Origin of the sequence: Candidatus Nitrosotenuis aquarius, from assembly GCF_002787055.1 — an archaeon.
Lineage (GTDB): Archaea > Thermoproteota > Nitrososphaeria > Nitrososphaerales > Nitrosopumilaceae > Nitrosotenuis > Nitrosotenuis aquarius.
Window position 1 is genome coordinate 224,505 of sequence record NZ_CP024808.1, and the last position, 113,833, is coordinate 338,337.

Consider the following 113,833-nt stretch of genomic DNA (forward strand, 5'->3'; position numbering starts at 1 on the left):
AGGATCCTGACTATTTACTATATCTAGTGGAAATGCTGGCCGAATCAAAATATCCACATGAAATCCCGAACACATTCGAGTTTGCGCAAATCCAGGTAGGAAAATTAGCAGAGATGATTGCCAAGGTCAAAAAGTCGCTAAAAACAATGAAGAACCTCGGGTACATGGAAATAACAGATGCAGGTGCATCGGGCGCAGTCAACTTTGTTCTGGGATTGTCCGGCAAAGACGTCGGCGTTGCATACAAGGAGAGAATAGACCATGGAATCTATGCTGTTTCCATTCGAGGATCCAAATCATGCAAGATACACCTGGGAAGGATGGTAAACGGCCTGTCTGCAGAGTTTGGCGGCTCTGGAGGGGGGCACGACAAGGCGTGCGGGGCAGTAATACCAAAAGACAAGATTATGCCATTTATCAAAGAGTTCAACGCAAGGCTAAGCCAGAAAGCCTAGGAAAACTCGACAGTCATGTCGATTTCTACAGTAGAGTTTAGCGGAAGGCTGCTCACGCCGACTGCGATTCTAGAGTGTTTTCCTTTTTCTCCAAAAATATCATAGAACAAATCCGATGCGGCGTTGATTATTTTTGGATGCTCTGCAAAGTCTGGCATGCAGTTCACAAATCCTGATACTCGCACGATTTTTGTGATTCTATCTAGGCTTCCAAGATTTGCCTTTAGCTGTGCCAATAGATTGATTGCACATAGTCTGGCAGCGGACTGGGCCTCTTCTATTGATTTGTCTGAAGGGACCTTTCCTGTGAATAACACCTTGCCGTCATGCATTGGAATCTGCCCTGACACAAAGGCCAAGTTGCCGGATGTCACCACTGGAATGTAAGATCCTGCTGGCTTGGGCGGTGTGGGTAATGTTATGTTGAGCTGCACTAGTTTTTCTTCTATCATAATGTGGTTCAAAGTATTTGGGAATTTATTGTTTTAAGATCTCTAAACAATGTGGTGTGTCCAGCTTCCCGGAAGATGCGCATTTTGGTGATATCCCAAGTCAGAGTTTGTTTTTGCCAAAAATCCGCACATCTTGCATGATTTGAGGCCCATCTCTTCCATTGGAATTTCCTTGGAAAATATCACAACGTCTTCAAAGAACTTGATCTGATAGCTTTGCCTGTTTGTCTTTATTGCAAATGCTGCCAGATCATCTAGCACATTGTCTTTTGTCGTGATTATGGCATCCTCGACTATTATTGCATGACCTGTTTTTTTGAGATATTCTGACAGCTCTGTTGCTATAATGTGATCAAACACGCAGTCGATTCTCAACGGGTGTAATTTGGCGATTTTTGCTTAAATTACTTGTGTCTAATTTATCTTGAGGTGAATCATCTCGCCCTTGTGCGAGTCTGAATGGTAGATCATTTTTGGATGGTTGCCCTTTTGCTCCAAATAACTCTCAATGAGCATTGCCCATGGAAGGGAGTGGCCAGAGTTTATCTTTGATTCTAGGATGATGTTGTTTGTTTTTTCGTCATATTGAACTCGACCAGAGCATGTCATCTCTAGTGTGGAGTTTACGATATCCAGTACTTGGTCGAGGGTCTTGTCCTTAAATGAGATTCCAGACTTGTCTAGGAATTTGGTAAAGTCGACAAACTTTTTCGAGTTTAGTATAGAATGCAGCGCAAAGCCGAGGCCGTTTTGGTTTATTACATTGATTATCTTGCATACTTCGAGTGCCTGACTCTTTGTCATTTCTGATAAATTGTCGATTTTTAGTGCGTCCTTCCATAGTTGTGCAAACAATCTTGACTGGCTTGCACTGAGAATGTCGGTTCCAGAAAAGACTGCACCTCGGCCGTTTGTGTTGTCGATTAGCAAGATTTCAGAATCATCAAAGGCAAAGCAGTTTTGCACGATTTCAGATGAGCGAATCTTTACCCCATCTGGAATGTTCCTAAACGATTCAGAGCCAATCACAGATACTGGCACAACTAGTCTGACGTCGAGGTCTCGTCGAAGCACCGATAGCAGTTCTTCCTTACACTCGGCTAAAATTGACAAGCCCCAGGAATCTGCAGTGATGTGTATGGATGTCTTTGCGCCGTCAATCATTGTTCTCATTCTGTCTGGGACATAGTTTGCGCCCAAGTGAAAGTAGCGCTTTTCTTCTGCCCCTTGCGCCTTTTTACCGTCCTCGCTTATTTTCTTTAATTTTGATACCAAGGTGTTCATTGCGTCAACCTTGCTGATTTGCTCGTGCACAATTTCATCAAATGCGTCTTCTGGTGCAATTGCCGTGCACATTACAGGCTTTGATTTTGATATTATGGCAAGTTTTTTCTGCTGTAGTTTTAGCAAAACTGGATAGACCTTGGTTCTTGGAAGCTCCGCGTAATATGCAACATCCGATGCGGAAATCGTCCCCTTGGTGATTAGTGTGACATAGGCTCGCGCCTCATACTGCGATAACCCAAATTCTTCTAGGCTTACTGTTATTTCCCGTTCTTTTCCCATGCGCAGTCTTGATGGTTTTCTAGTCAAGACCGTTTGTCAATTTCAGTAAACAATTAGAAAAAAACTGTAACCCCCGGGACTTGTTACCGCGGTTACGACAAAAATCGGGACACCGCGCTCATAAGCAAACCTCAGATCTGAAACTAGGTATGGTCGCAAGCTCTGTATTTGTAAATGATATGGTCCATGTTTTGCCAAACCCGTATGCCATTACGATAAAGCCAAGACTGGAATACTGCATTCATGTATCTGGCATGATACTGGACAAGCTGGAGCAGGCAAACTCTGAGATCCATGCCAAAAACATGCAGTTTTACGCACAAAATGACTCGCTAGAAAACACGCAATTGGAAATGGAATCAAGTGTTTTGATTGCAATAGACGCAATAAAGTCAGTCAAATCCACACTGATTTCAATATCGCAAATCTCCGGCATTGTACAAATCTGTCCGCTAATTTCATTAATCCGAATGGTAAACTCTAACATCTATGGAATAGTTCCTGGCACGCGCCATGATCTAGTTGAGCTCTCGACTTCTTTGGGCAGCATTGTTATGGATTCGGGGTGTCTGTTGGAATCTAGGTTTGATTTTAAGCAGACCAACCTCGAATCCAAACAAATCCTAGCTGAGCTTAATTTGATGGCCGAATCTAAAATCCGCAAGTTCTATCCTAATCTTAATTCCTAATCATACACACCATGAACTTTGAGAGTACTAGTTTTGAGCGTGATTTGGGCAAGGTAAAGCAGCTCTCAGGCCTAGTCAGAAAAAAGATCCTAGAATCCAACCCAAACTATGAATCCAAAATAAACAAGCTATCAAAGGACGAGCTAGAGGACCTGGATTCAATACTGGCGCTAGCCGAGCAGATAATACTCAAGCACCACGGCAAAAAGGAGGCCTATGCATTATTGCGCGAATTCGTAGACATGATGAAAAACTGGTCCGTCTCTATTGAAGAGGTAAACGACCAAATCCAGGAATTGCTAATATCGGCAAAATCATCCGTGTCTGAAATAGAGAGCGCAAAGAGCGACGTGTCCAATAACCTGTCTTTTGATGGGCAAAATCAAGGTACAATAAATTTAACAAAATTTGTCAACGGAGTTCACACCCAAGAATACCAAGGCAAATCTAAAGTCACATTCGAGCAGGTAGTATAGAAATGAGTCTGGCACCACAAGAACTAGAAAACAACGCATCAAAATACGCATCCGATGCAATAAAGCTGGACTCACAGGGCGCCCGCGGAATGGCAATTGCCAACTATCAAAAGGCAATCGACTCGCTAGTAAAATTAATCCAATTATATCCAGACAACAAGCTAAACAAGGTTTACACTGAGAGGTGCCGTGCATATGAAAACAGAATCAAGGCTTTGCAGATGAGCCATGGCGTCGATATAGAGCCCGCCGTGGACCCAAACGCAACCCCTGCTGAGCAAAAGGCACAGCTGGAAAAGAAAAAGGACGAAGACACATTTGATGACCTAATAATGAAGGAAAAGCCAGATGTTACCTGGAAGGAGGTAATCGGTCTTGACGATGCTAAAAACGCATTGCGTGAATCCATCGTTTATCCTACACAAAGAGCAGATTTGTTCCCACTTGGATGGCCAAGAGGCATACTTTTGTATGGTCCGCCAGGATGTGGAAAGACAGTACTAGCTGCTGCCACCGCAAACGAAATTGACGGCTATTTCATTGTAGTTGATGCCGCATCGATGATGTCAAAGTGGCTAGGAGAAGCAGAGAAAAACGTCTCAAAGGTATTCAAATTAGCACGAGGATATGCGGAAAAGGAAAACAAGCCAGTCATACTGTTTATCGACGAAATCGATTCACTGCTTGGAAACCGCAACTCTGAAGTCGGAGGCGAGGTTAGAACCAAGAACCAATTCCTAACAGAAATGGATGGAATCAACGGAAAAGGCAAGGACATCAAAATGTACGTAATCGGCGCTACAAACAAGCCGTGGAGTCTGGACTGGCCGTTCCTGCGAAGATTCCAAAAAAGAGTCTATGTGCCATTGCCGACACTTGAGGCAAGAGAGGCACTCTTTGAGCTATACACTGCACAACTAAAGAAAGACGACAAGGTAAAGCCAATAGAGCTTGCAAAATTATTTGATGGTTACTCTGCATCCGATGTCAAGGATGTCTGCCAGAGCGCACAGCTAAGAATAGTAAACGAGTTATTCACACAGCCTGGCTATCATGAGCCAGTAGAGGGTGAGACTCCACCGCAGCCGCGAGATCTAACAGTGGCTGATTTCAAGGAAATCATGGCAAGACGCAAGCCAAGCGTATCAATGGACATGATTCGCGCCTACTACAAGTGGAGCGAGCAGTTCAGAGCACTCTGATCCACGGTCTTGTTGCAAATCCTGGCTTGATTTGATAAAAAACTATTTTCAAAACCAAAGCGACAAACCTGCCTCAAAAACGATATCTGGCGCCAGATTCATAAAATCCGGCACTATATTTCAATGAAAAATATGGAAAGATACGGCTTATGCCCTGATTCTGACTAGAAATCTTCTTTATAGTGGACCAGAACTGAGCGCTCCATTACTGGATGCACTGCTACTATGTTGTCGCCTTTTTCTGCCAAAAAGTCGTTTACTATATCCTGGAGGAAAACACCCGGCTCCAATTTGTCAGCTTCAAAATATTTTATTTTATGGATCATACAAGTCTAGCTTAACATGTGGATATAACAATACTGTGACTGGTTTTTCTGATCGCTATTTTACTCATAAAACTTAAATCATCTCTAAAATCCAAACACGGAGGGTCACAATTTCAATAAAAAAATCCCAGTTTGCAAATAAAAAAGCAAAACTGATCTTATCTGATGGTACCGTTCTTTCTGGCAAGGGCTTTGGCGCATCAAAGACCGTTTTTGGCGAACTAGTATTCAACACCGGAATGGTAGGATACGTCGAAACACTGACTGACCCGTCTTATTCGGGGCAAATCCTGACTCTGACTTATCCACTTGTGGGCAATTATGGCGTGCCGGACCCGTCACAAGCCGACGAGTCTGGGATATCAAAATTCTTTGAATCTGGGCGTATCCAGGCTCGAGGCTTGGTTGTACACGAACTATCCGAGATTGCAAGCCACTGGAATCTCTCCATGACACTAGATGAGTGGATGCACAAGGAGGGGGTGCCGGGAATTTCCGATATTGACACTAGGGAGCTGACAAAAAGACTTCGAATCAGCGGAGTCACAATGGCTGCACTGGTGGTGTCTGATTCTGAAATCAACGTGGAGCAAATCAAAAGAGAGCTGGCATCTGCAAAGCCATACTCTGAGGAAAAATTCATGGATGCAGTTTCCACAAAACAAGTCCAGTCATTTGGACAAGAATCTGACTGTGTCGTGGTGGTGGATACCGGTGTCAAAAATGCTATACTGCGAAATGTCCGGGATCTGGGATACAAGGTAATCAAGGTTCCATGGAATACTAGCTATTCAGATATCATGAAATATTCTCCAAAGGGAGTAGTGCTCAGCAACGGACCTGGCGACCCGGAGGCATGTCCTGAAACAATAGAGACTGCCAAGAACCTGATCCAAAATAACATTCCGACACTTGGCATTTGTCTTGGTGCACAAATTATAGGACTTGCTGGTGGCGCATCAACATACAAGCTAAAATACGGACACCGAGGACAAAACAAGTCCTGCCTTAATCTGCAAAATAAACAGGTCTATGTAACGTCACAAAACCATGGATATTGCATAGACCCCGACTCGCTTGGAAAGACGGAATTTGATCTGTGGTTTACAAACACTGACGATAACACAGTCGAAGGCATTCGACACAAGCTCAAAAAAATAATTGCAGTGCAATTTCATCCAGAGGCATCGCCTGGCCCATATGACTGCAAATTTGTTTTCGAAGAGCTTGATTCTTTGATAAAGGGAGGGAAGCAAAATCAAAAATGAGTCACTGAAAAAAATCCTAGTTCTTGGCAGTGGGGCAATCAAAATCGGAGAAGCAGGCGAAAGTCGCTAAAACGACCGCTAATTCGACTACTCCGGTAGCCAATGCCTCAAGGCCATACACGAAGACGGTCTGAAATCCGTACTGATCAATCCCAACATCGCAACGATTCAGACCGACACTAGGTTTGCAGACAAGGTGTACCTTCTTCCGGTTACGCCAGAGTATGTCTCCTCTATAATAGAATCAGAGCGACCAGATGGAATCATGCTTGGATATGGAGGGCAGACTGCCCTGAACTGCGGCGTAAAGCTAGCGGAAGCAGACGTTTTGCAAAAATATGATGTCAAAGTACTGGGAACGCAAATTCCTGGAATCCAAAAAACCGAAGACAGGCAACTATTCAAGGACTCAATGACAGAGTGCGGCGTTCCTGTACTAAAATCAAAAACAGTCAACACGTTTGAGGATGCAAAAAAGGCAGCAGAAGAACTGGGATACCCAGTAATAATTCGAGTTGCATATACTTTGGGCGGCCGTGGCGGGGGAGTCGCTCATAACGAAATCGAGCTGCACGAAATCGTAGAGCGGGGACTCAACGCAAGCCTTGTCCACCAAGTACTAATTGAGGAATACATTGGCCACTGGAAGCAAATCGAATACGAGGTAATGCAGGACTATGAGGGAAACAATGTCATCGTATGCAACATGGAAAATGTCCTATCAATGCGAGTCCACACTGGCGACAACATCGTAGTTGCCCCATCTCAGACAATAGATAATCGGGAATACCACATGTTGCGCTCTGCGGCATTGCGTGGGACAAAACATGTTGGTATTATTGGTGAATGTAACATCCAGTTCGCACTCGATATGAAGTCTGATCGATATGTTGCAATTGAAATCAACCCAAGACTTTCTAGATCATCTGCATTGGCTAGCAAGGCAACCGGATATCCACTTGCGTACATGTCTGCCAAAATCGGCCTCGGTCACACATTGCCTGAGCTAGTAAACAGAATAACAAAAACCACGACTGCCTGCTTTGAGCCATCTTTGGATTATGCCGTAATCAAGCATCCTAGGTGGGACTTTACCAAATTTGAGCGTGCAAACCGCAAGCTGGGGCCCACAATGAAGTCGGTAGGCGAAGTAATGGCAGTTGGGCGCACCTTTGAAGAGTCTCTCCAAAAGGCAATTCGTATGTTGGATATTGGTAATGACGGCCTGGTTCTAAACAGACTCAATGTAGACGATAAGGAAATAGAAGACATTGAAAATCACCTACTAAACCCAGACGACCGCATTTTGTATTATGTGGCAGCTGCACTGCGAAAAGGTGTCTCTGTTGAGAAAATCCACAAACTCTCGTTTATTGATCCGTGGTTTATTGAGAAAATCAAAAACATCGTCGATGTGGAATCCGATCTCAAGAAAAAATCACTGGACATGAATCTGATGAGAAAAGCAAAACACCTGGGATTCTCTGATAGACAGATTGCGCGGGCGGTAAACAAGGACGACTTGGAGGTGCGAAAAATCCGCAAAGACATGGGTGTGTTGCCTGTTGTAAAGCAAATCGATACGCTTGCCGCAGAGTGGCCTGCCAAGACTAACTATCTTTACATGACATATGGTGGATACGACAACGACATTACAGTAACGCCTGATCAAAAAGGCATAATCGTGCTTGGTGCAGGACCGTACCGAATCGGCTCATCAGTGGAATTTGACTGGGGAACAGTCAACATGGTGTGGGGCTTGCAGCAAAACGGCGAGTCCAATGTTGTCGTAGTCAATTGTAATCCTGAAACAGTATCTACTGATTATGACATTTGCTCTCGATTGTACTTTGAAGAGCTGACGCTGGAGAGAATTTTGGATATTGTGGACATGGAAAATCCGAAAGGCGTTGTGACATCCGTGGGCGGACAAACCGCAAATAACCTGACTCCAAAACTTGCCAAGGCAGGAATCAAGCTGTTTGGCACATCTGCCGAAGATGTGGACAGGGCCGAAGACCGCTCCAAGTTCAGCGCAGTGCTGGATAAATTACACATAAAGCAGCCTCAGTGGCAGGCGTTTTCCAACTTTTCAGAGGCAAAATCCTTTGCCACAAAGGTTGGCTATCCTGTCTTGGTTAGGCCTTCATACGTGCTTTCTGGCGCGGCAATGAAGGTTGTCTGGTCACAGGAAGAGCTATCAAGATATGTCGGCGAGGCAACAACGCTTTCGCCAGACCATCCGGTTGTAATAACAAAATTCATGCTAAACTCGCTTGAGGTGGACGTTGACGGTGTCTCTGATGGAAAGAACGTCTTCATCGGAGCACTAGTGGAACACATTGACGCAGCTGGCGTACACTCTGGTGACGCAATGATGGTGATTCCTCCATGGAGACTGTCAAACAAGCAAGTCGAGACCATAACTGACTATGCGACACGAATCGCAAAATCATTTAACATTAGGGGGCCATTCAACCTCCAGTTTCTGATAAACAACGACCAAGTCTATGTCATAGAGCTAAACATCAGGGCGTCTCGCTCCATGCCGTTTGTATCAAAACTAATCAAGACAAATCTTATCAGCTTGGCAGCACAGGCAGTCCTAGGAAAGGAGCTTCCAAAAATCCAGCCAGACAAGTGGAAGAAAACACCAATCCATGGAATCAAGATGCCCCAGTTTTCGTTTATGCAGCTGGATGGAGCAGACATTGTGCTTGGTGTTGAAATGCAATCCACCGGCGAGGCAGCATGCTTTGGAGATAGCTTCTATGACGCACTATCAAAGGGCTTGATTTCAGTTGGGTACAATCTGCCAAAGACTGGAACCGCGCTAATCACAATAGGCGGCTCAGAAAACAAGGAAAAACTGCTCCAAACAATGGCAACACTCAAGCACCTTGGATTCAAGTTGCTGGCAACAGAGCACACTGCGGAATTCCTAGAGGAAAAGCAAATAGGCGATGTGCAAATAGTGCACAAAATATCAGAGCCGGAGCGCAAGCCAAACATCTCGGATTTGCTATATGAGAGAAAAATCAATTTTATCATCAACATTCCGTCTACTTCAACACTGGAAAAATACGTGGGAATGCTAAATGACGAATACCAAATTAGACGAAAGGCAATAGAGCTTGGTATTCCTGTTCTTACGACAACGGAGCTGGCAGAATCCTTTGTCAAGACGCTAGAATGGATGACGCACAATGAAACCACTAAAAAAGCACTAGAACCGTACGATCCAATGTAGTGATGGTTAAGAAAGCTTATTCCACATACGCAGTCCCGATTCTGGTTGGAGCACTGATTCTTCTTGGAAGCTTGATTGTGTCTTATCAGTTGTCACAATACCAAAATGAAATCAAAAAATCAAACAAGGAAAAATTCACCAACATTATTGAAAATACTATTTCCCGCAGGGAGGGAAGGATAAACACAATTGCGTCCAGCGTAATTGCATTTTACGCAAATTCTGAAAAAGTAGAGCCAATAGAATTTGATAGGTTCGTCGGCGAGATTCTTGGGAAAAACCAAGAAATCATAAATGTCTTTACATTATCTAATAACACAATTACCCAGTCCTTTCCAATCAAAGAATATGTTGGTAGGGATTTTGATGAGGCATTTCCTACATATCCTACTGTAGTTGCGGCAAAAAAGGCAATGACTGTCGAGTTTCCAGTCAACGACCAAATCACATTAATTCTGGCAGTGCCGTTTGACTATTTTGTCCAAGAAGGAGTGATCGCAAGTGATTCATACAAGCTTGTCCTTCTGAGCCCAATAGATGACAATGTAGAATTGTATAAACTTGCAAAATCTGGAGGAATAACATCCAACAATGTCGAGTTTACCGAGCAAGAATTGCGCAATTCTGTGACTGTGGAACATCAGACAACACTGTTTGGCCACAAAATCCAGGAAAATTATGATCTAAAGTATTTCATATGGGACATTTCTTTTAATGACGACCTGACCAACCAAATCATAATTTCGGGAATGGGAATGGCACTGTCAATTTTGATCCCAATCTTGCTGATTAGATCAAACCTGCTAAAGATCCAACTGCAGGAAAAGTCTACAAAACTTGAATCCCTCAACGAAGAGCTGATTCAAGTTGAAAAGTCAAAGGATGAATTTGTTACAATGATTGTACACGACCTAAAAAACCCACTCGTACCAATACATGCGTACACGGACATGCTTCTTGAGCAGACCCTTGGGAGCCTAAACGAAAAGCAAATCCAGCGGCTACAGTCAATCAAAAACAGTGCATCATCGCTGCAAAAGCTGATTCAGGATCTTTTGGACGCAAACAAACTGGAGCTGGGCATGCTTAAACTCAATTTACAAGATAATGATTTGGCTCAAATCATACAAGACCAGATACATCACCTCGATTCGGAGTTTCAGAAAAAGGGAATTGCAGTGTCATTTAAGCCAAAACCTGTCTCTTGTCAATGCGACGGCTCAAGAATAGGCCAGGTTCTGAACAATATTCTGATAAACTCTATTGACTTTGTGGATGAAAATTCCGGCAAAATTGTTATCAGTCTTGACTCTGATCAAAAAACTGCAAAAATAACAATTCAAGATAACGGAATCGGCATTGCAAAGGACAAGATTGGAAATCTCTTTGTCAAATTTTACCAGATAAATCCAAATCAGCAGCGCAAGTATGGTGGAACAGGGCTTGGGCTTGCTGTATGTAAGGGAATAATGGAAAGTCACGGGGGCAAAATCTGGGCAGAGTCTGACGGCGAAGGAAAAGGAACCAAGTTCCACATGGAGATTCCACTGAGACAGCCGGAAAAGGCTTAACATAATGTGTCAAGAACGGTAATGTTTACTAGGAATAGCAACGTATTGTATGGCGTATTGGAAAGCAAAGGCAATTGCATATCTTTATGTGATATTCTCAAAAACAATACTACCAAGGTAATCAAAAAACTAGAATCCCAAATTCCGCCAAACATTCAGACAAGCTCTAACCTATACATGCAATATTTGCATCTGCTGGATGATTACTTTGGCACCTGTTATCTGTGGCAAAAGCAGTATTTTGACAAGCTAGGCTTTGACAAAAACATGCTCGAGGCAATAGACAACTACTGGAATGTCGTAACTGACTTGTACTGCTCGCAAATCGAAGTGGTCACTGGCACACAAAAATCCAGCGCTGATGTGCAAGAAAAAATGATGCACCTGTGTGATCAATATCTTCACCAGGCACTAGACTATTACGGCAAGATCTTTGCGGATGCGCTGGCAAAAATGAATCAGAAATAATAAAAAAAAGATTCAACTAAGCTTTAGTATCTTTTTTGAAATCTTGGTTTTTGGTGTTTTGGTAGACATTCTTTGCAATAAACTGGTCTGTCTGGTTTTGGTTCAAAAGGTACCTCTGATGCCTTGCCGCAGTCTGAGCATGTACATGGGTACATTTTTTTGTCATATGACATGCCTTGGCTTTTACCAATCCAAATAAGAATGAATAGTTTGATCTCTTCTAGATTACTTGAGACAGTGATGATTCGTCGCCGATTATTGTGCCATCCAGGGTTACTATTTTTGCAGACAGATCCCCTTTGATCTTTTCTATGATTGGGGAGATTGATTTTTTGTATGATTTTTTCTTGGTTGCGTAAAAATACCGATTAAACGACGGCACGATGATTATTTCCAGTTCTCCAGACTCTGATGGGAAGATGTTTTCTTTTTGCGTCCTAATTGAGACCCAGACGCGCTGGCCGTTCAGAATCGAATTCTCATCAAAGAAAACTGGGTGGACATGACCCATCACGATTTTTGACACGTGCGAAAAATTCTCAGTAGGCATTGTATGGCCATGTGTGAGCAGTGTGTCTTCTAGGATCATCCCAAGGGAGCTGATCAAAGTTATGCTTGATGGCGTAAGATGGGAAATGTTTGCGTCGTGGTTTCCCGGTATGAGTATTGTCTCGGTTTTTTCTGCCAGTGCCGATAACAACTTTGGCACCTCATCCCATTCTGACTTTGAGATTCTGGAAATTCCTGATTTTACATCACCTAGCAAGATGAGTGAGTCTGGCTTTACAGAGTCGATTAAAGATGTTATCTTTTGGATGGATTCGTTTAGTGTGGTGTTTTTTCCAACAAAGATCTTGTTTTGCGCAAGACTATCTTCAAAGCCGACATGCAGGTCAGTTAGGACTAGGTGTTTTTTGTCTCCTTCTAGGACTAGTGCAGCTTCGCCTGGTATTGGCTTTGTTTTCATCAAAAAATAATACAATGTGTTTTGAATTAATTCTTGTTGGCGCAAGAAAAAACTTCAGTCATTGTATCGGAGAGGCGAGTAAAGTGCCATATCTTTGAGCCAAGCAAGCGCCAGATCTGGACGGTGGTTGGCATGGGAAAGGAGCACTGGCTTGCACCAGAGCACGATTATTGCTCTTGCGAAGGGTTTTACTTTGGCAAGCTAAAGGGCAAAAAATCCTGTTATCATCTGGATTCTCTGAAATTGGCGCAAAAACAGCATGAAATAGAATACGTAGAATTTTCCGATGATGAATTTGCTGATTTTCTCAAGGGATTGATTTCGGAATTATAGCTAGTTGTTTCTAATTGAATCTCGTGTGTGGCCTTTGTTTACTAACATCTGAATTACTGCATCTACCGAATAGTCTATTCCGTGCTCGTTTTCAAAATGGTCTCGAAGCTTTTTGATCATGCTGAGGCTTTTTTCACCTGATATGGTAAACCCGCACTCAAATCCGTAATCAGAGCATGTAAGCTTGAATGTCATACAAGCTTTGCCTTTCATTGTTCGTTTATAACTTTTATTCCCGTACTGACGATCAAACACTAGAAAAATTATAGTGGAATTGTGGTAATGTCTTCTTTAGAGACTCCCTTCCATAACCCGATCATTCCCTGCGGTTCTACTGGCTCGACTTTGGTGATTTTCTGAATCTTGATGTGGTCTGGATTTGGAGGCATCCAAAGCATTGCCATGTATTCGCCAACTTGGCCTACCTTTGTTGGAACTGCCGGAGTTATCTTGTCCTTGGAGAATCCTTTTGATACCAGGGCGTCGACTGATTTTTGCATCAGATCCATTCTTCCATGAACAAAAAGATAGACTGTCTGTGTGTTGTCTAGCGACATTGTACTGGCTTTGCGTGGTTGCTAAATCAACGTTTGGGCTGACTGAAAAACGGTTAAATTGGCACGTGTGGGCGCAAAATCGTGAAGATTGTAACTATAGGCAGCAGAATCTTTGTTACAAGCTTTCAGCTTGCAGGAGTACAGGGTGTAGTAGTTGATACTCCACAAAATGCGTTTTCCGAGGTAAAAAAACTAGCAGACGATCCTGATGTTGGTCTAGTCTTGATATCAGAAGACATGTCGACTCCAATTAGCACAGAGCTGACCAAGCTTCGCGCAACAAAATCAAAACCCCTCATATTTGCACTTCCGGCGTCCGGCTCTGAGAAAAAGGAAGTCGACTATAGAAAAATGCTCAAGACAATCTTGGGCGTCTAGAATCTGTCGTATTTTGCCTGATTTTCCTGCTTTAGTTTGGATATTTTTGGCCCGCCAAGATATGTGGTGATATACGCAATTCCGCCTGATATGATACCTGTGGCAAAAACCAGTGCAAACACCGCCACCGGAATCTTGACAATGTCTGTCAGATATTGCGCTTGGTTTTGCTCGCCTTCTGCAAAGCTCACAAAACCGGTTCCTACGAATCCTGCCACGATAAGAAGTATTGTAGTTGCCGCTCCGCCCACATTCATTCCGACTAGCTGAATCCAAACTAGCTTGTTTTTTGAGCCGCGTACTGATTTGCCTAGGTTTGACTCTAGGTGATTGTAAAAAATCGCAGTGATTGCTATTGCCACTACAAGTGTGATATGCATGAAATATCCAAAAAAGAACCACTTTGCCGGACCATCCAGCGACAAGGAGAGAAACTCAATTAATGATACCTCAGAAAATATTGCCTGCATTAGGATCAACGATACTGTCAGGCCTGTTATGACTGCGCCTTGGATTATTGCAGACAGGACGAACCTGTTGCCCCATGGGCTGGGTTTTTTCTTATCCGATACCTCCAAGAACCGCTTGCGCTCTGACTCTTTTTTCTCTATTTCTGCATAATCGTAGAATTTCTTTAGTAATCTGGACTCTTCTTCCTCTGAAAAAAAGTCATCTACTGGATTGTCCCATCTTGACATTGTATGGTATCATTTGAATTTTATAATATCTGATATCATGTTCGAATCGAACGGATTGTTTGAAAAATTGTAACAATTTTTTCAAAACCATGAAGCAAATTGTGGAAATTGCTCATCATATCATGGTGAACAGCGATCCAACTATAGCTCCGTATGCTAGATGACCAATCAGGCTTGTGATCATGGGTAGATTTCCGTCAGGATGCCTCCACGGTATTATTCCTGTGATTGGTTTGTGTATTGGGATTAATGTGGCGACCCACAAAAAGACTCCATAGGCAACGCCTGCCAGAATGACACTTGATGTTGCAAATGGAAATATGATCAACACCAAGGCAAAACCCATCCCGCCGAGGCCGCCATTTACAAAATGCAACAAGAATATGCCCTTTATGTGAAGATCAGACTCTGCCAGTCTGAAAAACTTGGTAGATAAGACCTGATTTTCATGCCATTCCAAGACTCCGCGTAACCCAAACCTCTTCCAAGCAGGAATCTCTATTATTGTCATGACTAGCGTGGCGACAAGGCCTGCCAACAATGAAAGAAAGAACACATCAATGTTGGGGTTATTCATGAAAATCTGCTTCAATTACTGATCTGTGTTTGTAAATTATTAAGCAAGGCAAATGGCTGGCACTAGTGCTAACTTTTTGATTGGCGGTGAATTTTTTAAAAGCTGATTTTTTGGCAAGAAATTCAGAATGCGTGTCTGGGATATCCAACCAAAAAAACTGTGCCGGGAACATTTGCTTGGTGAACACAGAGAACTACATGCGATTTGGACAATTCTGACGCAAGGCAAGACTGGATATTCACATCATCCTGAGACATTGCGCTGGCGGGGAAAATTACATGCGCTATATCACAGACATGATTTGCTAGTTAGCGAGATGATCAGGCGGGGATACAACCACAACAGCAACCTGGATAAAAGACTGGCAAGTGGCACTAGAACACAAAATGATTTTGTTGATTCCTATCAGGACCAAATCAAAATTCTAAGACAGAAAAATTGCGCATGCGAGGTCTGATCCTCTAAAAGACTACATATACCCTAAACGAATAGCTTCATCAAATGAAGACTGCATCAGTCAAAGGACCGTCTCTTGTTGATGTCACAGAAACAACAAAGCCGACTGTGGGTCCTGGCGACATTTTAGTAAAAATGCAGTCCTGCGGAATTTGTGGCTCTGATGTGGAAAAGGTATTTGGAAAATATGGCCAGCCATCAATGAGACTTGGACACGAGCCAGCAGGAATAATAGTCGAAGTCGGCGCAAATGTCAGGGATTTCAAAAAAGGAGACCGAGTCTTTACCCATCACCACGTACCGTGTTATTCATGCCATTTGTGCAATCATGGAAATGAGACCATGTGCCCAAAGTATTATGAGACTAATCTGTCCCCATGCGGATTATCAGAGGAATATGTCGTGCCGGAATGGAATGTGTCCCATGGCGGGGTGCTGAAAATACCGGATTCAATGTCGTTTGATGAGGCTGCATTGATAGAGCCCCTGGCGTGCTGTATTAGGTCCTGGAACAAGTTCAAATCTCAAAAAGGCGACACTGCGGCAATCTTTGGAGCAGGCCCAACCGGCATGATGCATGTAATGCTTGCACAGTCGCAAGAATTCTCCAAAATATTTGCACTGGATCTTAATGACTTTAGGCTGGATTATGCAAAATCAATTGGAGCAATTCCTCTAAAGTCCGGCACGCCCCAATCGATTCAAAAAATCCTAGAGGAAACAGCAAACCAAGGTGTCGATGTATCTATTGTGGCAACGGGCGCACTGTCTGCGGTAACTGATGCCATAGCGCTCACAAGAAAGGGCGGCACAATAGTCATGTTTGGTGTCCCATCAAAGGGCGCCACGCTAAGTGTGGACATGAGCGTTGTTTACTCTAAGGAGCTAACACTGGTTACAAGCTATGCAGCATCAGACCGGGACACAAAGCAGGCACTCGATCTAGTATCAACAGGCAAAGTTCCTGCAAAAAAGCTAATCACACATCGATACTCATTGGCAGAATCGCAAAAAGCATTTGAGCATGCACATACAGGCCACAATGCCATGAAGATAGTAATAAACGGCTGAGGAAAAGATTAAGAAGGGTCTGGATAGGTCGGTTTTTACAGATATGGATTACGGATTAAAAAGCAGAATGGCGAGCATTCTGAAGCCAAACAACGGCAGAGGAGTAATGCTTGCAGTAGATCACGGCTATTTTCTTGGACCAACAGAAAAACTCGAAGTACCAAAAAGAACAATTTCTCCAATTGTGAGATACTGTGACTCTTTGATGGTAACAAGAGGTGTAGTTAGAAGCTCAGTTGATCCAAATTTCCCAGTGCCAATAGTGCTTCGAGTCTCAGGCGGCGCAAGCATCATTGGCGAAGACCTCTCAAACGAGGAAATTACAACCAGCATCAAAGACGCAATCAGAATTAACGCAACGGCAGTAACAATGTCTATTTTTGTAGGCGCAAAATATGAGCACAAGTCTCTAGTCGGCTTAGGACACCTAGTAAATGAGGCAGAAGAATATGGCTTGCCGGTACTGGCTGTTACCGCAGTAGGAAAAGAGCTGGCAAAGCGAGACGCAAGATACCTGTCATTGTCATGCAGAATTGCAGCTGAATTTGGCGCACACATGGTAAAGACCTATTATTGCGATGACTTTCAAAAGGTAGTCAACTCTTGCCCAGTGCCAATCATAGTGGCTGGCGGACCAAAAATCCCAGAGCGCGACGCACTAGCCCTGACATACAACTCCATCAAGGCAGGTGCTGCAGGCGTAGACATGGGACGAAACATCTGGCAATCACAATACCCCGTGGCAATGATTAGGGCAGTACGAGCTATCGTTCACTCTAATTACAACTTGGACCAAGCATACAAGCTGTTCCAACAACTGGCAAAAGGACAACCAGTACAACAAAACAACAGGGGCAACTTTAATCCAAACCAAAACAGAAACCAAAACCGACCACAAGGAAACAGGCCAAATCCACAAGGAAATAGGCAAAACCAAAAAAACCAACAAAGACGCCCACAACAAAACAGACCAAACAACCAAAACCAAAAGCCAGGACAACCAAATCAACCTAAACCAAACCAAAAACCAAACCACGGAAAACCTCAGAACCAAAACAAACCACAGAACAAACCTCAACAAAAACAAGGACAAAAACCACCAAACAAACCAAACCAAGGAAAACCACAAAACCAAAACAAGCAACAAAACAAGCCACAACAAAAACCAAACCAACCAAAACCAACACAACAACCAAAGCCAGCTGCACAACCGGTAACTCCTGCACCAGCAGCTCCAAAACCGCAATAAAACTACGCATTATTTACAGAGATATACTATGAATTCAGTGTGTTCATTTTGAACACATTCCTACGTTTAATGTGATTCAAATAAATCATTTTTATGAATAGGGCACCGCTTTCCAATTCACAATATTGGAAGCCAGAGTTTCATTAGAACGGAACTGAGAGACAATGACTAAATTCATGAATAAAAAGACTAACGATTCAACAAATGTGGAAAGGAAAATCTACTTTACTAAAAACAAAGAAAACACAGACACCAAGAATCCAAGCGATTTTGAACAAATAGAATTTGCAGAAAATTTTGTGGACCTTGACAACTCTGATGATTCGCTAGAAGTTGATGTGCTTGATATGACAGAAGATGATCGAATGCGCTTACTACGATCAGTCATAGACCGTGAAAAAAAGGAATTGGACACCATGATGCGCCTAGTCGAAAAACAAACACAAAGCATCCAAAATTCACGAAAAATGCTGACTGACAAACAGCTATTATTGCAACTGGAGCTCTCAAAAAAGGCAAGCAAATTCTCTACAAATGAGAAACTCTCCCTGATAGGTGATCTGTCTGTTAAGATGGCTCACGACATAAAAAACCCAATCACGGTATTGAAGTCCCAGATTGAGCTTTTAAAATTACAATTCTCAAAAAACGAAAATTCCATAATGCTTGGCTCATTGAATCGAATGGACAAGGCAATCTCAATAATAATGACTCAATTTGATGACATGCTTCATTTTCTGCGGGAAGAACCTCAATATGATTTTGAAGAATGTGACGTCAGACAAATAATACGTGATGCGTTATTTGGAATAAAAATACCATCTAACATCAATCTGAGATGGCCATCAAACGACATTGCCCTTTTGTGTGACAAGAGCAAGCTCCAGCGCGTTTTTGCAAATCTGATCCAGAATTCAATTCATGCTATGGAAAACGGTGGCGAAATATCTGTTGAAATATCCGAAAACAAAGAAGATGTCACAATTAAGGTTCAAGACTCTGGTCCTGGCATTGCAGAAGACAAACTGGACAAGATCTTCCAGCCGCTATTTACCACCAAAAAATATGGCACGGGATTGGGGCTGGTAATTTGCAAACAAATCGTAGAAGCACACCACGGAAGTATCTCCTTACACAACAACCCTACCACATTTACAATAAAAATTCCTAAACAATCAAGAAAGAATTAGGCAGACTGTAATTCTAGTGATTTTGCAAAACACTTGGATGAGCAATACGAGCTTGCCCTGTTTTCGAATTCAGTGCCGCATTCTTTACACATTTGTTTCATGTGGTATTTTGTCTTGTTTTTCTTATAAACAAGAATGGATAGATTTGCGCGTTGGCACTAGCATTTTTTCACTATGATTATTGTAATCATGTCTTAGATCTTTGATAGGTGAATATGGGCTATTTTCCAGCTCTCTTTTTTGACTAGAACAAAGGTGGCTCGTCCCTGTATCTCCATGAATTCGCCGGTGTATGCCTTGGTGTCAACTAGCATTCCCTTCTGTGTTAGCTCAAATGCCACCACTGCAACATCACCAAAGATGCTTATCTTTGGGTTTCTAATGGAATAATCATAGTCTGATATTGAGACGAATCGAAGCTCTTCCAGCTCTACTGATGTCTTGTAGTCTTTGAGGTCATATGGCGGCAAGTCCGAAAATGATGAAAACGCAGGATCATTTAGCTGTATTTCCCGCAACGGTGTGAGGTCCTTGGTCTTGCCTGCCTCAAAGAATGTCTCTATTGTTTTGATAATGTCTTCTCTGTCTGACAAGTGATTTTTTTGAGCCTGAGTCAGAGTTTAAGCCTTGGGGTCTGGCTTCAAAGTATCAAGCAATCTTTATAAGAATAATTTCGCTCTCTAATCTTGAATATGTCATATAGCTTGACAGCACCATTTGTAGGACTGCTAGTCGAGCTGGTGCTGTAAATTTATACTACAGCGCGCTTTTGTGGTGAATAAATCATGGAAAAAATTTCAGGCGCAAGATCGTTAATCAAAGCATTAGAAAAACAAGGAGTAAAAGAAATCTTCGGGCTACCGGGAGGTGCAAACCTTCCAATGTATGATGAGCTCTACAAGAGCAACATTCGACATATTCTAGTTCGACACGAGCAATCAGCTGCACACATGGCAGACGGATTTGGCAGAGTTTCAAGGCGTGCAGGTGTGTGCTTTGCAACATCCGGCCCTGGCGCTACAAATATCGTGACAGGCCTTGCAACTGCAAACGCAGACTCGGCGCCAATGGTGGCAATAACAGGACAGGTGCCAACTGCCATGATAGGACGCGACGCTTTCCAGGAAAGCGACATTATTGGAATAGCAAACCCAGTTGTAAAATATTCATTCCAGCCAACCAAGGCAACCGACATTCCAGAGGTGGTCAAAAAGGGATTCTACATTGCAGAGACAGGAAGACCGGGCGCAGTACTGATCGATATACCTAAAGATGTTCAGACAAACGAAGCAGAGATTCCATTCCCTGAAGAAGTCAAAATCCGTGGTTACCATCCATGGACTGATCCAGACATTGTCGCAATAGAAAAAGCAATCAAGTTGTTATTGTCATCTACAAAGCCAGTAATTCTAGCTGGTGGCGGTGTCATAATATCATCAGCGTTTGCGGAATTGCAATCACTAGCTGAAATGCTAATGATTCCGGTGGTGTCAACATTCAAGGGCAAGGGAGCATTTCCAGAAAACCACGCACTATCACTAGGCCCAATAGGTATGCATGGACACGCAGAAGCAAACAAGATAATGTCTGAAGCCGACTGTGTGTTAGCAATAGGAACTAGATTCTCTGACAGATCAGTAGGAAGATTTGACGAATTTGAGAAAAACCTCAAAATCATACACCTAGATGTCGACCCTGCAGAAATTGGCAAAAACCAGACAACCAGTGTTGCAATAGTGGGTGATGTCAAGGCGTCATTGAGAATATTTGTCAAATTATTGATGCAAAAGGCATTTAAAAAGACAGAAGAAAACGAATGGCTCAAACACGTAACCGAAGTAAAGCAATACTGGCGAGACAATCTAAAATTACATCCGGGAGAATTGACTGCAGCAAAAATCTTGCGCAAACTACGCGAGGTAATGCCGGCACAATCTATAGTTACAACCGAGGTAGGCCAGCACCAAATGTGGGCATCATTATTCTATGATGTAATATCTCCTGGCACTTTCTTTAGCTCAACTGGTCTTGGTACCATGGGCTGGGGGTTCCCGGCAGCAATTGGTGCAAAGGCAGCTAGGCCAGACTTGCCAGTAGTGGACATTGCAGGCGATGGCAGCTTTAACATGACGGAAAACTCGCTAGCTACGTCGGTCCTAGACAATTTGCCGGTAATCGTATTTTTAGTAAACAACTACACCCTTGGAATGGTTGCCCAGTGGCAGAGAACATTCTATGACAGAAGAATGATTGGCGTTGACCAAAAACAATGCCCTGACTATTGCAAGCTAGCAGAATCATACGGCGCGCAGGGAATCAGAGTGGGCGACCTAAACGAGCTAGGCCAAGCAATCAAGGCAGGACTAAAATCCGACGTTGCAACGGTAATTGACATTCCAATCGACCCAGAAGAAGACGTGTTGCCGTTTGTGGCGCCTGGAACATCACTTAAGGACATGATCCTACCATCCTAGGTGTGTACAATGGTGTGGGCAATCTTATCAATTCTAGTAGAAAACAAGCCTGGAATACTATTCAAGGTGACTCACTTGTTTCGCTCCAGAAACTTTAACATTGATTCAATCTCTGTTGGCGTGACTCAGAACCCGGAATTCTCCAAGATGACAATTACCACAATAGGCGATGAAAAACAAATAGAGCAAATCGTAAAGCAACTAGACAAAATGATTGATACCATAGAGGTAAAGAGACTAGACGACAAAAAAACAGTATTTCGGGAGTTGTCGTTGTTTAGAGTCAAAGTGTCAAAGCCGTCGGATTCCATGGAAATCAACAACATAGCAAACTCGTTTGGCGCCAAGGTTCATGACGCAAGACGCGACTCTATCATGGTGGAACTCACTGCCACGCCTGAGCAGATCAACAATCTTCAAGAGCTACTAGCACCCTATGAAATACTAGACATTGCAAGGACTGGCGTTGCTGCACTACAAAGGGGCGGGGACTGATGCGAGTTAGAATATTTGATACCACATTACGGGACGGCGAGCAAACCCCTGGTGTTGCACTATCCCCAGAAAAAAAGCTCTCCATAGCCCAAAAACTAGACCAGCTAGGCGTCGATGCAATAGAGGCAGGCTTTCCAGTGATATCGGAAGGCGAGCAACAAGGAATTAAGATGATTACAAAGGCTGGACTCAAAGCAGAAATCTGCGGCCTAGCTAGGACCAACAAAAAAGACATTGACGCCGCAATTGACTGCGGATTAAAGTACATTCACACATTTATCGCAACATCTGACATTCACTTGCAGTACAAGCTAAAAATGACTCGAGAGCAGGCGCTAGCCAAGGCAATTGAGGCAGTAGAATATGGAAAATCCCATGGACTACAAGTAGAGTTTTCTGCAGAAGATGCTACAAGGACAGATCGTGCGTTTCTAAAGCATGTCTTTGGCGAAGTAGCTAAAGCGGGAGCAGACAGAATAGACATTCCAGATACCGTGGGTTATTCCACACCGCAATACATTGCAGAAATCACACGCGATGCAATCGATGCAACACACCTTCCGATTTCAGTTCACTGCCACAATGACTTTGGCCTAGCCGTTGCAAACGCAATCTCTGGCGTTCAGGCAGGCGCATCATGCGCACACGTTACAATAAACGGAATTGGAGAACGGGCAGGAAACGCATCACTAGAGGAATTTGTAATGGCATTGCAATGTCTACAGTTCGGTGATCAAAAATGGGAAACCGGAATCAACACCAAGTTACTATACGAGACTTCAAAATTCGTATCAAACCTAGTTGGAATCAAGGTCCAGCCAAACAAGGCAATAGTGGGCGAGAACGCATTTGGCCACGAGTCTGGAATCCACACACACGGTATACTAAACAATCCTTTGACATATGAGCCAATCAGCCCAGAACTAGTTGGAAGAACACGTTGGCTACAGGTAGGAAAGCATGCTGGAATCCACGGAGTCTCTGCAATGCTAGAAGAATATGGAGTCAAACCAAACGAGGACCAGCTAAAGCAAATTCTGGATAAGGTAAAGGCAATTGGAGACCAAGGAAAGCAGGTAACAGAGGTGGAGCTAGTATCAATTGCAAATGAAATACTATCAGAACACCCAATCAAAAGAATCGTTCAGCTAGCAGGATTTTCAGTATCTACAGGTATAGGCACAATGCCGTATGCATTTGTCAAGCTAAACATTGATGGTTCTGACTATAGCGGAACCGACTTTGGAGTAGGCCCAGTAGATGCAGCAATCAATGCCATTCAGAAAACCACCGGAGAGATTGCAAAGGTGCGAGTAAAAGAGTACAAACTAGACTCTATTTCTGGAGGAGCAGACGCACTCTGTGAGGTTACCATAAAAGTCGAGGACGCATACGGAAATGTCGCATCTGCCAAGTCAATTGGTGAAGACATTGTCACAACAAGCGTCCAGGCAGTAATAGAAGGCATTAACAGAATAATGTTCAAAAACACGCTAAAGCAGAAAAAATTCGGCAGCTAGAGGAGCTGAATCCACATTTGTACAAGATCTCACTAATCACCGGAGACGGTATTGGACCTGAACTATCCGAGTCTGTCATTTCTGTATTGAATACAATCCATGACAAATCTGGTGTAAAATTCGACATTCAAAAATTGCTTGCGGGGGACATTGCACTAAAGCAGTATGGAAAAGCATTGCCTGATCAAACACTGGATGCAATCAAAAAATCCGATGTCTGTATGAAGGCACCCGTTGGCGAATCAGCTGCTGATGTCATAGTGGTGTTGCGCAGAATGCTAGACTTGTATGCAAATATTCGTCCTGCAAAATCTTACCCTGGAATGAATGCCCTAAAGGATGGAATTGATATGGTAATTGTGCGTGAAAATACCGAGGATTTGTACACTGGCCAAGAGTTTGAGACACCAGGTGCTGCCGTGGCATTTAGGATAATCTCAGAAAAGGCATCTACAAAAATTGCAAAATATGCGTTTGAGACAGCAAGACAACGAAGTGGCAAAAAAAGAGTCACATGTGTGCACAAATCAAACGTAATGAGAAAAACAGATGGCTTGTTCTCTCGGGTTTGCGCAGATGTTGCAAAATCCTATTCAGATATACAATTTGATCAAATGTATGTTGATGCATGCGCGATGAATTTGATCAGGCGTCCTGAAACATTTGATGTCATAGTGACTACGAATCTATTTGGCGATATTCTATCTGACGAGTCATCTGAGGTGGTAGGTGGATTGGGAATGGCGCCAGCTGCAAACATTGGTGATAATTTTGCATTATTTGAGCCAGTCCATGGTGCAGCATTTGACATTGCTGGAAAAGGGATTGCAAATCCTTCTTCGTTCATTCTATCTGCAAAAATGATGCTAGAGTGGCTAGGAAAAAAGCATAATGATCCTAAATGCTTTGAAATTGCCAGAAAACTGGAATCTGCAGTATATGGTGTAGTAAACAGGGGAATCAAAACTGTAGATATTGGCGGAACTAAATCTACGTCCGAGTTTACCAAAGAAATAGTTTCTTTGTTATGATACGGTTCGAGTCCCACGGATCCAACCAATCTGTATTATTCAGACAAGTCGATTTTGAGAAATTCGATTTTTGTACCATTTTTTTCCATTTTAGGATATAAACAAACTCGACAATACCACACCATGGACGCATTTTACACCAAAATCACAAGACCCGACCCAGACGACCCAACAAAGTCATACGCTGATCATACTCTGCTCAAAACAACCGAGTACTGCTGCGAACAATTCCAAAACCACAACAAAAAATTCCCAAGCTGGAACTATAGCACAGGCAAATTCACCATCATTGATTCCATAACGTATGATTCCAGCACTCTAGTGTCAATCAACTACTGCCCGTTTTGCGGACAAAAGATACGATACAAAAAAGCCTAGCTTATCTCGTTTTCACACTGTATGGAGCATGCGCCCTTGTTCAAAACATCCTCAAATTCCCGTCCACAATGGACACACTTTCTGAAGCTCATCCATACCACTACGCATCCATTGCATATAACATTGCACTAACATTGTTAACTGGATTGATATGCTCTACACTATGGATGGATTTTTGGTAAAATGCCGAATCTGCAACACCGAATTTGCCATGCCAGACATGGGACCGTGCACGGATTTGGAATTTCAATCCTACATAAAAGATTCAGGCTTTGTATGCAAGTGCGCAAAAAACGACTGGGAACTAGTACAATAGAATCAGGCGAGCTTGTTTTATGCAATGACTGTATATCATAATCCATGGTTTTTGTCTATATTGGAATTGGAATTGCAATACTAGTTGCCCTATTCCTGCTCAAAAAGATACTTTTCCCATCAAACTCATTTGAGATGTTTTGCCAAAAATGCGGCACAAAGATGGACGGCCTCAAATGCTCAAGGTGTGAAGACCACTCAAAGAGGCAAAGCTGGAGATAATTTAGAAAAAAACAAAGAGCTCAGGGAGTGACATAGTCTGCTCTTGCGTGAACTCTTTGCATGTATTGGCTGTCTGTTACTGCGGGCCTCATGTATGAGAACTCGATGCTCTCACCTGGGCTTGCTTTGCAGTCAGCAACCGTTATTGGGTATCCGTTACTTCCATCAACCACACATCCATTTTCAGTTACTGCAATCACTGTTGCAGTCTCTGTAACACTTACTGGAACCCAGTGTGCTATTGGGACTATGGTAGTCAGGACTAGTACAGAAAACACCACAACGCCAAGTGCTGTGAACAACACTCGAGGCGTCACTAGTTTTTGAACTTGTGTTTGCATGTTTTTCTCCTCGGATAATATTGTGTGATTTACACTTAAAAGCCCAGTGGCGGAATAATCGCCTAGTGCTAATTTTTCCAAAAACGCAAAGCTAGAAATTACCCAATGTATAATCACACCAAAATTATTTTACATCAGATGACGGTGGATGGCGCGACCAAAAAAACATCATCAGGCACAACGGTATCATGCATACTATGCCAGCAATTACAAACACCACATAATATCCAGAGTGCAGGCCCGGAATGAGAGGCCCAGGAAACACTGCATAAAACCAGATGAATGCAACAAAGCCAACTATGATCTTGTTCTTTTTGATAATCTGCTTCCATGACAGCTTGGCCTTTTTGATGTAGCATTTTTTGCAGCGTGTCCTATCATCTGTCATGCATGACGTGCAAACTGTCTTGGAGCAAAAATAACACCTTCTGTCGCCAAATGCAGAACTGCAAAACTCACACGTGCCCAATGGCATTGTATTGTGCTGGAAACTTAATTTGATTTATGGCGATAATCGCTCTGGGTCGCGAGGATACAGCACCACTTCGCGGACATTATCCATTCCAACTAGTACGGTCATCAGTCTGTCCAAGCCCATTCCCCATCCGGAGTGAGGTGGCATGCCCCAGTCAAATGCGCGCAAATGGTCCTCAAATGTGGCAGGGTCCAATCCCTGCTCTGCAATTCGAGCCTTGAGGGTGGCAGGATCGTGCAGTCTTCTGCCTCCAGAGGACAACTCTAAATGCCCAAACTGCAGGTCAAATGAGCGTGAAATCTTGGGGTCATCATCCTTTGGGTGAATGTAAAATGGTTTTAGTGCCATAGGCCAGTCAAGCAAAAAGAACAAGCCCGGATGCGACTCGCCAACCAACTTCAAGTGCGAGTCCAATAGATCATCGCCCCATTTCAAGTCGACTCCTTTGTTTTTGAGCTCATCAATTAACTGCGAATATGTTATTCTATCAAAAGGCGTCTTGGGCACTTCTAGTTTTCTCTCCAATATGGCAAGCTCTTTTTGGCAGTTTGCAATTATATCTTTGAATACTTGCACCACCAAGTCCTCTAGGATTTGTATTACATCGGTATAGTCCATAAATGCAGCTTCCAAATCAATTGATGTAAATTCAGATAGGTGCCTACCAGTGTGGGATTTTTCCGCTCTATAAAATGACGCAATCTCAAATACGCGTTCTAATCCAATTGTCATCTGTTCTTTGTATAGTTGCGGTGATTGAGCAAGGTATGCTTTTTTGCCAAAATACTCTAATGAAAACAAGTTGGCGCCGCCCTCACTTGCACTACCAATTATTTTTGGCGTGGTAATTTCGATGAATTTTTTCTCCAAGAATGTTTTTCGCAATGACGCCAAAACCGCAGAGCGGATCTTAAATATTGCAGCGACTCGCTGGTTTCGCAAGTCAAGTGCTCGAGCATTTAGCCTGTTGTCGATGTTTGATTCCAGCCTTCCAATTGGGTCTATTGGCAGTGGATGGACTGCTCTAGTCAAAATGTCAATTGCCTCGGCCTTAATTTCATATGCAAAGTCACGCGCCTTTGTTGCCTGCACTATTCCTTGTATCATTACTACTGTCTGGCGAGTCAGGTCCTCAGGCAGTGCAATGTCTTTTACTATTACTTGTGCCAATCCAGTGACATCTCGCACGGTCAGAAACGACATTTTGCCCAGTTTTCGTAAATCCTCAACCCAGCCGCCAATTACTATTTGCTTTCCTTCTAGGGATATCGATATGGATTCAATGTCGTGCGTTTTTTTGAACTTCATTTCTTTTCCTCAAATTCTATTACGATATCAAGCTGGCGCAGCTCTTTTACAATCTTTGCCACCTGCTCAGTGTCGATTGGGAATCGGCTTGTCCACTTGCCAGACACAATTACCTTTGTTTTCTGCAGGCCTCCTGGCGCCCAAACCGCATTAATTGACAATAGTTTGGCAGGAAAGAACAAATCCTCTATGAATTTCCTGTCAGATGCCTCCGATTCCACAAGCCAGACCTTGCCTGAAAACTCGCCAGATATTGCCCGGTATAATGTGCGGCTCTTTCTTGTGGCGTCAATGTCATGCTTTGATAAATACAACACATGATTGAGCCCGATTTGCCGACACGAGTTCATGGAAAATTTCTCTATTTCCGGAATTGTCTTGGCAAGTTTTGCCAATTTCATTGACGCATCAACGTCTGCCTGCGTGAGCTGGCCCGATTCCAGCTTGGATTCGCACTGCGGACAGAGAACCGAGTTTTTTGCATCAAAGACGCAGATGGGCACTTGCAACATTTCAAGTCAAAAATAAAACAAAGTTAAATGTTCCCCTTGGCTCAACGATCCATGAGTTTTCTTTCCATACAAAATCTAAATGCAGTTTATCCAACCGAACAAGGGCCTGTCCGGGCGGTGCAGGATGTCTCTTTTTCTATCAATCCGGGTGAATCAGTGGGCATAGTAGGCGAGAGCGCATGCGGCAAAAGCACGCTTGGCCTATCCATAATTAGGACCATTCCTGGCGGCAAAATAGAGTCAGGCAATGTCATCCTAGAAGGCAAATCTATTTTGGATCTGTCTGATGCCGAGTTTGACTCGCAATACCGATGGAAGAAAATATCCATGATATTCCAGGGGGCAATGAACTCACTGGATCCAGTATACACAATATCGCAGCAATTCTCAGACATTCAAAGACAGCACCAATCCAATGACCGAGAAATAATCCGGTCATTATTGTCCCAAGTCGGCCTCGACGAATCCATATTATCAAAATATCCGCACGAGCTCTCAGGCGGAATGAAGCAGAGAATAGTAATAGCAATGGCATTACTACTAAAACCAAGGCTAGTCATTGCAGATGAGCCGACAACTGCGCTGGATGTTCTGGTGCAGTCCCAAATTCTAAATCTGTTCAAGTCGCTAAAAAAGCAAGGAGTATCGTTTGTGGTAATATCGCATGACCTGGCGGTAATATCCGAGGTCTGCGAAAAAATAGGAATCATGTATGCTGGTCAGATGGTAGAGTTTGGCACAGCAAAGCAGATTCTGCAAAATCCAAGACACCCATATACGCAGGCGCTAATCAAGTCAATTCCAAGGTTGCACGATTCGCAAAAGCCGCAATACATCACGGGATCCCCGCCGGGACTAGTAAACCCAAAGCCCGGCTGCCGGTTTGCGTCAAGATGTAATCGTGTGATGGACAAGTGTGCCCTGGATCCAAAATACACCAAGACAGAATCAGGATACGTGCAGTGCTGGCTCTATGAATAATTTTTCACAATAGGCAAGCACGAGTCAATAATTCGGAGCATCTCTGATCGTATGACTTTTTTGTCAATTGAAACCCAAACTCGATGCTTTCCAACCGCAAACGATATTGTCTGGACCTTTTTGCGCTCTTCCCACACGAACTGGACCTCGCCCAGACTCTTGTCGAACTTTGCCTCCATGTCTGTTTTTATCGCTATATGAGCAAACTGATTCTTTGTAGCAGTAGAATCCAAAAGTGGAGTCATGTGCTCCCTTCTCTTGTATGCCAAAAGTTCCCCGTTTGTGTTGATTATTCCCACAAACCGGATGTAGGGGCTAATTAGCGAAATTTTGTTGCAGATTTCTTCCAGCTTTTTTGCAGTCATTTTCTGTTGGTGTTGGTTTATTCTATTTTAAGCTCGTGGTGGTATAATGGCTTAATAATCATCTGGCGTTTCCAAGTTCGTGGATTTATCCGCCATTTTCCCATTTGCCGACGAGATTGGCTATTTGGGCCTGGCGCTGGTAAGCTTTTTTGGCTCTCTGATTCCGTTTGTCCCGTTGCCGTCTTTCATATTGTTGGCTACAATGTCTGCTGGCGACAAGTTCAACATACATTATTTGGTGTTTATTGCGGCAATTACATCCACTGTCGCAAAGCAGATCATATTTCTGATATCATACGAAGGACGAAGAATAATCACGGAAAAGACAAGAAAGAGAATGAGGCCATTTGAGAGGCTAGTCAAGCGATACGGGGCAGCCGCTGCATTTGTAGCTGCAGCCACTCCAATTCCAGATGATCTCATCTACATTCCGCTGGGCCTTGCAAAATACAATCCTCTGAGATTTTTCATCTCCACCTTGATTGGCAAAATAGTTTTGTGCTATGCAATAGTGCTGATATCGCATTATTTTGGAATGAACTATGTCGATCCTGTTCTGGAGAATATAGAGGATCCGACCATCATCTATGTCGGATTTGCAGTGTTTGTGGCAGTAACAACAAGTTCTGTGCTCCTGGTCTTGCGCCTAAACTGGGAAAAAATCCTGGGCCGATTCGCACCATGGACTATACAAAAAGACGATGATCAATCCTAAAGTTCCATTTTTTGTCAAGGCCAAATCGTATTCCAATTCTTGGTGACGCAATTATTCTGTCAGGCGTGATTCCATTTGTGATGTATAGCGATGATGATCTTACTAGATCCTCACCGTACTGCTTTTTTGTAATGTCTAGCGCTATTGTGAGTTTGCCTGGGCCACTTGTCAGGTTTGTTATCCTGTCGGTCTTTCTGTTTTTTATCATGATGTCAATTCCAGTCTTTGGCCGCAGGGCGCGAATCAAGACTGCACCTGCCAGATGCTTTTGGCTTCTTGCCACAACATTGACACAGTGATACATCCCATATGTGAAATACACATAGGCACATCCGACATTTCCAAACATTGCCTGGTTTCTGGGAGTGATTCCTCTATATGCATGGCTTGCAGGATCGTCCGATTGGCGATAGGCCTCAGTCTCTGTTATTATGCCCGATATTGTAGTTTTTCCTATTTTGCGCACTAGGACTTTGCCTAGTAGATTCCTTGCGACATCTACTGTGTCTTGCTCGTAGAATTTTCGTGCTAGTCTCATTTTACTAGTTTTGCAAGTGTTGCAATGTCTGACTCAAATATTGCAGCCAATTCCTGGTTGTAAATTATTGCGGCTGGGTGAAACGTCAGAAAATACTTTTTGCCGTCTTTTTCTATGATTTTGCCCCTGTTCTTTGTTATTTCTCCTTGTCCCAAGACAGAATTGCTTGCGGTATTGCCCAAAACACAGATTATCTCAGGCTTGATTGCTTCTAGCTCTGCATTTAGATATGGCCTACATGATTCCCGCTCGGATTCATTTGGAACGCGGTTGTTTGGCGGGCGGCACTTGACCACGTTTGTAATGTATACCGAGTCTCGCAAAATTCCGTTTTTTGCAAGAGCATCGGAGAGTTTCTTTCCTGCCGAGCCGACAAACGGCTCTCCCCGTATGTCTTCCGTTCTTCCCGGTGCCTCACCGATGAATACGATTTTGGCACTTGGGTTTCCCTTTCCTGGCACTGCATTGGTGCGAGTCTTGCACAGCTCACATTTGGTGCAAGATATCACATGGTCCCTAATTTCAGAAATGCTCATCCCACACTCCTAATTGTTGCCATGCAGCGTATTGTGGGTCCACCATTTCCCATCTTCATTTGCTGCATTGGATCTCCCTTGCCGCAGTTTGTGATTGGGCGTACGGTAAAGTCATTACCGCATGCGTCAATTGACGAGAAAAACTCGGGGGCGGTTCCGACTATGATAACATCACGTAACAATTCCTTTATCTCTCCATTTTCAATTCTGTTTGCATGTTGGGCAGAGATGCTCCAGTTGTGGCGCTTCATGTCTATTGAGGGAATCTTCATGTTTGATACAAAATACCCATGTTTGACGTCTTTGATTATTTCTTGTGGGTTCCAGTTTCCAGGCTCTATGCACGTGCATGACATTCTGATCAAAGGCATGAACTGGTATGATGTTGCCCGCATAGAGCCCGTCGGCTCCACTCCAAAGATCTCTGCGGTTTCTCTGCTGTGCATGTGGTTTACCAGGGTGCCATTTTCAACTAGTCTTGTTCTTTTTGTCTTTACCCCTTCGTCATCAAATGCGAATTGACCAAGGCTTGCAATTGTGGGATCATCAATTACGTTTAAAGAATTGGAGCCGATTTTTTGCCCTAATTTTCCTGCCCACCATGCACCTCCTGCCCACGCCATCTCTTTTCCAAGGACTCTGTCTGCTTCTGATGGATGGCCTAGAATCTCATGCGTAAGCAGTGCAACAAAGTCGGGATTCATCACAAGTGTTGCCTTTTCCTCCTTTGGCGCCCTGGCGTCTAGGAGCCGGACTGCCTTGTCAGATATCTCTTTTGCAGATTTTGTGGCAGCACTAATCTTTTCAAGACCGCCGCGCCCGCCTTCAGTAATGTTGATTGACTGGGTTATGTTGTGTCGCGCAGTCGCAGTCATGTCTATTGTGCAATCCATATAATTTTGAGTAACTATGGTTCCTTCACTATTCTCGAAATTCTTTTCAGTGTGGACTGACTGCGCAAAGACTTGCCTTTTTGTAATTTTCCTGTTTTCCTTCATTATGCTGTCGCATTCAAATGCCAATCTTGTCATGTCTTCAATTTCTGGTTTTTTGATAATTGTAAATTCTATTGTTTTTTTGTTTGCTGGTATGTTTGCAAGTTTTACCTTGTGCTTTTTTGATGTGGCCCTAGCTGCCTTTATTGCGGAAATTATGCCGTCACTTACTTTTTCCTCATCGGTTGTGGCAAAAAACCCCCAAGCCCCGTCATAGAGAACTCTGATTCCTATTCCTTTGTCAAATCGTATCTGAGCCTGCTCCTGTTGGCCGTTTTCCACTAGGATTCCTTGCTTTTTGCTCCGCTCTGATCTGACATCGCAGTATGTTGCGCCCTGCTCTAGCGCAATTCTGATAATACTTTGATATTCCACGATTTTTTGAGCTGTTGCTTATTGTTAATTGTTGCCTGAAATCACCGGCATTGTGTAAAAGTATTCGTCCTCAAACGCATAGTCGTTTTTGCCTGCCTTGCGCAACGCCGCAAAATATTCACTACACATGGCATAAAACTCGGTGTTCTTGTCCATGGTTGGGAATCGCAAAACTTGGGTTATTTTGGGCTGTGTTGAAAAGTTTTGATTATTTGATTACACTGCGCCTTTGTGGTCTGACTTTGGAAGAGTAAATGTGACTGTGGTTCCAGAATCAGGCGTGCTCTGCAGGCTGATTTTTCCACCATGGGCCTCTACAATGCCCTTGCATATTGACAGCCCCAGTCCACTCCCGCCCTTTTCTCTGGTAAGGGATGCATCCGCCTGGTAAAACTTGGTGAAAAGCTTGGACTGTTTGTCATATGGAATCCCAGTGCCGTTGTCTGATACGCTGATTTTGATCTCGTTTGGCAGGTCTTCTGAGTAAATTCGTATTTTGCCTGTTCCTGGCTTGACTGCCTTGAGGCTGTTTCGAATCAAGTTTGTTAGGACTTGAGTAATTCTGTCCGAGTCGTGAGGTGCCATAATGCTTGCTACCTCGTTTGTTACTGTTATTCTGTCTTCTTCTAACTGTGGATGCAGTGTCTGAATTGACTTGTCAGCAGTGGCTCGTATGTCTGCGTTTTCCTTTTTCATCTTGAGCTGCCCCAGCTCTAGCTTTTGCACATCAAGCAGGTCTGAAATCAACTGTAACAAAGACGACGCGCTGGACTTGATAATTGATATTCTCTCCTTTTGCTTGTCTGTTAGGTCTCCTAGGTGGCCTCCAAGCAAAATGTCAGCGTATCCGCGAATGGGCACAAGCGGTGTTTTTAGCTCATGCGTGATCATTGCAAGGAATTCATCTTTTGCAGTGTCAGTTTTCCTCGCCTCTTCCTCTTTTGCGCGGATTGTCTCTGACATGGTGTTAAAACTAGATGCAAGATCACCGATTTCGTCTTTTGCAGAATATTCTATTTTCTGACCATACACACCTTCCCTGACTTTGGACAGAGCGTTTGTGATGGTCTCAAGCGGGCTCAGTGACCTTCGTATTGTAAACAATACCATGACAAATATTGCAATGTCTGCGCCAATTACTGCTTGTGTGATTATCTGGCCCTGGTCCCTTCTCTCAATTCTGTCAGCATTCCACATGTCTAACACCGAATCAATTGAGCCTAAAAGTGACTGTCTCTGGTTGTTAATTCGAGCAATTGGGTTGTCAAGATCATCGGAATAGAGAGACTTTGTCTCTATTGTCTTTATTCGCAATTCCACGGATTCCCATAACAAGTCCAGCTCTTCAAGCGAGTCCGAGTTTTCTCTGGGAATGGGTATTAGCTCTTCTGATTTGATGTTGGTTCCACTCAAGTCAAGGTCGTTTAGGGGTAGCTGGAGCAATTTTCTAATTCCTGCGTCAAATGTTATTCTCGCCTTGTGCAGGTTTTCCTTTGCTTCTTGTTCCTGCCCCAGTGATACCAATAATGTGTTCTGTCCTATTATTTTTGCAGTCTCACGTAATTCCGCCGCAATCTCTCTGTGTCGGTTATAGTTTCTATCAAGCAGCTCCAAGTCGCGTGTTAATCCATCTGACACTAGAATCAATTCAGTGTTTTTTTCCAAGACATAGTTTACTGCATTTACCACGTCCTTGTTGTACAGCGATGTTGCCTGGATCTCTACGGCATCTGCTCTGTACTCTTTCCAAATCTTGGTAACTCTCTCATAGTCTGGTGTGATGTCTGCAGGTATTGGGGCGACTACCTGCCCCCTAATTGTACCTCCAGTCTTTAGTGTGAGCAGCACAGAGTCAAACTCTGCTATCTCTTTTTCAAGTATTGGTCTGTCGCTTTCTTTGCCATTTGCAATGGAGCTTGCCAGGCCTGCGATTGTTTCCACTTTGGCCTTGAGGTCTCCTACACGAATAATGGAATAGGATTCGTTTGCAGTTGTGGTCTGTGTGCTGTATAATACAAACAGGTTAAAGAGAGCGACACCGATTAAAACCCCGATTAGCAGGTATGTCTTGCTAATTATCTTCAATGGACTGCCTGACCTCTAATATGGTATAAAAACCACGATTAAAATATTGTTAGTGATGTCTGAAGAATTCTTACGCGTAGCGCGTCAAGAGGTAAGCGAAGACATTGCCGGAATTGGTAATTTGCTTCAAAGCTGTAAAACCGACTCGGATGTTACAAAAAACGCATCAGAAATAGAAAAACACGTTCACAAAATAAAGGGCCTTGCGCCAATGATGGGCCAAGAACAGATAGGCAACATCGCAACCCTACTGGATAAAATCCTCAAAACAATGCTCTCAGGCAATACGGTGCCACAAATACATCAAACCATGGTTCAATCGCACAAGTTCATGAATGATACCATGAACGGCACCCCTGACGGCTATGATTCCCTAGTGTCGCAGATCCAAGCCACACACAAGGATTTGATTTAATCGAAATTCTCTTAAGCTATAACCATGTGGCTTGGTTAGAATGGCTCGAGTTATGATAGCGGACGATTCAGACGCTATACGAATGGTGCTCCAAGATATTCTGTCTATTGGGGGGCATGAAATTGTAGCCGAAGCACAAAATGGGGCAGAGGCGGTGGAAAAATACTCACAGGCAAACCCAGATGTGTTATTGTTGGATCTTGCAATGCCAAAAAAGGACGGGCTAACAGTAGTAAAAGAAGTAATGGCAAACCATCCTGACGCAAAAATCATCTTGATTACTGCAAGTGACAATCAAAATGTCATAAACGACTGCATAAAACATGGTGCCAAGTCGTTTATCTCAAAGCCGTTTGACTTTGATCATGTTTTAAAACTAATTACTGAAGTGACTGCCTAGCGAGTCCAGCTGTATCCCCTGCTTGTCAAAAGCTTGGCATGATCCAGCTTGAACTTGTCGTTGCATCGAAGGCACAGGTATTCCAATAGAATCTCGGCAAATATCTCACCGCATCCGTTGCACGAGTACATGTTTTCCTGAACCCGATAATCCACACCAAAAACCTTGATCAATTCGTGACATTTGGGGCATTTGTCGTCTGTATATGTGGAAGAAGAGGTGACGTTTCCGCATTTGTAGTGCTCTATGATTTTGTCTTGCTTAAAGTTGGTGCCCCTACATTTGGGACAGTGAAATGTCTGCGCCACCCGCACGGAGCTACATCTTGGACATGCAACCTCCTTTATGTCGTCTATTTGTAGTATTTTTTTGTCTGCAATCAGTTTTTTTATTATTGGTGTAACTTCTTGTTCATCTTTTCCTGTTTGCTGTTGGATTCTCAAAAGGCTGATCTGAGTCGAGCTTGAGAGCAGTTTTTCAATCAGCTCGCTTGTCCCAGCATCTATGCCTTGGGTTTCTTCCATTTTGAGCGTCTCTATTATCTCTTTGATATTTTCTAGTCTGATTGGCTTTGGCAGATATTGGTATGCGCCTTGGGCAATCACATCTTTTATGGAATCTTCCGTTTTCTCACGTGCTGTTTCTATGATGATTTTGACGTCGGGTCTGATGGTGAGCATCTGTGTCATAATGGAATATCCAGTCATGTCTGGCAGGTTGTAATCTAGAAACACCAGCGGGACCTTGTTTGATTCTACTAGTTCCTTAAACGACTCTATTCCGGTTTTGCCGTTTTGACAATGATGGATTTTTTTGAGTCCTAATTTGTTTAGAAATTCTTTGAGCAAAATGCCGACTGCTGGACTGTCTTCTATAATTAGTATGTCTTTGTCTTCTATTGCCGACATTGTTTTTTTGATTTCTATCTGGTATGAAAAGTTTAGTTTGTAGTTATGGTTAATAGTGCCAGAGTGTCTTGTGGACTTGTGCCAAAAATAGTTGCAGACACCAGCGTAATAATTAATGGCTATATAACAAAACAACTAGAGTCAAAGTCAATACGTGACGATCTGATAATTCCCATGGCTGCACTGGATGAGCTGCAGGCGCAAGCCTCACAGGGAAAAGAGCAAGGCTTTGTAGGCTTGGAGGAAATAAAAAAAATCCAAAAACTGTGCCAACAAAACAACATCCCAATCCAGTTTGTAGGCCAACGACCAGGCCTTGATGACATACGTCTTGCAAAACATGGACGAATTGACGCAATCATAAAGGACGTAGCAAAACAACAATCTGCAACACTGTACACGGCGGATTATGTGCAGGGCTTGACTGCAGAAGCAGAGGGAATTTCAGTATTCTATCAAAGGCCGGAAAAAATAACCTCAAGCCTTGAGTTTTTGCGATTCTTTGACAACACGACAATGAGCGTTCACCTAAAGGAAAACAACCCCCCTTTTGCCAAAAAGGGAAGGCCAGGCGCATTTGATCTAGTCAAAATAGAAGAAAAAATACTCGATGAGCAATACTTGGAATTGATCACCACGCAAATTCTGGAAGCAAGCAAAATATCAAACGCCGGAACAATAGAAATATCCAAATCCGGCGCCCTAGTCATACAGTATGCAGACTATCGAATAGCAATAACTAGACCGCCGTTCTCGGAATCACACGAAATCACCATAGTACATCCCACCACAAAAATGGCACTGGACCAGTATGGCTTGTCTGAAAAACTAATGGATAGGCTTTCAGACCAGGCGGAAGGAATAATCATTTCTGGGCCTCCAGGATCTGGCAAAAGCACCCTGGCATCAAGCATTGCAAACTTTTATGCCGCAAAGGGAAATGTGGTAAAAACATTCGAGTCACCGCGAGACCTCCAAGTCGACAAAAATGTAACTCAATACACCAAGCTGGAGGGAAGCTTTGAGAATTCAGCAGATATTTTGTTGCTAGTCAGGCCGGATTACACAATATTTGATGAAGTGCGACAAAGGGATGACTTTAGGGTGTTTGCCGACTTGAGGCTTGCAGGGGTGGGAATGGTCGGCGTGGTTCATGCAAACATGCCTCTTGATGGAATACAGAGGTTTATTGGCAAAATAGAGCTCGGGATGATCCCAAGCGTAATTGACACTGTAGTGTTTGTAAAAGACGGAAGCATTGCCAAAGTCTATGATTTGGAATTAAAAGTCAAGGTGCCATCAGGAATGGTTGAACAAGACTTGGCAAGGCCTGTAATAGAGATTGCAGACTTTGAGACCGGCACACTAGAATATGAAATCTATACTTTTGGAGAAGAAAACGTAATTGTTCCGGTAACGGAAGGCACAGAAACCAAGTCTGGCGTTTACAAGCTAGCTACAGAAAAAATCAAAGAAACAATACGACGATTTGATCCAAATCCGCAAATCGAGGTCCTATCGGACAACAATGTTAGAATCAAAGTAAAAAAAGACGCAATTCCGTCACTGATAGGAAAGGGCGGCACTACCATTAATGAGATGGAAAAGATACTGCATGTTCACATCGATGTGCAGGAAAAAGACTCACAAGAACCGTTCTCAGAGGGTTCCGGACATGGAATATCGTTTGATTTTTCCGAATCAAAAAACACTTTGCTCTTTGAGGTAAACAAGCGTTACAGCGGACAGCTTGCAGAACTATACGTCAAAGACCAATATGTGACAACGGCAAGAGTTGCTAGACACGGAAAAATCAAACTATCCAAGCGTTCCGATGCGGGAAAGGCATTATCACGATCGGCTTTTTCAAAAAACGATATTGATATTATGATTAAAGATTCTTGAATCCTTCAAGGATTTTCTGATTTGACTTCAAATACGCGATGAACTTTCGTAGCTGCTTTATGGTTTTTGGATTTAGGTGATGCTCTATTCCCTCGGCGTCCTGATTTGCAGTCTCGTGCTCTATTCCAAGTATTTCAAAAAACTCTAGTAGGATTCCATGTTTTTGTCGTATTGCGTCTGCAACACTGTTTCCCTTCGCGGTTAGGTTTATTCCATGATATTTTTCGTATTTGAGATAGCCGTTCTCATCTAATCTTTGCAGCATCTTGGTGACGCTTGGCGCACTGACATTCATGTAGCGAGAAACATCAAGCGTTGTGGCGTATCCCTTCAGCTCGACAAGCTCTGATATTACCTCCAAATAGTCCTCCATTCTGGAAAGATCTGATTTTGTGGACTTGTGGGCAACCTTGATTGATTCTAATCGTATCTCGCCTTTTTTCTTCAAATTGCTTTGTGGTATGTTGCGGCTCTTATAATCAAATTGGATAATTGGTTTTTAACGACCATTTGATTTTGTAATTTCGTGGCAAGCCGCGCTCAGGTCCTAATACCAATTGGAATAGCTGCCGTAATAATTGGCGTTGTGGGAATGCTGTCGATACCCAAAGACGTCAAGCTAGAGCAGACTGAATTCCCGCGAGGCATAATCAAAATCGATGATGTCACACTCCAAGTCCAAATTGCAGACACAAAACCGCTTCAAACGCGGGGCCTGATGTTCCAAGAAAAATTACCCTATGACCAAGGAATGCTCTTTATCTTTGAAGACCAGGGAATTCGCTCAATGTGGATGCTAAACATGCAATTTTCACTAGATGTCATGTGGATTGATGCACAAGGAAATGTAGTCCATATAGAAAAGGACACTCAGCCTTGCAAATCCGCACTTGAAACAATGACTTGCACATTTACAAATGGAAACGGTGAAGAAGCAAAATACGTGCTTGAAGTGACTGCTGGATTTGTAGACAAGTTTGGCATAACAGAAAACTCCAAGTTGGAAATAATCTCGGTCTAGCAAAGGCTTATCTGTAGTTGTTCAATTTTATCAAAAAACGATGAAAAAAATAATCACAATTGCATCTGCTGGAGCAATTGCAGTGGTAATTGGTTTAATTGTATTCTTGCAAACTCCTGCGACAGAACCCGTACTGGAAAAAACCGAATCCAAATATGTTGAAGTCAATTTATTATTAAAACAAAAGCTAGTAGAACACCAAATCAAAATGTCATCTCCAATCAAACTCTCTGAACCGGACGATGTCGAAAAATATTGCTCGTTTTTCACATCTGAAGAAAAGCAACAACTGGTTCAATATTGCACTTCGACTGAATTAAAGGATCAAAATGATGTCTTTCTTGGAAACATTCACATGGTTGGCACCAAGGATGAGCCAAAAATCGTACTGGCGTTAATTCAAACCGACAACTCTACATCACAACTTGATTCAGTCAAGTCTGTCTTTGCAATAGTATCGGATAACGTCGTCTGTGATTGTTGGGCACAACAAAAGCCTGGCGGCCTTGACAGTATTGGCCAGTGGGTGGATGGCCTGTACCAATTCCACCAAGGAAACGTCAAGCCGCACAGCAAATCAAATCCTGTTTTTCTTGATGGCAAATCCATACAACTAGAGATAACTACGAATGAAGCGGGTTATCTTTGGCAGTTTTTTATATACTCCTAGTTTGTCCGTTTTGAACAGACAGTACGTTATTATTTCATCAATGTCAGTGAGTTTGGTTTGGGGGAATTGGAGTCTGTAGTAGAGCCTAGAATTTCGGATCCATTATTATCAAAAATTACAAAACTGGAAAAAGAGAGGCAAGATCTGATCCAAAAAACCTCATCCCAAAACCGCATGATTATAGCATATGAGAGAAAACTATCCCAGTTTGACGCAATCAAAGAACAGCGTGACTGGCTCTTAGAAGAAATGACTAAGAAAATCAGCGAACTGAGTCACTTCCAGACAGAACTATTCAAGGCAGAGCGATTATCTGCAATAGGAGAAATGTCTGCCCGATTGGCTCACGACATGCGAAATCCTCTAACAATAATCAAAAACTCTATTGAGCTAGTCAAGCTAAAACATGCTGAGCAGATTCCGTCTGATTTGTATCGACTGTTCATTTCGATAGAAAATGCTTCATCCAGGTTGGTTTTTCAGCTTGATGATGTTCTTAATTTTGTTAGAAGCTCGCCTCTTGATTCCACATCAAATTTTCTGTCAGATATATTGGAAGAATCCCTATCTGAAATTGTCATTCCGGATCAAATCACAATACAAAAACCAACAAAAGATGTTTCATTGTTCTGTGATGCCGAAAAAATAAAGGCAGTATTTACAAATCTGATTGTCAATGCAATTCAGGCAATGGATAATTACGGCAATATTACGATACAATTTGGAGAGACCGACACCGAAGTAACGTTTACGGTTCAAGATTCCGGCCCAGGCATACCTGATTCGGTACTTGAAAAGATCTTCGAGCCTCTCTTTACCACAAAATCGCGTGGAACAGGACTTGGACTGCCTGCAGTAAAAATGATCATACAGCAGCATCAAGGAACAATAAGTGTCTCTAACAAGCCGACTACATTTCTAGTTGTTCTGCCAAAAAAATCCAACTAGGACAAGATTCAAAAACTAATTCAATCCTATAGCAAAAATGTTTGAAAATCTGTGGCTAATCCCACTTGGCTTTGTGGCGGGTGTGATTGGATCTATTGTTGGTCTTGGGGGTGGAATTGTAGTCGTCCCAGTGTTGACAATTCTTGGTATTCCTCATACTGTTGCGTCCAGCAGTAGTCTGTTTGCAGCATTCAGCAATTCCGTAGCATCCACAGCTTCATACGCAAAGCAAAAACGAATTGACTACAAAAGTGGACTCCGTTTAGGATTGTTTTCTATTCCAGGAACAATCCTTGGCGCAATTTTGTCTGGGCAGGTAACATCAGATGTCTTCAAGATATTGTTTGGTGTGGTTCTTGTTGCATCGTGTTACTATCTGTTTGTTAAGAGAAATTTAGGATCCCAACAAGGTAATATTTCTGCAAAAATGTTGACAGTGTCTTCTGGAGCTAGCTTTTTTGCAGGAATTTTGTCAAGCTTTTTTGGGATTGGGGGTGGAATTATCTTTGTCCCATTAATGATAATTGGACTTGGAATTGCAGTCAAAAACGCTACTGCCACATCGCAATTAATTTTGTTGTTTTCATCAGCTGCCGGAATGATAACTCATGCTTTGCTAGGTCATGCTAATTTTGAATATTCTGTTTTATTGTCAATAGGTGCATTTGCAGGAGGTCTAGTCGGTGCAAGACTATCTCTTGAAATAAAAGAAAACAAGATTAGGATTCTAATAATATTAGTCATTTTGGCTGCAGCGATCAAGCTTTTCTTGGACGCACTTGGTATTTGATTAAGGATATAATCAGGTGTCTTGATTATTTGATATGGTAAAATTTGATGGAATCAGAATGCAAGAGCTGATCTCAGTTCAAGATCCAGACAAAGACGGCGGCATCACCTTGGTATTTCAGGGAAACCGATTTTTACACATCAAAATCAAGGATGGCAAACTAGAGACAGTTTCCGTTCCAGAATGAATTATCTTGGCGGCTCTTTTTTAATTCTGTACAGGTTTTTCTTTGCTATTACAACTATGTCGCCGTTCTCCTTTTTACCTTCAAAATCAACTACTATGATGCCGAATTCATCGTCTTGGTCTTTTTTGTCTGATATTGTATATTTAATTTTGAGAATTTCGTCTATGTACAGTGGTTTTAGGAATCTGGCATTTCTGTTTTCCCAGCCTGGGTCGCCATCCATTCCGTATAACAAAATCATGTTTCCATAGATCTGGCTTAGCCTGGTGAATTCGCCCTCCATCCTTGCGATTATTGCACGGCCTGAAACAATACTGCTGTATTCATCGTCATCAAATATTGTATTTTTTATTCTGGCAAACGCCAAGTATGATTCAAGTTCTTTTTTGGAAAACGTGCATGTGGAAAAATACTCGTCTCCTACTTTGAGATCGGAAAATTTTTTCATCTAGTCTCTTGTCTCGTCAACACAGAATATTACTTCTGATGATCTTCGTGCAGGATCGGTGACAAAGTAATTCAATGCATTTGCAATTTTTGAATTGTCTCCGTCTTTTCCATCGATGCTTCCAGGCAAGACCAAAAATGATCTGATGTTGGATTTGAGCACGTCGCTTAACTCTTGGTTTACCGTGGTTGCAAATGGTCTTAGTGCTCCTCTGAATACTTCTACTCGTGCTCTGTCTGCGCCAGAAACCTTTGGTCCTGCTGGTAGGTCTGGGCCTATTACCATGACTGTTGCTTTTGCACCCTTGTACAACCTTGGGTCTTTTTTGCCCCCGGGAACAAATGTTTCAAGGGCCGTTTGGATTACTGTTGCTGGCGTGTTTATGAACTTGTCAACCAGACCGTCCCAGCTATTTCTTGATAATTCGGTGATTTTGAGGTTTGATGGGACTTTGCCTGTCATGTATACTAGAGTGGATAGTTTTCCTACTGTTTTTGCAGTGTTTAGCCATCTCTGTACCTCGGCTTGGTTTGTGAAATCAATCACGTGACTATGGAATTTTGAGCTAATCGAGTCTTGCAGTTCTTTTGGCGCAGAATTTGAGATAAAGCATACTGCCTTTCCACCATTTTTCTCTATATGCTGTGCCAAAAATTCCGCCCTCTCAGAGTCTTGCTTGTCTGTTGCGTCTATTGCAAACACTACTACTTCTGATGCAAAGCTTGGTTGTGCATGTGGTGTAGTGGTTGCAATATGTGGTTTTACTGGATAAAAGACTCTGTCTCCTGGGATTACTTTGCCGTTTAGAATTTTTCCAATGTCATCGTCTGCAAGTGTGAGCACTGTCTGCGCTACCTGCGTCTGTGATAGAAATTGCTTGTCTGCAATCATAAACGATGTGTTCTTTTGAACTTTTTCTGCAATCTCTTGAATTTTAGCAAGAAGCTTTCTTAGGGTATCTGCAATTTTTTGCACGTCTCCGCCTTTTACTTTGACAACTGCTTCGGCGGCCTTTGTGATTCCCTCACTAGTTGTCTTTTCATCTTCTCCAAGTAAGCCGACAATGTCCTTGTTTGCAATTTCTACTTCAGATGGGGTCAGATCCTCAAACCCACTAACTCGTAAAAATTCGGCTGCAGCCTTTGGATATACTGTTTTGTAAATTCTGTCGGAGTGAACCGGCCCCGGGTTTGTTGCAATCGATACTATTCCTTTTTCGACTAGCTCCCACGACATTGCCTCGGAAAGTCTGTTCTTTGCTCCCTGTGCTGCAGTGTAGGGACTACGGAAACGATATGGTCTTTGTTCATATGGTTTTTCTTCTGTAAAGAATGTCGAAATTGTTACAATCTTTGCACCCGGCTTCATCACCTTGAGTGCCTGAACTGACGTCCAAAATGTGCCAGTCAGGTGTATTCCGACTGCACTTTTGAATTCGTCTAGTGGTGAATTTGCAAAACACGTGACTGGTCCTGAAACGCCCGCATTATTTACTACGACATCTACAAACGTTCCTGATTTCTGCAGGCTGTCGTACATTTGTGAGACGCCTGCTTCGTCACTGACGTCTACTCCTGGGAACAGCCAAACTTTGGCATTGCTTTTTACACGATTAATTATCTCGTCTAAGATCTTTTTTGTATCTTCTAGGGGTTCTTTTCTTCTGCCTAAAATTATGATGCTTGCACCGTTTTCGGCAAACAATTTTGCAACTGTCTGACCAATACCCGTACCGCTACCGGTGACTAGAACGACTTTATTTTGAAATTTTAACATGGATCTGACATTTGACTTGTATTATTTATGTGGATCAATTCGATATCAAATCTTTACTAAAAGGGGGATTTTTCACCCTTAAACTAGAGATTTTGTATATGTTGATAACTTGTAATTTTATTCATAATCTGACTTGTTGAAATCAAAAATTCACTCACGTACTAATTTGTATATCTAATTTGGATTTTCAGTATGGTGTCCACCTATCAACGTGTATATGCGATCAGGATAGTGGCAGACTATGTTGAAACGTGTTTGAATCTCTTTTGTCACTAGATCAGATTCTGCCCCTCTCCACACGTATGGTGAGAAAAACCCTGAGTCACATGATGCTAACAAAAATGAATAATTCTGCTGTTTGCAAAAATTATCTTTGGCAGTAATTACTTCTGCCAGTACTCGTTGATCAGGTGCATTTGGATATTTTCTCATAAAACGTTCAATTTGTTTGAATTCCAATTCGACCTGAGAATAATGTGCATAAAATGCTTCATCTTTCTGTTCATCTTTCCAGTTTGGTGCCGTGTCGGTAGGTTTTGCTCGATCCTTTGTTTGTTGTAATCTTTTGTATTTTTGATTATATTGTGGATAAAGTGTATGCTTGATGTACTTGGCCATGCTATCGACCTTTTTGAGATTTCTTTGAACTTCATGTTCTGGTAGTCTTACATGGATTACGCTTGCCAATAATGCTCTCATTTTGTAGTCGCATGAATTTATGATTGCAACCGCTTTTTCAAAAAATATTCTACGTAGCGAAATATTCATTTTATTATTGCCGATAAAAACATCTTTTACTGCTCTTGATAATACCAAAAATGCTTCTGATTTAACTCTGGGTACGATAATGCCTAATTTGTCCTGTTGTCTTTTTCTAAAAACACTGAACAGCCGTCTTGACTGATCATAATATTGATGTTTTATCGGAATATTTTGTTCCCTGACGTTTGCAATTATACTAGCTGCAACAATAACATTAGTGTCAATTGCTACCTTCGGATTCTGCAACGATTATTTCTTGATCTTCTGGTATATCTAAGGTTTTCATTAACTCTGTGAAGTTGGTCTTCCATGTATCGGTATTTATTAATTCCTTATTGGCTTCTGGTTTTTCAATTAGATTAGTACTTACAGCTTTGTTTCTGAGGTCAATGATTTTTCTTAACATGTTATCTATAGAAGATCGGCTTATTGTACTTGATTCTGCAATATCAAGAATATTTTTAATAGTTGGAAATAGAATTAATGAGTCTTCTGCAATTTTTGGATTGTCTTTCATTATTTGTGAATTTTTGAATCTATCTTCCACTCTATCTAAAATTAATTCTACGTTTCGTGCAGCTTGATAAAAGTAAAAGCTATCATTATTTGGATTTTCTAACCATTTGGCTTGGATTTGGTTTATTGTTTCACGTAGCTTCTTGAAGAGATTTAGGATAGAAAGATCTACTTTACCCGTGTTTTCCATACTATTTAGTGAATCTTCAATCTCTTGAAATAAGTGGGGATTCGTCATTGGGGATCTACTACCTTTTTCCTGCTATTATATTGTTTTTCAAATAGATAAGGCACACCATCAATATTCACACCTGATATTAAACAAAATTACCAACTATTATTTGGGCTTTCATTAGACTATTTTAAGATTAAGCAACACTAATCCCTTTGAGTGTTCAAAACGCACAACATTGAATCGCATGTTCATACTTTACGTGCCTCTATGAAAGTAAATGTTCCATTTTCGTAATCTTCGTAGATCTCAAAACCTTCCTGCTGTAGGAATTGACGTATTTCTTTCAATCTACCATTAACTGCATGTGATGTTTCTGAAATGAAAAGAAAGCCATTGGTAGCTAGGCATCTTCTTGCTTCTTTAATGTAGTCTTGCCAATTTCTACTCATTAGAGAAAGAGAAAACACTATGACATCCAAGCTCCCGTCGTGTAATGGAACTGATTGTAGATCACAAGAAGTAATTCTTTCGCTAATAGCAACATGATCAAAACTGTGGACCCTGTCTCCTACTGATTCCATGATCATTGCCTCTCCACATCCAAAGTCACCAATCTCGAGTCTTGGTGATAGCTCATTGAGTCGTTTTATCCAATGTTCGTATGGAATGATGCTCCAAGTTTTTCTCGCCTCACGATATTGTCTATGATATTCCAACCACTCTTCAGGATTTTTTAAGAATCTAGCATGGGTTGTTTCAGAATTTTCAGTGTTGATCCTTTGATTAAACTTCTCAAAATCTCCATACTTTTTGATACGTTGCTCTACTTGAACCGTAGAAAGTTCCACGTTAAGATCAGGTCTCCTTACAGTAGATATTTCGCCCCTTTCCAGTCGTTCAAGCCATCTAACAGCTTCTGTTGTAGCCTGTTCTGGTGAGATTAGATTCTTTTCAGGAAGTCTGCCGTCTACAGCACAGTCAGCAAGTGTTTTCTTGAATTTTATTCTGTCAAGCTTGAGCTGATCATACGGATAACCAGCTATGCTAGCTTTAATGATGTACACATGAACGACATCTTTTATTTGACCACGTCTAACCAATCTTCCAAGTATCTGTTGATATTGTGCGTTAGTCCAAGGTAATGTGTTCAAGATTAATCGATTACAGATCTCCTGTAATCCGTCTATTCCCGTAGAGATTGGTCTTGATGCAATCAACACTTGTACTTTTCTAGCAAGAAATTGCTTGAGACCGCTATGATCAGAGCCAGTATGACGAGCAAATGAATAGCCTGCATCACGTACCGCTAGTGATATTTTTTCTATTATTTTTTCAACATATTCAGTATAGATTATCGTTTGACCTTCGATTAACTTGACAATTTCAGGTATTCTGGAATCTGTCAGAATTTGTTCTATTGATAACGGGTTACTTTTCAGCTGCTGTATTGTAATATTTGATGGTCGTGGAACTTCGACATCAACAGTTTTTGTATCTAATTGTATTGGATATTCAGGTAATTCTCTAATTGAAACATTGGATAACTTTTCGTACAGAGTTACAGCATTTGGAATAGTCGGTCTGGTTGCAACATCATCAAAGACTTTACCTGTGATGAGTTCTAAGAGCGATCTCCCTTCTTGAAGATTATTTACTACTGGAGTTGCAGATATTCCAAGAACCTTCAAGTTTGGATTTCTTTTTCGTAATTCGGTCATCAAACCATCCAAATTCTGTCTCCTTGCACTTACATTAGCGTCTCGAATCTTTGAGAAATGAATCTCATCAAGTACTACAAAATCCACTTTCTGTTGTGCCAAGTTAGAAATGAGATTTGGTGAATAGGGCTGATTGAATTTATCATAGTTGAGAATTGCGTATTTGTATTTTGTCTCATCATATTTTACAAAAAACGAGTCTTTCCCAGATATTATCTCTGAATTAGGAAAGATTTCTAGTGTTTGATCTTTCCAGTGTTCTACCACATTATTAGGGCACACTATGACAGTGAGTCTGCTGTCTAATACACGGCTTGACAGTACTGCAGACAGAGTCTTCCCAGAGCCAGTTCCAGAAAAATTCCCAAATGAATTTTCTCGAGTCATCTTGTATGCAACGTATAATTGCATTAAAAGAGGTGACTTTGGAAACGAATATTCTTCTGGAATTTGCAAATTTTTCATTCCATTGTAATCGGTCAGGAAGGTTTGAACTACTTCATCATGAAATTTGTTCCCGTTTGTACCCTCATTTTTTATCTTGTTGACAGTTTCCATTTCATTCCTGAAGGCGTTTTTCCAGAGCTGGGCAAGTGAATAATTGACATAGAATTTCATAGCTTCTTCATCCACGTTAATTGATTCGAGAAAACTTGTGTGTTTGAAGATGTTTTCTACGGATTCAACTGGTTTGTATTCAAGAGGGTCTGAATCATCAATTAGATCCGCCAATTCTTCAATATTTGCAGCAGAAATTTCTTCATTGGTATCAGCCATGGGTGAATTGATTTCTATTATCTGTGAAAAATCTGGAGGTAACTCATAATCTGAATTTACATAATCTTCTATAGCCTCCCTGCCAGCTTTTGTTTTGATAGCTTTAAGCATATCTTTAAAAAATTGATTATGTCTGTTACCTTCTCCGAGATTCAATAATCCCTTTCGATTGAGAAATGAATAGAGTACAGCTTCATCCCATTGGTAAATTATGCCGCTTTCAATCAATCCTTTCAAAAGGGATTTTATTTTATCAACAGACCAGCGACCATCGTCGTCTTTCCCGAGCCAATCTGTATAGCTGATCCATTGATCTCGGTAGGTCGCCTGAGGATTTCCGGGGATGTTTGAAGGTCGTTTTGTGCGTGAATAGTTGTACCATTCAGTAGCATTTTTGAGATTAAGGGATCTCACGAACTTTCTAGCATCATCGAACGGTAAGAATTTTCTATTCTGATGTGCTACTGTGAAAGTACCGAGCCAATCGCCAAAACCCCGCCATTCTTTTCTGTAAGTGTTATTTGGATTTCCTGGGATATCGATTGGTCTGGCTCCGGATTTTGACCATTCTTTCCATTCTCTTCCATTTTTTAGTCCGAGTTTTCTTGCGAATTCCCTCGCATCCTTGAATGAACGATATTTTCTTTTGCTTGGTGCTATTGCGTTTGTACCTAGCCAATCGCCAAGACCTTTCCACTCACTTCCATAGACTAACTCAGGAGTAGATGGTATGTCTGGTGGTTTTTTACCAGATTTTTTCCATTCTTTCCACTCAATGTTATTTTTTAAACCTAAACTATGAATGAATTGTTTTGCTTCCTCATATGATCGAAGTTTTCCAAATTTATTTCGTTGAGGATAAAAATTAGTCCAATCCGACCAGCCATTCCAAGTGTCCTTGTAAACTTTATTTGGATGGCGAGGGATATGTGCAGGTCTTTTACCAGAATCACAAAAAGAGTGCCAAGATAGAGAACCAGATAATTTGAGAGTGTGAACATATTTCCTAGCATCTTCAAAACTAAGAAATTTACCCTTACCGCCTTTTTTTGTTACTCCTAACCAATGTTTCCAGCCTTGCCAATTGCGTCTATATACCGTGTTGGGAGAGACTGGTATGTTTGCTGGTTTTTTACCTGAATTATAATATTTTCTCCATTCAGCTTCAGTGTTTAAGTTTAAACTCGAGACATACTTTCTTGCTTCATTAAATGGTAAAAATTCCTGTGCTGAGTTTCTTTTTGCTGTGTATCCTAACCAGTCCTCAAAACCCTTCCATTCATTACGATAGACTTCATTTGGACTAGTTGGAATATCCCTTGGTTTTTTCCCTGATTGTGCGTACTTGATCCATTCTCTTGCTGATCCAAGCTTTAATGTTCGAACAAATCTTCTAGCATCATCAAAACTACGGTACGTCTTTTTCGCACACAATATTTTCTAGATCGTAATTTAGTATAAAACAGATCCTTTACAATAAGCAACAATTATTTGTTAATTAGCGGTTGCAATACCTTTTAGAATTACATTCAAATCTCTAGTTGACGCATAATCGTACTGTATCTCAATCTCGTTCTCAGTAAACACTTGATACCATCCTCCCGGATCTACAAATCCTTCAAAATATTCGTCAGGCGGAACCACTGGATCATATTCCTCTTTGTGAATTTCAACTAGCTTGACTTGGCAACAAGGACAGAGATTAGTTTCGGGCTCTTTTTCCAATTTTAGTTTGCCATATGATAAAGACCCAGTCCACACCAAACTCCTAAACCTCTTCTTGATACCACAATGCGATAACAAATAACAAAACGTCTGAAATATCGAGTCTCGAGTTCCTTTGTATTTTATAAACCACCCATGTTTTTTTGCTACAATACCGATTCTTCCCTGAATTTCACCAAAGCAGACAAGATGAAAATGAGGTGAGTAATAGTATTGCTTACGCTCAGGTTTCTTTAACCTAAATGGGTGGAATATGACAGCTGCTCCATAAACACCCAACTCTTTTGCAATCATGGTCTGTTTTTTCTTCAATTTCTTATACGGCAGACTATAATCAGATCGGGCTACACTCAGTACCAAATGAAATGGTTTCCTTTTTGACAGTCTAGCATACTTTTCAACTCTTCTTGTAGAACGATTAGACTGCCTGATAATCCATTGATAATAACAGATTTTACAAATTGGACGATAGCAGGAGCTTTTGAACTGTTTAACAAATATTGTATCACCATAACCACGTTTTTTATGATTCATCGCATTAAGACAGCCTTTCTGTTTCCATATTCCACAATCACAATGTGGTTCATCTGTTGCAGGAAATCTCCAGCCATCATATTCCATAGTTAGCCAGTTTGTACTAAGCTGTTGCTGTTCTACAAAACTTTGAATTGTAACCCTTGCGTGATACTTGTCTAGTTTTGAAGCTTGAAATTCAGTTTGCTCAGAGGGTTTCGATATAATCGCTTTATCTTGGGGAAATTCAGGATAACGTCATTCATGGAGGTAAATCCCTGAATGGCACAAACTGCCATGTTTACGTAGCTTTTGCTTAGTCCTTTCTGCTTGATCTCGTAGACATAATCTTCAATCATGGTTTGTAGCTTCTTGGGCTCGATCGATAAGATGGACTCGATTGTTCTTAACTTGTAGTGTTTTTGGAAGAGTTTAAGCTGGTAATCGTACTGTTTTTTGGTAGCTTGAGAGCCGATTGTGTCATAAAAGATCCTCAGGGCTCTTGATTCAGGCATGGTTTTTGATACCATTACTACAGTTTAAGGGTGGATCCTAGACAGTTTAATCTTTATTTGTGGGTACCAAAACACCAAAAACATGCATGATACAGAATCTGACACATTCACCTATGAGACATGGCCAGAAAAAGTATCACACATGCTAAAGACTATTGGTGTTGAATCTTCTGCCAAAGAGCAAGGAACAGATTCTGTAGAGCAAGGCGATTATTCTAGCAGGGTATTTTCACAGACAACAAGAATGGTCACAAATCGCGGCGTTGTTGAACTAAAAAATTCTAATATCGACGTTATCCAAATAATCCAAAAAGGTTAAGAAAAATGCAAGATCCACTAGTTTCTCATTGGGGCGCTCAAGACAGATTTCAGGCTCACTTTATCGTCAAAATAGAGACACCAAATCCATCCAAGTATGTGGCAAGAACAATCCTGAAAACATCTGGTCATTTTAATGGCAAAAAAGTCGAATCTGTGAGCTGGAATGGTGGTTTGCTTGCTGAAGAACTAAACAAAGACTCTGCACTAAATGAACTAATTGCACAACAATCCATCAAGGATGCTAGCATCTACGTCGATCCGTCAAACAACGGAGTTAGAATTTACAGCAAGTGGAAGAACTCTCACGAGTTCAAAATCACAAAAGACATGTATGCAATTTACAACAAAATTGCAGAACACGTAAAGAAAATCTAGGCACGCCACCAATCAAGTGCCAAATAATTCACTTTATCAGCGCCCGGTATTGCCAAGATAAAGTGTTTTTTTACACTGGTTGCAAGTCTTCCAGCCAACACAACTCCAGTTGATGTTACTGCGTCTGTCTTGTTGTGTACCTGAACCAAGTATGGTGCATGATCAATTCCGGGGCCTCTCTGGTACACTGCGAAATCGCAACCAAATTTTATCCCCGGATTTACGATGTAGTTTTTGTCCCTAAAATCTTTGTAAACTTGATATTTCCTGTCAAAATTATGGTATTCTTTTCTGCAGATCTCCAATAATTGCGGCTTTGTTATTTTTTTCTTTGATTTGTGAATTACCAACTGATCTTTTTCTTGAAGATAGAAACCTTCTATCAAATCCAGAATTAATGGGACGTCGATTTCCTCCGGCTTTGGCTTTGCCATGCCTATTGGCTTGCCATAATATGATTCTGAGAAAAGTTCTTTTGATTTTTTTACATCCCAGACAACAATTCTATTTTCTACAAGCTCGCCATGCATTGTTACAAAAAATGATTGTGTTTGGGTATAAAAAGTTGGATTATAGACTCAACGCGAGCAGAATGAAAGAGTCCGATACCTGCTGACATTTGTCTGACATTTCCTCGATTCCCTGAATCACGTCTTTGACCAGCAACAGCTCTTTTGTGTTTGAAATCTCATCGAGTGCTTTGATTATTGTCTGTCTGTATTTTTTGTCTATTTCACGTTCTATTTTTTGGGTTTCTTGGGCAAGCTCGATTGCGTTCGCAGTGTTTGTATTAAGACCCCTCACAATTTCGTTTAGTTTGTAGACTTCGTCAACAAGTAATTCGATCAGATCGGAGATGTCTTCATCTATTTTTGCACTCTTTAGTGTAGCTGGTTTTATGTTTGATAAATTGAACGCAATTCCAGTGATGTAGCCTGCAATCTCATCCATGGTGTATGCCGTGTTGAGGAGATTTTCTCTATTCATTATCAACCCACCAACATCAGCCACTTCTCGTGTAATTTTGCGTCGAAGGTTTTCTACCTCTTCTTCAATGCTGGAAATTTGTTCGTTTACTGTCTTGATTCCTGCCTTGTCTTTTTTCATGATCAATGCTGGAAGAGTTGCTAGTTCTCTTGCGGCATTTAATATTCTGTTGATTTCGTCTTGCAAAACTGCGATTGCTTTTCGTTTTGCTTGGACCTCTAGTTCTCCACTATACATCCTTCTTGGTTAATTTTAGGTGGTATTAATTAAGCTTGCAAATTTTAGACTTCGGATACATTTTGGGTTACCTTTTTCTGATTTTTGTATAATGTGATTACTTCCTGATCCGTGGACGCGTCTTCTGCAGCTTTTTCCATGCGAATTTTGCCTGTGAACTTTGGAAATCTCAAGGCAAGTCCGCTTCCGGATCTGATTGAATCCTTTGCAGTCATGTGTACTGGACTGAGCGTTATTTCTGATGCCACTATCTCAATTACCAGTTCTGGCTCAAACCATACGTCAGGTTCCATTCCGCTTTCTATCCTTGGGTTTTTCCTGAGTGTGACTTTGTCTTGTAGTATCTGATAGAATTGGTCCAAGTTTTCATCTGTAAATCCTGTTCCTACCTTACAAATGCTCTCAAAAACATCTCTATCTGCATTGTATGAGGCCAAAAGAAGTGTCCCATATTTTCCAGTCCTACGGCCTTTTCCAAAAAATGCCCCAATTACGACTAGATCCAAACTGTCTCCAAGCTCGTTTCTGTATTCGCGTTTTAATTTGAGCCAATTGCTTCCCCGTGCCCCTGCTCTGTATGGGGCATCAAGCGCCTTGAGCATCAACCCTTCACACCCTGCATTAATCCCATTTTCCAAAAAATCCTCAATTTCATTTTCAGTGTGAACTGTGGTCTGTGTGACTATCTTGGTATAGTCGTCTTCGGCTGTTATTCCCTCAAGCTTTTTTCGTCTTGTCCTGTATGGCTCATTTAACAGGTCTTGACCATTAAGATACAACACATCAAATAGGTTTACTGTGATTGGATATTTTTCCACGATCCTGTCTATGTCGTATTTTCTTCGCCGATGCATTAATTCCTGAAATGGGAGAAATTCTCCAGAATCTAGATTTATTGCGACTGCCTCTGCCTCTAGTATGACGTCAGTTGTTTTTAGTGCCTTTGGGACATTTTCCAAAATGTCTGGATAATAACTGGTGATGTTTTCCAATCTTCTGGAGTACAATATCATGGTATTGTCTTTATAGTGAATCTGAACACGTTCACCGTCAAGCTTGTATTCTGCAGCAAATCCTGTTCCAAGTTTTTCAACTGCTTCAGATTCTGATTTGACTCGTTCCGCAAGCATTGGTCGTATGGGGCTGAAAACTTTGACATGAAAATCCTTCAACCCGTCCAGTCCTTTGCGTGCAATGGTTTCAGCAACCCTTCCCAAATCAGATGATACGTTATATGCTGCTTCTAATTTCTCTCTGTTTTCCTTAGAGCCAGTAAATGATATTGCAAGTGCGTCCATTACTGTATTGTCTGCAATTCCTAGGCGCAGTGTGCCCATTGCTATTTTTAGTATGAATTTTGCTTCCTGAGGAGTTGCATCATTTAGCAGACTAGAAACATATTTCATTTTCATGTCTTGCGAGCGCGGTCCTTCCAGTTTGGCTATTTTGTATAGTGTTTCGTATACTCGTTCCGCTGTAATGTCTTGTGCCAAGAACGTGGTCTGGGTTTTTTGTTCTAGAATTTTTGCTGCGGCACTACCTAGGTCTCCATCTTCCGCATAGACAGAGTTTATCTTTTTTATTGGAATCCCAGATGATTTTGCAAGGGCATGAATTGCAAGTTTTTCTGCCAAGCCAAGTTCAACCCCTTCAAAGTCTGGGCGCAGCTTGCCTTGAATTAGATATACCATTTTTGAGATTGTCTCCTGCGGTGTTTTTTGGAACAATTCTACCAAATACTGAGTAAGCTCCAATCTCTTTGTGGTGGCACTCATTTTTTCAAAAGTATCTGCAATCTCTGAAAACCGCATTGGATAGAGTTTTGCACTCTCAGATAAAAGCCAGCCGTTTGACTATTCTACAAGTGAAGGTTTGCTTTTATTTTCAGTGCAATTGTTTTGTTGTTCTCACCGATGATTCTGTTAAAGTGTGAAATCTCATCCTCATTTAGAAACCTCTTGTTTCTCTCCAAAAATCCATCAAAAAATACCCCACTGATGTATCCGACGTACAGGCCATATGCTACGTCTACCAATGATCCTGTTTGGGCTGGGGATTTGACATGGGCTAGAACCATACTTGGATAGTCCAGAGCGTAGCTGATAATGTCGTTTAGGTGTTTTTCTTCGATTACGTCTAGTGGCAACTTGATAAATTGACTTATTTTTGCTATTTAGAACTAGTGCTCAAATAATTTTAGATGTATCTGAAAATTGTTTTCTTGTCAGTATCCTTAGAGTCAGCCACCATTGCAAAGTTAAACATTGGATAGTTTGACTTGTACTGCTTCATAAATGACCATGCCACATCGTGGTTTCTAAATTCAGTCCTGATTCCTTCTAATTGGATCTGTTGACTGTTAATATCAAATACGATCACGTTGTATTTTTTTGGTCTGCTGTGAGGCCTTGCCTTCATGAACCACGTAAATGCAAAAATCAGGACTGATGCCAGTATGAAGGCACTGGCGACCTCTCGGAAAAATCCCCCTACGGCGTTTGGTATTATTTGACCAAAGACAGAAATGAAAATGTTAGTTACGATCCCAATTCCAAAGAAAAGTAGTTCCCTAGTTGAGTTTGGCATAGTTAGTTAGCCTCGTAATAGCACTTAACCTTATTGATGTTTATTTGGCCTAGTCTGGGTCTTCGTAGTTTTTGTTACCTGCTGACTTGGCAGTGGATCCCATGGGCTTCATCTTCTTATGCAAACCTTCGATTACAGCTTTGTATCCTTCAGCATATTCTAGTTCTGCTGGAACCAGTGTTGCTGGGTGGATGAATCCCTGACTTCTCATTGCAAGTGCTTTTTGTGTCGCAATGTTTCTCACATAGTCCCAATCTGGAGTCGAAAATCCATCAAACGGCCCTGTGAATTTGCCGTTATGCATTGAGAACACTAGCGCTTCTATGATGGGTATGCAAAAGTCAATTGATGCTGCAGTGTTTATCTTAACTGGCATCAATGGCATGTGGTGACTGCCCCTTGTATTGCCAGCTACATAGTGTGGGTTGTTGAAAACACTTCCTAGCTCTTCTGTTGCAGGAAAGTTCTTTTGTGTTCGCACTATGGCGATCGGGTCATCTTTTCCTACATATGTTCCTGCAATGTTGTGTAACCTGTCAGTTGATAATGATGCGATTGGCTCGCCAGATTTTGTGTATACTGAAGAAATCACATATCTGCCGGGATACATTAGCGCTGCCTCCAAGACTGGTTTGTCTTGCCAAAGCTCTAACTCTGCAATTTTTCCCTCTTCCACATCCATTATGTTGAATTTTACTCCTGCAGCAAGTGATTTGTTTACAATTAATCCTGTGTTTGATAGTGCATCCACAAATAACCTGTAAAATGGATAATTGAATGCGCCTGGCTCTGTCTTGTCTGCCGCTAAAACAGTAAATGCCTCATTTGGCCTTTCCTCAAATTCTAATTCTGCAACTCCCGGCCCCATACCTTTTACGTTTCCTGAAAATGAATCCTTTAGAAGATCTTGGCCTGCACCGTACAATCCTTCGGACTTTGCAACCCTTGTGCCTTCTTCAAATGCCTTCCATGCTAATCCGTGAATTTCAGCATTATCTGTGCCCTTGGTATGGGACATGATAATATGCACGTCGTCGCCTGAATATCCTATGTAGTGATCTAGCAACAAATTGCCGGCATTTTTGATTGTCTTTCTTACAGCATCCAGCAATCCATCGCTTGGTCTTGTGTGACCGCCAATTCCGCCAACATCAGCTTTGATTGCAGAAACTGTAACTTTCACAATTTCAGACTTTGATTACTTTGATTTATAGTATGTGAGTATTGTTTTGTCAATTTTTTTTACAAAACCCAACTGATCAAAAAAATCCAAAAAACAACAAAAAGTCTTGAAAAAATCGTAACGGTAATAAACCCCTCAGAAGAGGTACAAACACATGGCAACAAAACCACACTTGAACTTGATCGTAACAGGTCACATTGATAACGGCAAATCGACCACAATGGGACACTTCTTAATGGATATGGGTCTTGTAGACGAAAGAACCATTGCATCACACGCAGCAGAGTCTGAAAAGACCGGAAAAGGAGATACTTTCAAGTACGCGTGGGTTATGGATAACATTAAAGACGAAAGAGAAAGAGGTATCACAATCGATCTGGCTTTCCAGAAGTTTGAAACACCAAAGTACTTTTTCACTCTGATTGACGCACCAGGTCACAGAGACTTTATCAAAAACATGATTACCGGAGCATCTGAAGCAGATGCTGCAGTTCTAGTCCTTTCAGCAAAAGAAGGTGAAACAGATACTGCTATTGCTCCAGGTGGACAAGCAAGAGAACACGCATTCTTGCTCAAAACCCTAGGTGTAAACCAACTAATCGTAGCAATTAACAAGATGGATGACAGCAACTATTCCGAGGCAGCATACAAAGTTGCAAAGGAAAAGGCTGAAAAATTAATCAAATCTGTAGGTTACAAACTAGAAAACGTCCCAATCATTCCAGTATCTGGATGGAAAGGAGACAATCTGGTAAAGAAATCAGAAAACATGCCGTGGTGGACTGGAAAGACACTATTGCAAGCGTTCGATGATTTCACAAACCCAGAAAAGCCAATCGGAAAACCACTACGTGTTCCAATCCAAGACGTCTATACCATCACTGGTGTAGGTACAGTCCCGGTAGGAAGAGTAGAAACTGGCTCATTCAAACCAAACGATAAAATCATTGTAATGCCATCTGGCGCAACCGGCGAAGTCAAATCAATTGAGACCCACCACACTCAGCTAGAAAAAGCAGAGGCAGGTGACAACATTGGCTTCAACCTTCGAGGTGTTGAAAAGAAAGACATCAAAAGAGGCGATGTCATGGGTCACCCAGACAATCCACCAAAGGCAGCCAAAGAATTCAGAGCACAAATTATTGTAATTCACCACCCAACAGCAGTAGCACCTGGTTACACACCAGTAATGCACGCACACACCGCACAAGTTGCAGCAACAATCACAGAATTTGAAGCAAAAATTAACCCTGCAACAGGTGCAGTTGATGAACAAAATCCAAAATTCCTCAAAGTCGGAGATTCGGCAATTGTAAAAATTCGACCAGTACGCCCAACATGTGTTGAGACATTCAAAGACTTTCCAGAAATGGGACGCTTTGCACTTCGAGACATGGGCGCAACAATTGCAGCTGGTATTATCAAAGATATCACTGAAGAATACAAGCCATAAGTCTGGTTTTTGTCTTGACTCAATCCGCCCGCATAAAACTGACAAGCACCAATCTTCCTAAACTCGACGGCGTTTGCACAGAGATTATGGGCATTGGAGAGAAAACAGGAGTCAGGGTCAAAGGTCCTACACCATTGCCCGTAAAGCGACTAAATGTGGTTACGAGAAAATCACCATGTGGCAATGGAACTGAAACCTATGAAAAATGGGAAATGAGAATGCACCGCAGAATAATTGATCTTAGCGCTGATGATAAAGCAATACGACAGTTAATGAGACTAAAAATTCCAGACGATGTTTATATCGAGTTGTCATTAAAGTAGGATTAGAAAAATGTCGGAAGAATCTACTCCAATTGATGCACCAGTCGAAATGGCACCAGCAACTGAAAAGTTTGATGTTATTTACAAATGCCTTCGGTGCGGAACAAACGTGACAAATACCGAACTCACAAGACTCCCTGAAATAAAATGTATTTGTGGTTTTAGGGTATTTACCAAAGTAAGACCCCCAATCGTTAAAACACTGCAAGCAGTCTAATCTTTTCTATAGCTGTGATGTTTCTGCAAGTGTGTTCGCATATCTTGCATATTTGTAAATGACTCATTACATGCTTTGCAGTCGTAAGGCAGCTCATTACCGTGCACAATTTGCTTGTGCTGCATTAATTCTTCTTGTGAAGCAAATTTTTGATCGCATTTGTCGCAGAGGTTACCTTTTCTAAATATCATCTACGGGATTCCTTTTGCTCATCCCAGCATTTTCGGCATAATTGACCCTCTAGTTTCCATTCGTTTTTTGGATTATATCTAAAGAAACTAAGTCGTGTACCGCAGGCTGAACAAAATTCTTTTTTCTGATTAAAATCAATTTCTTTAGAGTCAAAGCACTTTTTACACAACAATCCTTCCATGTCCCACTGCCAACGCGGCTCCCACAAGTCTGTTATTTTTTGAACAATTCCACAACTAACGCATTTTTGCTTAAATGTGCCGTTGTAGTACTGCTCCATTGTTTTCATATAGCAATCAGTGCAGAGAGGATTTTGCACATTCCATTCCTTTTTTGCCTTGTGTTTGTGCGTGGTCTCTTTGTTACACAGGGTGCATGTCACTGGTTTTTTATCAAAAATGCCCAATAGGTATCAATAAACTGGATCTTTTAAAAAATGTAATCATAAAAAGAATAGTAAAAACCTTAGATTTCTCTTAGGATCTTTTCTACTGCTTGTCCTGCATCCACCATGCCATTGAGTTTTGCAATCTCTTCTAGCTTTTTGTATTGGTCTGCAGTCAAGCAAACTGGCATAGTTCTTTTCGCCATAATGAATAGTGCCTTACTAATTTTATATCCTTTGCGTTCATAACGATGATCGAAAACGATATGAAACAATATTTGCCTGCAGTAATTCTGATTCTATATTGACAAAAAAACGGCAGATTCTAGTCATAGGAAATAATGAGAGTGGATCGACTCCTGAGCTAGAAAAACTTGCGTATGCCGTTGGATTTGAAGTAGCAAAATCTGGTTCTGTTCTAATAACTGGTGGATTAGGAGGTGTGATGAAGGCAGCCTCGCATGGAGCACACGATGCTGGCGGGCTGACCATTGGGATAATTCCGCAGGACAATCCTTCATATGCAAACGAATACTGTGATATTGTCATTCCAAGTGGACTAGGGTTATCTAGAGATTTTCTTAATGCGTTATCGGCAGACGGCGTAATTATTGTGGGCGGTGGCTCTGGAACCTTGTCTGAAACTTGTGCTGCATACATGCACAAAAAACCAATCGCGGCATTAAGATCGTCTGGAGGAATCGCAACAAAATTTGCAGATCAATATTTAGATCATAGACAAAATGTCAAAATTGTAGGAGTAGAGACGCCACAAGAAGCTGTAGACTATATCCTAAGTCAAATTACTGCATAGATGTTAGCAGAGGATCTGGCTCGTAAAAAGCACCGTATTTTTGTGCCAAACCGTTTAACTCGGATATGATATTTTTGATGCCAAATTCTTTTGCAGTGTCAAAAATCGGTTTTTTGAGGCCAAGACCCAGCTGAGCTGCCTTTTCAATTTCTGTAATGTCGCTTGCCTTGTTTGTGACAAGCCATGCAGCATTGTTTAGTATGTTTGCAACAAGTGATATTGGGTTGCATTTTTTTGCCAATTCTTCATCAAGCTGGACCCGCTCATATTTCTCATCGGAATATTTGTAAAATCCCTCGCCTGTTTTTTGACCTAGTTTTTTGTCATTGTAGAGCTTCTCAATATGCGGATGTGGAAAGATGACTTTTTTGTCACGTATTTGTAATTCTATTGTTGCCTTGTGGATTACATCCATACCAGTAAAGTCTGCAAGCTCAAAAATTCCCATCGGGAACCCCATGGTGAATTTGACTGCAGAGTCGATTTCTTCTAAGGTATAGTTTTCTCTTTGTTTTAACCAACATGCTTCGTGAACCATGGGTATGAAAAGGCGATTCACTATGAATCCTGGAACGTCTTTTTTACAAATAACTGGCTCTTTTTTTACTGATTTAACATAATCTACCGTAAGGTTGACTATTTGTTGATCTGTTTTTTGTCCTGGAATTACTTCTACTAGCTTCATTAATTGTGGTGGATTGAAAAAGTGGATTCCGATAAATCTGTCTGGCCTGCTGGTTGTATTTGCTATTTCAGTAATCGGCAGTGTGCTGGTGTTTGACGCAAAGATAATCCGTTTGTCTGCTACTTGATCTAACTCGGAATATACTTTCTTTTTTAGTTCCATTATTTCTGGAACTGCCTCTATGACCATGTCTGCTGATTTTACTGCCTCTTTGAGGTCAACTACTGTCTTGATTCTAGACAGAATTGAGTCTGATTCTTGTTTTGAGATCTTTTCTTTACTTACTAGCTTTTCAAGACTCCATTTGATTTTCTCCATTGCCTTGTCCAAAAACTGCTGCTCGATATCTCGCAGTACTACATTATAACCAGACATTGCACTGACTTGGGCAATGCCGTGCCCCATGATGCCGGAGCCAAGAACTGTGATATTTTTAACTGTCAATATTTGTGGTGAATTCTTGTCCATTATAATGTATTTCGTGTTTTATGTCCTACAAAATAATTGTAAAATATATCAATGATTGAGCATTTTGTGTTTGCATGGATTGTATTTTTTGCAAAATAGCCAATGGTACAATTAAGGCAAGAATTGTATCTGAATCAAAAAAATCAATCGCTTTTTTGGATGCATTCCCATTGACAAAAGGACACACTCTAGTTATTCCAAAAAACCACTATTCCAAAATGCAGGATATTACTCCTGAGGATAACTCTGATCTGTTTTCTCTGATGTATGATCTAATTCCAAAAATTGATTCAATAACTGGCTCTTCTTTGATCTCAATTCATAATGGAAAAGATGCAGGTCAAGAAATTCCACACGTGCACATACATTTGATTCCACGCAGTCAATCTGATGGTGCTGGAGCAGTACATTCAATGTTCAAGAATAGACCAAAACTATCCGATGCAGAACTTGATGAAATCTTATTGAAGCTAAAAACTGGCTAGTAGGGGTATAGGCGCCTTCCCGTCTCCATATTTTCTACTTTGATTGCTTTTGTAGGGCATGTTTGTGCGGCATCCATTATTTTTTCGACACTTGCACCTGTCTGATTTATTACATTTGATTTAGGATTCATCTTTGATAGTTTATCGATATGAAAGACCTGTGGTGCTATTATTTCACAACTACAACATCCAATACACAGACTGTGCTCTACACTTGAAAACAAATTGGGTTTCTTTTCCTGTGTTATCTCAAAATCATATGGATTCTTGGTTTGTTCTGATTTTGCAGATTCGTAGTTTTTCCAAAATTCTGTAACGTATTCCTGCCAAAAATGTGGATCTGATTGTTCTGTTTGTTTTGTGTATTTACTCCAGTCTTCTTCTGGTGTTTTATCTGTATGACGTGCTCCCCATCTGGATGTGGATTTTTCTTGCTTTGTTCTGGGGCCTGTGTTTCTTTTTTGATTTAGTTTTGAGGAATGCACTCTGTTGTTTTTTAGAGTATGGTATGCCTCTGTGATCAGCTTAAATTTTTTTCCATCTTGTTCAGAGCCGTTTCTGTCTGGATGTGATTCTAAAACGAGCTTTCTGTATGCCTGCTTGACTTCACTATGTGTCGCATTAGGCCTTAGATTCAAAATTAGATATGCCTGCGATGAATCCAACAAATCTCATATCGGCTTACTGTTTTAAAAATTTGATTGATTGTGTTTTAATTTGTTAGGTTTTTCGCGCCATTCTGATTTATCAATAGTGCCATGTTGATCACCTGGCTGGATCTTAGGGATTCTTTTGGAACTGAAATCGATGTAATTACTCTGTCTTTGTTTATGCTGATCTGAATCTTTTGAATCAACGATTTGTATAGTATTGCTCGTTTGCCCTCAAATGATTCTGCCAGTCCGGTAGGAACAACAAATCCTTCCTCAATTAACTGATTCATTTTCCTATATCCTGATGTATTTGGCAAATTACACAAGCCCAGTATTTTTGGAATTGTTTCTGCGTTTTCTCGGATCAGATCTAGAATTAGTTTTTTGTCTGCATCTGCATATGTCTTTAGAATCATCTCTGCTAGATGTTTATCTCTAATTGTTATCCACGTTTCCGTCCCAGTTGATCTTTCGACTGTCAAGAAATTTCGTAGTATCCTATCTTCAATATTCTTTAATTCATCATCAAATTTTCGTAAAACTCCTTGCATTTTATCAAACTTGTTGAATACTTCTTGAAATGTAACTCCGTACTCTTGCTTTAATCTGAGGTTAATGTTTTTGATTCTCTCCGAATCTAATTCGTCTTGAATCGATTGAAAGATCGCCTTTAGCAATAATGTGTCTAATCCTTCCACATTGCCAAAAATACGATTCTTGCTTAAATTAATATCTAATAACATATTCAGTTGTTCTCGGAGAATCGTTCGGATGCGGTAACAAGCATCTTTACATCCGATGTAGAGTGCGCATTGGAAAATGCACCAAGTTTTCCGGGTAGGAAAAATATTCCGTCTTTTACAATCATTTCAAAGTGGAATTCATGTAGCGTTTTGACATCGCATTTTGATGCGTCCTGCGCATTGTTTATTTCTGAGATTCCGTTCTGTACAAAATGTATCATAAACAAAGAATCTTTTCCAGTTGTGATCACTTTGCCATCAAACACACGTGTAATTTTTCTTCGTGTGTCGTCTCCAAGTTTTTTGATCTTTGGATAGATTGACTTGTTATTCTTTAACACATCTAGTGTAGTTGCGCCCGCAATCATTGTCATTGGATTTGCTGAAAATGTTCCTCCGCCGATGTATGCCCGGTCTTTTCTTGAAAATGATTGAGTATCGGCATATTGCATGATATCATTTTTTCCGCAAATGACGCCAATTGGAAATCCCCCACCAACAATTTTTCCTAATGTGACAATGTCTGGATCCAAGTTCATGGTACTGTAGAGGCAGCCATTTCTGAACCTGAATCCCGTCACAATTTCATCCAAAATGTATAGCGCGTTTTTCTTTTTTGCAAATTCCTGTATTCCTTTGAGATAATCTTTTGTTGCAGGAATGCAGCCTGCTCCGCCGAGTATTGGCTCTATTATGATGCCTGCAAGATCATTTTTTGCAGACTGTAAAATACTAATTGATTTTTCCAAATCATTATAGGGCAATGATATTATGTGTTTTTCATCTGTAAGGCCACTACTTTCTGTTTGATTGAAAGGCCAGTTTACCGTTTTTAGTAGATCTGTTGTGTATCCATGCCATCCTCCATCGATTTTGGCAATTGTTTTTTTCTTGGTAATTGCACGAGCAAGTCTTACTGCATACATTGTGGCCTCTGTTCCTGTTGAAACATAGCGAATTTTTTCTGCAACTGGAATAACCCTTGCAATTCTTTCTGATAGTTCTATTGTGTTCTTGTTGACGGTTCCATACATCCAACCATTACGTAGTTGCTCACGCACACTGGCAAAGACGTGTGGTTCCTTATGACCCAAAATAAGACTCCAGTGCCCCATCCAAAAATCAACATATTTGTTGGAATCTATATCGATTAGGTATTTTCCAGATGCTGACTTTGTGACAAATGGATATGGTGCAAAAAATCGAATATTGTGGCTGACACCGTTGACGTGAAGTTTTTTCGATTCTGCAAATAGTTTGGCTGACTTTGCTGTTTTTTTTCTGTAAATCCTTTCTATGTTACCCAAGTCGCTTCTTGCCTTATATTGAGCAATATATTTTTGATCGAAAATTCCTAGATTTTTTGCAAAAAATTCTGCATGGTTTATATGATATTCTCTTTGTTTCCACTTTGCATACGTAACGCTTTGGCGGCGCTTGTGATGAAGTGTGGCATTATGCCATTTTGTGATTTACGAGCCTCCAGTTACGCATACAAAATGAGGATTTGATCAACTGATCTAATCTGAGTATGTGAAGATTAGTGCATTCCGTCCAATTCCAAAATGTAATAATAGTAAACCAAGAATCCCGTTGATCCTGCGGGACCTGACTGCTATCGGATTGGTACTAAGCCATGCGAGTCGTTGTAGCAATACAAGGCGAACTGCTCAGTAACACGTAGTTAACCTAACCTATGGATGGGGATAACCTCGGGAAACTGAGAATAATACCCAATAGACCACAGTGCCTGGAATGGCCTGTGGTTGAAATGATTTATCGCTGTAGGATGGGACTGCGGCCTATCAGCTTGTTGGTGAGGTAATGGCCCACCAAGGCTATAACAGGTACGGGCTCTGAGAGGAGGGGCCCGGAGATGGGTACTGAGACACGGACCCAGGCCCTATGGGGCGCAGCAGGCGAGAAACCTTTGCAATGTGCGAAAGCACGACAAGGTTAATCCGAGTGTCTCCTGCTAAAGGAGTCTTTTGTCAGTTGTAGAATCACTGGTGAATAAGGGGTGGGCAAGTTCTGGTGTCAGCCGCCGCGGTAAAACCAGCACCTCGAGTGGTCAGGAGGTTTATTGGGCCTAAAGCATCCGTAGCCGGTTGCATAAGTTTTCGGTTAAATCTATGCGCTCAACGTATAGGCCGCCGAAAATACTGTGCAGCTAGGGAGTGGGAGAGGTACACGGTACTCAATAGGAAGGGGTAAAATCCTTTGATCTATTGATGACCACCTGTGGCGAAGGCGGTGTACCAGAACACGTTCGACGGTGAGGGATGAAAGCTGGGGGAGCAAACCGGATTAGATACCCGGGTAGTCCCAGCTGTAAACGATGCAGACTCGGTGATGCATTGGCTTGTGGCCAATGCAGTGCCGCAGGGAAGCCGTTAAGTCTGCCGCCTGGGAAGTACGTACGCAAGTATGAAACTTAAAGGAATTGGCGGGGGAGCACCACAAGGGGTGAAGCCTGCGGTTCAATTGGAGTCAACGCCAGAAATCTTACCTGGGGCGACAGCAGAATGAAGGTCAAGCTGAAGACTTTACCAGACACGCTGAGAGGTGGTGCATGGCCGTCGCCAGCTCGTGCCGTGAGATGTCCTGTTAAGTCAGGTAACGAGCGAGACCCCTGCGTCTAGTTGCTACCATTACTCTCTGGAGTAGTGGAGCGAATTAGACGGACCGCCACAGTTAATGTGGAGGAAGGAAGGGGCCACGGCAGGTCAGTATGCCCCGAAACCCTAGGGCTACACGCGGGCTGCAATGGTATTGACAATGTGTTCCGAATCCGAAAGGAGGAGGCAATCATTAAACAATATCTCAGTTATGACTGAGGGCTGTAACTCGCCCTCACGAATATGGAATCCCTAGTAACCGCGCGTCACTACCGCGCGGTGAATACGTCCCTGCTCCTTGCACACACCGCCCGTCGTTTCATCGAAATTGGCCTTTAGTGAGGTAGTGTCTACTTGGCATTATCGAGCTTGAGGTCAGTAACGAGGGAAAAGTCGTAACAAGGTGACCGTAGGGGAACCTGCGGTCGGATCACCTCCTTAGATAAAGTGTGATGGATGCACTAATCTTCACGTACAAACCATCGATGCAATGCATCACGAAAGTGGTGTATGAAGGATGTAGCGGGGTACACCCAGTACCACGCAATGATCATCGTGCATAGTCGTGTAATATTGTGGCTAATCATACCAGTGCATAGACGCCAGTAGGAGGATTGCTAGGCTTGAGAAGAGAAGAAGGACGTGGCAAGCTGCGATAAGCCCGGGGTAGGCGCACGCGTCCTATGATCCCGGGATCTCCGAATAGGAATCCTGTATTTACATACACACCGTTCGCAAGAGCGGTGATCGAACCGTGGGAATTGAAGCATCTTAGTACCATGTGGAAGAGAAATCAATTGAGATCTCCCAAGTAGCGGCGAGCGAAACGGAGACAGCCCAAACTGAATCTGTTGTGGTAACATAACAGAGATGTGGTGTTCGGTTATGATATTACGATCCAAGAATGCAGCCGAAGTTTTTTGGAACATTACGGCATAGAGGGTGATACCCCCGTAGGCGAAACAGTATTGGATCTTATCATGACCAGAGTACTTGTCCTTGGCAGTGGGCAAGGAAATTAGGTGAAAGTAGCATCTAAGGCTAAACATTACTCAAGACCGATAGTGGACTAGTACCGTGAGGGAAAGCTGAAAAGTACCCCGGAAGGGGGGTGAAAAGTGCATGAAACCTACTGGTTACAGACGTGGGTGGCATGGAAGGTGATTTTTCCAGATTGGAGGTCCTAGCAATAGGGCTGAAGGTTTGGGTTTCTAGTCATCAGTGTCATCCGTTCCGTCTAGAAACACGGGCCAAGGAGCTTACCGTTATGGCGAGCCTAAACCTTAACAGGGTGGAGGCGAAGGGAAACCGAATTTCCGCAACATTGTGAGGGAAAGCGTGTGAAAGTGCGTAGAGTCATAGCGGCAAGGCTAGAAGCCGAGCGATCTATCCCTGAGCAAGCTGAAGGTGGGCGAAAGCCCGCTGGAGGGCTGAAGCAGTTCTAACGTGCAAATTGTTTGTCTGACTTGGGGATAGGGGTCAAAAACCAATCTAGCTCGGCGCTCGCTAGTTCCAACCGAAGCATCCCGTAGGGTGTCCTTTGTGGAGATAGCACTTCTTGTAGAGCACTGATAAGGTAGACCGGGGAAGAAATTCCTCACTACCTATTCAAACTCCGAATGGATGTGCGTCGTAGAAGCAGGGAGACGGGTTTGCGTGACGTAAGGTTCGCAACCGAGAGGGGTTTAACCCAGACCAAAGTTAAGGTCCCTAAATTTATGCTAAGTGTCAAGCGGAAGAGCGTCATTACGCCAAGACAGCAGGGAGGTAAGCTCAGAAGCAGCTATCCTTTAAAAAGTGTGTAACAACTTACCTGCCGAGCGTGGTGGCCTCGAAAATGGACGGGGCTAAAGCATAGTACCGATACTTTGGATACTTGCCTTAGGGCAAGTCATGGTAGGTTGGCGTAGTGATTGGGTCGAAGCAGGGCCGTGAGGTCCTGTGGACCGATTGCTATTGCAGATCTTGGTAGCAGTAACAGCATAGTAAGGTGAGAATCCTTACCTTCGCAAGTGCAAGGGTTTCCAGGCAATGCGTCATCAGCCTGGAGTTAGTCGGTCCTAAGAATAATCTCAACAGAATTATTCGAAAGGGGAACTGGTTAATATTCCAGTACCCGACAGTAGCGTTATCATCTATTTGATCGCTTTAAGATAGGGCAAGTACAACCGTCGTTGTATCTAACTTTTCTAGAATTGGGGAGTGTCGTAATGACGAGAACCAATTCGAGTTGGGAATGGCTTGGCGTTAGCTGAGTTTGTCCGAGTCTTGGGGACCGTGAAAAATCATGTAGAGAGCAATCTGTCGTGTCCGTACCGAGAACCGACACAGGTGCACTGGATGAGTAGTCCAAGAAGTATCGGGTATACCGTAGGCGAGGGAACTCGACAAATTAGTCCTGTACCTTCGGTATAAGGGATGCCTGCAATCCTAATGAGAAATTGGGATAGCAGGTTGCAATGACAAGGGGGTTCCGACTGTTTAATAAAAACACAGGTGACTGCTAGTCCGAAAGGATGTGTATAGTCACTGAATCCTGGCCGGTGCTGGTACCTAAAACTTGGGTTCAACCGAGCTAAGGGCCAGTTAACGCCGGGAGTAACTCTGACTCTCTTAAGGTAGCCAAATGCCTTGTCGGGTAAGTTCCGACGTGCATGAATGGAACAACGAGAGCCCCACTGTCCCCGCCTACAACCCGGTGAAGCTACATAAGGTGGACGAACAGTCCATCATCTTCCATCGGGGAGAGAAGACCCCGTGGAGTTTTACTGCAGCTTGTGCTTGCGGTATAGTTGACATTGCATAGTGTATCTGGTAGCCATGCTTAACGTCCTCCGGGATGTTAAGAAGCGTCGTTGTAACACCAGACCTTGTTTGCAGTATCGCTTATCAGGTGAAGACCTGAGACACGTGCAGGTGGGCAGTTCGGCTGGGGCGGCACCCCTTTGAAAAGATATCAAAGGGGCCCAAAGTTCAGCTCAAACGGGTCAGAAATCCGTTGAAGAGGGCAAAGCCAAAAGCTGGATTGACTGGATCTCCAAACGCACGGGATCCAGAGACGAAAGTCGGGCTTAGCGATCCTTCGTGTGCCCACTATTGGGGCCCGGAGGTGACAGAAAAATTACCCCAGGGATAACAGGCTCGTCGCGGGCGAGAGCTCCTATCGACCCCGCGGTTTGGTACCTCGATGTCGGCTTTTCCTATCCTGGTCCTGCAGCAGGGGCCAAGGGTGAGGCTGCTCGCCTATTAAAAGGGAACATGAGCTGGGTTTAGACCGTCGTGAGACAGGTCGGTCTCTGCCTGATGGAAGTGTGGTTATTTGAGGGGAAGTTGCTCCGAGTACGAGAGGAACAGAGCAGCGTGGCCACTGGTTTACCGGTTGTCTGACAAGGCAGGCCGGGCAGCTAAGCCATCTGGGCTAAGCGCTGAAAGCATCTAAGCGCGAAACCCTTCCTGAAACAAAATAACCTTTCTTACGATGGAGGTCGGTAGTAGAAGACTACTTTGATAGGATGGAGGTATAGATCACAAGCTTCGGCGAGTGGTGAGCCTGCCATTACTAATAGACCAACGCACTGGTTAGCCACATTACATAGAGACTATGCGCGATGATTTTTTCATTTAAAATCAAACCCTAGCGGAAGCTAGGTTTTGATTTTAAAATTACACGACTACAAATCTTTTATTATGGATGAAATGATGATTTTTTAATGAGTGATTCTGCACAAAACAAATTCTATGAATCAAAATGCGCTCAACTGACACAGGAAAAAGAGATCCGTTTTGCTGGAATCATTGACGAGTCCGGCAAATTGGTGGCTGGAGGATTCAAAAAAGGAATAACTCCACTTGAAAACAACGAGAACAAGCTTGATGATTTCATGGAGTTTGCATCTAGGGTGTCACTACGAAAGGAATTTGACAAAACTTTGGGTCCGATTAACTACCTTGCAGCAAGACGAGACAGACTGGTTTTGATAAGTTTTCCATTTCCAATCACTCGTTTTGTTTTGCTGATTTCTGCAGAACCAACAGTTGACATTGAAAATCTGGCAAAAAGAGTGGTTACAATCTTCAGTGTTACATCATAGAAACTGAAGAAGCCAATTAAACTTTTTAAATTACTGGTAATATATGAGCGTATGAATGAGGCATATGTTCTGCTAAATGTTGATTATAAAGAACAAAAAGACATTATTGAGAAAGCGAAAAAAATTCCCGGCGTAAAAACAGTAAAAACCGTATATGGTATTTACGATATTTTGATTATACTGGAATCAAACGACATGCAACAGATCAAAACTGCAATCGACGTTCACATTCATGGCATGAGTGGAATAAACAATCTTACTTCTTTGATATCTGTGAATTAATTGGTTCAAGAATACGACGTTGTAATAGTTGGGGCTGGACCTGCTGGTCTGTCTGCTGGTATATTTGTTGCAAGGCAAAAAACATCATGCTTTGTGATATCAAAAGACCTTGGAGGACAACTAAACCTCATCCCAAAACTGGAAAATTATCCTGGAACGATGATGTCAAGTGGACCACTGCTTGCCAAAACACTAGAAAATCAATTTCTTGTATTTGGAGGAGAGATGACATATGATACTGTGGAAAGAATTGATGAGGTAGAATCTGGACTCAAAGTAAAAACAACCCGATCCGAATATCTGGCAAAAGCAGTTGTTCTTGCTCCCGGCAAAGTTCCAAACAGCTTAGGGATACAAAATGAAAATCAGTTTGCAAACAAAGGCGTTCATTATTGTACCAAGTGTGATGCTCCATTCTATCAAGGGCGAGCAACTGCAACTGTTGGTGTTGGCGGTTATCTGGTTGAGTCTGGAATCTTGCTGTCCCGCATGGCATCCAAAGTTTATCTGATTTACAAGGGCGGCGCCCTTGGTGGTGACAAAGACCTAATTGAATCCATCAAAAGAAAAGAAAATGTAGAACTGGTCCCAAACTCTTCTGTTAAGGCAATCAGCGGGTCTAATTCTTTGCAACAAATCACGATACTGGATAATTCTGGCACTGAGAAAACAATCAATGTGGATGGCTTGTTCATAGAGATGGGCTCTAAAATTAACCTAGATTTTGTAAAGCACCTAGTCAAGATAAATCAAAAAGGCGAAATTGAGGTAGCCGAGGGTGGTAAAACATCACATCCTGCAATATTTGCTGCGGGTGATGCAACAAGCATTCCATACAAGCAAATTGTGGCTGCATGTGGGGATGGGGCCGCAGCTGGTCTTTCTGCATTTAATCATGTGGAAAAACTAAAGGGCAAACCTGGAATTCGAGCAGACTGGAAGAAAACAATCGGGGATACAGTATTTCATTACTAATGTGATACTGATCATTAGTAATTCATAAAAACATCTGATTTTTCATAGTTTTTGTTGATTAATACTGGGATTGCTTTGTTTGTTTTATCACTTGGTCTTTTGGTGGCTATGATTGACCCTGTTTTTGCAGATAGTTCGGTGCCTAGTGCACCGACCGGACTTTCTGCTAATGCAGTATCGCCAACGCAAGTGAACCTGTCTTGGTCAGCACCGTCCAACAATGGTGGATATCAAATAACAGGGTACAAAATTGAAGTCAAAAAAGGCTCTGCATCATATTCTAACTTGGTATCAAATACTGGAAATGCAACAACTACATACTCTCATACCGGTCTTACAACTGGCACAACATATTCTTACAAAGTTTATGCGATTAATTCAATTGGAACCAGTACTGCATCACCTGAGGCATCTACCACCCCGACTACCGGGTCAATCTCCTCACCGCCTGCACCTCCTACGGGAGTTGTCGCATCACCTGCATCCGCAACTCAGATCAATTTGTCTTGGTCAGCACCATCCAACAATGGCGGTTCGCCTATTATTGGCTATAAAATAGAATACAGGCAAGGCACATCTGGAACATATTCTATTCTTGTTGCAAACACTGCTAGCACTACCACATATTCTCATACCGGGCTAACAACAGGACAAGTCTATTTCTACAGAATTTACGCAATAAACTCTGTTGGAGCAAGCAATCCATCACCAGAGGCATCTGCAACCCCAACTGTATCCTCTCAGATCGCTGCCACAAACAGTGCTCCTGACTCTCCTGCAGGACTTGTAGCAACGTCTGTTTCAGGCACTCAGATCAATTTGTCTTGGTCGGCACCATCCAATGTGGGCGGATCTCCGATCACTGGATACAAAATTGAAGCAAAAAAAGGGTCTGGCTCGTTTGAAGTAATTACAGCAAACACCGGAAGTACAGTTACGTCATTTGCACATACTGGCCTCACAACTGGAACTCAATACTATTACCGAGTTTATGCGATTAATTCCATTGGAACAAGTAGCCCCTCTGGCGAATCATCTGCAACACCAAAAGAAACAACGGTACCGATACTTACTGGATTTGCTATCTCTCCAACTCAGATTTATCTTTCTTGGACTGCTCCATCTCAAACTTACAAACAATCAATCGGTGGCTACAAGATTGAGGAAAAACTTGGCACCGATTCATACAAAGTAATTAATGACAACACCGGATCTGTGAATAGTTATACAATTGGTAGCGTGATTACTGGAAAAACATACACGTATACAGTAACTGCGTTATTTACTGCCGGCTCCAGTCCACGATCAAACGAAATATCCGTTATGCCGTCTAGTACCTCTGTACCTCCTGCAGGTTTTTCAACCAAGCCCGTTACTGCGCCTACCCCCACTCCAGCCAAGCCTATCGGAAATGATCCTACATCGATTCTCAAAGCGCAACAAGAAGAATTAAAACGAAAAGCGCAGGAAGCCAGGGATGCAATGCTAAAACAGTCTGGTAAAGGCGACAGTGAGAAAGCAAAAGCATTACGTGAAGAAGCAAACAAGGCCAACGAAAAAGCAAGACAAGACGCAATCGCGGCAAAACAAAAACTGATTGCCGAGAAAAAAGAAGCTGCAATCAAGGCACAACAAGAAAAAATATCGAATCAAACTTCCAAAGTGCAACCATCAGAAACCGCTTCAAAAAAGCCAAAAACTCTCGAGGAAGCGCGCAAGCTAGCAGAAGAAGCAAAACAAAAGGCACTTGAGAAAGCAAACATCGACGTTAAAAAATCTGGATCAAGCGCAGAAGAAAAACAAAAAGCGTTAGATGCGGCCAAGGCAGCTGCATGGGAAAAAGCCAAAAAAGCACTGGAAGAACTCAAGGCAAAATCCCAAAAATAACCCACTGACAAGCAGATTTTTATTTACAATCTGATTCAGCTTGGCATGGTTACAAGTTCAGAACCAAACGTTGTCGGCGTAAATGTTCTAAAACAAAATGGTGTAGATATTGACGAGCTGATAAGACTTCTGATCTACAACGCATCGGTGGAATTTACTGCATACTATTATTTCACCAATCTTAGAATGCACTGCACCGGCGTAGATGGTGAGGGAATCAAAGGCGTAATCGAAGATGCGCGTCTTGAAGATCTCAGTCATTTCGAGTCCTGTCTGTCTAGGATCTATGAGCTTGGTGGAAGTCTACCAAATGACGCCACCGAGTTTATCAAAATGTCTGGCTGCGAGTTTCTGCAACTCCCGCCAAACAAAACTGATCTTAGGGCAATAATGGAAAGATGCCTCAAAGCAGAACAAGGTGCAATTGTAAACTGGAACAAAATATGTCAGATGACACATGGAAAAGATCCGGCTACATATGATGTCGCAAAAGACATCTTACGTGAGGAAATAGAACACGAGGCGTGGTTCTTGGAACTCTTGTATGGTAGACCCTCTGCACATATGAGACGAAAGTTTCCAGGCGAGCGACCGCACACTCACAAGCATTCTAGGGCATTAGGTTGAGCCTAGACTTTTTCTTATTTTTCTAAAGTACTGTGAAATCTCTTACGATCATAATAAGGCCAAAATTTATCTAGACCAAAAAAATGATAATGTTGATCCAATGCAAGAAGCATTTGTAACTGTTGGCGGCAGTAGGATTCGATACCTAAAAGCAGGATCTGGCAAGAAAAATCTATTGCTCATTCATGGGCTTGGGGCATCCGCAGAAAGATGGGAATTTGTAATTCCGAGTTTTAGCAAACACTTTACTGTTTATGTGCCGGATTTGATCGGATTTGGACTCAGTGACAAACCAAATGTGGATTATACTACGGAATTTTTCGCCGATTTTATCTCCTCGTTTCTGAGAGAAATAAATGTCACAAAGATCACCGTGGTCGGTTCTTCACTTGGCGGTCAAATAGCTATTGAATATGCAACACAGAATCAACAAAATGTTGAAAAATTGATTCTAGTCTCACCTGCAGGTGCAATGAAGCAATCCACTCCTGCACTAGACGCATACATAATGGCTGCTTTGTATCCTGACAATGATACTGCAAAAAATGCATTCTCTATGATGACTGGAAATAATAAAGAAATTAACCAAACCACTGTGGATGGTTTTGTGCAAAGGATGCTGATGCCAAACGCAAAATATGCGTTCATGTCTACAATTCTTGGACTAAAAAACGCACCAGAAATATCCACAAAACTAGAGGTGCTAGAAATTCCCACATTGGTTATCTGGGGCGAACTAGATCCGGTCATACCGATAAAATATGCGGAATATTTTGTGCAAAAAATTCGTGATTGCCGATTCTACCAAATGGAAAACTGCGGCCACACGCCTTATGTGGAAGATCCAAAAGAATTTGTCAAAATTGCGCTTGATTTTATTCGCTGAGTTGTGGTATCTTTAAATAACTAGTGCACCAAACAATACCGATGATTGGTAACAATAACCAAGATTATCTATCGATGTTTCAAGAATGGGTGCAAAAAGGTGGACGTGCACAGGCAGAATTCATGAAAGCATTTTCAGCATATATGGAGAATAATCAAAAATTTGATCCAGTAAATACCCTCAAAGAACTGACTACAAAATCCTCTGAGGCGCAAGCCAATCTTATGACAAACATGTCAAATACGCAAAAAAATGTCATGGAGCAATTTTTCAATATGGGTAATTTGATGCAAAACTTCATTGGGTATGGTGCTTTTAAGACAACAATTGGAAGTAATGGGAGAATCTCAATTCCAGAAGCAGAGCGCGATGCACTGCGAATCAATGAAGGCGACCTAGTCCAAGTAGTTGTGATTCCTCTAGAAAAAAAGAAGCGTCAATCCTAAGATCTTTCTTTAATCCACTGGCAAAGCTCAGGCAAAATTTGTTTTTGTGAAAAAGAACTGGCAATCATTCCAACATGTCCTATTGGATATACTCGCATCGTTTTGTCCTCACTAGAAACAGCATAGTATATCGGCATGCTACACTCTGGTGAGACTAGATGATCCCCTACAGCTACCTGAACAAAAATTGGCATGGTGATATTTTTGAGATTAATTTGTTTTCCACCTACATACATCTTGTTTTGGATTAGTAGATTCTCCTGATAAATATCCCTTATCCACTGTCTGAATAACTCTCCTGGTATGGGTGGAGTGTCACTTAGCCATTTTTCGACGCGAAGAAAGTTATCTACAAATTCTTTATCGTGTATATTTTTAAAGAATTTGTAATATTTTTCCAATCCTTGCTCAAATGGTTTTAGAATTGAAAAGCAATAATACATGAATTCTGGCGGCATATTGCCGATTGTATCAACCAACATGTCAATTTTCATGTGTTTTGCCATGTTGCTTACTACGGTGGTGTCCTTCCATCCATCAATTACTGGCGCGGTAACTACCAAATTACGCACCTTTTCTGGGTGTAATGTCGAGTAAATTGTAGCTATTGTCCCACCAGTGCAGTATCCTTGTACTGATATGTTGTCAACTTGGGCTTCTTTTCTTATGAAATCTACACAATTATCCATGTACAAATTAACATAGTCATCAAAGTCAAGATATTTGTCAATGTTTGACGGTGTGCCCCAATCGATCATGTATACGTCAATTCCGCTTTCGAGCAGCTTTCTTACCCAGCTTTTCTTTTGTTGAATGTCTAAAATGTGAAATCGATTGATGATTGCATAGCTTATCAGAAAGGGCGTCTTGGTTTGCTTTTCAACAAGTGGTCTGTAATGTAGCAGCCGCATTTTGTCTTGCTCATATACGACATCAAACGGAGTTGACTCTAATGTTATTTCATCTGGCGCTGGGACTAGCTTTGGCGCCTCTGTGACATTTTTTGTAAAACTGAGGAATTCTTCTACTAATTTTGGATCAATTATTTCACTTTGCATTTGTCTTCTCCTCATTTCTTTCTAGTTTTGTGATTCTTTTTCTTAGCTCGTGTAATTCTTTGTAGACTTCGTCAATCTCTTTTCGTGTCGGCAGTTTCATAGATTGTAAAATTACATTGGTGATGCTTTCCCAATGTCTGCTTAATTCCAATTCCGCTGAGACCAATTTTCCATAGTTTTCGCCAAATTTCTCGGAATCAAAAAGCTGGGTAAAATCGTTTTCAAAAATGTCAATCCAAACTCGCTTGTATGCTTCTAGGTGTTCTACATCTTGTGGAATTGTGGGAATTTTCGCATTGACCTTCTTCTGTGATTCTGTCCATGTCTCTGAGAGCTGTTTGTAATATTCTGTCAATCTCTGGTTGAATTCTATTAAATCATCATTTGCGTCAATTAATTCCGTTATGACTTTTTTTGCGTCGTTTCCCCAATTTCTTGATGGTCCAACGGATGTTAGTGCAATCGGTTTGCCTGACATGAGGTGTAACAAGTCAGTCCAGAATAACGATGCGTGTTTGAAATAATCGAGCGGAAGCTTGACGTCTTGTGACATGTTGATTAAATACACAAGCTCGCAATAAATAGTTCGTCTTCTAATATGCTATGTCAAATTATGGAGGAATCGTAATGGAAAAAGACGTATTATGCGAGTCGGTAAAAAAATTAGACTCATCCATACGTTTTGTGGGGCTGATAAATGCCAAGGGTCATCTGGAAGCGGGTGGAATGACTGAGGGAAAAAACACTCTAGAAGACACTAAAAAAGACGAGATGCTCTACATGGAGCTTGCTCTGCGAGTCAGAATGCGTCAGGAATTTGACCAGGAATTAGGTCCTGTGAGATTTGCCATGTCGTACAGAGACAAGGTGATTGTGATGAGCTTTCCAATAAATAAAGAAATTCTACTTGTTTCTGCAGAAAAAGATCTAAATTTTGCTAAATTTCCATTTGAGACTCTTAAATTAATAGAGCAATACCGCAAGTGAAAATATCAGATTAGTTTAAGATACGAATCATTGCAACATTATGCCGTGGAAAATAAACTGATCATTCTCTTGTCACTGGTTGTGCTGACGGGATTGTATGGTGACATTTATGCAGATGTGATGATCCCAGAAGATGAAATTCTAGGATACTATGATTCTGAGGGAATTTACACCATTGTGGGCGCAGTAAAAAACACTGAAAACTATGCTGTATTGCCAGTGATTCATTTGACTATACTTGATAATGGCAAAGAGATCTCTATTGTCCAGAGTCTTCCGACTGTTTTTCCAAATAAGGACATTCCATTTAAAATCAAATCTCACGAAATATCTGGGACTGATGCATCAATTACGAGTTTTGATGTAACGTTCAGGCAAGCTTTTGATACACATGAGTCAAAAGTAGAAGTAGTCTATGACAGAACACTGAAAAAACACGCAGATGGCCACCTAACTGGAAAAATAATCAACAAAGGAAATCAAACTCAATACAATGTCAAAATTTACGCCACAATTCATGGAGAGAACAATTCATTCATTGATACTGCAAAAAACCTTGAAAAAATCGATAAAATAGAGCCTGGCCAAATCATTAACTTTACAATGTATCCTGATCCTACTGTTGCGCAAGACATTCATTATTACAGCTGTTTTGCAATAGGTGATGAAACAATTATTCCATTATATGCTGTCAGGGATGGTGAAAAATTCAATTTTCGTTATGATTCTACTGCGTGGTTTGTAGTGGATGAGGGATTTGATGAGACCGGCACAATACTTTCGCTTAAAGGCGTGAACTCTTTTAGGTTCCCCACATATGTGAATTTTGAATTTCCAAAGACTTCGGAAAATGAAAAATTTGCAGTTGCCGTTGATGGTAAGACCATTCCTTTCATCCAAAGTATCGATGAAGAAGGTAATTGGCATGTCGCGTTTGATGTATCGGGTTCTACTCAGAACAAGATTGTGATTTCTGGCTTTGAGAAACCAAATTTAGTCACTGACCAAAAAAGTGAGTCAATCGTGGAGTCGAGCGAACCTGTGGCTGAGTCACAAGGCACACAGGCCGAATCGCAAAAGGAGGCGGATTATTCTAACTTGTATTATGTGGTTCCTGTCATTATTGCTGCTGGAATCGGAATTGTTGTTTTTTCACTTAGAAAAGCAAAGCCTGCAGTCTAGCTTTTTGGCAGCATTATTGTAAATGTCGTTGGGTTGTTTTTTGCCGAGATGGTACCACGATGTCTCTCTATGATGTTTTTACAGCTTGCCAAACCAAGACCAGTTCCAGTTGTCTTTGTAGTAAATAATGGTTCAAAGATTTTTTCCAAATTGTCTTCACTGATGCCTGGGCCGGAATCCTCGACTTCTATTATTACGTGATCTTTTGTTTCTGACGCATTGATTGTGATTGTACCTGATTTGTCCATTGCCTCAATTGCGTTGCTAATCAAGTTCACAAAAACAATTTCAAGCTTATCGATATCGCACATAATTTGAGGATTATTTTTTGGTAAATGTACTGTGACATCGTCTGACGTTTGTACTCTGTCTATGATTTTTTTTAGAATGTCATGTAACGAATGAGTCTGTAGCTTCAACGGAGGTAATTTTATGTAATTTAGAACATCTTCTATTTGATGATACATTTTTCTTGCTTCTTCTTCAATCAATGCAAGCTGGTCTAGTGATCTCTTGTCAAGTTTATTTTTAGAGTTCTTTCTGACCATTGTAGTATAATTGATTATGACCGTTAGTGGATTGCGCATATCATGAGTGATTCGCGATGTCAGCTCTCCAATATGTATCAGCTTGTCTAGTTTTTGCCGTCCGTCTTGCTCTTCTACTGCCATGAGGTTTATCCTGTTTCTAGTAGTGTTTTAACTTATTTGCATACTTTGAGCCTAATTTACAAAAATGGTTCTGAAGGACCATTGGGGATACCATTTGGTCTGGCAAGGGAAATTTATGGCATTGGTCCAACAGACCTAACAAACCAAAGACAATTCAGTTAGTATTCTTGTGTATGTCTAAATGATTCAAACAACACATCATGTTTATTCCATACATTTTGGCAGCTTACCATCGTGTTTTTCTTGATATTCTTTTAAGAGTTGAGAGCCAATCTGCTCGTGATTTGATGCTATTGAATACTTGAATCGTTTTGCTTCTTTGATGCATGAATTGTTTAGTGATTCTGAAATTGATTGTCTGAGGTTTGCCGTATTCCCAATGTACAAAATCTTCATTGCTGCATGCATCATGTAAACGCCACCCTCTTCGGGAATCTTTGATATCTGTTCCAAGTTATAATCTAGCCATTCCGACCATGCAATTTCGGTCATACTGTGCTGATTCTGTGGCCTTGTTTTGAATGTTATTTATCTAGCAGTCCCTTTAGTCCAACACAACGGTTCCTAATTGTTACCTCGGTAACTCCTGCGGCCACCGATATGTCCTTTTGCGATCTAATTTCTCCATTAGATACACATGCCAAATACAGTGCAGCTGCAGCAAGACCCATTGGGTCCTTTCCTGCAACCATTCCTATTACTTTAGCTTTGTTGAGTATCTCCATTGCTTTTCTTTTGGTTTTTTCAGAAAGATTTGCCATGCTTGCAATCCTTGCTATCCCTTTTGTTGGGTCTGCTACCGGCATTTTGAGATCTAGCTCTTTGTATATGAGTCTGTAGCACCTTGCTACGTCTTTTCGCCTGATGTTGATGCTCTCTGCAACGTCGTCTAGGGTTCTTGGAGTCTCTGTATTCCTGCATGCTGCATAAAGACAAGCAGCAATCAGTCCGTGAATGGATCTGCCTCTAACTAGCTTTTTCTCCATTGCCTTTCTGTAGATATATGCTGCCTTTTCAATTACTGCGTCCGCAAGACCCAACTTGTCTTTCATTTTTCCAAGTTCATTTAGTGCCTGTCTTAGATTTCTATCTGCAGATGTATGTGCCTGGGTTCTGCTGTCCCACGTTCGTAATCGTTCAATAGAATTCTTCATCGACGCTGATAATGGTTTTCCCGTGGCGTCCTTGTCCGCACTTCCTATCACGGTGGATAATCCCATGTCATGCATCGTAAGTGATGTGGCGGCACCTACTCTACTTTTGTCTGATTCGTCATTTGAAAACGATCTCCATTCCGGCCCAGCCTCCTCAATTTTTTCTGCTGCCACATAGCCGCAATTTCTGCAATAAATCTCGCCAGTTACTGCATCTACCTGTATGGTGTTCTTTGCACATGATGGGCATCTTGACTGCGATGTTGTCATCAGTCTATCTATAGGTCATTTTTAGTTATTATGGGTTCTACACAATTTCGATGATTATTTGTGTGTAGGTCAAGCTAAGACTCATTCTATGATTATAGAACCTGTTTTTGGGATTTTTGTCTAGAGTGGTCTTTTAGCTTATCCGCAAGTTCTCTGAATATTTCATTTACGCTAACGTCGATCAGGTTAATCGTTGCATTGTCTTTTATGATTTGTCTTTCATATTTTTCTTTGAGTGCAAACATTACTGATGACCAATGCAGAACTCCTTTGATTTTTTCCTCCACTATGATATTTGTGTCCGGAAAATTAAATGACTGAAACACCACACCGTTTGTCCAGTTTATGGTGGGTATTGCACCACCTGCGGTTTTACTGCTAAATGCAATCTGAGTCATCCAGTCTTCAAAATTATACTCGATGACTTCGTGTATTACGAGCTTTTTCCATGGTTCTATTGAAATCTCCAAGATAATGTGGCTTTGAATGTCGGAATTATATAACTTTCAAAAGACTCGCGGAAAAATCTATGGCATGATATGTGGCTGTCTGTCTGTTTTGAACAGACAAGATCTATTATTTTATTCGAGAATCGATACCCTGGGGATTAAATGAACCACGAAGAAATCATCAAAAATTTAGGCTTTTTTGGCCTAGAAGAAATCGACACCCAAGTATACATGGGATTACTCCAAACAGGACCAGTGTCCGTTGGAACTCTATCTGCAAAGCTGGACATTGACAGAGGCAAGACATATCGTGCATTAAACAGATTAAGAAACATGGGTGTAGTCAGCACTACATTTTCAAATCCGACACTGTGCTCTGCAATTCCACCGATGGAGGCATTGAGCGTGATCTTGGATAGAAAACAAGACGAATTGATCACAATGAAAAATCTGTCTGAGAAAATAATTCAAGACATTGATGTCATAGTAAAAGAAACCGACATGCAGGAGATTTCTTCCTTTGTAATAATCCAAGGACGCTCAAACATCTACTCGAGAATCAGTAAATTACTCCAAAAAGCAACCGGCGTAGTATATCTGGTTGGTCCCCCTGAAGACTTTATGAGAATGTATCATACCACAATTCCAGAAAGAATTCAACTGATTCGAGAAAATGGTGCTGAAGTTAGAATTCTAACTGAAATATCTGGAGAAAAAGAACTGGCCTTTATTCAAAGACTGAATCCAACTGAGATCCGTTTAGGAAAACTCCCTTCAAAAAGCAGAATGGTGGTGGAAGAAAACAGACAACTGATCATGTCTGGAGCACTGACTACTTCTATGGATCTAAATGACGAAAATGATTCTGTAATGCATACTAACTCTTCTGAAATGGTTAGCAATATGTTTAGTTTGTGTGCGTTACTTTGGAACAAATCCAAGACTGCGGAAATCTTGGTTACTCCAAAAACAAAGAAGGTCAGATCACAATGATGGGATACAAACCAGTTCACTGTGAGTCTCTTGATAACAAAATTTATCCAGAAGTAAATTCTGCAAGAAAAGAACTATACCAAAAAAGAAAAGAAGACTTGGTGAAAGAACTAGTGGATCCGATTTGCGTAATATCTAATGCAAATGAGCTTTTGTCATCTCGTCTTGGAAAATTCGTCGATGATGAAACTCGAGCTTATTTTGAGATGATATCTCGGGCAATAACAAAAACAAGGACGCTAGTCGAAGAACTGCGCCAAGAGACTAACTGAGAAGACAATACGCGTATTTGGGCTTCATAGATGGATACATGATGCTGTCTGCGTTATCGGTGTGTCCTAGGCCAATGGCGTGTCCTAGTTCATGTCTCATTATCTTTTCAACGCTTGCTACGTCATACAGCTGAAAACTACCATCACAATTGTAATCCCCTAGAGCAACTTCCACTACTCCTTTTCCTATATGTGCGTGCCCTAGTACTCCCTCTCCGAGCTTTCTTACTGTCCAGGTGACCCAGATATTTGCATCTGATTTGGTCTCTGTATAAGAGAACTTTACAATTGCTTTTCCCTGAGTCGAATTGAAGACATGACTTTCCCAGAACTTGGTTGATTGGGTTAATGTGCTCACATGATCTAATGGAAGTCCTGTGGGTTGTTTGTTTACAAAAATCTTGTAGTTCAGCACGTACGTGTTATTCTCTCGTGTTATGATGGGATCTGGAAATCCCGAAGAGCCTGCTTTTACTTGCTGTTCAAAATTCCATCGCTCATAATCTCGCAAGAATTTTTTAATCACATCGAAACTTGGGTTTGGATACTCAATGTATCGTTTGTCTTTTGTCGCTTTGGAAGAGATCTTGCTTGTGTATGATTCAAATGTTTTCTGATCTGGCGTCATACTCCAGTTCTTTGGCTTCTCAGTTGGTTTGTATGGGTATTTTTTGATTACTTTGTCTGCAAATTCCTTATAGTTTTTTGCTACTGTGTTGTTTGGATACAACTGATATGCTCGGTCAAAGTAGATTTTTGCTTCTTTGTACTCGCCATAGTTGCCAAAGCCCACTCCGAGTCCAAGTAGCGCTGTGATGTCCCTGCTGTCTTTTTTGTAAACCTTGTAAAAGTCTGACATTGATTTTTGGTGCAAACCTAGGTTGCTTTGTGCAACTCCTTTCATTTTTAGTACTGTTGCATGATCTGGATAGTTTTTGAGAATTTTATCATATAATACGATTGCTTCTTTGTATTGCCCCTTTACAAAGTGTTTTGCGGCTTCTTTGTATGCAATGTTTGCCTGTTTGGCTACTTCGTCTGCGAAAGTCGGTTCCGTCTGAATGGTTATTAACGTAAATACTACAAAAATCATAATAACGAAATATTTCATGTGATGATTATGATTGGACTTGGTAATAATTTGAACGAACTAAAGATACGAATCCAAAAGTTACATCAAGAAATCAATGCGCTTGGCGAACCAAATTTGCCTCTTGAACAAATGATTGGTACAACCAATGTTCTGCGCCAAAATGAGTATCTTGTAAAATCAGATGAAAAAAAGACTGATCTGATTGAAGCTTACATGGAGTATACTAAACAACTAGAACAAATAGTAAATTCATTATTTTCAATTCAATCCGATCTCAAAGATTTGATAAAAACAGAAGCATCCCTAATAGAATCTGAAAAACCAAAGAAAGTAACAAAAAAAGGTAAAAAAGCCTAACTTACTTGTGATACGATATATCGCCAGACGTGATCCTGGTTGATTTTGAACCATGACGCACAATTAGGCTGCCGTCTTTGTCCAATCCTATTGCTTTGCCTGATATTTTAGTGCCTAGATCTGTAACTGTGATGTTTTGCCCAATAGTTGAAGACTTTTTTGTCCATTGTTCTGTTATTTCATGTGTTTTGTTTGCATGCAACAATCCTAATGCCGCTTCAAGCTCAAAGAGAAACTCTTTGACTAGGTCTGCCGGTTTTACATTTTTCTTTTCTACTAGAGTAGTTACGCCATAAAAATTCCTATTCTTTTTTATCTTGCTTTCGATTTGTTTTGCATTTACGTGAAAGTTTATTCCAACCCCGACTGTAACGCTTTCTATTTTTGTTGATTCGATTGATGCATCAATTATTATTCCTGCAACTTTTTTTCCGTTCAACGTAAGATCGTTTGGCCATTTGAGCTTAGTTTTTATCCCAAGTGTCTTCTCAATTGCGTTTGCAAGTGCGATTGCCACTGCAAATGGGATGAGTGTTATTTTGTATATGTCAAAGATTGGCTCCAAAATGATTGACAGCCAAATTCCTCCCTTTGGAGAAATCCACTGTCTTCCCTGTCTTCCCTTTCCAAGTGTCTGTGACTCTGCTATTATGACTGAGCCAAAATTTGTCTTGTCTTTTGCAATATTCGTGGCAACACTCTGTGTAGAATCTATTACATCATAATAGTAGACTCTTTTTCCAAGTTGTTTTGTCTTTATCCCATCAGTTATCTCCCATGGGAGTAAAAGGCTAGTTGTATCAATTAGTCGATATCCAAGATTTTGTTTTGACTCTATCTTGTATCCGAGAGATTGTATTTTTTTGATGTGTTTCCAGATTGCTACCCTGCTTATCTTTAGGACTTCGCTTAGGTCTTCTCCTGAGAGATATTCTAGGCGATGAGCCTTGAGGAATTGTAAAACCTTGACTAGTCCTTGGTTTTCATCTGAAGTGTATAGCAATAATGACTTGATTATAACGTGGTTGATTTAAGATTTCTAAAAACCAATGTCAATATCAAAGCCGCCGTCTCCGCCACCCATATCGCCACCTGCGTCCCCTCCAGCATCTGCCCCAGCGTCTGACATTTGGTTTTCAGCACCTGGTGGAACTTGGTCTGGTGGAACATAGCTACCCATTGACGCTCCAATCATTGAGAACATCATTGAGAACATCATCATGTTCATTATTCCAAAGAACATCATCATGGCAAAGTCGGACTTGTTAGAGCCCATGAATTCTTCTAGTTTCTTTTTGTCTCCAAGCTTGTATAGTTGAACCATCTGGTTCCATTTTTGCTCCATTTCGTAGATTCGTTGTTGGAGTTCATTATTTCCCTTGTCTGTGATGTTTAACTCAATTTTTTCTCCACCGAGAAACCCCTTCTTTTTATCTACTTTGATAAATCCACGCTCTTCAAGTTTTTCTAGTATTTGGTTTAATTCTTCAGGCGAAATTCCAGTCTTGGCACGTATTTTGTCAAATTTTTTAGCGCCGTTTTTTATTGCGCCTAATACGATAATGTCTTTTGGCTCTTCTTCCATGATGATGATTCTTGTATAGTCTATAATAATTTTGCAAAATAGATTATAATCCGTTATAAGTAAACTGTGTCATGGAGCGAGATCCGCACACCGACGATCAAATACGGAATATTCTGTCATTAAAAAAAGTTGCAGTAGTTGGCATGTCTAAAAACGAAGAAAAAGCGGCAAACTATGTCCCAAAGTATTTGCTTTCACAAGGATATGACATCGTACCAGTAAACCCGACCGCAGATAGCATTCTTGACCGGAAATGTCACGCTAATCTATCTGAAATAACTGAGCCCATTGATATTGTAGATGTGTTTAGGCCGTCTGATCAGATCTTGCCTGTAATACAAGAAGCAATCAAAATAAAGCCAAAAGTAATCTGGCTTCAAGAAGGAATTCACAATGAAGAAGCAGAAGATCTGGCTAGAAAAGCTGGAATCCAAGTTGTTTTCAATAGGTGTATGTTGGCAGAACATCAGCGGTTGTTCTAATGGCCAAGTTTGATGATTTCTACAAAGAACTTGCAGCACTGGTAAAATCGTACACGGATAATGAAACAATGCTCAAAGTCGAGTCGGACCTCGAATCACAAATAATTCGAATTTTTGGAGAACGCGTATCCTCACTTGGCAGGGCAAAAAATGGTCTTGCAGACGCGTCAGAACTTGCCTTTACCACGGCAGAACACCATCCATACTGGAGCTTGCTGTATAATGCATGCCAGATAGCAAAAATCACTCTGGACAAATGGGAGTCTGATCTGACGCGTGAAGAAATAGATGAGATATCTTGGTCGTTAGACGAGCTCAAAAACACCTGTCAAAAAATACTGGCAAATCCACACAATGATCATACTCACTAGTCAGAGATAAATAACATGAAAGGCACATCTTATCGTGCCAATAAAAATAGGGATTATCGGCAAAACAAATACTGGCAAGACCACATTCTTCAATTCCGCAACACTTTCGTCTGCAGAAATCTCGACATATCCGTTTACTACAAAAAAGCCTGAATCTGCTGCTGCAAATGCAATCGCCCTTTGTGTTCATCCCGAGTTTAATGTCTTTGATAATCCAAAAAACTCTAGGTGCATTGATGGGTGGCGCTATATCCCAATTGAGCTAATTGATCTTCCTGGATTAATCAAGGATGCATGGCAAGGAAAGGGACTTGGCAACCAATTTCTATCTGTTGCAGCACAATCTGACGCATTGTTGCATGTGGTGGATGTGTCTGGCGGTATTGACTCGTCTGGTAAAATTGCAGAAGCAGGAGCCGGAGATCCAATCTCTGATTTTGCAGACATAGAGGAAGAACTGATAATGTGGTATCTGAAGATTCTAGAGGGAAACCGTGACAAAGTCTCAAAGACAATACATTCGGGTGTGGACAAGATAGTGGCAATTGCCGATTTATATCGGGGGATAGGCGTTAACAACTCTCATGTAAAAGAAGCATTACACTCGGCTGGAGTAGAAGATAAGGAACTTGATGACATCGGCTTTCAGGAATCCAAAAAATTTGCGACAGTGTTACGCAAAATATCCAAACCCACACTAATTGTGGCAAACAAAATTGATGTTGATGGTGCAGACAAGAACTTTGCAAGACTTCGAGAGCGATACATTGACACCATAGTGGTGCCTGCAAGCGCAGACAGCGAGCTTTCACTGCGACGCGCAGAACAAAAAGGACTCATAAAATACTCGCCAGGATCTGAACAATTTGATATCATGAAACCTGGTGAACTATCTCAAAAGCAAAAAGGAGCACTTGATTTTATCACCAAAGAAATCATGGGAGAATACATGCGAACTGGAGTCCAATTCGCAATCAACGTTACTGTCTTTAAGCTTCTCAAAATGAATGCAATATACCCAGTAGCTGATGAAGAAAAACTTGCAGACAAGAAAGGAAATGTCTTGCCTGACCTGATTTTATTAAAAGATGGTGCCACTGTGGTTGATCTGGCAAAGGAAATCCACACCAGTCTTACAAAGGGCTTATTATATGCAAAAGATATTCGATATAACCTGAGATTGCCCACGAATTATCAGCTGCGAGATAGAGATGTGATATCACTGGTTTCTGCATCTACTAGCAAAAAACCACATTAGGCGTCTGCCAAGATTTTTTCTTTTTTCATCCAGACTGTCTTGTTTTTGTGATCTAGCAGAACAATGTTTTGCGCAGAGATCTGGTCACGGATTTTATCCGCTTCTTGGTATTGTTTTTGTGCGCGCAATATTTCTCGTTGTTTTATGAGATTTGTAATTGATTGTTTTTCCTGGTCTGTGACCTTTTGTACTTGCAATCCTAAAACGTCCGACATGTACTCGAATTCTGGTAATGCGATATTGGCAATAGATTTTGTCATGGACTCGGAGGCCGCAATTCTGTTGATTCCCTTGATTAGCTTGAAAAATGCGTTTATTGCAAGGGCGGTGTTAAAATCAGAATCAAGTGCGGAATCAAACTCTGTTCTACACTCTGATGCCATGTTTATTATCTCGTCTGTTGGACCTGTGTCATCGGACATGATCATCTCATAATATGCTATTTCTACCTGTCTCCATTTTATGAGATTCTCTTTTAACAAATCTTCCGAATAATCAATTGCCTTGGAATAATGGCCTGAAAGACAAAAGAGTCGAATTACATTTGGGCCCCAGTTGTCCAAAACATGTCTTACTGATTTGATGTTTCCAAGCGATTTTGACATTTTTTCACCATTTATTGTAACCATTCCCACATGCATCCACAACTTGGCAAGTGGCTTTTTTGTCACGGCTTCTGTTTGAGCTATTTCATTCTCATGGTGAGGAAAGATCAGATCACGTCCGCCACCATGAATTTCAAATTCCTCGCCTAGATATTTGAGGCTCATCGCAGAGCATTCGATATGCCAGCCTGGTCTGCCTTTGCCCCAAGGGCTAGGCCAATTTGGTTCGGTTTCAGAAAACTTCCATAATGCAAAGTCTAGTGCATCATTTTTCGTTTCATCCACTGCTATTCTTGCACCAGCTATGAGGTCTTCGGTTTTTCTCTTTGAAAGCTTGCCATATTCTGAGAATTTTGACACTGAGTAGTAAACGCCATTTAAGGATAGATACGCATATCCAGAACTGATCAAATCCTTGATCAATTCTATTATTTCTGAGATGTGCTCAGTTGCTTTTGGGTGAGTAGTAGCACGCTTAATGTTTAATCTATCAAAATCTTCAAAATAATGATCAATGTACCTCTTACTGATCTCAAGTGGATGAATGCCTTCGGTATTTGCTCTGTTGATTATCTTGTCATCGACATCAGTAAAGTTCTGTACAAAGTTCACTTTGCACCCCCGTGCCTCCAAAAATCTTCGCAACACATCAAAGATTATGATGGTTCTTGCATGACCTATGTGTGATTCATCATATACTGTAACTCCGCACAAATAAATTCTGATGTCATCTGATGTTATTTCTTGTTCTTTCGTGCTTAATGTATCGTATATCTTCAACTGGGTTCCCTCATAATCTGTTTGGCATTGTTCTTTTATGCTCGCTGTTTTTGTATAGTTGTTGTATTTTTTGGATTTTATCTAAATTGATGTTAGTTTCTTGGTGAATTCTGTCTGCTGGCATGTTTTTATCTATCATGCAATACAAAATGCAATCAATTTCTTCATATGGTATACCTATTTCATTTTCTGCCAAATGTTCAGGCCAGAGATGAGGGCTGCTTTTTTTTGCTATTATGGATTCTTTCACCTGTAGATGTTTTGCAAGCTGGCGAACTTGTGTTTTGTATAGTGATACTATTGGCAAAAGATCAGCACCCCCATCACCAAATTTTGTAAAATAACCTATGAGAAACTCTGACTTGTCGCTAGAGCCTAAAACAAGATAGTTTTTCAGGTTTGCATAATAATATAATAGATTAGCACGAATTCTTGCCCGAAGATTCCCAAGTGCCCTTTGATCTGGTTCTAGAATGTTTGCAAATTGTGAGTGAATCATGTTGATATCGATTAGTTTGTAATCAAGACCTAGTTTGTCTACGGTGTATAATGCGTCCTCGGTTTCTTCTTTTGGTGAAATCTTGCTGTCTGGCATTATTAATGCAATTGATCTTTCCTTGAATGATTTTGCACAAATGTGTGCAATTACTACAGAATCTATACCGCCTGATAACCCAAAGACAAATCCGCCTGAACTTGCGATATATTTTCTGAGAAATGATTCAATGTTGTTTTGAATTTGAGTGTAGTTTTGAGCGATGATTTCTTTTAGAATCTTGTCCAATAATTTGACATTGTGCTGTTGATTAAAAATCGTATCTAGACGTCCATGTAGATGCCATCGTTTCTAGACTCTACCTTGTATGTCTGGAGCTTTACCCCTTTTAGATAGTCCAAAAGCTCTCCCGTCTTTATATCATAATGCCAAAAGTGAAGTGGGCATTCTACCACACAACCGTTGAGTTTTCCTGGCGCAATAGAGCCGTCCTGATGCACACATAATGCGTCGATTCCATGATAGCCATCTTGGTTGAAAATAGCTATTCTCTTGTCGCCTATTTTGACTTCAATCCCCATTCCTTTTTCGATCGAGTCTTTTTCAGCTACTTTTTGCCAGACCATTGAATTGCAACAAGTTTTGTTGGTTATTTACTTTATTGATCCGACAAAGATTTTTTAGTATATTGAATAGGGTACGAATGTTGAGTAAAGTAAAAGATGAAAGTTTAGCTGATCAGGGAAAGTTGTCTTATGAATGGGCACGAAGCCATATGCCAATTTTGGATAAAACCATCAACAGATTAAAGAAATCTCAGCCATTCAGAGGACTTACACTGGGTTTTTGTCTTCACATCACAAAAGAAACATCTGTTCTTTTGATGGGTGCAAAAGAACTTGGAGCAGATGTAGCTGCATGCGCAGGCAATCCACTTACCACACAAGATGATATTGCGGCATTTTTGGCATCAGAAGGAATTCATACTTATGCTTGGAATGATGAAACTAATGAAGAATACGACTGGTGTATCGAACAAGTACTCAATCACAAACCAACCATCGTAACTGATGACGGTGCAGACATGAATGTCAAATTACATTTTGATAAAAAATACAAGAGCATGAAAATTCTCGGTGCGACAGAAGAAACGACAGCCGGTGTGAATAGAATCAAGGCAATGGAAAAAAAAGGCAAGCTCCGATATCCTGTCATAGTAGTAAACGAAGCATACACAAAGCACATGTTCGATAATAGGTATGGTACTGGTCAATCAACAATAGATGGATTCTTGCGCGCAATGAATCTGCTATTTGCCTCAAAGCGGGTAGTTGTTGCTGGATATGGCTGGGTGGGTCGTGGCGTTGCGGCAAGAACTCATGGAATGGGCTGCAAGGTAATAGTGACTGAGGTAGATCCAGTAAAGGCTTTGGAAGCACACATGGATGGATTTGAAGTAATGACCATGGCAGAGGCTGCAAAAATCGGCGATATTTTCATCACGTGCACTGGCATGCGCGACATCATAACAAAGGAACACATCTTGAAAATGAAGGATGGTGCAGTCATGGGCAATGTGGGTCACTTTGATGTAGAAATTGACTCTGACTATTTACTAAATCAGTCTAAATCAGTGCGCGAAGTGCGACCAAACCTAGATGAATGTGTTCTACAAAATGGCAAAAAGGTCTACCTTGTCGGAAAGGGAAGGCTGGCAAACTTGGTTGCTGCAGAAGGCCATCCACCAGAGGTAATGGCACAATCATTTTCAAATCAAATAATGTCAATTCTGTATATTCTCAAAAATTACAAAAAAATCGGCAAAAGAGTGATCACAGTGCCACTGGAAATAGATACTCAGGTTGCTGCAGATGCACTGGCCGCATTTGATGTTAAAATTGATCATCTCACCAAGAAACAAATCGCATATCGAGAGAACTGGTAACAAACCTTCTTAAACAATACGAACAAAACTCTTCCAAATGAAACCTCGTGCAATCATTACTAGCGCCTTGCCATATGCAAATGGTGAGATCCATCTAGGACATGTGGCATCAACGTATCTGCCTGCAGATGTAACTACTAGATTTCTAAAGCAAAATGGTGTTGAAGCGTATTACATATGTGCGTCAGATGATTTTGGAACACCGATTTTGATTGCGGCCGAAAAAGAAAAGAAAACTCCGCAAGAATACGTTGCACATTGGAACAAGCGAGACTATGAGGATTTTTCGGCATTTGATATTGGGTTTGATTTGTTTTATCGTACTAGTTCTCCCGAAAACATTGAATTTGTTAGATATGTCTTTGATAAGCTAAAAAAGAATGGGCATATTTACGAGTCAGAAATCATACAGTTTTACTGCCAAAATGACAAAAAATTTCTCCCAGACAGATACGTCATAGGAATTTGCCCACATTGCCAGGCACCTGATCAATACTCGGATTTGTGCGAAAAATGTGGGCGCGTGCCAGAAGAAATAGGGAATCCAAAATGCGCTATATGTGGCGCAACTCCGACCAAAGAAAAGACGACACATTACTTCTTTAGGCTCAAAAATTTCGGCGATCCTTTGTTCAAGTGGTTAGAAGAAAATCAAAACTTACAAAAAGACGTGAAAAAATATGTTCAAAACTGGATAACCTCTGGACTAGTGGACTGGGATATCACCCGTGATATCTCGTGGGGCGTACCGATACCAGGTGATGAATCAAAGGTATTCTATGGATGGTTTGACAATCATCTGGCATACATTTCCTCTGCAATAAAATTCCTAAACGACAAAGGCCTGGATGGAAAAGAATTTTGGAACTCTGCTGACATCTATCACTTTATTGGCAAAGACATTGTATACCATCACTATTTGTTTTTACCAGCAATGCGGCTTGGAATCGACTCAGAGTATAAGCTGCCTGACTATATCCCTACCAGGGGACATCTTACATTACAATCAAAGAAAATCTCAAAGAGCAGAAATTGGTATATTGGATTAAAAGAATTCTTGGAATTTTATCCATCTGACTATCTACGATATTACCTGGTTTCAATCAACCCCTACTCCCAAGATGATCTTAACTTTGACTGGGATGATTTTATGACCAGAATTAACTCTGAGCTGATTGGCAATCTGGGCAATCTAGTTAACCGCGCACTTGGATTTACTAAAAAAACATTTGATGGCGTGATTCCAGCACCAAGTGCATATGATGACAAAGACAAGGAGGCAGAATCCAAGATCCGCACATTTGCATCGGAATTATCTGAACTAGTACAACAGAATCATCTTGACAGGGCTTTGAAGAAAGTCATGGAGTTTTCTGCATACTTTAACCAGTATTTCCAGCACAAGGAGCCATGGAAAAAAGGACCTGGAACAGAAACGTGCGTGTTTTTGGCTGCAAACGCAGTTTATTCTATATCGATAGCACTGAATTCGTTTTTGCCAAAATCATCACAAAAAATATGGGAGCAACTTGGCATGTCTGGGAATGTTTCTACAAAACCCTGGAAGTCAATTTCGGAGTTGGAGTTAAAATCTGGACACAAGCTAGGGGAAATTACGCCAATATTTGGCCGAGTGGAAGAAGCAGACATCAAAAAGCGCAAAGAAAAATTTGAAACAAAATAAAAGAATTCCTAGAATTTCGACTAGGGGATTTTATGATCTTTCTACTGGTAAAACAAAAAAGAACAGGTCATATGATCTTTATCCAAAAAAATTCTTTGATAATTTGTATGATGTTTCAGAAATAACAATAATGATTCATGGATTGCGCAACAACAAATCTGGTGCACTTGCTAAATTTATGATTGCGCAATATAGATTACAGCAACTTGGATATTTGCACCCAGTAATTGGCTTTAGCTATGATTCTAACACTAGGGGGGTTCAATACAAGTCTCATGAACAACATGCTACTGATGTTGGAATCATAATTGCAAAGAAAAATGGTAAAAACCTAGCAGAGTTTCTAGTTGACATAAAAAGAAAATACCCAATGATAAAGATACGACTGATTGGTCACTCCCTTGGCTCTCAAGTGATACTTTCTACGCTTCAAAATCTAAAAAATAAACAGTTAGTGGAGGCAGCGTATATTTTTGGCGCATCAATTCCGTCTGATTCTGCAAACTTGCGGAAATATGGCACCATTATCCAAAAAACCATCCACCAGAAATTTGTCAATTATTACAGCAAGTTTGACAATGTCCTCAAATATGCATTTGAGCAAGGGTTGATTCCAGAACCGATTGGGTATTCTGGGGCTATTGGAAAAACCGTGGCTAAATATGCCCAAAAACATGTGCGCCCGGATAATCATAGATTTGCTAGCTATGCCAAAATTCTCAAGTCATACCCATAATCTCTGAATATATTGAAGTGATTTTGTGTTGGTGTGATGACAAATTCAGTCAATTTTGTAATATTGGGTGATCAGAGCATAGCAGCCGGCCTTGGCAAAAAAGGAACCGCCACAGATATGACCATGTATGACAAAAAAGAATCAGGAGTTATTCGTACCTATACTACACCTAGCGGGTTTCCAGACAAAATACAGCCTTTGCTTCAGACAATAAACTTGGCAGAACATGTGATATTTCATATAAACAAGCTGGACAAATTTGCCGGCGAGCAGATTGTCGCATTGGACATGTTGCAGAAAAAATCCGGACTGCTCTCTTACACATATGATGTCGATGAAAACATGTTAAACACAATGATAAAAAATACCGTTTTGATTAATTATCCGAAAATCCAACAGGACAAAATTAAAGAAGAATCCGACAAGCTAGCACAAATCTCACAAGACGGTAGTGCGCGTGTCGTAATTGATCATTGCTTTGATGTTAAAGGAGTTGGAACTGTCATATTGGGAAAAGTGGAACGTGGAAAAATAAAACAATATGATACGCTCAAACTCTTGCCTGCAGGAATAGATGTTCTCATAAAGTCAATACAAATGCACGATGATCCCGTGGACGAAGCTGTCTCCCCAGGACGAGTAGGATTGGCAGTAAAGGGGGTAACTCCTGATCAAGTTGGAAGGGGCGATCTGCTTTGCGCTCCAGGCCCTGAACTAGTATCCACCGAACTCGAATTGGAATTTACAAAGAGTCCATTTTACAAAGGCGGTATTGCGCCAAACCAGATGTGTCTTGTCAATATTGGTCTTCAAATCAAGCCTGCAAAGTTCGCCTCTATATCTCCACTAAAATTAACACTTGAAAAACCAGCAGTTCATAACAAAGGAGATATCTGTGTTATATTAAAGCCGGAATCTACTAGTATACGATTGCTTGGTAGCGGCAAAATCAAATAGAAAATTAATTACCATACTATACAATATTAGAACATGAAAGGCCTTCGGGCATGTCCAATCTGTCCTTCATGTGGCTCCAAAAAATTTGAGCGGCTTGATGGAGATGATACAGTACAGGTGAGATGTGTTTCTTGCAATAAGGTTCTGACCATATGATTTTGATGGTTTTTATTGTCTATATTTTGGGATTGTATTATGGCAAAGACATGGAAAGATTCCGATATTAGTTTAGATCCTATTAAAAATCAAACAATAGCAGTAATTGGCTATGGCATCCAAGGTGATGCGCAAGCAAACAACCTCAAAGATTCCGGCCTCAAAGTTATCGTAGGCCTAAAGGAGGGTAGCCCAACATGGAACAAGGCAAAATCAGACGGCCACACCGTAATGTCTGTTGCAGAGGCTACAAAGCAAGGCGATATTGTTCACATTTTACTTCCAGACATGATCCAATCCCAAGTTTACAAGGATGAAATTGGACCAAACCTTTCTGCTGGAAAGGCACTGTCATTTTCACACGCAGCCGCTATTCAGTGGAGCTGGATTAAGGCACCAGACAATGTTGATGTTATCATGGTTGCACCAAAAGGACCTGGCTCAAAGGTTAGAGAAACATACCAAGAAGGATTTGGAACACCTGCAATAGTTGCGGTATATCAGGATAAAACCGGAAAGGCATGGGACAGAGTTTTAGCAATTGGCAAGGGAATTGGTTCTGCACGTGCAGGTCTGATACAAACAACGTTCAAAGAAGAAGTTGAAACTGATTGGTTTGGCGAGCAGGCTGACCTTTGCGGCGGATGCGCATCAATGGTAACAAACGCATTTGAGACATTGGTTGAAGCAGGCTATCAACCTGAAATTGCATACTTTGAGGTATTGCACGAACTCAAACTGATTGTGGATATGATCCAGCGATATGGAATAAACGGAATGTGGAGACGGGTATCAGAGACTGCGCGATATGGCGGTCTGACACGAGGTCCAATGGTCATGGATAAGGAAAACAAGGCAAAGATGAAAAAAGTACTAGATATGATCCAAGATGGTACATTCAATGAAGAATGGATCTCTGAATATCGCAAAAATGGTAAAAACGCATTTGACCGCTACATGAAACAACTTGAATCCCACCAAATAGAGCAAGTTGGTAGACAAATGCGCAAAATGATGTGGCCGGATTCTAAAGAATAATCAGATTTTTCTTAGCTTCGCAACACCAGAATTGATGTGCTCTATGATTGCTGGCAGTGGAGATCCTGGTCCAAACACCTTGGAGACTCCAGATTTTTCCAGACCGCTCTTGTCTTCTTCTGGGATTACTCCTCCGCCTACTACTAGAACATCTTTGAGGCCTTTTTTGTGCAATTCTTTTACTACTCTTGGAAACAGTGTATTGTGAGCGCCATTTAGAAGGCTTAGTGCAATTGCATCCACATCTTCGTCTTCAGCTATTTGTGCTACGCGCTCTGGCGTGGCAAACAAGCCTGAATAAATTACTTCCATTCCTGCATCTCGAAAAGCTCTGCATAAAACAAGTGCGCCTCTATCATGTCCGTCGAGGCCTAGTTTTGCGACTAGGATCTTGATTCGACGAGTGGCAAGCTTTTGCTTCATCTGAGAGTGATTGATCGGACTGTATTTTAAAACTTTACAGTTTTTTATCCCTGGTTATATCTTGCAGTCTGGCAAGCTCGTACAATATTTGGTCCCTCATTTTTTCAAGCTCCACAATCCTTTCCTTGAGCGAATATCTGGTAATCATCTCTGCGGATAGGATAGATTTTACATGTTCTTGTTTTTTGTCGGTCTTTTCCATCCAGTCATCTAACATGTATGATTTATTTCAATAATCGATAAAATGGATGTGCTGAGTGTCAAGCTATGCACATGTTAATTTTGATCGCCGTGAACACTAATGTACATAAAGCCATTTGGCACACACTGCATTGTGCAAGTAACTCCTATACACTATGATCTTACCTTTGAGCCGATTTTTTCAAATTTTACCTTTGAAGGAAAAGAGACAATAGATGTCAAAATAACAAAGCCAACTAGTACAATTACTCTGAATTCGGCCGAGCTGAAAATAAAAAAATGCACTGTAGAGTCGGCGGGAAAATCATACGTGGGACAAACAATTCTTGATGAAAAAAATGAAGCACTGACAATAAAAATACCTGGCAAAATTAACAAAACCGCAACAATTCGCATCGAGTTTAGCGGAATTCTAAATGATAGGCTGGTTGGATTTTATCGCAGCCAATACAAGGACAAATCCGGCAAGACAAAATACCTGGCAACTACGCAATTTGAGGCAGCTGATGCAAGGCGCGCGTTTCCGTGCTGGGATGAGCCTGCCGCAAAGGCCACATTTAGCATTTCAATAATTGCTGAATCAAATCACACTGCAATATCGAACACAAATCAGATCCTGCGAAAAAAACTGGGTAAAAAAACACTATACAAATTTGCAAAAACGCCGATAATGTCGACATACTTGGTGTATCTTGGAGTTGGCGAGTTTGAATTTCTGAGTACCAAATCCGGCAAAGTCACAATGCGAATTGTCACAACCAAGGGCAACAGCAAAAAGGGAAAATTTGCACTGGACTTGTGCAAAAAACTGGTGCAGTCATATGAGGACTATTTTGGAATAAAATACCCACTGCCAAAACTAGACTTGATTGCGGTTCCTGATTTTGCATCGGGCGCAATGGAAAATTGGGGAGCAATTACATTTAGAGAGACAATTTTGTTATTTGATGAAAAGACATCATCTACGCAAACAAAGCAATACATTGCAGAGGTAGTATCGCACGAGCTAGCACACCAGTGGTTTGGCAATCTTGTGACAATGGAGTGGTGGAATGATCTGTGGCTAAACGAATCATTTGCTACATTTATGGCAACAAAGTTCGTCGACAAGTTCTATCCTGAATGGAAACTCTGGGACCAGTTCCTAGAAGATACGATGAATACTGCGATGGGACTTGATGCCCTACATTCATCGCATCCAATCGATGTCAAGGTAAACTCACCATCAGAAATCCGGGAAATCTTTGATGCCATATCATATGACAAAGGTGGATGTGTTCTCAAAATGCTAGAGAGTTTTGTTACCGAGAAAAACTTTAGGGCAGGCCTGCGAACATATCTCAAAAAATTCTCCTACAAAAACGCTCAAGGAAATGATTTATGGGATGAGATAGGCAGGGCAGCCAAAATGCCGGTTCGCTCTATGGTCAATTCATGGCTAAAGCAGACTGGATTTCCACTAGTGGATGTACAAAAACAAGGCTCGCATCTGATATTGTCGCAAAAGCGATTCATTTTAGAGAAAAAAGGCACAGCAAAAGGACTCTGGGAAATTCCTGTTGTGATCAACGACAATGGCGCAATTACAAGCAAAATACTCAGAAAAAAGCAACAAGCCATTCCGGTAAAATCTGAACAAATCTTGGTAAATCCGGGCAGAAATGGTTTCTATCGCGTAAAATACTCGCAGGACATAATGTACGAGCTAAAGGAAATGATTTTGCAAAAATCTATATCTCACATTGATAGGTGGGCGATTCAAAACGACCTGTTTGCATTATGCGTGTCTAGCGACGGCAAGACCAGCGACTATCTTGATTTTGCATCGTCATACGAAAACGAGGATGACTATCTGACACAATCAAACGTGTCTGGAAACCTATATGCATTATACCACAGAACCATAGATGAATCATACAATTCTGAAATCCAGCAAATAGCGCAGCGATATCTCAGAAATATGTTTGACTCACTTGGATGGGATGCGCAGCCTGGCGAGCCACACACCAATGCACTGTTGCGCAGCTTTGTGATTGCAGCCCTAGGAAAAATGGATGATGAGGAAATACTATGCGAGGCAAACAATCGCTTCAAGCAATATTTGCAAAAACCAGACTCGCTAAATCCCGACATTCAGGATACAGTGTTTTCGTTGGCGGCATGGAGTGGCGCTGTCTCTTATGACAAGCTGCTGCAATTGTACAAAAAGGCACCGTCTCAGGAGCAAAAAATAAGGTTTCTTGGCGCATTGTCCAGCTTCAAAGATCCGAAATTACTACTAAAAACGCTGGATCTGTCGCAATCAAATGATGTTCGCTCTCAAAACATGCACATTCCAATCATGCGCATATCTGCAAATCGATATGGCAAAAAAATACTATGGCCGTGGCTAAAAAAGAACTGGAAAAAGCTTCGAGTCAAAGTAGGAGTTGGCAGCCCTCTTCTAAACAGAGTAGTCTCTAGCATTTCCGCAGTGGCAGATGAATCCATGCAAGGTGAAATAAAACAATTCTTCAAGAAAAATCACACCCCTGGAACGGAGATGACACTGTCCCAAACATTGGAGCGAATTCGAATTCACTCTCAATTCCTCAAGCAATTACGTGCAGAGTTTGCCTGATGAATAAAAAAATCGTTTTGGCATCAATTGCAACAATAATTGTATTTGGTATTGGGATTTCAGTATCGCAAAGCATCTCTGTGCAACAAAAATACCAAAACCTTCTATATCTGGATGGGACGTTTTATCCCGAAAAAAAGCTAGTAGAAATCACATTTACCGACAAGACTCAAAAAACTACCAATGTTGTGCTGGAAATATTGGGAATGGAAAAATCGTTCCAGAGAACGTTTGATGGGCACTCTTTTACCATCACAGTGCCCTTTGAAGAGGAACCGCAATATGGTTGGAAGGTAGTTCCGATCACACTGGTTGTAAATCATCCAGAGTTTGGCAAAGTTGGTGTCAAAACCGATATACATGATGTGGGCAAGTCAAGCAGTACAATCTTTACCCAACTCTAGTGCAACAAGAATTTATTGTAGATGTCAAAAACTAGTTTGTTTGTTACTTGCTGATCTAAAAAAGGCAAAGCGTGGAGCAATTGCAAAGGCAATCTCTATTGTTGAAAATAATGAACAAGAAGCACGCAAGCTAATCAAATCGATATTCAAGACATCTGGCAAATCCGTCATAATTGGGATAACCGGACCTGCAGGTGCAGGCAAAAGCTCACTAATTAACAAGACCTCAGTCGCACTCAAAAAACTTGGGCTCAAGGCAGCCGTTCTTGCAATAGACCCGACAAGTCATGTGACGGGAGGCGCAATTTTGGGCGACCGTGTGAGAATGACTGAATCGACTGACTCTGGCACATACATTAGAAGCATAGCATCGCGCGGCGCAACAGGTGCGATATCTCGCTCTATTCGAAACAGCATTCGCGTACTAGAGTATGCTGGCTTTAATCCAATCATAATAGAAAGTGTTGGCGCAGGCCAAACAGAAGTAGAAATTTCCAATATTGCCGACATTACGGTTGTAGTGTTTAATCCTCATACTGGCGATAGCATACAAACCATCAAGGCAGGCCTGACAGAAATTGGCGACATTTACCTAGTCAACAAGTCAGACTTGGACGGCGCAACCCAGCTATTCGAATCAGTCAAGGAATTTATCGGCATGACCGAGCGAAATCCGGTGATATTGCAGACATCGGTTACAAAAAACAAGGGAATAGACGAATTTGCCAAAAAACTAAAGGAAATGATGGAACAAAAGCTAAAAGAAAAAAAGGAACACGATGCAAGAAGGCTAGAAATTGAGCTAAAAGATATTGTTTTAAATAATGTTAGACTCAAAATCGATGCATTGTTGGAATCTGACAAAAACTATTCCAAATATCTAAAAAAACTCCAATCAAAGGAGATGGATCCATTTGAGGCAGCAGACAAGATATCTGAGAGGATAATCAAGTGATATTATGGCGCAAAAAGAAGAACAAAAACCAAAAAAAATTCTAACCGATTCTAATTTTCCGGTAGCTCGCGTATATCATGGAACAAAAAAGAGACCAAAGGAAGAGCCCGGCAAGTATCCGTTTACCCGTGGAATTCATGCGGAAATGTACCGGGAGAGATTCTGGACAATGCGTCAGTATTCTGGCTTTGGCGACGCCAAGCAGACCAATGAGCGCTTTAAATTCATGCTTGAAAAGGGGCAGACCGGACTTTCAATGGCATTTGATCTTCCAACACAAATTGGCCATGATGCCGACGCTCCGCAGGCAGAAGGCGAAGTAGGAAAGGTGGGAGTTTCAATATCGTCACTCAAAGACATGTTTACCGCATTTGATGGCATTCCACTTGGAAAGGTCAGCTCTTCTATGACGATTAATTCTACTGCATCTACGTTATTGGCATATTACATTGCAGTTGGCGAATCACAGGGATTTGCAAGCACAGAACTTCGTGGCACTACACAAAATGACATTCTCAAAGAATACATTGCAAGAAACACGTACATCTATCCACCACAACCGTCGATGAGACTAATTGGCGATATGATTGGATATTGCGCAAAACATGTGCCGCAATGGTATCCGGTTTCAATTTCAGGTTACCACATGAGAGAGGCTGGTTCTACTGCCACACAAGAAGTAGCATTTACGTTGGCAAATGCAATTGCATACATTCAGACCTGCCTTGATAGGGGACTCAAAATTGATGATTTTGCGCCAAGACTGTCGTTCTTTTTCTGTTGTACTATAGAATTCTTTGAAGAAATTGCCAAGTTCAGGGTCGCAAGAAAAATCTATGCAGAGATTCTCAAAGAAAAATTCCACGCAAAGGATCCAAAATCATTACAGCTAAAATTCCACACACAAACAAGCGGCGAGTCATTGACTGCACAACAACCAGACAATAACATTGTCCGTGTGGCAATACAGACAATGGCGGCAGTACTTGGAGGAACCCAATCCTTGCATACTAATTCTAGAGACGAGGCATTGGCATTACCCACTGCCGAGTCTGCAAAAATAGCACTACGAACACAACAGATTGTTGCTCATGAATCAGGCATTACCAAGACAGTAGACCCAATGGCCGGCTCATATTATCTGGAATATCTATGTGATGAAATAGAAGACGGAGTGCGCAAATACCTCAAGCAAATTGAGAAAATGGGTGGCGCGCTAAAAGCAATAGAAAAAGGATTCTTCCAATCCGAAATAAGACAAAATGCGTACAGGCTCAAAAAAGAAGTGGACTCTGGCGAGCGAGTCCTAGTTGGGGTAAACAAATTCTCTGATGAAAAAGAGTCAAAGCAGGAACTGCTTCGAATAGATGACACTGTGGAGAAAAAGCAAAGAGCGGCACTCAAAAAACTACGATCAGAGCGAGACGGAAAAAAAGTACAATACGCACTATCAAAGATGCAGTCGGCTGCAGAAAAGGAAGAAAATCTCATGCCGTTTATCTTGGATGCTGTAAAATCATATGCTACTACTGGCGAGATAAGCAACACATTCCGTCAAGTATTTGGCGAATACCGACCAAAGGAAGTGTTCTAGATGAAAATAGACCACATTGCAATTGCTGTAAATGATGTAATGGCTGCGGCAAAACAATACCAAGATGCGCTAGGTGTTGAGAAAATAATCTACGAAACAGTCGAATCCGAGGGAGTCAAGCTTGCCATAATAAAGCTGGAAAACGGCAGAATTGAGCTGATGCAGCCAACACGCGATGACAGCCCAATTAAAAAATTCCTAGAGAAAAAAGGTGAAGGTCTGCATCATATGGCACTAGCTACTGATGACATTGAATCTGAATACCAAAGAATGGAAGGATGCGGAATCCAGTTTTTGGGTAAAATACGACCTGGCTCTGAAGGCACAAAAATAACATTCATTCATCCAAAATCCCTAAGCGGAGTACTCACTGAACTCTGCTCTCATCCAAAGCACTAGGGCAGAAACTTTATTGGAATCTGGCTTGCATGACATATACATGCGTTTCCAGTGGAGAGTAATTATTTTTGGTGTCAAAACTGGCTAGATTTTGTGCCTGGAAAATGGGTTTTAGGCACGGATTATTAGAATTTTCTAACCATAATCGGAATTATTCCGAGAATAATGAGAATTATTCTCAAAATGATGGAGAATCATGAAAAAATCCGATATTGACGCCATTGTGGACAAAATAGACAAGGAGAACAGTATTTTCAAGAACAAGGCAGCCCTTGACGTTCTTCGGACCCCAAAACGCGTCATTGGAAGAAATAAAGAAGTGGAGAGCCTGATCCGGTTTTTTGTCTCATACAAGCAGGGTACAATTCCACCTTTTGTCTCAGTATATGGGAGGAGTGGTTCTGGCAAGTCCACGCTTGTGAGATTTGTATGTGAAAGTCTTGATGATATTGCACTTTGTTTTGTGAATCTGAGAAGCGCCAAGACACTCTTTGAGTGTGCCAACTTGATTCTCTCTGAGCTTGGAGCAGAAGCGCTGCCAAGTGCAAAGGGTCTTGGAGCAGTGGTCTTGGCAATCAAGGACGCAATTGCGTCATATTTGCAAGATGCAAAAAAACATGTCATCATTTTAGCGTTGGATGAATTTGACATGATTTTTTACGACAAGCGTAACAAGCCGTCTGATTTTATGTACAAGCTAGTGGTTCTATGCGAGCAGCTAAAAAAGGAAAAAAATTATCAATTATGCATTGTTGGAATATCAAACAATGTAGTGTCTGAATATGATCTAGATGAGCGAGTCCGCTCAAGAATTGGCAACTCGGAGGTGTATTTTCCAGCATATGGGTATGAAGAAATCCTGGAGATTCTTCGTATGTGTTCCAAGGAGGCCTTTAATGAAATGGATGATGTTATTTTGCAGCACTGCGCCAAACTTAGCTCACAAGACCATGGGGATGCCAGGCGCGCAATTGATCTTTTGCGAGTCGGAGCAGAAATTGCTGGCGCTAAAAACCAGGCATTATCCACAAAACACGTCGATCAGGCCTATGCCAAATTGCAAAATGACCGAATATCTGAGATAATGAGTCGCACAACCTCACAATTCAAGTATGTCTGTAGAGCAATTGTGTATCTGAGCTATATCATGGGATTGGAGATGGCTCATACCTCAAAAATCTATGATGAATACAAGCTTATTGCCCCAAAAGAATCGCAGCTGACGTATCGCAGAATATCTGAAATTCTAAATGACATTGAAAACACCGGCATAGTGACATCGCAGGTGCATTCTAGAGGACGCCATGGATACGGCAAGCAGTACAAACTCGAATTTTCTCCAAACTTTATCGGACCTGCAATTAATTCTGTATGGTGGGATAATCTGGTCAAAATGAAGAAACAAATGGAAGAATCAAAACAGTATGACAAGGAAAAAAAGTTGAGTCAAAGTATTTGATGGATTTATGAGAGGTAAGCAGTATCATCAAGCGAGCCCTGAAGTGAGAGAACATTTGAACAAATTTTACGATGCGTCGTTCTCAGAGTTTTTTGGTAAAGACAAATAATCTCAGATGCTTTGTTAGATGCGTTTTCTTTTCTTGTTTTTTGCCTTTTGTATTTTATAATCTAGGTTGACAATTTGTTTTAGGTATATCTTTAATTTTGCATCTAGTATTTTTCGTGCCTTTTGCTCCCTTGAAGCTATGCTTGTATATTGATTGGCAACTTCAAAAAACGAGTTTGCCTTGCCAATGTTGTGCTTTTTCCATTGGTGGATGAATTTTTGCCGTAAGGGCTTTGCTTGGAGTACTATGTTGCACCAGTCTTGACCTTCGGTGCATACTATTGTTTGCAATTGCTTTTTTTTGCTTGGATTCGTTTTTTTCTGAGATTTGAAGCTGAGCTCATGCTCTATATTGCGAAATTTGTTTAAAAATACCGGCAGTCGTATTTTGTGCCTTGCAATCTTAATGAAACAATTGAAATTGTCTTTCAATGAGGGCATTCGATGTTGCGTCATGATGAGAAATATTTGCATTTTTTAGCAATTTTGACAAAAATATGGAGCCGCCTAGATATGAGGCTCTGCAGGCATGGAAGACAAAAGGATTCCACCGCAAGATGATGAAGCGTCGTTTTGATAGATACATGCCACAGGAGAAACAAGGCAGAGGCCATATTTTCTGTGATCAAAAGAATGTTGGGAGGATATGTAATGTCAAGACATATCAAAACTCAGAACAGAGAGACAATGTGCAGAATTGCCAGAAATTACATAGTGATTTTTGGGTGGTTTCTAGAGCCACGATTTAATTAAAATAATTAAATGAGCATTGAATTTTCTTATCTTTCTACTACCTTCTAATTAAAAGAAAGTTCGTGTCTAGGCTATATTTTATGGAGGGAAAGTGTAAAATCTCAATTCCTAACTATATACACCTACAAACTATGTGTGATACAAATTTGAACCAGATCCAATGAATGGTGCTATCCTACTCCAACATCTTTAATGTGTCTGACGCTGTAATGATTCCGATGATTTTGCCTGTCTTTGCAACCAAAATGCATTTTGAGTATCGAATTAATGGTACTAGTGCCCTAGCTGGTGTTTGGTGGTCCACAATGGGCGGTCTTGCCTCCATGACGTCTGCTAGCCTGATTTTCTTCCATGATGATTCATCGCTGTCTGCCAGATGTTTTACCACGCCATCTTCACTAATTGCCCCAACTGGCTCACCGCCGCTGAAAATTGGAATTTGACTAATTGACATGCTTCTCATCTTGTGTATTGCATCATGAAGCGAGTCTGTTGGTTTTAGCTTGACAATATCTTTACTGCAAATATCGCCTGCTTTGTTTGGATCTGCCCTGCCTTCAAGAGTAGCCAGACTGTCAAAGATTCGCTTTGCAGTTTCATAACTGGGTTGGCTTCGACCGGATTCTATCTGGTTTATCATTGATGTGCTAACCCCAGTCATTTTTGCAAGTTCTTTTTGTGTTATGCCAATCTTTGTTCTTGCCTGCTTTATGCTGTCGATTCTTGGAAGCATAATTGTATGCTGAGTAATAATCCTATGAAGTTTACTGCATCAAATTCATATTCGTAATGGCAAAACAGAACTTGATGGGCCTTTTTGGAGGAATTGGAAAAAAATACCCAGACTGCAAAACCACTGAGAATTGGTTTTACAAGGGAAACTCTTTTGCATCGTCTGGCAACTATGAAGAGGCAATTCGATGCTTTGATGAGGCAATCAAACTTGACATTAAAAATTCTCAGGCCTGGAACAACAAGGGCTTTGCACTAGATGAATCTGGCAAAACAAAAAAGGCAATTCCATGTTATGATGTGGCACTAAAGATAAACCCAAAAAATGCCGATGCATGGTACAACAAGGGCACAGCAATTGGAAAAATAGGCAAGTTTGATGAATCCATCAAGTACTTTGATGAGGCAATCAAGCTAAACAAAAACAACTCATTGGCTTGGAATGGCAAGGGCTTTGCACTAGGAAAAACAAAAAACCTAGATGAAGCAATTTCATGTTTTGATGAAGCAATCAAGCTAAACCCTAACTATTTTGATGCTTGGTACAACAAAGGCTTTGCACTAAAGATTATGGGACGAACAGAAGAGTCTGACAAGTGTTTTGAGCGCGCAACCGCACTAAAGCAGAGATAATTGAAAAAGTGAGGATATCTGGTAGAACACGGTCGACAGATGATATCCTCACCTGATTTGGTTGGTCTTGGCTGGTCCTGACTCGGTATTTCCGAATGAACCTTGGATTACCTGTGCAGTTTAACAAATAAAGGCTTACGTAGGAATTATCAGTGAACAATTTAGATTTGTTGTTCAAAAAAAACACACTAGTTTTCAAACTCTTCTAAAATCATATCGAATCTACATTGAACATATTGATAGCAGAAGACAACAAGTTTACCGCAAGGCAATACAAAATATTGTTGGAAAAAATGGGGCACAAGGTAATAACAACTGAAGATGGAAGCGAATGCGTCAAAAAATACAAAGAGGCATTATCAAAATCCGAGTTTGACTCGCTTGATGAATCTCCATTTGATTTGGTGTTGTTGGATCATAACATGCCTAAAAAAACTGGCGCGCAGGCCGCAAAAGAAATACTGGCAAAAAACCCTGATCAGAAAATTCTTTTTGTCACTGCATATCAGAGATGGGCAGTAGAGGATGACACTGACGAACTATTTGACAAAATTGTACTGCTGGAAAAACCATTCACATTGGGGCAATTATCCCGTAAAATAGAGTCGTTTAGCGTCTAGATTTTTTCTTGGTCTTTTTAGGAGATTTTGCAGAATTTTGTATTTTTGCCTGAGCTGCTGCTACTATGGCAATTGGAATTCTATGTGGTGATGCACTAACGTAGGATACACCGGCATTGTGGAAGAACTTGATAGAGTTAGGGTCTCCTCCATGCTCTCCGCATACGCCTATTTCGATTCCCGGCTTGACGGATTTTCCATTTGCAATTGCTATTTTGACTAGGCTTCCAACTCCGTTTACATCGACTGTCTGGAATGGGTTGCGCTCTAGGACCTCTTTTTCTAGATATTCTGGAAGGAATTTGCCCTCGACGTCCTCTCTTGAGAAGCTAAATACTGCTTGGGTTAGATCATTTGTACCAAAGCTGAAAAATTCGGCGGTATTTGCTAATTCATGCGATGTGAGGCATCCTCGGACTACCTCCAGCATTGTTCCAAAGTTTATCTTTAGTTTTAGTCCGTGTTTTGTTTCTACTTCTGATTTTACCTTGTCATAAATTGATTTGATGTGGTTTAGCTCCGCTACGCTTCCAACCTGGGGGATCATTATTTGTGGATAGGCGTTTACTTTTTGTTTTGCCAGCTCAGCGGCCGCTTCAAAGACTGCTCGAATTTGCATTTCATAGATTTCTGGATATGTAATACCAACACGTACTCCGCGGTGGCCCATCATTGGGTTTATCTCTGCAAGTTCTTTTGCTCGAGCCAGAATTATCTTGGCTTCTTCTAGGTCTGGCGATCCGGTCTGCTTTTCCAGCTTGTGGATTTTATTGATTAGTTCTTCTGGGTTTGGCAGGAATTCGTGCAGTGGCGGGTCTAGCAGTCGTATTGTAACTTTGTAGCCTTCCATTGCTTTTAGAATCTGGATAAAGTCGCTTTTTTGTAACTCTTGAAGTTTGATTAGGTGTTCTTTTCGCTCTTGGACAGATTTTGCCATGATTAGCTTGACAAACAATCCTAGTCTGTCTGCCGCATTGAACATTCGCTCTGTTCTGCACAGTCCTATTCCCTCGGCACCATATTTTCTTGCTAATTGTGCTCCTTCAGGCGTGTCGGCATTTGCTCTGATTCCAATTGTTTTTGTTTTTTGTGCCCACTCTAGTATGGTTTTGAAATCTTCGGTTATTTTTGGTTCTATTGTTGGGACCTCTCCTGTATAGACGTCACCCTGTGAGCCATCGATTGTTATTGCATCGCCTTCATGTATTGTGATGTTTCCAACAATTGCCTGCTTTGCCTCTGGAGAGATTTTCATGTCTGCACATCCTACGATGCATGGCTTGCCCATTCCTCGAGCTACTACTGCGGCATGAGATGTCTTGCCTCCGCGACTAGTCAAAATTCCAACTGATGCAAAAAATGCCGGAACATCTTCTGGTTTTGTTTCTTCTCGCACTAGGATTACTTTGGCACCGTTTTCGCCCATTGCGACTGCTCGCTTTACATCAAATACTGCTATGCCACTTGCCGCACCAGGCGATGCTGCAATTCCTCGAACTACTTTTTGGAATTGCTTTGCTTTTTCAACATCAATTGTTTTGTGGAGCAGTTGCTCTAGCTGGTCTGCATTGAGTCTCATTAACGCTCTGTCTTTATTGATGAGTTTTTCTTTTACCATGTCTACTGATGTTTTGATCATGGCCTGAGCATTCATTTTTGCAGAACGTGTCTGGAGTAGGTAGAATTTACCCTGCTCGACTGTGAATTCTATGTCTTGTGGTTCTTTGTAGTGTTTTTCTAGTCTTTTGCAGGTCTTTAGCAATAATTCATAACTTCTTGGCATTTCTGTTCTCATCTCATCTATTGGCTTTGGAGTCCTAACACCTGCTACGACGTCTTCGCCCTGCGCATTGACTAGGTAATCCCCAAAGATGTGGTTTGTTCCATCTCCCGGATTTCTGGTAAATACTACGCCAGTTGCGGAGTCATTGCCCATGTTGCCAAACGCCATTGCCACCACATTTACGGCAGTGCCGTCTGCAATGTCTTTTGTAATGTGGTTTTTCTCTCTGTATACAATGGCACGCTCTCCCATCCAACTGTTAAAGACTGCCATTACTGCTAGTTGTAATTGCTCATCTGGGTTTGATGGGAATGGTTTGCCTGTGTGATCTTGGCAAATCTGCTTGTATTGTGATACTATGCTTCTAAGCGACTGCTCGTTTAGGTCACTGTCTATTGTGACTCCTTGTTTTTTCTTGGCTTCATCTAGGATGTGGTCGAATTTTTTGTCATTGACGCCAAAGACTACTTTGCCAAAAAGTTGCACAAATCTACGATAAGAATCCCATGCAAATCTTGGGTTGTTTGTCTTCTGAGATAATGCTTCAACTGTGATGTCGTTTAGTCCCAAGTTCAGAATTGTATCCATCATGCCAGGCATCGATAATGCGGCACCGGAGCGCACTGATACCAGTAATGGGTTCTCAGAAGAATTCCATTTCTTTTTTGTAATTTTTTCTAGCTTGGCAATGTTCTTTTTTACCTGAATCCATAATTCCTTTGGAACTGTCTTGTTGTTTTGATAGTATAACTTGCAAACATCGGTTGTTATGGTAAATCCCTGTGGCACTGGCAGCTTGAGCTGTGTCATCTCGCAGAGCCCTGCGCCTTTTCCGCCTAGGAGTTTTTTGTTTTTGCCGTCTCCCTCATCAAAGAAATAAACCATTTTCATTATTTTATCACGGATTTTTCTATCAATTTGAAGGTGTTTTAAGCATTGCCTTGGCAAATTCCTCTACGATCGCACTCCAGTTTTTTGCCTTGACAATACCGCTTGCCACAAGTATGCCTGAGGAGCCAAGCTCGATTGCCTTTCTTACATCTTGACCTGACACAATCCCCGCACCGCAAAGCAGCTTGGTAGAGTTTTTTGCATTTTTTACTGCCTGGACTGACTTGGTTATCAGCTCTGGTTGCTCTGTTGATACTGCCTTGCCTGATCCAATCAGTTCTGGTGGCTCTATTGCAATATAGTCTGGATTTAGCTTGGCGTATCTTGTGGCCTCTTTTGTATCTTGAACACAAACTACGGAGACTAGTCCTAAATTCCGAAATCGATCAACTAATTCCTCAATGTCTTTTGGCGGAATTCTGTGCTCCGAGTGGTTTATCAGAGATCCTGCTATCTTGGATTTTTTTAAAAGCTCGGGTATGACAAATCCTGTGGTGCTGCCCACTTTGGCATTGTCTGTATGTTGGGCAAGGATTGGGCCTGAATATTTTACTCCTAACAGATGATGTGGCGGGGCGATTGCTATTTTGATCTTGTACTTTTTTGCTATTTTATCAGCAACCAATGCGAGTTTGGCCGATTTTACACCAGCGATTTCGTCATAATTTTTGTAATTGATGATAAACAAGATCTTTGTGTTGTTGGCTAGCTGAGCTATTTATTGTTTATAGGACTATAATTCTACTGGAATGGCACTCTTCCAGATGAATGTGCACAAGGTAAAGATGTTGTCTGTCATCTCATCCGAGTTTGTAAACAATGCGCATTCTGCATCGGTATTTTCGTGCAGATTACCCTTTATTGCTGAATCCGACATTAGCAGCTTGCCGCTTAGTGGACAACTCTTTGAGACCGAAATTCTTCCCTTTGATGGCAACTTTCCAATTCGAACCTCACTTGCGCCAAATCGCTTTATGAATAGCCTCATCTTGTCTGGGATTTCATCTACAATTAGCCTTACTGAGCCGCCGTTACGCTCTGTTTGCTTTATTCTCTCTGGAATTGTTGTGTGATATAGCTTGGAGACGTCCTCTAGGGTGGTGATCAAATAGAAAACATCGGTGTTGTTCTCCAACATTCGTTCTATTTGCGATGTAATGTTCTCAATTCCCTGTATGATTCTAAATGTCGGTGTGGTTGATTTTGTGTCTGAGCTGCTAATGTCTTTGATTTTGTCAATTAGTTTTTTGCCGTCCTTTCTAATTCGGTTGATCTCTTCTTCCTTTTTCTTGAGTGTTATTGATAATAATTCGTCTGGCTCTGATGCAATGCAAAGCTTTGGTGATGAAAATGATATTGATACTATACCATTGCTTGAGAGCTTGTCTATTGTTCGATATGTTTTGGCTCTATCTACACTGATTTCTTTGGCAAGTGCACTTGCAGTGATAGGCCCTGTTCGCAATAAGTTAAGATAGATTTTGATTTCAAGCTCGTCCAAATCCAAAATTGCTGATAATTCTCCTGCCAACTCCTCAACATATGGATTGTGAGTCTTTGACATTTCTGGATCTGACTTGCTCAGCGATAGATCCTCCATGGGATCTGTCTGGTTATTACGTATTAACGACGTTCTCTGTTTTTTTCGAACGGACAATTTTTCTTCCCCCACGGCTGTAACTGTGCATTTGAGTGTCATTTTCTCTTATCTATAAAATGACTTGCGTATAATTTATCAGTGAGATGATGTTTTTTTGCACAACATCTGATCGTATGCTACTATTATTGTACAGATTTGAGGAATTTACAGTACGTTAAACGCAATTACTGCAATTATTATCATAATTATGATGTGTTTTATGCCTGAAACATACGAGCCGGTACCGATTTTGCCTGCGGCCAGGCCTCCAAAGACCGACTCTATTACCGCCATGTTAAACAATATGGCGTCTAGCTCTTTGATTTCCACCCCTGCCAGAGCTGAGAAGACATTGCTTGATTTTGGTATGTCTGTTGTGACTAGTAATTGCTTTACCGAGTCTATTTGCGTGAAAAATTGTGATGACAAGATCACAGATATTGCAATAAAGACCGCATATGCAATGTATATTGTGTATGTGTATGGTTGAAGCGCTGATTTTCTTTCTTTTTCTAGATTTCTAAGCTCAGTTACGTGTTTTTGGATTGTTTCTAGGTTTTCAGAGATGTTTCCGCCATTTTTGTATGCTATTTCTAGTAATACAATAACACGTTTTGCCATGCGAGTTCCTGCCCTTTTTGCAAAATTATCAAAGGCCTCGCTAATTGGCATGCCCCAGCTGATGTTTGCCTTCATGTTTTTGAGCAAGGGATTCAGGTTACCCATGTTTCTTTCCGGAACCATTTGTATTGCCTGGATGAGGTTTGAGCCGCTTTGAATAGAGCTTACCAAGGACAGCAAAAACAATGGCAAATGCCTGTCGATACTTTCTCTTCGCTGAACCTCCTTTAGTTGTAGTAATGTCAGTGGGATGACTCCTGCAAGTATTCCGAAAATAATTCCTACGTCTCTGGTTATTAGCTGAATTGAACCTGAAAGGTAAAAACTACTGGATATTACAAAGGTGCTTGCAACTGCTGAAATTATTGAAATTCTGAATTTTTCCGACTTTGTAATGGGCAGCTTTGGCATCTCTGGTGTTTTTTGGAGTGTTTTTGTGCTCATTTTCTACCTCTTTGGAACCATCGAATGCATCATTAGCAGTAAAACCACGCCGAACAACGGCACCATCACATAAGTTAACATGTTCATTAGTGTGATGAGATCAAAGCCTCCCAAATCTGGACTCATAATTGCCATAATGGATAGCATGATGACTGCCATCAGAGGAAAGACAATTAGCAAAATTGTATACATTTCCGACATTATGCCAAGAGATTCCGTTGAGCGCTTTACGCTAATCTTTTTTTCTTCTAGGTGTACTTTTGCTGTGGCCAAAAAATACTCTCTTAGGTTTCCACCGGCCTTGAATGTGATGATTGCGCCTTCGAGCAATTCGGAGTATGGTCCCTTGGGTGTGCGCCTGATCAAGTCATTAATTGCAGTTACTACATCCATTCCTAAAATATCGATATTTCTTGTAACAAATCTCGCATCCTTGACGATTTCTTCATTGGATTTTTCCTGTGAAATTGACTTGAATACTCCTTCTAGCGACAAACCACTTGCGCACAATGTGGCCATATATCCAATATAGTGTGGGATCTCTTCTCGAAGCTTGTCTGATCTAGTCTTGGCATTCAGCAATGGTAATGCTTGCATTCCCATAAACGTCATCAGTCCCAATCCGACAGAGCCTACTCCTGTAAGAAGTGCCGCAATCATTGGCTCGAAATTAAAGATCAGCGATATTGCAATAGATGTGATCAGTCCGACAATCATTGCGATAAATCCGGTCATCACCATGCTTGCGACAAACACCTCGAACGGAACGGGCATCATTGCCTGCTTGATGCTAACTCGGAGCCTGGGTAGCCTTGGATACAAAAATCCAATGTGGTGATTTAGTATCTTGTAGCTGAACACCTGGAATGAAGATGGCTGATGCTGGGGCTCTGTATCTGACTTTAGCAGACCCATCAATTTTCTATCACCATTCTTTTTTTCTCGTAAAATCTATCTGAATTTGAATAAAATTCTAAAATGTTCTCCATTACTGCCTTGTGACTTCGAATATTATTCTGTGAAAGCCATTCTAATGCTGTTTTTCGTTTTTTGAACTCATAAGCAATTTGATCATCTGTGACGCCAGTCTTTTCCTTGATTTTTTCCAAAACAAGACTGTTTCCAAAATATTCGTGTACGTCATCATTTGGATTCCATCTGAAAATATCATGCGTCTTTATCTCACCAGTCTTGTCGTCCAGCCCTTGTATCTCGGATATTTTGATAATCCTTCTAATTGATTTGTCGTTGATTCGTAGTTTTAGTTGTAAGGTGATCAGATCTAGCGTGTTTGCAATCAATGCTTTTGGTACATCCATTGGTGATGATACTAATCTGGTCAGTGTTGCCTCTATCGAATCTGCGTGAATGGATGAGAATCCTCCATGGCCAGTTGCCATTGCCTGAAAAAGTGTGTATGCCTCTCTGCCCCTTGTTTCACCGACTATGAGGATGTCAGGCCTCTGTCTTAGAGCTGCTCTAAGCAAGTCAAATTGCGTGATTTCACCTATCTGCCCATCGGTAAAGTTTTGCCTAGATACTGCCGGAATCCAGTTTTCGTGTAGCAAGTTAAGCTCATGCGTGTCTTCAATGCTGACTATTTTTTGCCCTGGACGAATAAACGAGGATAACGAGTTCAAAAGTGTAGTCTTGCCACTTGCGGTGCCTCCAGCAACTAGCATCGTGGAATTGTTTTCTACCACATACCACAGATAGGCCGCTTCATGAATTGAAATGGTCTTGAATCTAATCAAATCTACTATGGTAATTGGGTCTGCGCGAAAGCGTCTAATGGTAAACGTACTTCCTCGTTTGGTAATCTCGCTTCCAAGAGTCAGGTTGATTCTAGAGCCGTCGGGAAGCGATGCGTCAACTATGGGGTTTGCCAAAGACGCATGTTTGCCTCCAATATATGACATTTTTTGGACAAAATTATTCAACTCATCATCATTTTCGTACACGATGTTTGTAGGGACTGACTCGAATTCTCTGTGCCAAATGTATAGTGGGACGTTTACTCCGTCACA

The 113,833-nt window shown here is 41.4% G+C and carries 129 protein-coding genes, 2 rRNA genes and 1 pseudogene (2 of these 132 only partly in view); 68 read left to right on the forward strand and 64 right to left on the reverse strand.

The window, feature by feature from the left end:
* Positions 1–455: the end of a DHHA1 domain-containing protein gene (locus NAQ_RS01340; protein ID WP_338140700.1), read on the forward strand. 553 nt of this gene lie to the left of the window's left edge; 455 of the gene's 1,008 nt are visible here — the last part of the coding sequence; its start codon lies off the left edge, out of view; the stop codon is at positions 453–455.
* Here the strand turns inward: NAQ_RS01340 and NAQ_RS01345 are convergent.
* Genes NAQ_RS01345 through NAQ_RS01355 form a run of 3 tightly spaced genes read right to left on the reverse strand, consistent with a single transcriptional unit; the run spans position 452 to position 2,500 of the window.
* Positions 452–907, reverse strand: a complete 456-nt coding sequence (locus NAQ_RS01345; RefSeq protein ID WP_100181890.1) for a RidA family protein — start codon at positions 905–907, stop codon at positions 452–454. The genes NAQ_RS01340 and NAQ_RS01345 overlap by 4 nt on opposite strands.
* A gap of 42 nt (positions 908–949) precedes the next feature.
* A complete protein-coding gene (locus tag NAQ_RS01350) occupies positions 950–1,267 on the reverse strand; it encodes a hypothetical protein (RefSeq protein WP_162858559.1) in 318 nt (105 codons plus the stop codon).
* Between the two features lie 54 nt (positions 1,268–1,321).
* Positions 1,322–2,500, reverse strand: coding sequence for a TrmB family transcriptional regulator (locus NAQ_RS01355; protein WP_245871649.1), 1,179 nt, complete (start codon positions 2,498–2,500; stop codon positions 1,322–1,324).
* A gap of 122 nt (positions 2,501–2,622) precedes the next feature.
* On the opposite strand from NAQ_RS01355, the gene NAQ_RS01360 reads away from it, so the two are divergent.
* From NAQ_RS01360 to NAQ_RS01370, 3 genes are read left to right on the forward strand one after another with little or no spacing between them, the layout of a single operon-like run.
* Positions 2,623–3,162, forward strand: a complete 540-nt coding sequence (locus tag NAQ_RS01360; RefSeq protein WP_100181893.1) for a hypothetical protein — start codon at positions 2,623–2,625, stop codon at positions 3,160–3,162.
* An 11-nt stretch (positions 3,163–3,173) separates the two neighbouring features.
* Complete coding sequence (locus tag NAQ_RS01365) at positions 3,174–3,638, forward strand: hypothetical protein (RefSeq protein ID WP_100181894.1); 465 nt, start codon at positions 3,174–3,176, stop codon at positions 3,636–3,638.
* 2 nt (positions 3,639–3,640) lie between these two features.
* Positions 3,641–4,840 (forward strand): AAA family ATPase, encoded by a 1,200-nt coding sequence (locus NAQ_RS01370; protein WP_100181895.1) that lies wholly within the window; start codon positions 3,641–3,643, stop codon positions 4,838–4,840.
* 164 nt (positions 4,841–5,004) lie between these two features.
* Here NAQ_RS01370 and NAQ_RS09970 read toward each other — a convergent pair whose 3' ends face one another.
* On the reverse strand, positions 5,005–5,166 hold the full coding sequence (locus NAQ_RS09970) for a hypothetical protein (protein WP_162858560.1): 162 nt from the start codon (positions 5,164–5,166) through the stop codon (positions 5,005–5,007).
* Between the two features lie 152 nt (positions 5,167–5,318).
* On the opposite strand from NAQ_RS09970, the gene carA reads away from it, so the two are divergent.
* From carA to NAQ_RS01390, 4 genes and pseudogenes are all read left to right on the forward strand, one after another.
* A complete protein-coding gene (gene carA / locus NAQ_RS01375; protein ID WP_420887502.1) occupies positions 5,319–6,434 on the forward strand; it encodes a glutamine-hydrolyzing carbamoyl-phosphate synthase small subunit in 1,116 nt (371 codons plus the stop codon).
* Positions 6,424–9,684, forward strand: a pseudogene (gene carB / locus NAQ_RS01380) (carbamoyl-phosphate synthase (glutamine-hydrolyzing) large subunit). Before carA ends, carB begins: the two are co-directional and overlap by 11 nt.
* A 2-nt stretch (positions 9,685–9,686) precedes the next feature.
* Positions 9,687–11,255, forward strand: a complete 1,569-nt coding sequence (locus tag NAQ_RS01385) for a sensor histidine kinase (protein WP_100181897.1) — start codon at positions 9,687–9,689, stop codon at positions 11,253–11,255.
* Between the two features lie 21 nt (positions 11,256–11,276).
* Positions 11,277–11,723, forward strand: a complete 447-nt coding sequence (locus NAQ_RS01390; RefSeq protein WP_162858561.1) for a hypothetical protein — start codon at positions 11,277–11,279, stop codon at positions 11,721–11,723.
* A gap of 23 nt (positions 11,724–11,746) precedes the next feature.
* Here NAQ_RS01390 and NAQ_RS01395 read toward each other — a convergent pair whose 3' ends face one another.
* Positions 11,747–11,896 carry a CxxC-x17-CxxC domain-containing protein gene (locus tag NAQ_RS01395; protein WP_100181899.1) on the reverse strand — a complete coding sequence of 50 codons (150 nt, stop codon included), beginning with the start codon at positions 11,894–11,896 and terminating at the stop codon, positions 11,747–11,749.
* A 47-nt stretch (positions 11,897–11,943) separates the two neighbouring features.
* Positions 11,944–12,693: a metallophosphoesterase gene (locus NAQ_RS01400; RefSeq protein ID WP_100181900.1), complete on the reverse strand. Its 750-nt coding sequence runs from the start codon at positions 12,691–12,693 to the stop codon at positions 11,944–11,946.
* Positions 12,694–12,726: 33 nt separating this feature from the next.
* Between NAQ_RS01400 and NAQ_RS01405 the strand changes: the two genes are divergently transcribed.
* On the forward strand, positions 12,727–13,023 hold the full coding sequence (locus NAQ_RS01405) for a hypothetical protein (RefSeq protein ID WP_245871650.1): 297 nt from the start codon (positions 12,727–12,729) through the stop codon (positions 13,021–13,023).
* Here NAQ_RS01405 and NAQ_RS01410 read toward each other — a convergent pair whose 3' ends face one another.
* Together NAQ_RS01410 and NAQ_RS01415 are read right to left on the reverse strand one after the other, a co-directional pair.
* The gene (locus tag NAQ_RS01410) at positions 13,024–13,218 is read right to left on the reverse strand and encodes a DUF1059 domain-containing protein (protein ID WP_100181902.1); all 195 of its coding nucleotides are present in this window, start codon (positions 13,216–13,218) and stop codon (positions 13,024–13,026) included.
* Between the two features lie 68 nt (positions 13,219–13,286).
* Positions 13,287–13,580: a hypothetical protein gene (locus tag NAQ_RS01415; RefSeq protein WP_100181903.1), complete on the reverse strand. Its 294-nt coding sequence runs from the start codon at positions 13,578–13,580 to the stop codon at positions 13,287–13,289.
* Positions 13,581–13,661: 81 nt separating this feature from the next.
* Here NAQ_RS01415 and NAQ_RS01420 point away from each other — a divergent pair, with 81 nt between their 5' ends.
* Positions 13,662–13,958 carry a V-type ATP synthase subunit F gene (locus NAQ_RS01420; protein WP_100181904.1) on the forward strand — a complete coding sequence of 99 codons (297 nt, stop codon included), beginning with the start codon at positions 13,662–13,664 and terminating at the stop codon, positions 13,956–13,958.
* On the opposite strand, the gene NAQ_RS01425 is transcribed toward NAQ_RS01420, so the two are convergent.
* A complete protein-coding gene (locus tag NAQ_RS01425; RefSeq protein WP_100181905.1) occupies positions 13,955–14,656 on the reverse strand; it encodes a hypothetical protein in 702 nt (233 codons plus the stop codon). The two genes, NAQ_RS01420 and NAQ_RS01425, sit on opposite strands and share 4 nt — an antisense overlap.
* 115 nt (positions 14,657–14,771) lie before the next feature.
* A complete protein-coding gene (locus NAQ_RS01430; RefSeq protein WP_100181906.1) occupies positions 14,772–15,248 on the reverse strand; it encodes a hypothetical protein in 477 nt (158 codons plus the stop codon).
* Between the two features lie 112 nt (positions 15,249–15,360).
* On the opposite strand from NAQ_RS01430, the gene NAQ_RS01435 reads away from it, so the two are divergent.
* The 4 genes from NAQ_RS01435 to NAQ_RS01450 all read left to right on the forward strand — a co-directional run bounded on the left by NAQ_RS01435 (position 15,361) and on the right by NAQ_RS01450 (position 19,199).
* Positions 15,361–15,690, forward strand: coding sequence for a pyrimidine dimer DNA glycosylase/endonuclease V (locus NAQ_RS01435; RefSeq protein ID WP_100181907.1), 330 nt, complete (start codon positions 15,361–15,363; stop codon positions 15,688–15,690).
* A gap of 44 nt (positions 15,691–15,734) precedes the next feature.
* Positions 15,735–16,760 (forward strand): zinc-dependent dehydrogenase, encoded by a 1,026-nt coding sequence (locus tag NAQ_RS01440; RefSeq protein WP_100181908.1) that lies wholly within the window; start codon positions 15,735–15,737, stop codon positions 16,758–16,760.
* A 43-nt stretch (positions 16,761–16,803) separates the two neighbouring features.
* Entirely contained in the window at positions 16,804–18,009 is a 1,206-nt protein-coding gene (gene lsrF, locus NAQ_RS01445) for a 3-hydroxy-5-phosphonooxypentane-2,4-dione thiolase (protein ID WP_100181909.1), read from the forward strand.
* A 176-nt stretch (positions 18,010–18,185) separates the two neighbouring features.
* Positions 18,186–19,199, forward strand: coding sequence for a sensor histidine kinase (locus tag NAQ_RS01450; RefSeq protein WP_162858562.1), 1,014 nt, complete (start codon positions 18,186–18,188; stop codon positions 19,197–19,199).
* A 194-nt stretch (positions 19,200–19,393) separates the two neighbouring features.
* On the opposite strand, the gene NAQ_RS01455 is transcribed toward NAQ_RS01450, so the two are convergent.
* Positions 19,394–19,792 carry a nuclear transport factor 2 family protein gene (locus tag NAQ_RS01455; RefSeq protein WP_100181911.1) on the reverse strand — a complete coding sequence of 133 codons (399 nt, stop codon included), beginning with the start codon at positions 19,790–19,792 and terminating at the stop codon, positions 19,394–19,396.
* Between the two features lie 192 nt (positions 19,793–19,984).
* Here NAQ_RS01455 and ilvB point away from each other — a divergent pair, with 192 nt between their 5' ends.
* From ilvB to NAQ_RS09980, 7 genes are all read left to right on the forward strand, one after another.
* The gene (ilvB, locus tag NAQ_RS01460; protein WP_100181912.1) at positions 19,985–21,673 is read left to right on the forward strand and encodes a biosynthetic-type acetolactate synthase large subunit; all 1,689 of its coding nucleotides are present in this window, start codon (positions 19,985–19,987) and stop codon (positions 21,671–21,673) included.
* Positions 21,674–21,685: 12 nt separating this feature from the next.
* Positions 21,686–22,168: an acetolactate synthase small subunit gene (gene ilvN, locus NAQ_RS01465; protein ID WP_100183385.1), complete on the forward strand. Its 483-nt coding sequence runs from the start codon at positions 21,686–21,688 to the stop codon at positions 22,166–22,168.
* Positions 22,168–23,688 (forward strand): 2-isopropylmalate synthase, encoded by a 1,521-nt coding sequence (locus NAQ_RS01470; RefSeq protein ID WP_100181913.1) that lies wholly within the window; start codon positions 22,168–22,170, stop codon positions 23,686–23,688. Before ilvN ends, NAQ_RS01470 begins: the two co-directional genes overlap by 1 nt.
* A gap of 17 nt (positions 23,689–23,705) precedes the next feature.
* Entirely contained in the window at positions 23,706–24,719 is a 1,014-nt protein-coding gene (locus tag NAQ_RS01475) for an isocitrate/isopropylmalate dehydrogenase family protein (protein ID WP_100181914.1), read from the forward strand.
* A 123-nt stretch (positions 24,720–24,842) separates the two neighbouring features.
* Complete coding sequence (locus NAQ_RS01480) at positions 24,843–25,097, forward strand: hypothetical protein (RefSeq protein WP_100181915.1); 255 nt, start codon at positions 24,843–24,845, stop codon at positions 25,095–25,097.
* A 151-nt stretch (positions 25,098–25,248) separates the two neighbouring features.
* On the forward strand, positions 25,249–25,413 hold the full coding sequence (locus NAQ_RS09975; RefSeq protein ID WP_162858563.1) for a hypothetical protein: 165 nt from the start codon (positions 25,249–25,251) through the stop codon (positions 25,411–25,413).
* Between the two features lie 44 nt (positions 25,414–25,457).
* Positions 25,458–25,634, forward strand: a complete 177-nt coding sequence (locus NAQ_RS09980; protein WP_162858564.1) for a hypothetical protein — start codon at positions 25,458–25,460, stop codon at positions 25,632–25,634.
* Positions 25,635–25,654: 20 nt separating this feature from the next.
* On the opposite strand, the gene NAQ_RS01485 is transcribed toward NAQ_RS09980, so the two are convergent.
* Genes NAQ_RS01485 through NAQ_RS01500 form a run of 4 tightly spaced genes read right to left on the reverse strand, consistent with a single transcriptional unit; the run spans position 25,655 to position 28,270 of the window.
* Entirely contained in the window at positions 25,655–26,056 is a 402-nt protein-coding gene (locus NAQ_RS01485; protein ID WP_100181916.1) for a hypothetical protein, read from the reverse strand.
* A gap of 43 nt (positions 26,057–26,099) precedes the next feature.
* Complete coding sequence (locus tag NAQ_RS01490; protein WP_245871652.1) at positions 26,100–26,444, reverse strand: hypothetical protein; 345 nt, start codon at positions 26,442–26,444, stop codon at positions 26,100–26,102.
* 33 nt (positions 26,445–26,477) lie between these two features.
* Positions 26,478–27,758: an aspartate--tRNA(Asn) ligase gene (gene aspS / locus NAQ_RS01495; protein ID WP_100181918.1), complete on the reverse strand. Its 1,281-nt coding sequence runs from the start codon at positions 27,756–27,758 to the stop codon at positions 26,478–26,480.
* Complete coding sequence (locus NAQ_RS01500) at positions 27,755–28,270, reverse strand: transcription elongation factor NusA (protein ID WP_245871653.1); 516 nt, start codon at positions 28,268–28,270, stop codon at positions 27,755–27,757. Before NAQ_RS01500 ends, aspS begins: the two co-directional genes overlap by 4 nt.
* A 51-nt stretch (positions 28,271–28,321) precedes the next feature.
* Here NAQ_RS01500 and NAQ_RS01505 point away from each other — a divergent pair, with 51 nt between their 5' ends.
* Positions 28,322–29,251 carry an ABC transporter ATP-binding protein gene (locus NAQ_RS01505; protein ID WP_100181919.1) on the forward strand — a complete coding sequence of 310 codons (930 nt, stop codon included), beginning with the start codon at positions 28,322–28,324 and terminating at the stop codon, positions 29,249–29,251.
* Here NAQ_RS01505 and NAQ_RS01510 read toward each other — a convergent pair.
* On the reverse strand, positions 29,242–29,616 hold the full coding sequence (locus tag NAQ_RS01510) for a DUF6659 family protein (protein ID WP_100181920.1): 375 nt from the start codon (positions 29,614–29,616) through the stop codon (positions 29,242–29,244). The two genes, NAQ_RS01505 and NAQ_RS01510, sit on opposite strands and share 10 nt — an antisense overlap.
* Before the next feature lie 79 nt (positions 29,617–29,695).
* Between NAQ_RS01510 and NAQ_RS01515 the strand changes: the two genes are divergently transcribed.
* Positions 29,696–30,331, forward strand: coding sequence for a YqaA family protein (locus NAQ_RS01515; RefSeq protein WP_100181921.1), 636 nt, complete (start codon positions 29,696–29,698; stop codon positions 30,329–30,331).
* Here NAQ_RS01515 and NAQ_RS01520 read toward each other — a convergent pair.
* From NAQ_RS01520 to NAQ_RS01535, 5 genes are read right to left on the reverse strand one after another with little or no spacing between them, the layout of a single operon-like run.
* Positions 30,303–30,869, reverse strand: coding sequence for a DNA-3-methyladenine glycosylase (locus NAQ_RS01520; RefSeq protein WP_100181922.1), 567 nt, complete (start codon positions 30,867–30,869; stop codon positions 30,303–30,305). The two genes, NAQ_RS01515 and NAQ_RS01520, sit on opposite strands and share 29 nt — an antisense overlap.
* Entirely contained in the window at positions 30,866–31,405 is a 540-nt protein-coding gene (locus NAQ_RS01525; protein ID WP_100181923.1) for a uracil-DNA glycosylase, read from the reverse strand. Before NAQ_RS01525 ends, NAQ_RS01520 begins: the two co-directional genes overlap by 4 nt.
* A complete protein-coding gene (locus NAQ_RS01530) occupies positions 31,402–32,775 on the reverse strand; it encodes a TldD/PmbA family protein (protein ID WP_245871654.1) in 1,374 nt (457 codons plus the stop codon). The genes NAQ_RS01525 and NAQ_RS01530 overlap by 4 nt, the downstream gene beginning before the upstream one ends.
* 24 nt (positions 32,776–32,799) lie before the next feature.
* On the reverse strand, positions 32,800–32,931 hold the full coding sequence (locus tag NAQ_RS10375; protein WP_256387159.1) for a hypothetical protein: 132 nt from the start codon (positions 32,929–32,931) through the stop codon (positions 32,800–32,802).
* A 60-nt stretch (positions 32,932–32,991) separates the two neighbouring features.
* Positions 32,992–34,860 (reverse strand): sensor histidine kinase, encoded by a 1,869-nt coding sequence (locus NAQ_RS01535; protein ID WP_100181925.1) that lies wholly within the window; start codon positions 34,858–34,860, stop codon positions 32,992–32,994.
* A gap of 55 nt (positions 34,861–34,915) precedes the next feature.
* On the opposite strand from NAQ_RS01535, the gene NAQ_RS01540 reads away from it, so the two are divergent.
* Both NAQ_RS01540 and NAQ_RS01545 read left to right on the forward strand, forming a co-directional pair.
* Positions 34,916–35,275 carry an Hpt domain-containing protein gene (locus tag NAQ_RS01540; RefSeq protein WP_100181926.1) on the forward strand — a complete coding sequence of 120 codons (360 nt, stop codon included), beginning with the start codon at positions 34,916–34,918 and terminating at the stop codon, positions 35,273–35,275.
* A gap of 40 nt (positions 35,276–35,315) precedes the next feature.
* Complete coding sequence (locus NAQ_RS01545) at positions 35,316–35,675, forward strand: response regulator (RefSeq protein WP_100181927.1); 360 nt, start codon at positions 35,316–35,318, stop codon at positions 35,673–35,675.
* On the opposite strand, the gene NAQ_RS01550 is transcribed toward NAQ_RS01545, so the two are convergent.
* A complete protein-coding gene (locus NAQ_RS01550) occupies positions 35,672–36,583 on the reverse strand; it encodes a TackOD1 domain-containing metal-binding protein (protein ID WP_100181928.1) in 912 nt (303 codons plus the stop codon). The two genes, NAQ_RS01545 and NAQ_RS01550, sit on opposite strands and share 4 nt — an antisense overlap.
* Positions 36,584–36,661: 78 nt before the next feature.
* Here NAQ_RS01550 and NAQ_RS01555 point away from each other — a divergent pair, with 78 nt between their 5' ends.
* Positions 36,662–38,488 (forward strand): PINc/VapC family ATPase, encoded by a 1,827-nt coding sequence (locus tag NAQ_RS01555; RefSeq protein ID WP_100181929.1) that lies wholly within the window; start codon positions 36,662–36,664, stop codon positions 38,486–38,488.
* Here the strand turns inward: NAQ_RS01555 and NAQ_RS01560 are convergent.
* Positions 38,475–38,861, reverse strand: a complete 387-nt coding sequence (locus NAQ_RS01560; protein WP_100183387.1) for an iron dependent repressor, metal binding and dimerization domain protein — start codon at positions 38,859–38,861, stop codon at positions 38,475–38,477. The two genes, NAQ_RS01555 and NAQ_RS01560, sit on opposite strands and share 14 nt — an antisense overlap.
* Before the next feature lie 153 nt (positions 38,862–39,014).
* Here NAQ_RS01560 and NAQ_RS01565 point away from each other — a divergent pair, with 153 nt between their 5' ends.
* From NAQ_RS01565 to NAQ_RS09985, 5 genes are all read left to right on the forward strand, one after another.
* Positions 39,015–39,509: a DUF192 domain-containing protein gene (locus tag NAQ_RS01565; RefSeq protein WP_100181930.1), complete on the forward strand. Its 495-nt coding sequence runs from the start codon at positions 39,015–39,017 to the stop codon at positions 39,507–39,509.
* A 40-nt stretch (positions 39,510–39,549) separates the two neighbouring features.
* The gene (locus tag NAQ_RS01570; protein ID WP_100181931.1) at positions 39,550–40,179 is read left to right on the forward strand and encodes a hypothetical protein; all 630 of its coding nucleotides are present in this window, start codon (positions 39,550–39,552) and stop codon (positions 40,177–40,179) included.
* 66 nt (positions 40,180–40,245) lie between these two features.
* Complete coding sequence (locus tag NAQ_RS01575) at positions 40,246–41,127, forward strand: sensor histidine kinase (RefSeq protein ID WP_162858565.1); 882 nt, start codon at positions 40,246–40,248, stop codon at positions 41,125–41,127.
* Positions 41,128–41,164: 37 nt separating this feature from the next.
* The gene (locus tag NAQ_RS01580) at positions 41,165–41,917 is read left to right on the forward strand and encodes a sulfite exporter TauE/SafE family protein (protein ID WP_100181933.1); all 753 of its coding nucleotides are present in this window, start codon (positions 41,165–41,167) and stop codon (positions 41,915–41,917) included.
* A 34-nt stretch (positions 41,918–41,951) separates the two neighbouring features.
* Positions 41,952–42,104: a hypothetical protein gene (locus NAQ_RS09985; RefSeq protein WP_162858566.1), complete on the forward strand. Its 153-nt coding sequence runs from the start codon at positions 41,952–41,954 to the stop codon at positions 42,102–42,104.
* A 1-nt stretch (position 42,105) separates the two neighbouring features.
* Here the strand turns inward: NAQ_RS09985 and NAQ_RS01585 are convergent, their stop codons facing one another.
* The 7 genes from NAQ_RS01585 to NAQ_RS01615 form a co-directional block, all read right to left on the reverse strand.
* A complete protein-coding gene (locus tag NAQ_RS01585) occupies positions 42,106–42,552 on the reverse strand; it encodes a hotdog family protein (protein WP_100181934.1) in 447 nt (148 codons plus the stop codon).
* Positions 42,553–44,328: an SDR family oxidoreductase gene (locus NAQ_RS01590; protein ID WP_100181935.1), complete on the reverse strand. Its 1,776-nt coding sequence runs from the start codon at positions 44,326–44,328 to the stop codon at positions 42,553–42,555.
* Between the two features lie 174 nt (positions 44,329–44,502).
* Positions 44,503–45,336 carry a hypothetical protein gene (locus NAQ_RS01595; RefSeq protein WP_100181936.1) on the reverse strand — a complete coding sequence of 278 codons (834 nt, stop codon included), beginning with the start codon at positions 45,334–45,336 and terminating at the stop codon, positions 44,503–44,505.
* The gene (locus tag NAQ_RS01600) at positions 45,311–45,796 is read right to left on the reverse strand and encodes a hypothetical protein (protein ID WP_162858567.1); all 486 of its coding nucleotides are present in this window, start codon (positions 45,794–45,796) and stop codon (positions 45,311–45,313) included. The genes NAQ_RS01595 and NAQ_RS01600 overlap by 26 nt, the downstream gene beginning before the upstream one ends.
* A 233-nt stretch (positions 45,797–46,029) precedes the next feature.
* On the reverse strand, positions 46,030–49,710 hold the full coding sequence (locus NAQ_RS01605; protein WP_100181938.1) for an integrase repeat-containing protein: 3,681 nt from the start codon (positions 49,708–49,710) through the stop codon (positions 46,030–46,032).
* 60 nt (positions 49,711–49,770) lie between these two features.
* Entirely contained in the window at positions 49,771–50,313 is a 543-nt protein-coding gene (locus NAQ_RS09990; RefSeq protein WP_162858568.1) for a hypothetical protein, read from the reverse strand.
* A gap of 380 nt (positions 50,314–50,693) precedes the next feature.
* The gene (locus tag NAQ_RS01615; RefSeq protein ID WP_100181940.1) at positions 50,694–51,029 is read right to left on the reverse strand and encodes a site-specific integrase; all 336 of its coding nucleotides are present in this window, start codon (positions 51,027–51,029) and stop codon (positions 50,694–50,696) included.
* Positions 51,030–51,111: 82 nt separating this feature from the next.
* Here NAQ_RS01615 and NAQ_RS01620 point away from each other — a divergent pair, with 82 nt between their 5' ends.
* Both NAQ_RS01620 and NAQ_RS01625 read left to right on the forward strand, forming a co-directional pair.
* Complete coding sequence (locus NAQ_RS01620) at positions 51,112–51,348, forward strand: hypothetical protein (RefSeq protein WP_100181941.1); 237 nt, start codon at positions 51,112–51,114, stop codon at positions 51,346–51,348.
* A gap of 5 nt (positions 51,349–51,353) precedes the next feature.
* Positions 51,354–51,725 carry a hypothetical protein gene (locus NAQ_RS01625; RefSeq protein WP_100181942.1) on the forward strand — a complete coding sequence of 124 codons (372 nt, stop codon included), beginning with the start codon at positions 51,354–51,356 and terminating at the stop codon, positions 51,723–51,725.
* Here the strand turns inward: NAQ_RS01625 and endA are convergent.
* The 6 genes from endA to NAQ_RS01655 are packed head-to-tail and all read right to left on the reverse strand — an operon-like array spanning position 51,722 to position 56,718.
* Positions 51,722–52,255, reverse strand: a complete 534-nt coding sequence (gene endA, locus NAQ_RS01630) for a tRNA-intron lyase (protein WP_100181943.1) — start codon at positions 52,253–52,255, stop codon at positions 51,722–51,724. The two genes, NAQ_RS01625 and endA, sit on opposite strands and share 4 nt — an antisense overlap.
* A gap of 40 nt (positions 52,256–52,295) precedes the next feature.
* Positions 52,296–52,949: a DUF47 domain-containing protein gene (locus NAQ_RS01635; protein ID WP_100181944.1), complete on the reverse strand. Its 654-nt coding sequence runs from the start codon at positions 52,947–52,949 to the stop codon at positions 52,296–52,298.
* A 44-nt stretch (positions 52,950–52,993) separates the two neighbouring features.
* Positions 52,994–54,760, reverse strand: coding sequence for an ATP-dependent DNA ligase (locus NAQ_RS01640; protein WP_100181945.1), 1,767 nt, complete (start codon positions 54,758–54,760; stop codon positions 52,994–52,996).
* A 47-nt stretch (positions 54,761–54,807) separates the two neighbouring features.
* The gene (locus NAQ_RS01645; protein ID WP_100181946.1) at positions 54,808–55,095 is read right to left on the reverse strand and encodes a hypothetical protein; all 288 of its coding nucleotides are present in this window, start codon (positions 55,093–55,095) and stop codon (positions 54,808–54,810) included.
* 50 nt (positions 55,096–55,145) lie between these two features.
* Positions 55,146–55,535, reverse strand: coding sequence for a hypothetical protein (locus tag NAQ_RS01650; protein WP_100181947.1), 390 nt, complete (start codon positions 55,533–55,535; stop codon positions 55,146–55,148).
* A 49-nt stretch (positions 55,536–55,584) separates the two neighbouring features.
* Positions 55,585–56,718 carry a fructose-1,6-bisphosphatase gene (locus tag NAQ_RS01655; RefSeq protein WP_100181948.1) on the reverse strand — a complete coding sequence of 378 codons (1,134 nt, stop codon included), beginning with the start codon at positions 56,716–56,718 and terminating at the stop codon, positions 55,585–55,587.
* Between the two features lie 154 nt (positions 56,719–56,872).
* Between NAQ_RS01655 and tuf the strand changes: the two genes are divergently transcribed.
* From tuf to NAQ_RS10455, 3 genes are read left to right on the forward strand one after another with little or no spacing between them, the layout of a single operon-like run.
* Positions 56,873–58,171, forward strand: a complete 1,299-nt coding sequence (gene tuf / locus NAQ_RS01660; protein ID WP_100181949.1) for a translation elongation factor EF-1 subunit alpha — start codon at positions 56,873–56,875, stop codon at positions 58,169–58,171.
* Between the two features lie 14 nt (positions 58,172–58,185).
* The gene (gene rpsJ / locus NAQ_RS01665) at positions 58,186–58,494 is read left to right on the forward strand and encodes a 30S ribosomal protein S10 (protein ID WP_048187687.1); all 309 of its coding nucleotides are present in this window, start codon (positions 58,186–58,188) and stop codon (positions 58,492–58,494) included.
* A 49-nt stretch (positions 58,495–58,543) separates the two neighbouring features.
* A complete protein-coding gene (locus NAQ_RS10455) occupies positions 58,544–58,711 on the forward strand; it encodes a TFIIB-type zinc ribbon-containing protein (protein ID WP_420887503.1) in 168 nt (55 codons plus the stop codon).
* On the opposite strand, the gene NAQ_RS01675 is transcribed toward NAQ_RS10455, so the two are convergent.
* Positions 58,708–58,902 carry a C2H2-type zinc finger protein gene (locus NAQ_RS01675; RefSeq protein WP_100181951.1) on the reverse strand — a complete coding sequence of 65 codons (195 nt, stop codon included), beginning with the start codon at positions 58,900–58,902 and terminating at the stop codon, positions 58,708–58,710. The two genes, NAQ_RS10455 and NAQ_RS01675, sit on opposite strands and share 4 nt — an antisense overlap.
* Before the next feature lie 466 nt (positions 58,903–59,368).
* A complete protein-coding gene (locus NAQ_RS10380) occupies positions 59,369–59,494 on the reverse strand; it encodes a hypothetical protein (RefSeq protein ID WP_256387160.1) in 126 nt (41 codons plus the stop codon).
* A 98-nt stretch (positions 59,495–59,592) separates the two neighbouring features.
* Between NAQ_RS10380 and NAQ_RS01685 the strand changes: the two genes are divergently transcribed.
* Positions 59,593–60,102, forward strand: coding sequence for a TIGR00725 family protein (locus NAQ_RS01685; RefSeq protein ID WP_100181953.1), 510 nt, complete (start codon positions 59,593–59,595; stop codon positions 60,100–60,102).
* Here the strand turns inward: NAQ_RS01685 and NAQ_RS01690 are convergent.
* Positions 60,092–61,231, reverse strand: a complete 1,140-nt coding sequence (locus tag NAQ_RS01690; protein ID WP_100183388.1) for a 3-hydroxyacyl-CoA dehydrogenase family protein — start codon at positions 61,229–61,231, stop codon at positions 60,092–60,094. The two genes, NAQ_RS01685 and NAQ_RS01690, sit on opposite strands and share 11 nt — an antisense overlap.
* A gap of 98 nt (positions 61,232–61,329) precedes the next feature.
* On the opposite strand from NAQ_RS01690, the gene NAQ_RS01695 reads away from it, so the two are divergent.
* Entirely contained in the window at positions 61,330–61,740 is a 411-nt protein-coding gene (locus tag NAQ_RS01695) for an HIT family protein (RefSeq protein ID WP_100181954.1), read from the forward strand.
* On the opposite strand, the gene NAQ_RS01700 is transcribed toward NAQ_RS01695, so the two are convergent.
* The 3 genes from NAQ_RS01700 to NAQ_RS01710 are packed head-to-tail and all read right to left on the reverse strand — an operon-like array spanning position 61,737 to position 64,443.
* Positions 61,737–62,405 (reverse strand): DnaJ domain-containing protein, encoded by a 669-nt coding sequence (locus NAQ_RS01700; protein WP_100181955.1) that lies wholly within the window; start codon positions 62,403–62,405, stop codon positions 61,737–61,739. The genes NAQ_RS01695 and NAQ_RS01700 overlap by 4 nt on opposite strands.
* 47 nt (positions 62,406–62,452) lie before the next feature.
* A complete protein-coding gene (locus tag NAQ_RS01705; protein WP_100181956.1) occupies positions 62,453–63,091 on the reverse strand; it encodes a hypothetical protein in 639 nt (212 codons plus the stop codon).
* 47 nt (positions 63,092–63,138) lie between these two features.
* A complete protein-coding gene (locus tag NAQ_RS01710; RefSeq protein WP_100181957.1) occupies positions 63,139–64,443 on the reverse strand; it encodes an aspartate aminotransferase family protein in 1,305 nt (434 codons plus the stop codon).
* Between the two features lie 279 nt (positions 64,444–64,722).
* On the opposite strand from NAQ_RS01710, the gene NAQ_RS01715 reads away from it, so the two are divergent.
* The 9 genes from NAQ_RS01715 to NAQ_RS01755 all read left to right on the forward strand — a co-directional run bounded on the left by NAQ_RS01715 (position 64,723) and on the right by NAQ_RS01755 (position 74,948).
* Positions 64,723–66,193, forward strand: a 16S ribosomal RNA gene (locus NAQ_RS01715).
* Positions 66,194–66,339: 146 nt separating this feature from the next.
* Positions 66,340–69,336: ribosomal RNA gene (locus tag NAQ_RS01720) — 23S ribosomal RNA — on the forward strand.
* The 16S and 23S rRNA genes sit together here, the layout of an rRNA operon.
* Positions 69,337–69,464: 128 nt before the next feature.
* On the forward strand, positions 69,465–69,845 hold the full coding sequence (locus tag NAQ_RS01725; RefSeq protein WP_100181958.1) for a DUF6659 family protein: 381 nt from the start codon (positions 69,465–69,467) through the stop codon (positions 69,843–69,845).
* Between the two features lie 51 nt (positions 69,846–69,896).
* A complete protein-coding gene (locus NAQ_RS01730; protein WP_100181959.1) occupies positions 69,897–70,127 on the forward strand; it encodes an Lrp/AsnC ligand binding domain-containing protein in 231 nt (76 codons plus the stop codon).
* Positions 70,128–71,102: an NAD(P)/FAD-dependent oxidoreductase gene (locus NAQ_RS01735; RefSeq protein ID WP_100181960.1), complete on the forward strand. Its 975-nt coding sequence runs from the start codon at positions 70,128–70,130 to the stop codon at positions 71,100–71,102.
* A gap of 138 nt (positions 71,103–71,240) precedes the next feature.
* Positions 71,241–72,989, forward strand: coding sequence for a fibronectin type III domain-containing protein (locus NAQ_RS01740; protein WP_162858569.1), 1,749 nt, complete (start codon positions 71,241–71,243; stop codon positions 72,987–72,989).
* Between the two features lie 45 nt (positions 72,990–73,034).
* Complete coding sequence (gene dps, locus NAQ_RS01745) at positions 73,035–73,616, forward strand: DNA protection during starvation protein (protein WP_100181962.1); 582 nt, start codon at positions 73,035–73,037, stop codon at positions 73,614–73,616.
* A 100-nt stretch (positions 73,617–73,716) separates the two neighbouring features.
* Positions 73,717–74,502 (forward strand): alpha/beta fold hydrolase, encoded by a 786-nt coding sequence (locus tag NAQ_RS01750; protein ID WP_100181963.1) that lies wholly within the window; start codon positions 73,717–73,719, stop codon positions 74,500–74,502.
* A gap of 74 nt (positions 74,503–74,576) precedes the next feature.
* Positions 74,577–74,948 (forward strand): AbrB/MazE/SpoVT family DNA-binding domain-containing protein, encoded by a 372-nt coding sequence (locus NAQ_RS01755; protein WP_245871656.1) that lies wholly within the window; start codon positions 74,577–74,579, stop codon positions 74,946–74,948.
* On the opposite strand, the gene phaC is transcribed toward NAQ_RS01755, so the two are convergent.
* Entirely contained in the window at positions 74,945–76,006 is a 1,062-nt protein-coding gene (phaC, locus tag NAQ_RS01760) for a class III poly(R)-hydroxyalkanoic acid synthase subunit PhaC (protein WP_100181965.1), read from the reverse strand. The genes NAQ_RS01755 and phaC overlap by 4 nt on opposite strands.
* On the reverse strand, positions 75,996–76,559 hold the full coding sequence (locus NAQ_RS01765) for a poly(R)-hydroxyalkanoic acid synthase subunit PhaE (RefSeq protein ID WP_245871657.1): 564 nt from the start codon (positions 76,557–76,559) through the stop codon (positions 75,996–75,998). Before NAQ_RS01765 ends, phaC begins: the two co-directional genes overlap by 11 nt.
* Before the next feature lie 74 nt (positions 76,560–76,633).
* On the opposite strand from NAQ_RS01765, the gene NAQ_RS01770 reads away from it, so the two are divergent.
* Together NAQ_RS01770 and NAQ_RS01775 are read left to right on the forward strand one after the other, a co-directional pair.
* Complete coding sequence (locus tag NAQ_RS01770; RefSeq protein WP_245871658.1) at positions 76,634–76,993, forward strand: DUF6659 family protein; 360 nt, start codon at positions 76,634–76,636, stop codon at positions 76,991–76,993.
* A gap of 45 nt (positions 76,994–77,038) precedes the next feature.
* Positions 77,039–78,175: a peptidase gene (locus NAQ_RS01775; protein WP_162858570.1), complete on the forward strand. Its 1,137-nt coding sequence runs from the start codon at positions 77,039–77,041 to the stop codon at positions 78,173–78,175.
* Here the strand turns inward: NAQ_RS01775 and NAQ_RS01780 are convergent.
* The 4 genes from NAQ_RS01780 to NAQ_RS01795 form a co-directional block, all read right to left on the reverse strand.
* Positions 78,172–78,846, reverse strand: a complete 675-nt coding sequence (locus NAQ_RS01780) for a sensor histidine kinase (RefSeq protein ID WP_100181968.1) — start codon at positions 78,844–78,846, stop codon at positions 78,172–78,174. The genes NAQ_RS01775 and NAQ_RS01780 overlap by 4 nt on opposite strands.
* Positions 78,847–79,050: 204 nt before the next feature.
* Positions 79,051–79,338, reverse strand: a complete 288-nt coding sequence (locus NAQ_RS01785; protein WP_100181969.1) for a DUF7508 domain-containing protein — start codon at positions 79,336–79,338, stop codon at positions 79,051–79,053.
* Between the two features lie 32 nt (positions 79,339–79,370).
* Positions 79,371–80,270 carry a transcription initiation factor IIB gene (locus tag NAQ_RS01790; RefSeq protein WP_100181970.1) on the reverse strand — a complete coding sequence of 300 codons (900 nt, stop codon included), beginning with the start codon at positions 80,268–80,270 and terminating at the stop codon, positions 79,371–79,373.
* Positions 80,271–80,362: 92 nt separating this feature from the next.
* Positions 80,363–80,740, reverse strand: coding sequence for a hypothetical protein (locus tag NAQ_RS01795; RefSeq protein WP_100181971.1), 378 nt, complete (start codon positions 80,738–80,740; stop codon positions 80,363–80,365).
* 141 nt (positions 80,741–80,881) lie between these two features.
* Between NAQ_RS01795 and NAQ_RS01800 the strand changes: the two genes are divergently transcribed.
* Entirely contained in the window at positions 80,882–81,712 is an 831-nt protein-coding gene (locus tag NAQ_RS01800) for a TrmB family transcriptional regulator (protein WP_100181972.1), read from the forward strand.
* Entirely contained in the window at positions 81,709–81,984 is a 276-nt protein-coding gene (locus NAQ_RS01805; RefSeq protein ID WP_100181973.1) for a hypothetical protein, read from the forward strand. The genes NAQ_RS01800 and NAQ_RS01805 overlap by 4 nt, the downstream gene beginning before the upstream one ends.
* Here NAQ_RS01805 and NAQ_RS01810 read toward each other — a convergent pair.
* Positions 81,977–83,095, reverse strand: coding sequence for a M57 family metalloprotease (locus NAQ_RS01810; RefSeq protein ID WP_100181974.1), 1,119 nt, complete (start codon positions 83,093–83,095; stop codon positions 81,977–81,979). The two genes, NAQ_RS01805 and NAQ_RS01810, sit on opposite strands and share 8 nt — an antisense overlap.
* A gap of 9 nt (positions 83,096–83,104) precedes the next feature.
* Here NAQ_RS01810 and NAQ_RS01815 point away from each other — a divergent pair, with 9 nt between their 5' ends.
* Complete coding sequence (locus tag NAQ_RS01815) at positions 83,105–83,434, forward strand: hypothetical protein (protein ID WP_100181975.1); 330 nt, start codon at positions 83,105–83,107, stop codon at positions 83,432–83,434.
* Between the two features lies 1 nt (position 83,435).
* Here NAQ_RS01815 and NAQ_RS01820 read toward each other — a convergent pair whose 3' ends face one another.
* A complete protein-coding gene (locus NAQ_RS01820; RefSeq protein WP_100181976.1) occupies positions 83,436–84,437 on the reverse strand; it encodes a biotin--[acetyl-CoA-carboxylase] ligase in 1,002 nt (333 codons plus the stop codon).
* 36 nt (positions 84,438–84,473) lie between these two features.
* Positions 84,474–85,019: a winged helix-turn-helix transcriptional regulator gene (locus tag NAQ_RS01825; protein WP_100181977.1), complete on the reverse strand. Its 546-nt coding sequence runs from the start codon at positions 85,017–85,019 to the stop codon at positions 84,474–84,476.
* A gap of 71 nt (positions 85,020–85,090) precedes the next feature.
* Here NAQ_RS01825 and NAQ_RS01830 point away from each other — a divergent pair, with 71 nt between their 5' ends.
* Genes NAQ_RS01830 through ychF form a run of 3 tightly spaced genes read left to right on the forward strand, consistent with a single transcriptional unit; the run spans position 85,091 to position 87,130 of the window.
* A complete protein-coding gene (locus NAQ_RS01830) occupies positions 85,091–85,501 on the forward strand; it encodes a CoA-binding protein (RefSeq protein WP_100181978.1) in 411 nt (136 codons plus the stop codon).
* Entirely contained in the window at positions 85,501–85,872 is a 372-nt protein-coding gene (locus NAQ_RS01835; RefSeq protein WP_100181979.1) for a hypothetical protein, read from the forward strand. The genes NAQ_RS01830 and NAQ_RS01835 overlap by 1 nt, the downstream gene beginning before the upstream one ends.
* Before the next feature lie 34 nt (positions 85,873–85,906).
* Positions 85,907–87,130 (forward strand): YchF-related putative GTPase, encoded by a 1,224-nt coding sequence (ychF, locus tag NAQ_RS01840; RefSeq protein WP_100181980.1) that lies wholly within the window; start codon positions 85,907–85,909, stop codon positions 87,128–87,130.
* Here ychF and cysS read toward each other — a convergent pair.
* The 3 genes from cysS to NAQ_RS01855 are packed head-to-tail and all read right to left on the reverse strand — an operon-like array spanning position 87,127 to position 89,637.
* Positions 87,127–88,515 carry a cysteine--tRNA ligase gene (gene cysS / locus NAQ_RS01845; RefSeq protein WP_100181981.1) on the reverse strand — a complete coding sequence of 463 codons (1,389 nt, stop codon included), beginning with the start codon at positions 88,513–88,515 and terminating at the stop codon, positions 87,127–87,129. The two genes, ychF and cysS, sit on opposite strands and share 4 nt — an antisense overlap.
* A gap of 10 nt (positions 88,516–88,525) precedes the next feature.
* A complete protein-coding gene (locus tag NAQ_RS01850) occupies positions 88,526–89,299 on the reverse strand; it encodes an NAD+ synthase (protein ID WP_245871660.1) in 774 nt (257 codons plus the stop codon).
* 35 nt (positions 89,300–89,334) lie between these two features.
* A complete protein-coding gene (locus NAQ_RS01855; RefSeq protein WP_100181983.1) occupies positions 89,335–89,637 on the reverse strand; it encodes a Rieske (2Fe-2S) protein in 303 nt (100 codons plus the stop codon).
* Positions 89,638–89,717: 80 nt separating this feature from the next.
* On the opposite strand from NAQ_RS01855, the gene NAQ_RS01860 reads away from it, so the two are divergent.
* From NAQ_RS01860 to ilvC, 5 genes are all read left to right on the forward strand, one after another.
* Positions 89,718–90,956, forward strand: coding sequence for an adenosylhomocysteinase (locus NAQ_RS01860; RefSeq protein WP_100181984.1), 1,239 nt, complete (start codon positions 89,718–89,720; stop codon positions 90,954–90,956).
* A gap of 37 nt (positions 90,957–90,993) precedes the next feature.
* Positions 90,994–92,640, forward strand: coding sequence for a methionine--tRNA ligase (metG, locus tag NAQ_RS01865; protein ID WP_100181985.1), 1,647 nt, complete (start codon positions 90,994–90,996; stop codon positions 92,638–92,640).
* Positions 92,627–93,376: a DUF726 domain-containing protein gene (locus tag NAQ_RS01870; RefSeq protein WP_100181986.1), complete on the forward strand. Its 750-nt coding sequence runs from the start codon at positions 92,627–92,629 to the stop codon at positions 93,374–93,376. Before metG ends, NAQ_RS01870 begins: the two co-directional genes overlap by 14 nt.
* A 36-nt stretch (positions 93,377–93,412) precedes the next feature.
* Positions 93,413–94,333, forward strand: a complete 921-nt coding sequence (locus NAQ_RS01875) for an EF-Tu/IF-2/RF-3 family GTPase (RefSeq protein WP_100183390.1) — start codon at positions 93,413–93,415, stop codon at positions 94,331–94,333.
* 195 nt (positions 94,334–94,528) lie between these two features.
* On the forward strand, positions 94,529–95,527 hold the full coding sequence (gene ilvC / locus NAQ_RS01880; RefSeq protein ID WP_100181987.1) for a ketol-acid reductoisomerase: 999 nt from the start codon (positions 94,529–94,531) through the stop codon (positions 95,525–95,527).
* Here ilvC and NAQ_RS01885 read toward each other — a convergent pair whose 3' ends face one another.
* Both NAQ_RS01885 and NAQ_RS01890 read right to left on the reverse strand, forming a co-directional pair.
* The gene (locus NAQ_RS01885) at positions 95,528–95,950 is read right to left on the reverse strand and encodes a cobalamin B12-binding domain-containing protein (protein ID WP_100181988.1); all 423 of its coding nucleotides are present in this window, start codon (positions 95,948–95,950) and stop codon (positions 95,528–95,530) included.
* A 34-nt stretch (positions 95,951–95,984) separates the two neighbouring features.
* Complete coding sequence (locus NAQ_RS01890; RefSeq protein WP_100181989.1) at positions 95,985–96,167, reverse strand: hypothetical protein; 183 nt, start codon at positions 96,165–96,167, stop codon at positions 95,985–95,987.
* Positions 96,168–96,251: 84 nt separating this feature from the next.
* Here NAQ_RS01890 and NAQ_RS01895 point away from each other — a divergent pair, with 84 nt between their 5' ends.
* From NAQ_RS01895 to NAQ_RS01920, 6 genes are all read left to right on the forward strand, one after another.
* Positions 96,252–98,771: a M1 family metallopeptidase gene (locus tag NAQ_RS01895; RefSeq protein WP_245871662.1), complete on the forward strand. Its 2,520-nt coding sequence runs from the start codon at positions 96,252–96,254 to the stop codon at positions 98,769–98,771.
* Positions 98,771–99,175 carry a hypothetical protein gene (locus tag NAQ_RS01900; protein ID WP_100181990.1) on the forward strand — a complete coding sequence of 135 codons (405 nt, stop codon included), beginning with the start codon at positions 98,771–98,773 and terminating at the stop codon, positions 99,173–99,175. The genes NAQ_RS01895 and NAQ_RS01900 overlap by 1 nt, the downstream gene beginning before the upstream one ends.
* 40 nt (positions 99,176–99,215) lie before the next feature.
* Entirely contained in the window at positions 99,216–100,130 is a 915-nt protein-coding gene (gene meaB / locus NAQ_RS01905; protein WP_245871664.1) for a methylmalonyl Co-A mutase-associated GTPase MeaB, read from the forward strand.
* A 4-nt stretch (positions 100,131–100,134) separates the two neighbouring features.
* Positions 100,135–101,724 (forward strand): acyl-CoA mutase large subunit family protein, encoded by a 1,590-nt coding sequence (locus NAQ_RS01910; protein ID WP_100181992.1) that lies wholly within the window; start codon positions 100,135–100,137, stop codon positions 101,722–101,724.
* Entirely contained in the window at positions 101,725–102,123 is a 399-nt protein-coding gene (gene mce / locus NAQ_RS01915) for a methylmalonyl-CoA epimerase (protein WP_100181993.1), read from the forward strand. It begins immediately after the preceding gene.
* 196 nt (positions 102,124–102,319) lie between these two features.
* Positions 102,320–103,582, forward strand: a complete 1,263-nt coding sequence (locus tag NAQ_RS01920; protein WP_100181994.1) for a Cdc6/Cdc18 family protein — start codon at positions 102,320–102,322, stop codon at positions 103,580–103,582.
* Between the two features lie 123 nt (positions 103,583–103,705).
* On the opposite strand, the gene NAQ_RS01925 is transcribed toward NAQ_RS01920, so the two are convergent.
* Together NAQ_RS01925 and NAQ_RS01935 are read right to left on the reverse strand one after the other, a co-directional pair.
* A complete protein-coding gene (locus NAQ_RS01925; RefSeq protein WP_162858572.1) occupies positions 103,706–103,981 on the reverse strand; it encodes a hypothetical protein in 276 nt (91 codons plus the stop codon).
* A 637-nt stretch (positions 103,982–104,618) separates the two neighbouring features.
* Positions 104,619–105,176: a CBS domain-containing protein gene (locus NAQ_RS01935; RefSeq protein WP_100181997.1), complete on the reverse strand. Its 558-nt coding sequence runs from the start codon at positions 105,174–105,176 to the stop codon at positions 104,619–104,621.
* A gap of 74 nt (positions 105,177–105,250) precedes the next feature.
* Between NAQ_RS01935 and NAQ_RS01940 the strand changes: the two genes are divergently transcribed.
* On the forward strand, positions 105,251–105,808 hold the full coding sequence (locus NAQ_RS01940) for a tetratricopeptide repeat protein (protein ID WP_162858573.1): 558 nt from the start codon (positions 105,251–105,253) through the stop codon (positions 105,806–105,808).
* Positions 105,809–106,044: 236 nt separating this feature from the next.
* The gene (locus tag NAQ_RS01945) at positions 106,045–106,428 is read left to right on the forward strand and encodes a response regulator (protein WP_162858574.1); all 384 of its coding nucleotides are present in this window, start codon (positions 106,045–106,047) and stop codon (positions 106,426–106,428) included.
* Here NAQ_RS01945 and ppdK read toward each other — a convergent pair.
* The 6 genes from ppdK to NAQ_RS01975 form a co-directional block, all read right to left on the reverse strand.
* Positions 106,418–109,102: a pyruvate, phosphate dikinase gene (gene ppdK, locus NAQ_RS01950; protein WP_100182000.1), complete on the reverse strand. Its 2,685-nt coding sequence runs from the start codon at positions 109,100–109,102 to the stop codon at positions 106,418–106,420. The genes NAQ_RS01945 and ppdK overlap by 11 nt on opposite strands.
* A 22-nt stretch (positions 109,103–109,124) precedes the next feature.
* A complete protein-coding gene (tpiA, locus tag NAQ_RS01955; RefSeq protein ID WP_100182001.1) occupies positions 109,125–109,790 on the reverse strand; it encodes a triose-phosphate isomerase in 666 nt (221 codons plus the stop codon).
* Between the two features lie 45 nt (positions 109,791–109,835).
* The gene (locus tag NAQ_RS01960) at positions 109,836–110,702 is read right to left on the reverse strand and encodes a TrmB family transcriptional regulator (protein ID WP_245871666.1); all 867 of its coding nucleotides are present in this window, start codon (positions 110,700–110,702) and stop codon (positions 109,836–109,838) included.
* A gap of 204 nt (positions 110,703–110,906) precedes the next feature.
* Positions 110,907–111,806, reverse strand: coding sequence for a type II secretion system F family protein (locus tag NAQ_RS01965; protein ID WP_100182002.1), 900 nt, complete (start codon positions 111,804–111,806; stop codon positions 110,907–110,909).
* Positions 111,807–111,809: 3 nt separating this feature from the next.
* Positions 111,810–112,721: a type II secretion system F family protein gene (locus NAQ_RS01970; RefSeq protein ID WP_100183393.1), complete on the reverse strand. Its 912-nt coding sequence runs from the start codon at positions 112,719–112,721 to the stop codon at positions 111,810–111,812.
* On the reverse strand, positions 112,721–113,833 hold the 3' portion of the coding sequence (locus tag NAQ_RS01975; RefSeq protein ID WP_100182003.1) for a type II/IV secretion system ATPase subunit. The gene runs 543 nt beyond the window's last position; the window shows 1,113 of its 1,656 coding nt (coding positions 544–1,656); the start codon falls outside the window, past its right edge — the gene reads right to left on this strand; the stop codon is at positions 112,721–112,723. The genes NAQ_RS01970 and NAQ_RS01975 overlap by 1 nt, the downstream gene beginning before the upstream one ends.

Excerpts from the sequence above, each read along its gene's own strand:
- NAQ_RS01345 (WP_100181890.1), bottom strand. The coding sequence starts at position 907 with ATGATAGAAGAAAAACTAGTGCAGCTCAACATAACATTACCCACACCG.
- NAQ_RS01360 (WP_100181893.1), top strand. The coding sequence starts at position 2,623 with ATGGTCGCAAGCTCTGTATTTGTAAATGATATGGTCCATGTTTTGCCA.
- NAQ_RS01365 (WP_100181894.1), top strand. The coding sequence starts at position 3,174 with ATGAACTTTGAGAGTACTAGTTTTGAGCGTGATTTGGGCAAGGTAAAG.
- NAQ_RS01370 (WP_100181895.1), top strand. The coding sequence starts at position 3,641 with ATGAGTCTGGCACCACAAGAACTAGAAAACAACGCATCAAAATACGCA.
- NAQ_RS09970 (WP_162858560.1), bottom strand. The coding sequence starts at position 5,166 with ATGATCCATAAAATAAAATATTTTGAAGCTGACAAATTGGAGCCGGGT.
- NAQ_RS01385 (WP_100181897.1), top strand. The coding sequence starts at position 9,687 with ATGGTTAAGAAAGCTTATTCCACATACGCAGTCCCGATTCTGGTTGGA.
- NAQ_RS01390 (WP_162858561.1), top strand. The coding sequence starts at position 11,277 with ATGTTTACTAGGAATAGCAACGTATTGTATGGCGTATTGGAAAGCAAA.
- NAQ_RS01395 (WP_100181899.1), bottom strand. The coding sequence starts at position 11,896 with ATGTCATATGACAAAAAAATGTACCCATGTACATGCTCAGACTGCGGC.
- NAQ_RS01410 (WP_100181902.1), bottom strand. The coding sequence starts at position 13,218 with ATGACATTCAAGCTTACATGCTCTGATTACGGATTTGAGTGCGGGTTT.
- NAQ_RS01415 (WP_100181903.1), bottom strand. The coding sequence starts at position 13,580 with ATGTCGCTAGACAACACACAGACAGTCTATCTTTTTGTTCATGGAAGA.
- NAQ_RS01425 (WP_100181905.1), bottom strand. The coding sequence starts at position 14,656 with ATGTCAAGATGGGACAATCCAGTAGATGACTTTTTTTCAGAGGAAGAA.
- NAQ_RS01435 (WP_100181907.1), top strand. The coding sequence starts at position 15,361 with ATGCGTGTCTGGGATATCCAACCAAAAAAACTGTGCCGGGAACATTTG.
- NAQ_RS01440 (WP_100181908.1), top strand. The coding sequence starts at position 15,735 with ATGAAGACTGCATCAGTCAAAGGACCGTCTCTTGTTGATGTCACAGAA.
- lsrF (WP_100181909.1), top strand. The coding sequence starts at position 16,804 with ATGGATTACGGATTAAAAAGCAGAATGGCGAGCATTCTGAAGCCAAAC.
- NAQ_RS01450 (WP_162858562.1), top strand. The coding sequence starts at position 18,186 with ATGAATAAAAAGACTAACGATTCAACAAATGTGGAAAGGAAAATCTAC.
- ilvB (WP_100181912.1), top strand. The coding sequence starts at position 19,985 with ATGGAAAAAATTTCAGGCGCAAGATCGTTAATCAAAGCATTAGAAAAA.
- NAQ_RS01470 (WP_100181913.1), top strand. The coding sequence starts at position 22,168 with ATGCGAGTTAGAATATTTGATACCACATTACGGGACGGCGAGCAAACC.
- NAQ_RS01480 (WP_100181915.1), top strand. The coding sequence starts at position 24,843 with ATGGACGCATTTTACACCAAAATCACAAGACCCGACCCAGACGACCCA.
- NAQ_RS09975 (WP_162858563.1), top strand. The coding sequence starts at position 25,249 with ATGCTCTACACTATGGATGGATTTTTGGTAAAATGCCGAATCTGCAAC.
- NAQ_RS09980 (WP_162858564.1), top strand. The coding sequence starts at position 25,458 with ATGGTTTTTGTCTATATTGGAATTGGAATTGCAATACTAGTTGCCCTA.
- aspS (WP_100181918.1), bottom strand. The coding sequence starts at position 27,758 with ATGAAGTTCAAAAAAACGCACGACATTGAATCCATATCGATATCCCTA.
- NAQ_RS01500 (WP_245871653.1), bottom strand. The coding sequence starts at position 28,270 with ATGTTGCAAGTGCCCATCTGCGTCTTTGATGCAAAAAACTCGGTTCTC.
- NAQ_RS01505 (WP_100181919.1), top strand. The coding sequence starts at position 28,322 with ATGAGTTTTCTTTCCATACAAAATCTAAATGCAGTTTATCCAACCGAA.
- NAQ_RS01510 (WP_100181920.1), bottom strand. The coding sequence starts at position 29,616 with ATGACTGCAAAAAAGCTGGAAGAAATCTGCAACAAAATTTCGCTAATT.
- NAQ_RS01520 (WP_100181922.1), bottom strand. The coding sequence starts at position 30,869 with ATGAGACTAGCACGAAAATTCTACGAGCAAGACACAGTAGATGTCGCA.
- NAQ_RS01525 (WP_100181923.1), bottom strand. The coding sequence starts at position 31,405 with ATGAGCATTTCTGAAATTAGGGACCATGTGATATCTTGCACCAAATGT.
- NAQ_RS10375 (WP_256387159.1), bottom strand. The coding sequence starts at position 32,931 with ATGGACAAGAACACCGAGTTTTATGCCATGTGTAGTGAATATTTTGCG.
- NAQ_RS01540 (WP_100181926.1), top strand. The coding sequence starts at position 34,916 with ATGTCTGAAGAATTCTTACGCGTAGCGCGTCAAGAGGTAAGCGAAGAC.
- NAQ_RS01545 (WP_100181927.1), top strand. The coding sequence starts at position 35,316 with ATGGCTCGAGTTATGATAGCGGACGATTCAGACGCTATACGAATGGTG.
- NAQ_RS01550 (WP_100181928.1), bottom strand. The coding sequence starts at position 36,583 with ATGTCGGCAATAGAAGACAAAGACATACTAATTATAGAAGACAGTCCA.
- NAQ_RS01560 (WP_100183387.1), bottom strand. The coding sequence starts at position 38,861 with ATGGAGGACTATTTGGAGGTAATATCAGAGCTTGTCGAGCTGAAGGGA.
- NAQ_RS01570 (WP_100181931.1), top strand. The coding sequence starts at position 39,550 with ATGAAAAAAATAATCACAATTGCATCTGCTGGAGCAATTGCAGTGGTA.
- NAQ_RS01580 (WP_100181933.1), top strand. The coding sequence starts at position 41,165 with ATGTTTGAAAATCTGTGGCTAATCCCACTTGGCTTTGTGGCGGGTGTG.
- NAQ_RS09985 (WP_162858566.1), top strand. The coding sequence starts at position 41,952 with ATGGTAAAATTTGATGGAATCAGAATGCAAGAGCTGATCTCAGTTCAA.
- NAQ_RS01585 (WP_100181934.1), bottom strand. The coding sequence starts at position 42,552 with ATGAAAAAATTTTCCGATCTCAAAGTAGGAGACGAGTATTTTTCCACA.
- NAQ_RS01590 (WP_100181935.1), bottom strand. The coding sequence starts at position 44,328 with ATGTTAAAATTTCAAAATAAAGTCGTTCTAGTCACCGGTAGCGGTACG.
- NAQ_RS01600 (WP_162858567.1), bottom strand. The coding sequence starts at position 45,796 with ATGGAAAACACGGGTAAAGTAGATCTTTCTATCCTAAATCTCTTCAAG.
- NAQ_RS01615 (WP_100181940.1), bottom strand. The coding sequence starts at position 51,029 with ATGCCTGAATCAAGAGCCCTGAGGATCTTTTATGACACAATCGGCTCT.
- NAQ_RS01620 (WP_100181941.1), top strand. The coding sequence starts at position 51,112 with ATGCATGATACAGAATCTGACACATTCACCTATGAGACATGGCCAGAA.
- NAQ_RS01625 (WP_100181942.1), top strand. The coding sequence starts at position 51,354 with ATGCAAGATCCACTAGTTTCTCATTGGGGCGCTCAAGACAGATTTCAG.
- endA (WP_100181943.1), bottom strand. The coding sequence starts at position 52,255 with ATGCATGGCGAGCTTGTAGAAAATAGAATTGTTGTCTGGGATGTAAAA.
- NAQ_RS01635 (WP_100181944.1), bottom strand. The coding sequence starts at position 52,949 with ATGTATAGTGGAGAACTAGAGGTCCAAGCAAAACGAAAAGCAATCGCA.
- NAQ_RS01640 (WP_100181945.1), bottom strand. The coding sequence starts at position 54,760 with ATGCGGTTTTCAGAGATTGCAGATACTTTTGAAAAAATGAGTGCCACC.
- NAQ_RS01650 (WP_100181947.1), bottom strand. The coding sequence starts at position 55,535 with ATGCCAAACTCAACTAGGGAACTACTTTTCTTTGGAATTGGGATCGTA.
- tuf (WP_100181949.1), top strand. The coding sequence starts at position 56,873 with ATGGCAACAAAACCACACTTGAACTTGATCGTAACAGGTCACATTGAT.
- NAQ_RS10455 (WP_420887503.1), top strand. The coding sequence starts at position 58,544 with ATGGCACCAGCAACTGAAAAGTTTGATGTTATTTACAAATGCCTTCGG.
- NAQ_RS01675 (WP_100181951.1), bottom strand. The coding sequence starts at position 58,902 with ATGATATTTAGAAAAGGTAACCTCTGCGACAAATGCGATCAAAAATTT.
- NAQ_RS10380 (WP_256387160.1), bottom strand. The coding sequence starts at position 59,494 with ATGGCGAAAAGAACTATGCCAGTTTGCTTGACTGCAGACCAATACAAA.
- NAQ_RS01695 (WP_100181954.1), top strand. The coding sequence starts at position 61,330 with ATGGATTGTATTTTTTGCAAAATAGCCAATGGTACAATTAAGGCAAGA.
- NAQ_RS01725 (WP_100181958.1), top strand. The coding sequence starts at position 69,465 with ATGAGTGATTCTGCACAAAACAAATTCTATGAATCAAAATGCGCTCAA.
- NAQ_RS01730 (WP_100181959.1), top strand. The coding sequence starts at position 69,897 with ATGAATGAGGCATATGTTCTGCTAAATGTTGATTATAAAGAACAAAAA.
- dps (WP_100181962.1), top strand. The coding sequence starts at position 73,035 with ATGGTTACAAGTTCAGAACCAAACGTTGTCGGCGTAAATGTTCTAAAA.
- NAQ_RS01750 (WP_100181963.1), top strand. The coding sequence starts at position 73,717 with ATGCAAGAAGCATTTGTAACTGTTGGCGGCAGTAGGATTCGATACCTA.
- NAQ_RS01755 (WP_245871656.1), top strand. The coding sequence starts at position 74,577 with ATGTTTCAAGAATGGGTGCAAAAAGGTGGACGTGCACAGGCAGAATTC.
- phaC (WP_100181965.1), bottom strand. The coding sequence starts at position 76,006 with ATGCAAAGTGAAATAATTGATCCAAAATTAGTAGAAGAATTCCTCAGT.
- NAQ_RS01765 (WP_245871657.1), bottom strand. The coding sequence starts at position 76,559 with ATGTCACAAGACGTCAAGCTTCCGCTCGATTATTTCAAACACGCATCG.
- NAQ_RS01770 (WP_245871658.1), top strand. The coding sequence starts at position 76,634 with ATGGAAAAAGACGTATTATGCGAGTCGGTAAAAAAATTAGACTCATCC.
- NAQ_RS01780 (WP_100181968.1), bottom strand. The coding sequence starts at position 78,846 with ATGGCAGTAGAAGAGCAAGACGGACGGCAAAAACTAGACAAGCTGATA.
- NAQ_RS01785 (WP_100181969.1), bottom strand. The coding sequence starts at position 79,338 with ATGACCGAAATTGCATGGTCGGAATGGCTAGATTATAACTTGGAACAG.
- NAQ_RS01790 (WP_100181970.1), bottom strand. The coding sequence starts at position 80,270 with ATGACAACATCGCAGTCAAGATGCCCATCATGTGCAAAGAACACCATA.
- NAQ_RS01800 (WP_100181972.1), top strand. The coding sequence starts at position 80,882 with ATGAACCACGAAGAAATCATCAAAAATTTAGGCTTTTTTGGCCTAGAA.
- NAQ_RS01805 (WP_100181973.1), top strand. The coding sequence starts at position 81,709 with ATGATGGGATACAAACCAGTTCACTGTGAGTCTCTTGATAACAAAATT.
- NAQ_RS01810 (WP_100181974.1), bottom strand. The coding sequence starts at position 83,095 with ATGAAATATTTCGTTATTATGATTTTTGTAGTATTTACGTTAATAACC.
- NAQ_RS01815 (WP_100181975.1), top strand. The coding sequence starts at position 83,105 with ATGATTGGACTTGGTAATAATTTGAACGAACTAAAGATACGAATCCAA.
- NAQ_RS01825 (WP_100181977.1), bottom strand. The coding sequence starts at position 85,019 with ATGGAAGAAGAGCCAAAAGACATTATCGTATTAGGCGCAATAAAAAAC.
- NAQ_RS01830 (WP_100181978.1), top strand. The coding sequence starts at position 85,091 with ATGGAGCGAGATCCGCACACCGACGATCAAATACGGAATATTCTGTCA.
- NAQ_RS01835 (WP_100181979.1), top strand. The coding sequence starts at position 85,501 with ATGGCCAAGTTTGATGATTTCTACAAAGAACTTGCAGCACTGGTAAAA.
- NAQ_RS01855 (WP_100181983.1), bottom strand. The coding sequence starts at position 89,637 with ATGGTCTGGCAAAAAGTAGCTGAAAAAGACTCGATCGAAAAAGGAATG.
- metG (WP_100181985.1), top strand. The coding sequence starts at position 90,994 with ATGAAACCTCGTGCAATCATTACTAGCGCCTTGCCATATGCAAATGGT.
- NAQ_RS01875 (WP_100183390.1), top strand. The coding sequence starts at position 93,413 with ATGACAAATTCAGTCAATTTTGTAATATTGGGTGATCAGAGCATAGCA.
- ilvC (WP_100181987.1), top strand. The coding sequence starts at position 94,529 with ATGGCAAAGACATGGAAAGATTCCGATATTAGTTTAGATCCTATTAAA.
- NAQ_RS01885 (WP_100181988.1), bottom strand. The coding sequence starts at position 95,950 with ATGAAGCAAAAGCTTGCCACTCGTCGAATCAAGATCCTAGTCGCAAAA.
- NAQ_RS01890 (WP_100181989.1), bottom strand. The coding sequence starts at position 96,167 with ATGTTAGATGACTGGATGGAAAAGACCGACAAAAAACAAGAACATGTA.
- NAQ_RS01895 (WP_245871662.1), top strand. The coding sequence starts at position 96,252 with ATGTACATAAAGCCATTTGGCACACACTGCATTGTGCAAGTAACTCCT.
- NAQ_RS01900 (WP_100181990.1), top strand. The coding sequence starts at position 98,771 with ATGAATAAAAAAATCGTTTTGGCATCAATTGCAACAATAATTGTATTT.
- NAQ_RS01910 (WP_100181992.1), top strand. The coding sequence starts at position 100,135 with ATGGCGCAAAAAGAAGAACAAAAACCAAAAAAAATTCTAACCGATTCT.
- mce (WP_100181993.1), top strand. The coding sequence starts at position 101,725 with ATGAAAATAGACCACATTGCAATTGCTGTAAATGATGTAATGGCTGCG.
- NAQ_RS01920 (WP_100181994.1), top strand. The coding sequence starts at position 102,320 with ATGAAAAAATCCGATATTGACGCCATTGTGGACAAAATAGACAAGGAG.
- NAQ_RS01935 (WP_100181997.1), bottom strand. The coding sequence starts at position 105,176 with ATGCTTCCAAGAATCGACAGCATAAAGCAGGCAAGAACAAAGATTGGC.
- NAQ_RS01940 (WP_162858573.1), top strand. The coding sequence starts at position 105,251 with ATGGGCCTTTTTGGAGGAATTGGAAAAAAATACCCAGACTGCAAAACC.
- ppdK (WP_100182000.1), bottom strand. The coding sequence starts at position 109,102 with ATGAAAATGGTTTATTTCTTTGATGAGGGAGACGGCAAAAACAAAAAA.
- NAQ_RS01960 (WP_245871666.1), bottom strand. The coding sequence starts at position 110,702 with ATGGAGGATCTATCGCTGAGCAAGTCAGATCCAGAAATGTCAAAGACT.
- NAQ_RS01965 (WP_100182002.1), bottom strand. The coding sequence starts at position 111,806 with ATGAGCACAAAAACACTCCAAAAAACACCAGAGATGCCAAAGCTGCCC.
- NAQ_RS01970 (WP_100183393.1), bottom strand. The coding sequence starts at position 112,721 with ATGGGTCTGCTAAAGTCAGATACAGAGCCCCAGCATCAGCCATCTTCA.